At 65.0% G+C, this 107633-nt stretch carries 92 protein-coding genes and 2 pseudogenes; 57 read left to right on the top strand and 37 right to left on the bottom strand.

What is annotated here, in order from left to right; all coding sequences use genetic code 11:
* The 14 genes from ECTPHS_RS05935 to ECTPHS_RS06000 form a co-directional block, all read right to left on the bottom strand.
* Nucleotides 1-484: THxN family PEP-CTERM protein (locus ECTPHS_RS05935; RefSeq protein WP_008931791.1), on the bottom strand; the 484-nt coding region annotated here is incomplete at its 3' end.
* Between the two features lie 196 nt (nt 485-680).
* Nucleotides 681-932, bottom strand: coding sequence for a DNA-binding transcriptional regulator Fis (fis, locus tag ECTPHS_RS05940; RefSeq protein ID WP_008931792.1), 252 nt, complete (start codon nt 930-932; stop codon nt 681-683).
* Nucleotides 929-1915 carry a tRNA dihydrouridine synthase DusB gene (dusB, locus tag ECTPHS_RS05945; protein ID WP_040405288.1) on the bottom strand — a complete coding sequence of 329 codons (987 nt, stop codon included), beginning with the start codon at nt 1913-1915 and terminating at the stop codon, nt 929-931. The genes fis and dusB overlap by 4 nt, the downstream gene beginning before the upstream one ends.
* 92 nt (nt 1916-2007) lie before the next feature.
* The gene (locus ECTPHS_RS05950; RefSeq protein WP_008931794.1) at nt 2008-2712 is read right to left on the bottom strand and encodes a zinc-ribbon and DUF3426 domain-containing protein; all 705 of its coding nucleotides are present in this window, start codon (nt 2710-2712) and stop codon (nt 2008-2010) included.
* A gap of 4 nt (nt 2713-2716) precedes the next feature.
* Nucleotides 2717-3604 (bottom strand): 50S ribosomal protein L11 methyltransferase, encoded by an 888-nt coding sequence (prmA, locus tag ECTPHS_RS05955; RefSeq protein ID WP_008931795.1) that lies wholly within the window; start codon nt 3602-3604, stop codon nt 2717-2719.
* Nucleotides 3604-4950, bottom strand: coding sequence for an acetyl-CoA carboxylase biotin carboxylase subunit (accC, locus tag ECTPHS_RS05960; RefSeq protein ID WP_008931796.1), 1347 nt, complete (start codon nt 4948-4950; stop codon nt 3604-3606). The genes prmA and accC overlap by 1 nt, the downstream gene beginning before the upstream one ends.
* A 26-nt stretch (nt 4951-4976) precedes the next feature.
* On the bottom strand, nt 4977-5444 hold the full coding sequence (accB, locus tag ECTPHS_RS05965) for an acetyl-CoA carboxylase biotin carboxyl carrier protein (RefSeq protein ID WP_008931797.1): 468 nt from the start codon (nt 5442-5444) through the stop codon (nt 4977-4979).
* Nucleotides 5445-5450: 6 nt separating this feature from the next.
* Complete coding sequence (gene aroQ, locus ECTPHS_RS05970) at nt 5451-5894, bottom strand: type II 3-dehydroquinate dehydratase (protein WP_008931798.1); 444 nt, start codon at nt 5892-5894, stop codon at nt 5451-5453.
* 280 nt (nt 5895-6174) lie between these two features.
* Nucleotides 6175-6744, bottom strand: coding sequence for a TlpA disulfide reductase family protein (locus ECTPHS_RS05975; protein ID WP_008931799.1), 570 nt, complete (start codon nt 6742-6744; stop codon nt 6175-6177).
* A gap of 2 nt (nt 6745-6746) precedes the next feature.
* The gene (locus ECTPHS_RS05980) at nt 6747-8552 is read right to left on the bottom strand and encodes a protein-disulfide reductase DsbD (protein WP_008931800.1); all 1806 of its coding nucleotides are present in this window, start codon (nt 8550-8552) and stop codon (nt 6747-6749) included.
* Nucleotides 8549-8869, bottom strand: a complete 321-nt coding sequence (gene cutA, locus ECTPHS_RS05985) for a divalent-cation tolerance protein CutA (RefSeq protein WP_008931801.1) — start codon at nt 8867-8869, stop codon at nt 8549-8551. Before cutA ends, ECTPHS_RS05980 begins: the two co-directional genes overlap by 4 nt.
* A gap of 49 nt (nt 8870-8918) precedes the next feature.
* Nucleotides 8919-9704, bottom strand: a complete 786-nt coding sequence (locus ECTPHS_RS05990; protein WP_008931802.1) for an efflux RND transporter periplasmic adaptor subunit — start codon at nt 9702-9704, stop codon at nt 8919-8921.
* The gene (locus ECTPHS_RS05995) at nt 9704-11029 is read right to left on the bottom strand and encodes a TolC family protein (RefSeq protein WP_008931803.1); all 1326 of its coding nucleotides are present in this window, start codon (nt 11027-11029) and stop codon (nt 9704-9706) included. Before ECTPHS_RS05995 ends, ECTPHS_RS05990 begins: the two co-directional genes overlap by 1 nt.
* Entirely contained in the window at nt 11026-11589 is a 564-nt protein-coding gene (locus ECTPHS_RS06000; RefSeq protein ID WP_008931804.1) for a thioredoxin family protein, read from the bottom strand. Before ECTPHS_RS06000 ends, ECTPHS_RS05995 begins: the two co-directional genes overlap by 4 nt.
* A 212-nt stretch (nt 11590-11801) precedes the next feature.
* On the opposite strand from ECTPHS_RS06000, the gene ECTPHS_RS06005 reads away from it, so the two are divergent.
* From ECTPHS_RS06005 to ECTPHS_RS06030, 6 genes are all read left to right on the top strand, one after another.
* Entirely contained in the window at nt 11802-12317 is a 516-nt protein-coding gene (locus ECTPHS_RS06005; RefSeq protein ID WP_040405303.1) for an FxsA family protein, read from the top strand.
* 125 nt (nt 12318-12442) lie between these two features.
* A complete protein-coding gene (gene groES / locus ECTPHS_RS06010) occupies nt 12443-12733 on the top strand; it encodes a co-chaperone GroES (RefSeq protein WP_008931806.1) in 291 nt (96 codons plus the stop codon).
* Nucleotides 12734-12781: 48 nt separating this feature from the next.
* On the top strand, nt 12782-14422 hold the full coding sequence (gene groL / locus ECTPHS_RS06015; protein ID WP_008931807.1) for a chaperonin GroEL: 1641 nt from the start codon (nt 12782-12784) through the stop codon (nt 14420-14422).
* 145 nt (nt 14423-14567) lie between these two features.
* A complete protein-coding gene (locus ECTPHS_RS06020; protein WP_008931808.1) occupies nt 14568-15206 on the top strand; it encodes an OmpA family protein in 639 nt (212 codons plus the stop codon).
* 133 nt (nt 15207-15339) lie between these two features.
* Nucleotides 15340-17814, top strand: coding sequence for a heavy metal translocating P-type ATPase (locus ECTPHS_RS06025; RefSeq protein WP_008931809.1), 2475 nt, complete (start codon nt 15340-15342; stop codon nt 17812-17814).
* 222 nt (nt 17815-18036) lie between these two features.
* On the top strand, nt 18037-19755 hold the full coding sequence (locus ECTPHS_RS06030) for a potassium/proton antiporter (protein WP_008931810.1): 1719 nt from the start codon (nt 18037-18039) through the stop codon (nt 19753-19755).
* A 15-nt stretch (nt 19756-19770) separates the two neighbouring features.
* On the opposite strand, the gene rep is transcribed toward ECTPHS_RS06030, so the two are convergent.
* Complete coding sequence (rep, locus tag ECTPHS_RS06035; RefSeq protein WP_008931811.1) at nt 19771-21771, bottom strand: DNA helicase Rep; 2001 nt, start codon at nt 21769-21771, stop codon at nt 19771-19773.
* 69 nt (nt 21772-21840) lie between these two features.
* Here rep and ampD point away from each other — a divergent pair, with 69 nt between their 5' ends.
* The 4 genes from ampD (at nt 21841) to ECTPHS_RS06055 (ending at nt 25058) form a co-directional block, all read left to right on the top strand.
* Nucleotides 21841-22389: a 1,6-anhydro-N-acetylmuramyl-L-alanine amidase AmpD gene (gene ampD, locus ECTPHS_RS06040; protein WP_008931812.1), complete on the top strand. Its 549-nt coding sequence runs from the start codon at nt 21841-21843 to the stop codon at nt 22387-22389.
* A gap of 292 nt (nt 22390-22681) precedes the next feature.
* A complete protein-coding gene (gene ampE / locus ECTPHS_RS06045) occupies nt 22682-23557 on the top strand; it encodes a regulatory signaling modulator protein AmpE (protein ID WP_008931813.1) in 876 nt (291 codons plus the stop codon).
* 65 nt (nt 23558-23622) lie between these two features.
* On the top strand, nt 23623-24234 hold the full coding sequence (locus tag ECTPHS_RS06050) for a histidine phosphatase family protein (protein WP_040405306.1): 612 nt from the start codon (nt 23623-23625) through the stop codon (nt 24232-24234).
* Nucleotides 24235-24293: 59 nt separating this feature from the next.
* Entirely contained in the window at nt 24294-25058 is a 765-nt protein-coding gene (locus tag ECTPHS_RS06055; RefSeq protein ID WP_008931815.1) for an inositol monophosphatase family protein, read from the top strand.
* A 52-nt stretch (nt 25059-25110) separates the two neighbouring features.
* Here the strand turns inward: ECTPHS_RS06055 and ECTPHS_RS06060 are convergent, their stop codons facing one another.
* Nucleotides 25111-25821: an arginyltransferase gene (locus ECTPHS_RS06060; protein WP_008931816.1), complete on the bottom strand. Its 711-nt coding sequence runs from the start codon at nt 25819-25821 to the stop codon at nt 25111-25113.
* A gap of 265 nt (nt 25822-26086) precedes the next feature.
* Here ECTPHS_RS06060 and metH point away from each other — a divergent pair, with 265 nt between their 5' ends.
* Nucleotides 26087-29848 (top strand): methionine synthase, encoded by a 3762-nt coding sequence (metH, locus tag ECTPHS_RS06065; protein WP_008931817.1) that lies wholly within the window; start codon nt 26087-26089, stop codon nt 29846-29848.
* A 35-nt stretch (nt 29849-29883) separates the two neighbouring features.
* The gene (locus ECTPHS_RS06070) at nt 29884-31425 is read left to right on the top strand and encodes a bifunctional GNAT family N-acetyltransferase/carbon-nitrogen hydrolase family protein (protein ID WP_040405289.1); all 1542 of its coding nucleotides are present in this window, start codon (nt 29884-29886) and stop codon (nt 31423-31425) included.
* Nucleotides 31426-31448: 23 nt separating this feature from the next.
* Here ECTPHS_RS06070 and ECTPHS_RS06075 read toward each other — a convergent pair whose 3' ends face one another.
* Nucleotides 31449-32033, bottom strand: coding sequence for an FKBP-type peptidyl-prolyl cis-trans isomerase (locus tag ECTPHS_RS06075; protein ID WP_008931819.1), 585 nt, complete (start codon nt 32031-32033; stop codon nt 31449-31451).
* A 4-nt stretch (nt 32034-32037) separates the two neighbouring features.
* Entirely contained in the window at nt 32038-32733 is a 696-nt protein-coding gene (locus ECTPHS_RS06080) for an SDR family oxidoreductase (protein ID WP_008931820.1), read from the bottom strand.
* 181 nt (nt 32734-32914) lie between these two features.
* Between ECTPHS_RS06080 and ECTPHS_RS06085 the strand changes: the two genes are divergently transcribed.
* Together ECTPHS_RS06085 and ECTPHS_RS06090 are read left to right on the top strand one after the other, a co-directional pair.
* A complete protein-coding gene (locus ECTPHS_RS06085) occupies nt 32915-34171 on the top strand; it encodes a response regulator (RefSeq protein WP_008931821.1) in 1257 nt (418 codons plus the stop codon).
* A 67-nt stretch (nt 34172-34238) separates the two neighbouring features.
* Complete coding sequence (locus ECTPHS_RS06090) at nt 34239-35096, top strand: HDOD domain-containing protein (RefSeq protein ID WP_008931822.1); 858 nt, start codon at nt 34239-34241, stop codon at nt 35094-35096.
* Nucleotides 35097-35104: 8 nt separating this feature from the next.
* On the opposite strand, the gene hrpB is transcribed toward ECTPHS_RS06090, so the two are convergent.
* Complete coding sequence (hrpB, locus tag ECTPHS_RS06095; protein ID WP_008931823.1) at nt 35105-37606, bottom strand: ATP-dependent helicase HrpB; 2502 nt, start codon at nt 37604-37606, stop codon at nt 35105-35107.
* Between the two features lie 116 nt (nt 37607-37722).
* On the opposite strand from hrpB, the gene ECTPHS_RS06100 reads away from it, so the two are divergent.
* The 4 genes from ECTPHS_RS06100 to ECTPHS_RS06115 all read left to right on the top strand — a co-directional run bounded on the left by ECTPHS_RS06100 (nt 37723) and on the right by ECTPHS_RS06115 (nt 41113).
* Complete coding sequence (locus ECTPHS_RS06100) at nt 37723-38277, top strand: Slp family lipoprotein (RefSeq protein ID WP_040405290.1); 555 nt, start codon at nt 37723-37725, stop codon at nt 38275-38277.
* A gap of 62 nt (nt 38278-38339) precedes the next feature.
* Nucleotides 38340-38816, top strand: coding sequence for a Slp family lipoprotein (locus tag ECTPHS_RS06105; protein WP_008931825.1), 477 nt, complete (start codon nt 38340-38342; stop codon nt 38814-38816).
* Between the two features lie 9 nt (nt 38817-38825).
* Nucleotides 38826-39806 (top strand): pentapeptide repeat-containing protein, encoded by a 981-nt coding sequence (locus ECTPHS_RS06110; RefSeq protein WP_008931826.1) that lies wholly within the window; start codon nt 38826-38828, stop codon nt 39804-39806.
* 92 nt (nt 39807-39898) lie between these two features.
* Entirely contained in the window at nt 39899-41113 is a 1215-nt protein-coding gene (locus ECTPHS_RS06115; RefSeq protein ID WP_008931827.1) for a TraB/GumN family protein, read from the top strand.
* Between the two features lie 5 nt (nt 41114-41118).
* Here ECTPHS_RS06115 and ECTPHS_RS06120 read toward each other — a convergent pair whose 3' ends face one another.
* Nucleotides 41119-42204, bottom strand: a complete 1086-nt coding sequence (locus ECTPHS_RS06120) for a hypothetical protein (protein WP_008931828.1) — start codon at nt 42202-42204, stop codon at nt 41119-41121.
* The gene (locus tag ECTPHS_RS06125; RefSeq protein WP_008931829.1) at nt 42201-43637 is read right to left on the bottom strand and encodes an adenylate/guanylate cyclase domain-containing protein; all 1437 of its coding nucleotides are present in this window, start codon (nt 43635-43637) and stop codon (nt 42201-42203) included. Before ECTPHS_RS06125 ends, ECTPHS_RS06120 begins: the two co-directional genes overlap by 4 nt.
* 146 nt (nt 43638-43783) lie before the next feature.
* On the opposite strand from ECTPHS_RS06125, the gene ECTPHS_RS06130 reads away from it, so the two are divergent.
* Complete coding sequence (locus ECTPHS_RS06130; protein WP_008931830.1) at nt 43784-44719, top strand: hydrogen peroxide-inducible genes activator; 936 nt, start codon at nt 43784-43786, stop codon at nt 44717-44719.
* Nucleotides 44720-44761: 42 nt separating this feature from the next.
* Here the strand turns inward: ECTPHS_RS06130 and ECTPHS_RS06135 are convergent, their stop codons facing one another.
* Nucleotides 44762-45700, bottom strand: coding sequence for a GGDEF domain-containing protein (locus ECTPHS_RS06135; protein WP_008931831.1), 939 nt, complete (start codon nt 45698-45700; stop codon nt 44762-44764).
* 200 nt (nt 45701-45900) lie between these two features.
* Here ECTPHS_RS06135 and abc-f point away from each other — a divergent pair, with 200 nt between their 5' ends.
* Nucleotides 45901-47847, top strand: coding sequence for a ribosomal protection-like ABC-F family protein (gene abc-f, locus ECTPHS_RS06140; protein WP_008931832.1), 1947 nt, complete (start codon nt 45901-45903; stop codon nt 47845-47847).
* Here abc-f and fliL read toward each other — a convergent pair.
* The 3 genes from fliL to ECTPHS_RS06155 form a co-directional block, all read right to left on the bottom strand.
* Nucleotides 47800-48228, bottom strand: coding sequence for a flagellar basal body-associated protein FliL (gene fliL / locus ECTPHS_RS06145; protein ID WP_008931833.1), 429 nt, complete (start codon nt 48226-48228; stop codon nt 47800-47802). The genes abc-f and fliL overlap by 48 nt on opposite strands.
* Nucleotides 48229-48293: 65 nt before the next feature.
* Entirely contained in the window at nt 48294-48854 is a 561-nt protein-coding gene (locus ECTPHS_RS06150) for a DUF2058 family protein (protein WP_008931834.1), read from the bottom strand.
* Nucleotides 48855-48857: 3 nt separating this feature from the next.
* A complete protein-coding gene (locus tag ECTPHS_RS06155; RefSeq protein ID WP_246828323.1) occupies nt 48858-49706 on the bottom strand; it encodes a zinc-dependent peptidase in 849 nt (282 codons plus the stop codon).
* A gap of 37 nt (nt 49707-49743) precedes the next feature.
* Here ECTPHS_RS06155 and gshA point away from each other — a divergent pair, with 37 nt between their 5' ends.
* Nucleotides 49744-51330, top strand: coding sequence for a glutamate--cysteine ligase (gene gshA, locus ECTPHS_RS06160; protein WP_050814226.1), 1587 nt, complete (start codon nt 49744-49746; stop codon nt 51328-51330).
* Between the two features lie 6 nt (nt 51331-51336).
* Here the strand turns inward: gshA and ECTPHS_RS06165 are convergent, their stop codons facing one another.
* Both ECTPHS_RS06165 and kaiC read right to left on the bottom strand, forming a co-directional pair.
* On the bottom strand, nt 51337-51624 hold the full coding sequence (locus ECTPHS_RS06165; protein ID WP_008931837.1) for a circadian clock KaiB family protein: 288 nt from the start codon (nt 51622-51624) through the stop codon (nt 51337-51339).
* Between the two features lie 158 nt (nt 51625-51782).
* Nucleotides 51783-53297, bottom strand: coding sequence for a circadian clock protein KaiC (gene kaiC / locus ECTPHS_RS06170; protein WP_008931838.1), 1515 nt, complete (start codon nt 53295-53297; stop codon nt 51783-51785).
* Nucleotides 53298-53498: 201 nt separating this feature from the next.
* On the opposite strand from kaiC, the gene ECTPHS_RS06175 reads away from it, so the two are divergent.
* The 4 genes from ECTPHS_RS06175 to ECTPHS_RS06190 all read left to right on the top strand — a co-directional run bounded on the left by ECTPHS_RS06175 (nt 53499) and on the right by ECTPHS_RS06190 (nt 59153).
* On the top strand, nt 53499-54215 hold the full coding sequence (locus tag ECTPHS_RS06175) for an ABC transporter ATP-binding protein (protein ID WP_008931839.1): 717 nt from the start codon (nt 53499-53501) through the stop codon (nt 54213-54215).
* Nucleotides 54215-56578 (top strand): ABC transporter permease, encoded by a 2364-nt coding sequence (locus ECTPHS_RS06180; RefSeq protein ID WP_008931840.1) that lies wholly within the window; start codon nt 54215-54217, stop codon nt 56576-56578. The genes ECTPHS_RS06175 and ECTPHS_RS06180 overlap by 1 nt, the downstream gene beginning before the upstream one ends.
* A 17-nt stretch (nt 56579-56595) precedes the next feature.
* Nucleotides 56596-57807 carry an efflux RND transporter periplasmic adaptor subunit gene (locus tag ECTPHS_RS06185; RefSeq protein WP_008931841.1) on the top strand — a complete coding sequence of 404 codons (1212 nt, stop codon included), beginning with the start codon at nt 56596-56598 and terminating at the stop codon, nt 57805-57807.
* A gap of 143 nt (nt 57808-57950) precedes the next feature.
* On the top strand, nt 57951-59153 hold the full coding sequence (locus ECTPHS_RS06190) for an HD-GYP domain-containing protein (protein WP_256364676.1): 1203 nt from the start codon (nt 57951-57953) through the stop codon (nt 59151-59153).
* On the opposite strand, the gene ECTPHS_RS06195 is transcribed toward ECTPHS_RS06190, so the two are convergent.
* Nucleotides 59138-61627, bottom strand: coding sequence for a protein kinase (locus ECTPHS_RS06195; protein WP_008931843.1), 2490 nt, complete (start codon nt 61625-61627; stop codon nt 59138-59140). The genes ECTPHS_RS06190 and ECTPHS_RS06195 overlap by 16 nt on opposite strands.
* Before the next feature lie 164 nt (nt 61628-61791).
* Here ECTPHS_RS06195 and ECTPHS_RS06200 point away from each other — a divergent pair, with 164 nt between their 5' ends.
* The 5 genes from ECTPHS_RS06200 to ECTPHS_RS14220 all read left to right on the top strand — a co-directional run bounded on the left by ECTPHS_RS06200 (nt 61792) and on the right by ECTPHS_RS14220 (nt 67663).
* Nucleotides 61792-62802, top strand: a complete 1011-nt coding sequence (locus ECTPHS_RS06200) for a glutathione S-transferase family protein (RefSeq protein ID WP_008931844.1) — start codon at nt 61792-61794, stop codon at nt 62800-62802.
* Nucleotides 62803-62897: 95 nt separating this feature from the next.
* Nucleotides 62898-63050 (top strand): hypothetical protein, encoded by a 153-nt coding sequence (locus ECTPHS_RS15130; RefSeq protein ID WP_246828324.1) that lies wholly within the window; start codon nt 62898-62900, stop codon nt 63048-63050.
* 18 nt (nt 63051-63068) lie between these two features.
* On the top strand, nt 63069-63980 hold the full coding sequence (locus ECTPHS_RS06205; protein WP_083838782.1) for an efflux RND transporter periplasmic adaptor subunit: 912 nt from the start codon (nt 63069-63071) through the stop codon (nt 63978-63980).
* Nucleotides 63977-67093, top strand: a complete 3117-nt coding sequence (locus ECTPHS_RS06210) for an efflux RND transporter permease subunit (protein ID WP_008931847.1) — start codon at nt 63977-63979, stop codon at nt 67091-67093. The genes ECTPHS_RS06205 and ECTPHS_RS06210 overlap by 4 nt, the downstream gene beginning before the upstream one ends.
* Nucleotides 67094-67180: 87 nt before the next feature.
* Nucleotides 67181-67663 carry an endonuclease domain-containing protein gene (locus tag ECTPHS_RS14220; protein ID WP_008931848.1) on the top strand — a complete coding sequence of 161 codons (483 nt, stop codon included), beginning with the start codon at nt 67181-67183 and terminating at the stop codon, nt 67661-67663.
* On the opposite strand, the gene msrB is transcribed toward ECTPHS_RS14220, so the two are convergent.
* Nucleotides 67614-68024 (bottom strand): peptide-methionine (R)-S-oxide reductase MsrB, encoded by a 411-nt coding sequence (msrB, locus tag ECTPHS_RS06215; protein ID WP_008931849.1) that lies wholly within the window; start codon nt 68022-68024, stop codon nt 67614-67616. The genes ECTPHS_RS14220 and msrB overlap by 50 nt on opposite strands.
* Before the next feature lie 167 nt (nt 68025-68191).
* On the opposite strand from msrB, the gene ECTPHS_RS06220 reads away from it, so the two are divergent.
* The 4 genes and pseudogenes from ECTPHS_RS06220 to ECTPHS_RS06235 all read left to right on the top strand — a co-directional run.
* Nucleotides 68192-69271: an EAL domain-containing protein gene (locus tag ECTPHS_RS06220; protein WP_008931850.1), complete on the top strand. Its 1080-nt coding sequence runs from the start codon at nt 68192-68194 to the stop codon at nt 69269-69271.
* Between the two features lie 19 nt (nt 69272-69290).
* Nucleotides 69291-70664: a glycoside hydrolase 100 family protein gene (locus ECTPHS_RS06225; RefSeq protein ID WP_008931851.1), complete on the top strand. Its 1374-nt coding sequence runs from the start codon at nt 69291-69293 to the stop codon at nt 70662-70664.
* Complete coding sequence (locus ECTPHS_RS06230; protein ID WP_008931852.1) at nt 70661-72841, top strand: HAD-IIB family hydrolase; 2181 nt, start codon at nt 70661-70663, stop codon at nt 72839-72841. Before ECTPHS_RS06225 ends, ECTPHS_RS06230 begins: the two co-directional genes overlap by 4 nt.
* A 9-nt stretch (nt 72842-72850) precedes the next feature.
* Nucleotides 72851-73789 (top strand): annotated as a pseudogene (locus ECTPHS_RS06235) (GTP-binding protein); the annotation flags it as partial.
* Between the two features lie 13 nt (nt 73790-73802).
* Here the strand turns inward: ECTPHS_RS06235 and ECTPHS_RS15135 are convergent.
* Nucleotides 73803-74120 (bottom strand): BolA family transcriptional regulator, encoded by a 318-nt coding sequence (locus tag ECTPHS_RS15135; RefSeq protein WP_008931854.1) that lies wholly within the window; start codon nt 74118-74120, stop codon nt 73803-73805.
* A 146-nt stretch (nt 74121-74266) separates the two neighbouring features.
* Here ECTPHS_RS15135 and pepN point away from each other — a divergent pair, with 146 nt between their 5' ends.
* The 3 genes from pepN to recQ all read left to right on the top strand — a co-directional run bounded on the left by pepN (nt 74267) and on the right by recQ (nt 79049).
* Nucleotides 74267-76897, top strand: coding sequence for an aminopeptidase N (pepN, locus tag ECTPHS_RS06240; protein WP_040405322.1), 2631 nt, complete (start codon nt 74267-74269; stop codon nt 76895-76897).
* Nucleotides 76898-77010: 113 nt separating this feature from the next.
* Complete coding sequence (locus ECTPHS_RS06245; RefSeq protein WP_008931856.1) at nt 77011-77229, top strand: DUF2061 domain-containing protein; 219 nt, start codon at nt 77011-77013, stop codon at nt 77227-77229.
* A gap of 8 nt (nt 77230-77237) precedes the next feature.
* Nucleotides 77238-79049, top strand: coding sequence for a DNA helicase RecQ (gene recQ, locus ECTPHS_RS06250; protein WP_008931857.1), 1812 nt, complete (start codon nt 77238-77240; stop codon nt 79047-79049).
* 21 nt (nt 79050-79070) lie between these two features.
* Here the strand turns inward: recQ and crp are convergent, their stop codons facing one another.
* Nucleotides 79071-79709, bottom strand: a complete 639-nt coding sequence (crp, locus tag ECTPHS_RS06255; RefSeq protein ID WP_040405292.1) for a cAMP-activated global transcriptional regulator CRP — start codon at nt 79707-79709, stop codon at nt 79071-79073.
* 161 nt (nt 79710-79870) lie between these two features.
* On the opposite strand from crp, the gene ECTPHS_RS06260 reads away from it, so the two are divergent.
* The 12 genes from ECTPHS_RS06260 to ECTPHS_RS06310 all read left to right on the top strand — a co-directional run bounded on the left by ECTPHS_RS06260 (nt 79871) and on the right by ECTPHS_RS06310 (nt 93006).
* Nucleotides 79871-80290 (top strand): OsmC family protein, encoded by a 420-nt coding sequence (locus ECTPHS_RS06260; RefSeq protein WP_008931859.1) that lies wholly within the window; start codon nt 79871-79873, stop codon nt 80288-80290.
* Nucleotides 80291-80509: 219 nt separating this feature from the next.
* Nucleotides 80510-81133 (top strand): XrtA/PEP-CTERM system exopolysaccharide export protein, encoded by a 624-nt coding sequence (locus tag ECTPHS_RS06265; protein WP_008931860.1) that lies wholly within the window; start codon nt 80510-80512, stop codon nt 81131-81133.
* Nucleotides 81134-81232: 99 nt separating this feature from the next.
* Entirely contained in the window at nt 81233-82771 is a 1539-nt protein-coding gene (locus tag ECTPHS_RS06270; protein ID WP_008931861.1) for an XrtA system polysaccharide chain length determinant, read from the top strand.
* Nucleotides 82768-83778 carry an XrtA-associated tyrosine autokinase gene (locus ECTPHS_RS06275; RefSeq protein WP_008931862.1) on the top strand — a complete coding sequence of 337 codons (1011 nt, stop codon included), beginning with the start codon at nt 82768-82770 and terminating at the stop codon, nt 83776-83778. The genes ECTPHS_RS06270 and ECTPHS_RS06275 overlap by 4 nt, the downstream gene beginning before the upstream one ends.
* Nucleotides 83775-85175, top strand: a complete 1401-nt coding sequence (locus ECTPHS_RS06280) for a TIGR03016 family PEP-CTERM system-associated outer membrane protein (protein WP_008931863.1) — start codon at nt 83775-83777, stop codon at nt 85173-85175. Before ECTPHS_RS06275 ends, ECTPHS_RS06280 begins: the two co-directional genes overlap by 4 nt.
* Nucleotides 85176-85183: 8 nt before the next feature.
* A complete protein-coding gene (locus tag ECTPHS_RS06285) occupies nt 85184-86206 on the top strand; it encodes an XrtA/PEP-CTERM system-associated ATPase (protein WP_008931864.1) in 1023 nt (340 codons plus the stop codon).
* Between the two features lie 34 nt (nt 86207-86240).
* Nucleotides 86241-87116 carry an XrtA system polysaccharide deacetylase gene (locus ECTPHS_RS06290; protein WP_008931865.1) on the top strand — a complete coding sequence of 292 codons (876 nt, stop codon included), beginning with the start codon at nt 86241-86243 and terminating at the stop codon, nt 87114-87116.
* On the top strand, nt 87113-88183 hold the full coding sequence (locus ECTPHS_RS06295) for a FemAB family XrtA/PEP-CTERM system-associated protein (RefSeq protein ID WP_040405293.1): 1071 nt from the start codon (nt 87113-87115) through the stop codon (nt 88181-88183). Before ECTPHS_RS06290 ends, ECTPHS_RS06295 begins: the two co-directional genes overlap by 4 nt.
* A complete protein-coding gene (locus ECTPHS_RS15410) occupies nt 88180-88515 on the top strand; it encodes a hypothetical protein (RefSeq protein ID WP_008931867.1) in 336 nt (111 codons plus the stop codon). Before ECTPHS_RS06295 ends, ECTPHS_RS15410 begins: the two co-directional genes overlap by 4 nt.
* Nucleotides 88476-89954, top strand: coding sequence for an exosortase A (gene xrtA, locus ECTPHS_RS06300; RefSeq protein ID WP_246828325.1), 1479 nt, complete (start codon nt 88476-88478; stop codon nt 89952-89954). Before ECTPHS_RS15410 ends, xrtA begins: the two co-directional genes overlap by 40 nt.
* Nucleotides 89951-91108 (top strand): TIGR03088 family PEP-CTERM/XrtA system glycosyltransferase, encoded by a 1158-nt coding sequence (locus tag ECTPHS_RS06305; RefSeq protein ID WP_008931869.1) that lies wholly within the window; start codon nt 89951-89953, stop codon nt 91106-91108. Before xrtA ends, ECTPHS_RS06305 begins: the two co-directional genes overlap by 4 nt.
* Nucleotides 91109-91113: 5 nt before the next feature.
* Nucleotides 91114-93006 (top strand): XrtA/PEP-CTERM system amidotransferase, encoded by a 1893-nt coding sequence (locus tag ECTPHS_RS06310; RefSeq protein WP_008931871.1) that lies wholly within the window; start codon nt 91114-91116, stop codon nt 93004-93006.
* A 104-nt stretch (nt 93007-93110) separates the two neighbouring features.
* On the opposite strand, the gene ECTPHS_RS06315 is transcribed toward ECTPHS_RS06310, so the two are convergent.
* From ECTPHS_RS06315 to ECTPHS_RS06325, 3 genes are all read right to left on the bottom strand, one after another.
* Nucleotides 93111-93635: a hypothetical protein gene (locus tag ECTPHS_RS06315; protein WP_008931872.1), complete on the bottom strand. Its 525-nt coding sequence runs from the start codon at nt 93633-93635 to the stop codon at nt 93111-93113.
* The gene (locus ECTPHS_RS06320; protein WP_008931873.1) at nt 93632-93931 is read right to left on the bottom strand and encodes a nucleotidyltransferase domain-containing protein; all 300 of its coding nucleotides are present in this window, start codon (nt 93929-93931) and stop codon (nt 93632-93634) included. The genes ECTPHS_RS06315 and ECTPHS_RS06320 overlap by 4 nt, the downstream gene beginning before the upstream one ends.
* 86 nt (nt 93932-94017) lie before the next feature.
* Entirely contained in the window at nt 94018-95094 is a 1077-nt protein-coding gene (locus ECTPHS_RS06325) for a 3-deoxy-7-phosphoheptulonate synthase (RefSeq protein WP_008931874.1), read from the bottom strand.
* 121 nt (nt 95095-95215) lie between these two features.
* Between ECTPHS_RS06325 and ECTPHS_RS06330 the strand changes: the two genes are divergently transcribed.
* Nucleotides 95216-95986, top strand: coding sequence for a class I SAM-dependent methyltransferase (locus ECTPHS_RS06330; RefSeq protein WP_141565279.1), 771 nt, complete (start codon nt 95216-95218; stop codon nt 95984-95986).
* Between the two features lie 235 nt (nt 95987-96221).
* Here ECTPHS_RS06330 and ECTPHS_RS06335 read toward each other — a convergent pair whose 3' ends face one another.
* Entirely contained in the window at nt 96222-97004 is a 783-nt protein-coding gene (locus tag ECTPHS_RS06335) for a PEP-CTERM sorting domain-containing protein (RefSeq protein WP_008931876.1), read from the bottom strand.
* A 308-nt stretch (nt 97005-97312) separates the two neighbouring features.
* The gene (locus ECTPHS_RS06340; RefSeq protein WP_008931877.1) at nt 97313-99154 is read right to left on the bottom strand and encodes an asparagine synthetase B; all 1842 of its coding nucleotides are present in this window, start codon (nt 99152-99154) and stop codon (nt 97313-97315) included.
* 39 nt (nt 99155-99193) lie between these two features.
* Here ECTPHS_RS06340 and ECTPHS_RS06345 point away from each other — a divergent pair.
* The 7 genes and pseudogenes from ECTPHS_RS06345 to ECTPHS_RS06370 form a co-directional block, all read left to right on the top strand.
* A pseudogene (locus tag ECTPHS_RS06345) lies at nt 99194-100057 on the top strand (nucleotide sugar dehydrogenase); the annotation flags it as partial.
* 310 nt (nt 100058-100367) lie between these two features.
* Nucleotides 100368-100508: a hypothetical protein gene (locus tag ECTPHS_RS14940; RefSeq protein ID WP_210386898.1), complete on the top strand. Its 141-nt coding sequence runs from the start codon at nt 100368-100370 to the stop codon at nt 100506-100508.
* On the top strand, nt 100505-101497 hold the full coding sequence (locus ECTPHS_RS06350) for a glycosyltransferase (protein WP_008931878.1): 993 nt from the start codon (nt 100505-100507) through the stop codon (nt 101495-101497). Before ECTPHS_RS14940 ends, ECTPHS_RS06350 begins: the two co-directional genes overlap by 4 nt.
* A gap of 11 nt (nt 101498-101508) precedes the next feature.
* Nucleotides 101509-102852, top strand: a complete 1344-nt coding sequence (locus ECTPHS_RS06355) for a phenylacetate--CoA ligase family protein (RefSeq protein ID WP_040405295.1) — start codon at nt 101509-101511, stop codon at nt 102850-102852.
* A complete protein-coding gene (locus ECTPHS_RS06360) occupies nt 102849-103955 on the top strand; it encodes a glycosyltransferase family 4 protein (RefSeq protein ID WP_008931880.1) in 1107 nt (368 codons plus the stop codon). Before ECTPHS_RS06355 ends, ECTPHS_RS06360 begins: the two co-directional genes overlap by 4 nt.
* 107 nt (nt 103956-104062) lie before the next feature.
* A complete protein-coding gene (locus ECTPHS_RS06365) occupies nt 104063-105010 on the top strand; it encodes a polysaccharide deacetylase family protein (RefSeq protein ID WP_040405333.1) in 948 nt (315 codons plus the stop codon).
* A gap of 293 nt (nt 105011-105303) precedes the next feature.
* Nucleotides 105304-106044, top strand: coding sequence for a PEP-CTERM sorting domain-containing protein (locus tag ECTPHS_RS06370; protein ID WP_008931882.1), 741 nt, complete (start codon nt 105304-105306; stop codon nt 106042-106044).
* A gap of 81 nt (nt 106045-106125) precedes the next feature.
* Here ECTPHS_RS06370 and ECTPHS_RS06375 read toward each other — a convergent pair whose 3' ends face one another.
* Nucleotides 106126-107592: a lipopolysaccharide biosynthesis protein gene (locus ECTPHS_RS06375; RefSeq protein ID WP_008931883.1), complete on the bottom strand. Its 1467-nt coding sequence runs from the start codon at nt 107590-107592 to the stop codon at nt 106126-106128.
* Nucleotides 107593-107633: the final 41 nt, after the last annotated feature.

Here is a 107633-nt window from a genome sequence, read left to right on the forward strand (position 1 = left end):
TGTTGAGCCCTGCATTATTTGGTGTGCCATCGGCGCAGATGCCTCCCGCGGGGCTGTTGGGTGTCTCGAAGAAGTTGACGCCGAATGTGATGGTTGCAGCGGGTAGGCCGATCCCGCTGGGATCAAAGGGTGTCAGCGTCAGCGTGGAAGCGATGTCCACTGAAAGCAGTGAGGCTGATCCTGCAAGAATAGGATTGTTGCGGTGGGTGATGGAGACGTTAGGGACCAGTGCGCCGTTGGTATCGACGAGGGTATTGGCCGGTGAGTCCGAGATGATCAGCCCGCTATTACCAGCCGTGGTGGCCGCAGTGCCCCAACTTAGTTCTGTGTCGCTGACAAAATTGACGCCGGCCGGGTTCACGCTGTCTTGGACAAAGACAGTATTGACATCCACCTGCCAGGTAGTGATGGGCGCGGCTTGGGCCGCTCCAGCAAGACCAAAAGCCAAGCCTGCGATGATGACTTTTTCTTTTGATAGTTTCATTGGGAGGGCCCTCGTGACTGTAGGTGTGCTCAACGTCGGGTTTTCCGTGAGCGTCATGGGGAGATATGCAGAAAGTGGGCCGCTTTTTGTTTTTTCTTTATTTTTTAATAAAAATCATTAACTTGTCTGTTTTTTTGGTGTGTTTTTTGAAGTGGGCCGTATTTTCGGGAATGATCTGTTAATTCTTCCGACATCATCACACCAACCCATACTGCCGCAACTTCTTCCTCAACGTCCCCCGGTTCAACCCCAGGTACTGCGCCGCCCGGCTCTGGTTGCCGTCACAGTGCCTGAGCACGGAGGCCAGCAGGGGGCGCTCCACCTCTTCCATCACCAGTCGATAGACGTTGTCCGGCTCGTGGCCGTCCAGGTGGGCGAAGTAGTCGTCCAGGGCCTGGTGCACGGCCTTGGCCAGGGTTTCACTCTCTCCCTTGATCTCGTGAGTCATGCGGCAATTTCCTCGCCTTGGGGGAGCGACTGGAAGTAGCGGGTGATCAGCTGTTGCTGGGTGGCGCGATCCGGGGCGCGCAGGATGCGGGGTCGCCAGTCGGCGACGCCGGGACGGCCGTCCAGGTACCAGCCGATGTGCTTGCGGGCGGTGCGTACTCCCAGGTTCTCTCCGTAGAAATCGTACATATGGCTCAGGTGGGCCTGCAGCAGGGCATGGACCTGGGCCGGGGTGGGATCGGGCAGGTGCTCGCCGTGGGTCAGGTAGTGCTGGATCTGCCGGAACAGCCAGGGACGGCCCTGGGCGCCGCGGCCGATCATGAGGGCGTCGGCGCCGGTGATCTCCAGTACCCGCCGGGCCTGCTCGGGGGTGCGGATGTCGCCGTTGGCGATGATGGGGATGTCCACCGCCTGCCTGACCCGGGCGATGGCCTGGTAGTCCACGGTCCCCTTGAAGCCGCAGGCGCGGGTGCGGCCGTGGACGGTGAGGGCCCGGATGCCGTGATCCCGGGCCAGGCGGGCGATGTCGGGGGCATTGATGTGATCCCGGTCGACGCCCAGGCGGATCTTGAGGGTGACGGGCACCGGCACGGCGGCGACAACGGCCGCCAGGATCCGGGCCACCCGGGGCGGGTCGGCCAGCAGGGCGGCGCCGGCACTGCGGTTGACCACCTTGCGGGCGGGGCAGCCCATGTTGATGTCGATGATCTGGGCACCCAGGTCGACGGCGGCCCGGGCGGCCTCGGCCATCATCTCCGGATCATAGCCGGCGATCTGGACGCTGCGGGGGCCGATCTCGCCGTCCTGGTCCAGGCGCAGGCGGGACTTGGTGGTCCCCCACAGGCTCATGTCCGAGTGGACCATTTCCGACACCGCCAGGCCGGCGCCTTGCTGTCGGCACAGTTGACGGAAGGGGCGGTCGGTGATGCCCGCCATGGGCGCGAGGATCAGTGGCGGGTCGACGGTGTGGGGTCCGATGTGCATGGGTCTTGAGGGGTGTGATGCGGGGCTTGCGCCGAATCGCCCATGATACCCAGTGGGGGGCGGGCTATAAACCCCTGCTCCCGGGCGGCGGGTCAGGGGGCAAGAAAACGGAACCGGTACGACACCGCCGCCGGACCCGGGTCCTCCACGTCCAGGCGGAGTTCCGCCGGCTGTGTCGGCGGCATGAGTCCCTCCGGGGGTTGGACCAGATAGGTCTCGGGAGCAAATCGCCGCGCGGCCACCGGGTTGCCCATGATGTCCATGAAGACCAGTTCCAGAATCGGCCAGGGTTGGGGAAAGTCGGCCCGGTTTTCCAGGCGACCGGTGATCATCAGGGCATCGGGGTGACCGGGGTGGCTGTGGACCTGTCGACCGACCAGATGCAGGGAGGCCGGGTCGGTGCGCGGCGACAGCGGACAGCCCAGCCGGTCGCAGGCCTGGCGTACCCAGGGCTCCAGTTCCGGGTGTGTCAGCAGCCATTCCCGCTGATGGTAGGCCAGTTGCGCCATCAGTCCGAGGATCAGGACCAGGCAGGCCAGGCTCCAGGCCAGGGTGCCGAACACGGATCGAGGGGGGGCATGGACCCTGGCCAGGTCGTCCTTGAGGACGGCCGGGATCATCAGGGGGGCTTCCGGTTCCGGGGCCGGCTCGGGAGGGGTTTCCGGCGGTCCGTCCCCGGTCGTCCGGATGTCGAATACCCGGCGGCAGCTGTCGCATCTCACCCGGCCGCCCCAGGCTTCCCGCTCCGCGTCGGTGACGGGGAATCGGTGCCGGCAATGGGGGCAGCAGGCGAGCATGAAATCAGCTCGTGTCGCTGTGCCGGACGCCTTGCAGCAGGGTCCAGCCGTCCTGCCGGTCGGCCACGCTCATCTCGAACCAGGGCGCATGGGCGGAGGCGACTTCCTCTGCCTGACGGTCCAGCAATCCGGCGAGGATGATGCGCCCCCCGGCCCGGGTGCGTCGGCCCAGGGCCGGGGCCAGGGCGATGAGGGGGCCGGCCAGGATATTGGCCATGGTCAGGTCGAAGCGGATCTCGTCCGGCAGGGCGTCGGGCAATACCGCGTGCAGTCGCTCCGGCGCGATGCCGTTGCGCTCGGCATTCTCCCGAGTGGCGGTCATGGCCTGGGGGTCGATGTCCACGCCCCAGGCATGGCGGGCGCCCAGGGCCAGGGCGCCGATGGCCAGGATGCCGGAGCCGCAGCCGTAATCCAGGACCTCCTGGTCCACGGGGGCGTGGCGGTCCAGCCAGCCCAGGCACATGGCGGTGGTGGGGTGCGTGCCGGTGCCGAAGGCCAGGCCGGGGTCCAGGCGGATGTTGACCGCCCGGGGGTCCGGTGCCTCGTGCCAGGTGGGCACGATCCACAGGCGCTCCCCGAAGCGGATGGGCTTGAAGTCATCCATGCAGGCCCGCACCCAGTCCTGGTCCGGCAGGATCTCGTGGTGGATGCGGGCCGGTTCCAGGCCCAGCGTCCGGGCCAGGGCGGCGGTGAGGCCGGGGATGTCGGCGTCGGCGGCAAACAGTCCGGTCACCAGGGTATCCGGCCACAGGGGGGTTTCCCCCGGCAGGGGTTCCAGCAGGGGGAAGTCCCCGGCATCCCGCAGCATGACCGAGATGGCCCCCAGATCCAGCAGGGCGTCTTCCACGGTGTCGGTCTGCTCGGCCGTGGCCGGAAGGGTGATCTGGATCATCAGCTCTGTGCCTTGAGTTTCTTTTCCAGGTAGTGGATGTCCGTGCCGCCGTTCTGGAAGGCCACGTCGTTGATCAGATCCCGGTGCAGGGGGATGTTGGTCTTGATGCCCTCGATCACGATCTCCGACAGTGCCCCGCGCATGCGGGCCAGGGCGATCTCCCGGGTGGCCCCGTAGCTGATGAGCTTGCCGATCATGGAGTCGTAGTAGGGCGGTACCTTGTAGCCATTATAGATGTGGGTATCCACGCGGATGCCCGGGCCGCCGGGGGCGTGGTACTGGCCGATGGTCCCCGGGGAGGGCATGAAGGTGGCCGGATCTTCCGCGTTGATGCGGCATTCGATGGCGTGGCCCTGTATCTTGACCTGCTCCTGGGTGAAGCTGAGCGGTTCGCCGGCGGCCACCCTGATCTGTTCCCGCACGATGTCGATGCCGGTCACCATCTCGGTCACCGGGTGCTCCACCTGCACGCGGGTGTTCATCTCGATGAAGTAGAACTCCCCGTCCTCGTAAAGGAACTCGAAGGTGCCCGCGCCCCGGTAACCGATCCGACGGCAAGCGTCGGCGCAGCGCTCGCCGATGGCGCGGCGCTGTTCTTCGGTGATGCCGGGGGCCGGGGCCTCCTCGATCACCTTCTGGTGACGGCGCTGCATGGAGCAGTCCCGCTCTCCCAGGCTGACCGCGTGGCCGTGCTCGTCGGCGATCACCTGGATCTCCACGTGCCGGGGGCGCTCCAGATATTTCTCCATGTAGACGGTCGGGTTGTTGAAGGCGGAGGCCGCCTCGTTGCGGGTCAGGGAGATGGCGTTGATGAGGGCGCCGTCGGAGTGCACCACCCGCATGCCGCGGCCGCCGCCGCCGCCGGAGGCCTTGATGATGACCGGGTAGCCGATCTTGCGCGCCAGGGCCAGGTTCTCTTCCGGATCATCCCCCAGGGCGCCGCCGGAACCGGGGACGCAGGGAACGCCGGCGGCGATCATGGCGTCTTTGGCGGAGACCTTGTCACCCATCAGGCGGATGGTGTCGGCCCGGGGGCCGATGAAGACGAAGCCGCTGGATTCCACCCGTTCGGCAAAATCGGCGTTCTCCGACAGAAAACCGTAGCCGGGGTGGATGGCCTCGGCGTCGGTGACCTCGGCGGCGCTGATGATGGCGGGGATGCTGAGATAGCTGTCGATGGAGCGGGCCGGGCCGATACACACCGACTCATCCGCCAGGCGCACGTGCTTGAGATCCCGGTCCGCGTCGGAATGCACCGCCACGGTCTTGATGCCCATCTCGCGACAGGCCCGCAGGATCCGCAGGGCAATCTCACCCCGGTTGGCAATCAGTATCTTGTTGAACATGTGCTTGTCTGGCCCCTGGTCGTCGTTCAGTCGATGATGAACATGGGCTGGCCGTATTCCACCGGCTGACCGTTTTCCACCAGGATGGCCTTGATCACGCCCGCCTTGTCGGCCTCGATCTGGTTGAGCATTTTCATGGCTTCGATGATGCACAGGGTATCACCGGCATTCACCGACTGGCCCACTTCCACGAAGGCGCGGGCGCCGGGGGTGGGGGCGCGATAGAAGGTGCCCACCATGGGAGCGGTGACCTGATGGCCGGAGGGCAGGGCGGGCTTGTCTTCCGCGGCGGGTGCCGGTGCCGGCGCGGCCGGTGCGGCGGCGGGCGCGGCACCGGGGACCATGTACTGCTGGGGCGGCATCATGAAGGCGGTGCCGCTGTTGGGGGCTGCCCGGGTGATGCGGACCGATTCTTCACCTTCCTGGATCTCGATCTCGTTGATGCCGGATTCTTCCAGCAGTTCGATCAGTTTCTTGATTTTTCTGATATCCATGGCGTCTCAGCTTCGGTTGGTCAGTTGCATGGCGGCCTGCAGCGCCAGCGCATACCCGTGGGGGCCCAGGCCGATGATCACACCGGCGGCCACGTCGGACAGGTAGGAGTGGTGGCGGAAGGACTCGCGGGCAAAGGTGTTGGAAAGATGCACTTCAATGAACGGTATGGCCACGCCCAGCAGGGCGTCGCGCAGGGCGATGCTGGTATGGGTGTAGGCGCCCGGATTGATCAGGATGCCGTCCACGCCTTCGTGACGGGCGGCGTGGATGCGGTCGATCAGGGCGTGTTCCGCGTTGGACTGGAAGGCGTCCAGGTCATGGCCGGCCTGTCGGGCCTGTTCGGTCAGGGCCTGGACGATGTCATCCAGGGTCCTGCTGCCGTACACGCCCGGCTCGCGGGTGCCGAGCAGGTTCAGGTTGGGACCGTTGAGCAGCAGGAACTTGGCCATGGGCTTCACAACATCGCGAGGACTGGAAAATGCCGGGCCTTGCGGGGTGAAAACCGCGGTCAGTCGCAGGAAAGATGAATACCCCCAAGGTGCAGGGGATTGTGCCTCATGGCTGGGGTGGTGTCCAGGGTCTGGGCCGGATTATGGGGTTTTTGCCGAAGTTTCCGGCATGTTCTAATAATTTTCCGAGAGGTTTCGTGGGCTCGTCCGGGTTGCGGTGGGTCTTCGTGTGTCGTGGGAGCCGGCTTGCCGGCGAATCGCCGCGCTCGGGATTGCGCCGTCACAGCAGGGGCCGCAGTTCCCGCTCCAGCGTCGCCCGCGTCAGCTCACCCGCATGGATATACCGGATTCGACCCTCCCGGTCCAGCAGCACGCTGTAGGGCAGGCTGCCGAAGCGGTTACCGTAGCGGCGCGCCACTTCCATGGCGGTGTCCTCGCCGATGAGCACCGGAAAATTCACCATGTAGGTGTCCATGAAATCCCGGACCGCCTGGTGCTCGTCAATGGCCACCGCCACGATGGTGAAACCGGCGGCCTCATGCTCTTCCTGCATCTCCACGAAGGTGGGCATCTCCTTGCGGCAGGGGGGGCACCAGGTGGCCCAGAAGTTGACCAGCACCACCTGATTGTCCCATTCGGCGATGGTGCGCTCCCGGCCCTGCATGTCGGGCAGGACAAAGTCGGGACGTTGCTGGCCCAGCATCCCGGACCCGGTGAGCGCGCTGTCGGCCTGCTTGCCGGAGGAGAACAGGCTGAAACCGAAACCGGCGGCGGTGCCGGAGATCAGGGCGAGCGCCAGCAGGACCGGCAGCAGATAACGGCGCGAAGGACCGGATTGCGGTGATGACATGCTCAGGATCTCCCCAGGGCGCGGAGCAGATGGTCGGTGAACTGACGGGCGTTCATGTAGCCTACCACCCGTTCATGGGCCAGTTCCTGTCCCTGTCCGTCATAGAAGACCAGGGCCGGTGGGCCGAACAGGTTGAAGGCCCGCATCAGTTCCCGGTGATCGCCGGTGTTGGCGGTGACGTCGGCCTTGAGCAGGCGGACCCCGGACAGGGCCCGGGCCACGTCGCCGTCCTGGAAGGTGGTGCGCTTCATGCGCACGCAGTCCACGCACCAGTCGGCATAGAAGTCCAGCATCACCGGCTGACCCAGCTCCCGGGCCTGGGCCAGCTCCCGTTCCAGGTCCGCCAGGCTGTCCACCGGGCGGAACGGCAGTTCGGCCTGGACCGCTGCCGAGGTGCCGGTGGTGATGCCGCTCAAGGGCCGCAGCACATCCCGGCCGCCGGAGGCGGCACCGATCATGACCAGAATCCCGTAGATCAGGATCACCAGACCCAGCCCCTTCCACAGCACCCGCCAGCCGCCGGCGTTCTCCGGCAGGGACTTCACCGCGCCCATGTAGACGGCGGAGACGATGAGCAGGGCGGCCCACAGGAACAGGGTGATCTGGGCGGGCACCACCCGCTCCAGCAGCCAGATGCCCATGGCCAGCAGCAGCACGCCGAACACGGCCTTGACGGCGTCCATCCAGGCCCCGGCCCGGGGCAGCAGCTTGCCGGCGGAGGTGCCGATGACGAGCAGGGGCAGGCCCATGCCCATGCTCAGGGAGAACAGGGCCAGGCCGCCGAGTATCGCATCGCCGGTCTGGCTGATGTAGAGCAGGGCGCCCACCAGGGGGGCGGTGACGCAGGGACCGACGATCAGGGCCGACAGAAAGCCCATCACCGCGGCGCCGATGAGGGTGCCGCCCTGCTGCTTGCCGGACAGGGCGGACAGCCGGGTCTGGATGCCGGAGGGCATCTGCAGGTCATAAAAGCCGAACATGGCCATGGCCAGGGCGATGAACACGGCCACGAAGCCGCCGATGATCCAGGGGTTCTGGAAGGCCGCCTGCAGGTTGGCCCCCGCCAGGCCGGCGAATATCCCGGCCACGGTATAGGTCAGCGCCATGGCCAGGACGAAGACCAGGGAGATGAAGAAGGCCTTGCGGGTGGTGAGATCCTTCTGTCCCACGATGATGTTGGACAGGATGGGGATCATGGGCAGCACGCAGGGGGTGAAGGTCAGCAGCAGCCCGAAACCGAAGAACACCAGGGCCACCAGCCAGATGCGTCCATCCGCCAGTTGGGCGGCGATGCGATCCTGTTCCGTCACGGGCGGGCCGCCGGCCGCGGGCCGGGGTTCCAGGGCCTGGGGGCCGCGGATATCGGTGAGATCCAGGCTGACGGTCTGGAAATGGGGGGGGTAGCACACCCCGATGTCGGCACAGCCCTGGGAGCGGGCCTTGAGGGTCAGGGTATCGGGGGCCTCCTCGCCGCGCAGGAGGGGAATGTGGATGCGGATGTCATATCGGTAGGTTTCCACCTGGCCGAAGAATTCGTCTTCCTTGATGACGCCGGCGGGCCGGCGGGGTTCGCCCAGTTCGATGCCCTCGGTCTGCGACTCGAACCGGAACTGGGCACCGTAAAGATAGTAGCCCTCGGCGATGCGCCAGCGGGCCACCACCGTGTCCTCATCCTCCAGGTAGGCATCGAAGGCGAAGGCCTTGTCCGGGGGCAGGAGTTCGTCTCCCATGCCGAACTGGGCCAGGGCGGGGAGGGCGGGCAGCAGTAGTGCCAGAAGCAGCAGGAATCGCAGTGAGCGTCGCATCATGAGTCGGTGTTGTCGTCTATCCAGCGCAGGTAGCCTTCCAGGCCATGGGTGATTGGAACCGCGATGATCTCCGGAAGTTCATAGGGATGCAGGGCCTGCAGGGTCCTCTGCAGGGTGTCGAGGCAATCAGCCCGGGACTTGATGAGCAGGACGTGTTCCGCGTCCTCCTGAACTTCGTCTTCCCAGACATAGACGGAGGTGGCCGCGGGCAGGATGCTGACACAGGCCGCCAGGCGGCGCTTGACCAGTTCACCGGCAATCTCGCGGGCGAGGACGGGGTCGTTGAGGGTGGTGAGGATCAGCAGCTTGTCGCTCATGGGTGGCCCCTTTCAGATCGGAAAAATGTTCGGATATCCCCGCACATCATCAGGGCAAGACCACCACCGCCGTCAACCCGGCCCGCAGCCCGAGCGCCTCCGGCGGTGAAAATACCACCTCCAGCCGGAAACGGGGCAGGGACTCGTCCACCGGTTCCAGCCCCAGCCCCCGCACCCGTCCGGCAAGGCGTCGGTCTCCCACACGCACCTCCACCTCGGTGCCGGGCGAAAGCCTGTCGAGCACGGCGGCCTCCACGTCCGCCACCGCCAGCATGGGCCCGTCCGCCGCCAGGGTCAGCAGCGGCTGTACCCGCAGGGCGTTGTGTACCAATTGGCCGGGAGCGACATGGCGGGCGATCACCCGGGCGTCCATGGGGGCGGTCACCCGGGCATGTTCCAGGTCCAGCCGCACCCGGGTCAGGGCCGCCTGCGCCGCCTGATGTTCCGCCTCGGCCATGCGTCGGGCGATCTCGGCCAGGGCCAGTTCCCGTTCGGCGATGAGGGTGCGGTCGTACATCTCACGGGTTCGATCATGCTCCCGGCGGGCCTCGTCCCGGGCCAGTCGCAGACGGTGTTCCTGGGCGCGGGCCTGTTGTTCCTCCGCCTGCAGGGCACGGGTGTCCATCTCTATCAGAGGCTGGCCCCGGCGCACCCGATCTCCCGGGTTCACCAGCACCCGGGTGATGGTGCCGGAGAGGGGGGTGCCCAGTTCCAGGCGGTCGGCCCAGGCCAGCCGGGCTGGGATCTCCTCGGCCTGGAGTGCCGGTGCCGGTGCCGTGGCCGTCAGCAGGAGCAGGAGCAGGACGACCAGGCCGGGGCGAGTCTTGGGGCGCATCACGAATCCTCCTCCCGCACGGCCGCGGGTGAAAACGGCCCCGGCGCCAGTGGGTCTGCCGTGGCCTGCCCGGTCAGGAGAGCCAGTCGAGCCCAGGCCAGGGCAAGCTGGAACTCCGTGCCGGCGGTGAACAGCATGGCCTCCGATTGCCAGGTCATGGCATCGCCCAGGTCCGTGGCCACTTCCATTTCGTAGAGACTGCGGCTGCGATCCAGATACAGGTCGCGGTAATCCGCCTGCACTCGGGCCTGTTCCCGCTGGATCCCGAGGCGCTGGATCTCCAGCCAGGTCTCCAGCACCGCCTGGCGCAGGGACAGGTCGAAATCCCGCAGGCGGGCGCGGGCCTCGTGCAGGCCGGCCTGTTCCCGGGCTGTGCGGGCGTCCACCCGGCCCCCGTCGTAGAGGGGGATGTCCAGTACCAGCCCCATGGCGAGGGGATTGCGGTCGCCGCCGAACTCCCGCTGCCACCAGGCGGCCTGGGCCTCGGCGCTCAGAGTGGGCCTGCGCTCCGCCCGCTGTGCGCCCACCCGGGCCGTGGCCGACTCCACGGCCAACTGCAGGGACCGGCGCCGGGGGTTGTGTTCCCGGGCCAATGTCCAGAGGGTGTCCACATCGGGCAATTCCTGGTCATTGCCTGCCAGGGCCGGGGTGCGCAGACGTCCGGGCACCTGGTCCGGCCGTCCCAGCAGGGCCGCCAGGCGCTGGCGGGTGATGCGCGTCCGTTGCTGGCTGGCCAGCCGCTGCAGGCGTGCCGTCTGGTAATGGCTTTCCTGGGCCATCAGGGTGATGTCGGAGACCTGTCCCAGCCCGTGGCGCTCCCGCAGGCGGTTGAGTTCGACAAAGGCCACCGCCATGGCCTCGTTGTCCCGGGTGTAGGTCAGGTCCGCCAGCAGCACCTCGAAGAAGCCCTGCATGATCCGCAGGCGGTGATCGGCCAGAACATGATCCTGTTCCCACGTCACGGATTGCACGGCGGATTCCGCGGCGGCCAGGTGATGTCGGGTGCGGCCGAAGTCATGGAGGGTCTTGCGGGCGTGCAGGATGGCCCGGGAGTCGTCATGGTCCTGCATCGGCGCCAGGTCATTGGGCTCCACCCAGCGGGGGTTGAGTTGCAGGCCCAGTTCCAGATCGGTGCGGCTGTTTGCCAGCCGCTGTTCGGCCAGGGCGGTGTCCAGCCCGGCGCGGGCCAGGGCCAGGCGGGGGTGTGCCGGATCGGCCAGGGCCAGTGCAGCCTCCAGGGTCAGGGGTGAGGGCAGGGGGGCGTCGGCCCCGGCCGGGCCGGAGAGACACAGGGCGATCAGCAGGGGCAGGATGCGTCGGCTCATGACCCCCGCGCCTGCTCCTGACGTTCACGCCGGTAACGGCTGAAGGGCTGCTCCCGATAATGGCCCTCGACCACATATTCGCCGAACCAGATGAACTCTTCGGTCCCCGAGGTGGGGCCGGTCAGGCGGGCGATGGGCCGACCGTCGAGGTCGAAGAACTGGAAGACCGGCGTGGCCCGGACCCGGTTCTCCTGAAACGCCCATTCGCTCTGGGTGGTGGGATTGCCCTGGAAGTCCGTGATCTCGATGGCGCCTTCCACGTCCACGGCAAAGGCGACGAAGTGCTTGCGGTAGAAATCCTGGACCTCGGGCTGGTTAAGGACGGTGTCCTTCATGCGGTGGCAGAAGGGGCACTCGTCCATCTCGAAGAAGATCAGTACCGCCTTCTTGCCTGCCTCCCGGGCGGTGTCCAGCTCTTCCTGGAAATCACCGAAGGTGGACTGGAAGAAGTGGTCGTAAGGGTCCCGTTCCATGCCGTGGACGGACAGGCTCCACAGCAGGATCAGCAGGCACAGGCCCGTGCCGAGCCAACGCCCAGGCAGTGATCCGTTAACGCGCATGACTGGCCTCCAGGCTCCATATTTCCAATTGAAATAAGTCAATAACCGTGTTTTACCCAATCCCGGGGGTGGCTGGCAAGTGGATGTTTTCGGATTGAGATCCCGAAAAACGGGAACGGTATGCCTTGAATTCATGGGGATGGGCCGCCAAAGTGGCCCTTCTACCTGTCGGTGTATCCGACGCTTATCCACCACTCATGGATATCGCCATCATGCCCGTCTTTCCCATCCTGTTGTTGCTGTTCTTCACCATCCCCCTGATCGAGATCTTCGTGCTCATCAAGGTGGGGGGGATCATCGGTGTCTGGCCCACCGTCGGCCTGGTCATTCTCACCGCCGTGATCGGTGCCTACCTGCTCAAGCAGCAGGGGATCGCCACCCTGACCCGGGTCCAGCGCAGCATGGATCAGGGGCAGTTGCCGGCCCGGGAACTGGTGGAGGGCTTCTTCCTGGTCATCGGCGGTGCCCTGTTGCTGACGCCCGGCTTCTTCACCGATGCCATCGGCTTTGCCTGCCTGCTCCCGTTCACCCGCCGATTGCTGGCGGCATGGATGATCCGGCGCGGGGTCTTCGCCGCCCATGCCCATGTCCATGCCCAGTATCAGGCCCAGGGCCGGCAGCCGCCGGGGCAGGGTGGCCGTGGACGCACCATCGAAGGGGAATGGGAGCGGGAAGAGCCGGTTCGCCCGGAGGTGGAGTCTCCGGAGCGCAACCGGGACCGGGAGTAGTCAGCCTCTCCCCCTTGACATCCGGAAGTCCGCCCCTATTATTAGCACTCACCAAGGGGGAGTGCTAACAGCCCCTGGGATCAGACACAGTCAATCCAAAACCTGCTTCTAAGGAGTCAAGGCCCATGAATATCCGTCCGTTGCATGATCGGGTGATCATCAAGCGCATGGAAGAAGAGCGCACCAGCCCCGGCGGGATCGTGATCCCCGACAGCGCCACCGAGAAGCCGATCCGCGGCGAAGTGGTTGCCGTGGGCAAGGGCAAGAGCCTGGACAATGGTGATGTGCGCCCGCTGGACCTGAAGGTGGGTGACAAGGTGCTGTTCGGCAAGTACTCCGGCACCGAGGTCAAGGTGGACGGTCAGGAACTCCTCGTGATGCGCGAGGAAGACGTGATGGCCGTCATCGAAGGCTGATCCAGCCCTGCTCCCCACACAGAATACATTTTAGAGGATGAGACAAGTATGAGCGCGAAAGAAGTCCGCTTCGGTGATGACGCCCGTGCCCGCATGGTCAAGGGCGTGAACGTCCTGGCCAATGCCGTGAAGGTCACCCTGGGTCCCAAGGGCCGCAACGTGGTGCTGGAAAAGTCCTTCGGTGCCCCCACCGTGACCAAGGACGGCGTGTCCGTGGCCAAGGAAATCGAACTGGAAGACAAGTTCGAGAACATGGGCGCCCAGATGGTGAAGGAAGTTTCCTCCCAGACTTCCGACGTGGCCGGTGACGGCACCACCACCGCCACTGTGCTGGCCCAGGCCATCGTTCGCGAAGGCATGAAGGCCGTCACCGCCGGCATGAACCCGATGGACCTCAAGCGCGGTGTGGACAAGGCCGTGATCGCCGCTGTGGCTGAACTGGCCAACCTGTCCAAGCCCTGCACCGACAGCAAGGCCATTGCCCAGGTGGGCACCATCTCCGCCAACTCCGACGAGTCCGTGGGCGAGATCATCGCCAGCGCCATGGAGAAGGTGGGTAAGGAAGGCGTGATCACCGTGGAAGAAGGCTCCTCCCTGGAAAACGCCCTGGAAGTGGTGGAAGGCATGCAGTTCGACCGTGGCTACCTGTCTCCCTACTTCGTCAACAACCAGCAGAACATGAGCGCCGAGCTGGATGACTGCTTCGTGCTGCTGTACGACAAGAAGATCTCCAACATCCGCGATCTGCTGCCGGTGCTGGAAGGCGTGGCCAAGTCCGGCAAGCCCCTGCTGATCATCGCCGAAGACGTCGAAGGCGAGGCCCTGGCCACCCTGGTGGTCAACTCCATCCGCGGCATCGTCAAGGTGGCCGCCGTCAAGGCCCCGGGCTTTGGCGACCGTCGCAAGGCCATGCTGCAGGATATCGCCATCCTCACCGGCGGCCAGGTCATCTCCGAAGAAGTGGGCCTGTCCCTGGAGAAGGCCAGCATCGATGACCTGGGCATGGCCAAGCGCATCGTGGTCACCAAGGAAAACACCACCATCATTGATGGCGCCGGCAAGCACGACGAGATCAAGGCCCGCGTGGAGCAGATCCGTGCCCAGATCGAAGACGCCACCTCCGACTACGACAAGGAAAAGCTGCAGGAGCGTGTGGCCAAGCTGGCCGGCGGCGTGGCCGTGATCAAGGTGGGAGCCGCCACCGAAGTGGAAATGAAAGAGAAGAAGGCCCGCGTGGAAGACGCCCTGCACGCCACCCGTGCCGCGGTGGAAGAAGGCGTGGTTCCCGGCGGTGGCGTGGCCCTGATCCGTGCTCTGGAAGCCATGGGCGAGGTCAAGGGTGCCAACCACGATCAGGACATGGGTATCGCCATTGCCAGACGCGCCATGGAAGAGCCCCTGCGCCAGATCGTGGCCAACTGCGGCGAAGAGCCGGCGGTGGTCATGAACCGGGTGCGTGAGCTCAAGGGTAGCCAGGGCTACAACGCCGCCACCGGCGAGTTCGGCGACATGATCGAGATGGGCATCCTGGACCCCACCAAGGTGACCCGTACCGCGCTGCAGAACGCCGCTTCCGTGGCTGGTCTGATCATCACCACCGAAGCCATGGTGGCCGAGCTGCCCAAGAAGAACGAGCCCGCCATGCCGGGCGGCGACATGGGCGGCATGGGCGGCATGGGCATGATGTAAGCCCTGCGGCCTGATTCACCGCAATGACGTGCCGTTTTAGCAACGGCAGCAAAGCCCCGCCTCGTGCGGGGCTTTGTGTTTGGGGTTAGTATTGCGCGTGTGGCGCTGCCACATTTTTCAGCCCTATTTCAGGAGAACATACGACATGCGTAAGACAACTTTTGCCGGCACCCTGGTACTGGCCTCGTCCGTGCTGATGGCCGGGACGCCGGTGGCCCTTGCGGACGTCGGTTATGCCGCGGATCCTCGTGGTAGTGTGGTGCGGGATGGTTCCGGTGAGTGTGTCCGTACGCCCCGCTGGAGCCTGGATCGCGCCATCGAAGGCTGTGCCGGTTACGTGGCTCCCGCGCCGGAGCCTCGCGTCGAGCGTGCTCCGCCCCCCGCCCCGGCGGCACCGGCCCCTGCGCCGGAGCCCGTCTATGAAACCATTACCCTGGGTTCCGAGGTGCTGTTTGCCGTCGGCAGCCACCAGCTCAACCCGGCTGCCGCCACCGAACTGAACCGGGTGGCCGACCGGATCCGTCAGGCCGGTTCCCGCCTGGAGCGGGTGGTGATCAGTGGTCACACCGACAACACCGGTTCCCGGGCACTGAATGATCGTCTTTCCAAGGATCGTGCCGAGTCCGTGAAGCGTTTCATGGTCGAGCGCGGCATCCCGGCCCGTCTGATGGAAACCGCCGGTTATGCCTATGATCGTCCGGTGGCCTACAACACCACCCCGGAAGGCCGCGCCGCCAACCGGCGCGTGGAGATCCGCATCGAGATGACCGAGCGGGTCAACTAAGTCAGAGCGCCTGCAAAAGCCCCTCTCCCCTTGTGGGAGAGGGTTGGGGTGAGGGGAGAACGACCGCCGCGGGAGTTTCCATGTATCCCACTCAGGCATTAATCTGGACGCCGGCCCTTTTCCGGCAAGCCCCATGTCCCGTTCCAGTCATGACCCTTCCCGCACACTGACCCTGCCCATTACCGGCATGGGCTGTGCCGCCTGCGTCACGCGGGTGGAAGATGCCCTGAAACCCCTTCCGGGTGTCGATACCGTCAGCGTCAACCTGGCCACTGAAAAGGCCGCCGTCACCACCTCGACCACGCCCGATGTCGTCGCCCTGGTCCACGCCGTCCGCGAGGCCGGTTATGACGTGGCCGAAGATACCCTGATCCTGGATGTCTCCGGGATGAGCTGCGCCGCCTGCAGCAGCCGGGTGCAGACCCTGCTGGAGCGGACCCCGGGCGTACTGGAGGCCAGGGTCAACCTGGCCACCGGCCAGGCACGGGTGCGAATCCCCGCCGGTGCCCTCTCCGCCGCGGAACTGGCCCGGCGCATCACCCAGGCCGGCTACGAGAGCCGGGTCCACGAGGCCGGGCCGGACCGGGAAGACCGGGAACGGACCGAGCGCAAGCAGACGCTGTCCCGGTTGCGCCGCGCCCTGATCCTGGCGGTCGCCCTGACCCTGCCGATTCTGGTGCTGGACATGGGGGGGCATGTCTTCCCCGCCTTTCATCACATGGTGCATGGGGCGGTGGGTACCCAGACCGTGTATCTGCTGTTCTTCCTGCTGGCCACCGGGGTGCAGTTCGGCCCGGGGCTGCGGTTCTATCGCAAGGGTGGCCCGGCCCTGATCCGGGGGGCGCCGGACATGAACTCCCTGGTCATGCTGGGAACCTCCGCCGCCTATGGCTACTCCGTGGTGGCCACTTTCCTGCCCGGGATCCTGCCGGCGGAGTCGGTGCACGTCTACTACGAGGCCTCCGCGGTGATCATCACTTTAGTGCTGTTGGGGCGGTATCTGGAAGCCCGCGCCAAGGGCGCCACGTCCGAGGCCATCCGCACGCTCATGGGCCTGCGTCCCCGCACCGCCCGGGTGTGGCGCGACGGCGACTGGACCGAGGTGGACGTGGATCAGGTCCTGCCCGGTGACCGGGTTCAGGTGCGGCCGGGGGAGCGCATCCCGGTGGACGGGGTGGTGGAGGAAGGCCGGTCCTGGGTGGATGAGTCCATGATCACCGGCGAACCGGTACCGGTGGACAAGCCGGTCGGTGCCGCCCTGGTGGGCGGCACCATCAACGGCCAGGGCGCCATGACCCTGAAGGCGCAGCGGGTGGGTTCGGACACCGTGCTGGCCCAGATCATCCGCATGGTGGAGTCCGCCCAGGCCGCCCGGCTCCCGATCCAGAATCTGGTGGACCAGGTGACCCGGTATTTCGTCCCGGCGGTGATGGGGATCGCCCTGGTCACGTTCCTGGTCTGGTTCTTCTTCGGTCCCGCGCCGGCACTCACCCTGGCCCTGGTGAATGCGGTGGCGGTGCTTATCATCGCCTGCCCCTGCGCCATGGGGCTGGCCACCCCCACCTCGATCATGGTGGGTACCGGAAAGGGGGCGGAGATGGGGGTGCTGTTCCGGGGCGGTGATGCCCTGCAGTCCCTGCGGGATGTGCAGGTGGTGGCCCTGGACAAGACCGGCACCCTGACCCGGGGGCGCCCCGAGCTGACCGGGGTCTCGGTGCTGGGGGAGCGGGATGAGAGCGAGGTCCTGACCCTGGCGGCGGCCCTGGAGGCCCGCTCGGAGCATCCCCTGGCCCAGGCTGTGGTGCGTGGTGCCCGGGAGCGGGGGTTGACCCTGCCTGAGGTGGAGCGATTCGAGTCCCTGACCGGACGCGGACTCCAGGGCCGGGTGGAAGGGCATGAACTGATCATCGGTTCGCCCCGTTTCCTGGCCGAAGCGGGCGTTGACCTGGGAGACGCCCAGGAAGCCGTGGCAAGGCTGGCGGGGCAGGGGAGTACCCCCGTGCTGGTGGCGGTTGACCACCGACCGGCGGCCCTGCTGGGGATCTCCGACCCGCCCAAGCCGTCGTCGGCCGCGGCCGTGTCCCGTCTCAAGTCCCTGGGACTCAAGGTGGTGATGATCACCGGCGACGATGAGCGCACGGCCCGGGCGGTGGCCCGGCAGCTGGGCATTGACGAGGTGGTGGCCCAGGTGCTGCCGGAGGGCAAGGTGGACGCGGTCCAGCGTCTGCGGGCCTCCGGGGACAAGGTGGCCTTCGTCGGCGACGGCATCAATGATGCGCCGGCCCTGGCGGCGGCGGACGTGGGTCTGGCCATCGGTTCCGGTACGGACGTGGCCATGGAATCGGCCGGGGTGGTGCTGATGTCCGACGATCTGCGCCAGGTGGCCCATGCCATCGCCCTGTCCCGGGCCACCATCCGCAATATCAAGCAGAACCTGTTCTGGGCCTTTGCCTACAACGCCACCCTGTTGCCGGTGGCGGCCGGCGTGCTCTACCCGTTCTTCGGGCTGTTGCTGTCGCCGGTCTTTGCGGCGGCGGCCATGTCCCTGTCGTCGGTCTCGGTGCTGACCAATGCGCTGCGACTCAAGCGCTTTGCCCCGGCGGAATAAATTTTCAAAAATCGGTTGACATGATAATGAGAAAGATTATTATTTAAGGCGTGTGTCGCATTTCTCCTCTTCTCGCACGCTTGGGGCCGGATATCCGGCCCTTTTTTTGTGCGGTGCATTGCCTTCTCCATGCTGTCATCCCCCCTGTTCCTCTCATCAATGGCCCATGCAACAGATTATTAAGCTCATGCCTTTTTTTAATAAGGCTGATAAAGTTTATGCATGGACCTCACTAACCAAATCATCTTCTTCGGCAGCCTCATCCTGTTGGGCAGCGTCCTCTCCAGCGTCATCACGCGACGCCTGGGAGTCCCCCTGCTGCTGGTGTTCCTATTCATCGGGATGCTCCTGGGGGAGCAGGGTCCGGGCGGGATCGAGTTCGAAGATATCCAGATGGCCCACCTGTTCGGCAGCCTGGCCCTGGCCATCATTCTCTTCGACGGCGGCATGCGCACGCCCATCGACAGCTTCCGGGTGGGGCTGCGCCCGGCCCTGGGATTGGCCACCATCGGCGTGATCATCACCGCCGGCATCACCGGCGCCTTCGCCGCCTGGTGGCTGGAGATCAACTGGATGCTGGGCTTCCTGCTGGGGGCCATCGTCGGTTCCACCGATGCCGCCGCCGTCTTTTCCCTGCTCCATTCCCGGGGGCTTGAGCTGAAGCAGCGCGTGGGCTCCACCCTGGAGATCGAGTCCGGCTCCAACGACCCCATGGCCATCTTTCTCACCATCGTGCTCATCGAACTGCTGGTGGGCGGCCACGGCAACATGGGGCTCACCGTGTTGTGGGAATTCATTCGCCAGATGGGGCTGGGCGCCCTGGTGGGCATCCTCGGCGGCCTGGGACTGGTCTGGCTCATCAACCGGCTGGAGATCTCCCAGGGTTTCTATCCCCTGGTGGCCCTGGCCGGAGGACTGTCCATCTTCGGTCTGGCCTCGGTGCTGCAGGGCAGCGGATTCCTGGCCATCTATCTGGCAGGCCTGGTGGTGGGCAACCGACCCATGCAGGCCGCCCAGTACGTGAACCGTTTCCACGATGGGATCGCCAGCCTGGCCCAGATCGGCATGTTCCTGATGCTGGGGCTATTGGTGACACCCTCGGAGCTGATGCCCGTGGCTGTGGATGCCCTGCTGATCGCCGCCGTGCTGATCCTGGTGGCCCGGCCCCTGGCGGTGTGGCTGTGTCTTTTGCCCTTCAACTTTCCCTGGCGGGAGCAGGTCTTCGTCGGCTGGGTGGGTCTGCGGGGGGCCGTGCCCATCATCCTGGCCCTGTTCCCCCTGCTGGCGGGCATCGAGGCGGCGGGGATGCTGTTCAACATCGTCTTCTTCGTGGTCATCATTTCGTTGATGGTCCAGGGCTGGACCATCACGCCGGTGGCCCGCTGGCTGCGGCTGGAAGTGCCGCCCACCACCCATATGGTGCAGCGGGTGGAGTTGGATATCCCCGGTCAACAGGAGCTGGAACTGGTGGCTTACCGGCTGGCGGAGAATACCCCGGTGGTCCGGGAAAAATGGACCAGCTTCACCCTGCCGCGCAGCGTGCGGGTGGTGGCCCATGTCCGCGACAAGGTCATCCTGGAAACCCTGGACATGCTGGACCTGCGGGCGGGGGATTACCTCTACCTGCTGGCCTCCCCCGATGACCTGAAGGTGCTGGATCGCCTGTTCGTGGCCAGTTCGGCGCCGGAACGCCTGTCCGAACGCAAGTTCTTCGGTGAGTTCGTGCTCAACGGCTACGCCAAGGTGGAGGATCTGTCCCTGATCTACGGTCTCAAGCTGCCTGAATCCGCCAAGGGCATGACCCTGGAGGAATTCATCCTGGATCGCCTGAACACCCAGCCGGTGGTGGGGGACCGGCTGCAGTGCGGCGAGGTGGAACTGGTGGTGCGGGAGATGGCGGCGGACAGGATCGCCCGGGTGGGTCTCAAACTCAGCCGTTGAACACTTCGGATACCTTTACCCCAGCAGGGACTTGAGGTTGTTCAGGTGGGCCTTCCCCGTCAACCGGACTTCTTCCGGATCCGGGGGGCGGGCGTCGGGCCATTCCAGGTGTTCCTCGGGCAGTTCCCCCAGGAAGCGGCTGGGTTCGCACTCCACCGTCTCGCCGAAACGGGTGCGTCGGCAGGCATAGGTCAGGGTCAGGGCCTTCCTGGCCCGGGTGATGCCCACGTAGGCCAGGCGACGTTCCTCCTCCAGGGTGTCTTCCTCCAGGCTGACCCGATGGGGCAGCAGTTCCTCCTCCATGCCCACCAGAAAGACGCAGGGAAACTCCAGCCCCTTGGCGGCATGCAGGGTCATCAGATGCACCCCGTCGGCCTCGGTCTCGCCGCCGGCCCGGTCCAGGATGTCCATCAGGGTCATGTGAGCGACGATTTCCCCGATGTTCTTGCCGTCGCCGGTCCCTTCCTTGGCCAGGCGTCCCATCCAGTCCAGCACTTCCTGCACGTTTTCCATGCGTTTCGAGGCCGCCTTGGGGGTGGCGCTCTGGTCCAGCAGCCAGGTTTCGTAGTTCATCTCCTCCACCAGGCTTTTGGCGACGGCGGCGGGGTCGCCGGTGGTCGCGGCCCGGGACTTGTCCTGCAGCCACTGGGCAAAGGCCTGCAGCCGCTCCGCCGCCCGGGCGGACAGGGTCTCCGTCAGGCCGAACTCGAAACAGGCGGTGAACAGGCTGACATGGCGGCGACCGGCATACTCTCCCAGTTTTTCCAGCGTGGCGGCACCGATCTCCCGTCGCGGCACATTGACGATGCGCAGAAAGGCGCTGTCGTCGTCGGGGTTGGCCAGCAGACGCAGGTAGGCCAGGATGTCCTTGACTTCCGCCTTCTCGAAGAAGGACTGGCCGCCGCTGACCTTGTAGGGAATGTTGTTTTCCCGCAGCAGTTTTTCAAATACCCGGGCCTGGTGGTTGCCCCGATAGAGGATGGCGTAGTCCTTGAATTCCAGGCGGTGCTTGAATCGATGCTTCATGATCTCGGACACCACCCGGGTTGCCTCGTGGTCCGCGTCCTTGCAGGGCAGCACCCGGATGGGATCGCCCTGGCCCAGGCCGCTCCACAGGCGCTTTTCAAACACATGGGGATTATTGGCGATCAGGTGGTTGGCGGTCTGCAGGATGCGGTTGGTGGAGCGGTAGTTTTGCTCCAGCTTGATGATCTTCAGGTGAGGGTAGTCCTGTTGCAGGGCCACCAGATTCTCGGGCCGGGCACCGCGCCAGGAGTAGATGGACTGGTCGTCGTCCCCTACCGCGGTGAGTCCCGCGTCCACGTCCACCAGCAGGCGGACCAGACGGTACTGGCAGGTATTGGTATCCTGATACTCGTCCACCAGCAGGTGGCGCAGGCGATGACGCCACCGCTCGCGCACTTCCGGATTCTCTTCCAGCAGGCGCACGGGCAGCACGATCAGATCATCGAAGTCCACGGCGTTGTAGGCCTTGAGCGCCCGCTGGTAGGCGGCATACAGGCGGGCCTGAGCGGCCTCCAGGTCATCCTCGGCGTGGGACAGGGCCTGTTCCGGGGTGAGCAGGTCGTTCTTCCAGCGGCTGATGCGATGGCGGGCGGATTCGGCCTCCACGGCATCGTCGTCCCGGTGGGTGAGTTGCTTGAGCAGGGACAGGGCGTCGGCGGCGTCGAAGATGGAAAATCCCGCCTTGTAGCCCAGGGTCTTGATCTCCTTGCGAATGAAGTCCAGGCCCAGGGTATGGAAGGTGGAGACCGTCAGGCCCTGGCTTTCCTCCCGGGACAGCAGCTTGCCGGCCCGGGCCTTCATCTCCCGGGCGGCCTTGTTGGTGAAGGTGATGGCGGCGATCCGCTTGGGGGAAAGCCCCTGATGACGGATCAGGTGGGCGATCTTTTCCGTGATCACCCGGGTCTTGCCGCTGCCGGCACCGGCCAGCACCAGCAAGGGGCCATCCACGTACTCGATGGCGGCGCGTTGTTGCGGGTTGAGGGTGTCCATGGCGACGGGGGTGTGGGGCGGGGCGGCATTTTATCAAATTATCAGGACTTCAAGGCTTTCAGGGCTTTTATGGACATCGACACCACCGGCTGGCTGGACATCGCAACACGGGTGCCTTCCCCCAATCAGGATGCGCGTCCGCCGGGGATGACGCCGGAACTCATCGTCATCCACGCCATCAGCCTGCCGCCGGGGGAGTTCGGAGGACCCTGGATCGACCGGCTGTTCACCAATGCCCTGCCGCCGGAGGGGCATCCCTTCTTCGCCCGGATCCAGGGGCTCAGGGTCTCCGCCCATGTCCTGATCCGGCGCGATGGTGAAATGGTGCAGTATGTCCCTTTTCTCCAGCGGGCCTGGCATGCGGGGGTGTCCTGCTTTCAGGGGCGGGAACGCTGCAATGACTTTTCCATCGGCATCGAACTGGAAGGCAGTGATGTTCATCCCTTTACCGGTGCCCAGTATGAGCGGCTGGCCCGACTCATCACCGTCCTGAAAAAGACCTATACCGGCCTGGCCGATGCCCCGGTGGTGGGTCATTCCGATATCGCTCCGGGCCGAAAGACTGATCCAGGACCTTGTTTTGAATGGTCCAGGTTGCAAGTATTGTCGGATGCCTGACCTCCGGACATGGGAAGTTCTGAATGCGTCATTCCCGCGCAAGCGGGAATCCATCGCGGACTGGATGTTCTGGACTCCCGCTATCGCGGAAGTGACGGCAAATGTCGGGAGTGAGGGCATTTGCCGGGTGCGACAACAGATGGGCGCATTCAGAACTTTTTAAAAGTAAATCCAAGTTTTTTGCTTGGACAAAATCATGTGATTTCGTACTGAATCCGGTAGCGCCGAAACTTGCAAGCAGGATTTTGAGCAACGAAACTTTAGTCACCTTTTCAAACCCGGGAAGCCCGCCATGTCACTGTTCATCATACTTGTCACACTATTTGTGGAACGCTTCACGAATGCCGTCGAAAACCTGAGGCACTTCTCCTGGCTGGATCGATATACCAGCCTGGTACGAGGACGTTGCGAAGGGTTCGGTCTTGGCGGCACACCGACACTGGTCATCACCGTGGCCATCCCGCTGGTGGTGCTGGTCATTCTCATGCAGCTTGTCGGCGGGATCCTGGGTGGCCTGGTGGGCGTGCTCATCGCCCTGGCCGTGCTGCTGCTGAGCATCGGGCCCCGCAACCTGGGCAAGGAAGTGGACGCCTTCCTGGAGGCCGGTGCCATGAAGGACGAGGAGCGGGAGATGAAGCATGCCCGCAACCTGCTGGGAGATCAGGTCCCGGATGATGCCGCCGAGCGCGCCCGGGCCGTCCTGCAGACAATGCTCACCGGCAGCAACGGCAGTCTCTTTGCCGTGCTGTTCTGGTTTGTGGTGCTGGGGCCCGTGGGTGCCCTGCTGTATCGTCTGGCCAACCTGATGCGCGCACCCCAGGGGGCGGAGCCGGACGGCTTCCAGCAGACCGCCACCCAGTTGCAGGGATTGCTGGACTGGATTCCCGCCCGTCTGGTGGCCCTGTTCTACGCCCTGACCGGCAGCTTCGACCGGGCCTTCCCCGTGCTGCGTGCCGGCATTCTGGGCAGCTGGGGCAACATGGCGGCCGAGAACGAGGCCCTGTTGCGGGATGCCGGTTGCGAGGCCATCCAGCTCACCGAGGAAGAACTCAAGGCGCCCCTGGAGGCCCGTTCCGCGGTGGAGCGTGCTTCCAGTCTGGTATTTCGCAGCGTGATCGCCTTCGTGGCCATTCTGGCGCTGCTCACCATCGTCGGGGTGAGCGGCTAGCGCCTCGTCGTTTCGATGGCCCTGCCGGTGCCCCATGGCCCGGCAGGGCAGGATTTTCCCCCATGATCTGTATCGACCTTTTGCGCCATGGTGAACCGGCCGGCGGCGAACGCTACCGGGGCAGCGGCGTGGATGACCCCCTGAGCGAGCAGGGCCTGGAGCAGATGTGGCGGGCCGTGGGCGGCTGCGCCCCGGCCTCGGGTCCCTGGAGCCGGATCATCAGTTCCCCCATGCGTCGCTGCCTGGATTTCGCGGTGCCGCTGTCCCATGCCCTGAATCTGCCGCTCACCCAGGTGCCGGATCTGCGGGAAGTGGGGTTCGGCAGCTGGGAGGGGCGTACCCCGACGGAGCTTCGGCAAAACAGCCCGGAGGCGTTCCTCGCCTTCTTCCGTGATCCCATGCGGGCCCGCCCCCGGGGCGCCGAGCCACTGAAAGACTTTCGCCGACGGGTCGATGGGGCGCTGGATGACCTGATCCGCCGGCATGAGGATGAACATCTGCTGGTGGTGACCCACGCGGGGGTGATCCGGGCGGCGGTCTGTGGCGCGCTGGAGGTGCCCACCGAGGCCATGTACCGCATCAAGATTGCCTATGCGGGCGTGACCCGTCTGCGGCGGGATGACCGGGGCATGATGCTGGAATTCGTCAATCGCCGGCATCTGGCCGACTCCGCTTGATCGCAGCCCCCGCGGCTCATGCTAACCTTGCGCCCTTTCCATCACTGCCGGGAGCTGCCATGACCCCATTCCTGAAGACCGCCATCGACGCCGCCCTGAGTGCCCAGGACGTGATCCAGCGCTACTATCGTCAGGATGTGGCGGTGGAGATCAAGCCGGACCAGACGCCGGTGACGGTGGCCGATCTGGAATCGGAAAAGGCCATCAAGTCCATCATCGCCGCCGCCTTTCCCGACCATGGCATCTATGGCGAGGAAACCGGGCAGGAGCGCATGGATTCGGACTGCCTGTGGCTCATCGACCCCATCGACGGCACCAAGAGCTTCGTGCGTCGCTATCCCTTCTTCTCCACCCAGATCGCCCTGCGCCGTGACGGCGAACTGGTGGCCGGTGTCTCCAATGCCCCCGAGTTCGAGGAGATGGCCTATGCGGAAACGGGCGGCGGTGCCTTCCTGGCCGGGGAGGCCATCCGGGTGAGCGATATTCGCACCCTGGAGGCGGCCACCCTGTCCATCGGCAACGTCAAGACCCTGGCCGGTGGTCCCGGCTGGCAGGGTCTGGCCCAGATCGTCCAGCGGGTGAACCGGACCCGGGGTTATGGGGATTTCTACCACTACCATCTGCTGGCCTCCGGGCGTATCGATCTGGTGGTGGAATCGGACGTCAATATCCTGGATATTGCGGCATTGGCGGTGATTGTGCGTGAAGCGGGTGGAATCTTCACCGATCTTCAGGGCGGCCCCCTGACCCTGGAAACCACCAGCGTGCTGGCGGCGGCCACCCCGGAGCTGCATGCCGAGGCCCTGACGCTGCTCAACCCGTAAGAAAGCCGGGCCTGCGACCCAATGTCTGCCGGGGTGCGCGGCTCAGGCGCCTTCAGGGGGTGACGGGTGTCCAGATGCCGTTGATCAGTCTTTCCCCCGGCTGGAAGCGGTTCTTGTAGGCCATCTTGGGGCTTTGGGCATTCCAGTAGCCCAGATAGACATGGGTCAGGCCTTCCTCCCGCGCCTGCCGGATCTGCCACAGGATCGCCAGGGTACCCAGGCTGCGTGCCTGGGCCGCCGGGTCAAAGAAGGTGTATACCGCCGACAGGGCATCCGGCAGCCGGTCGACCACCGCAACACCCAGCAGGGAATCCTCTTCCCTGAACTCCACCAGCCAGGTGCGGCACCAGCGACTGGTCACGAATCCCAGGTAGCTTTCCGGCGTGGGGTCGTCCATGCCGCCGCCCCGGTGGCGGTGGTTCACGTAGGCCGTGTACAGGCGGTAATGGGCCGGATCAAACCTCGCTTCCCGGATCGTGACCGACAGCCCGGCGTTACGCTTGAGCACCCGGCGCTGACTACGATCCGGCGTGAATGTCGCCACCGGTATCCGATAGGGCACACAGGCTCGACACTGTGGGCATTGATGCCGGTACACATGACTGCCGCTGCGACGAAATCCGTGCTGAAGCAGTTCCCCGTAGACGGCCACGCTCATCGGTCCGCCCGGATCGGCAAACAGGCTCACCATCTTCCTGTTTTCCAGATAAGGACAGGTATCCGGCGCCGTGGCGTAGAAGATCAGGGATTCATGTCGGGACACGGTGTGAGTCCGGATCCTTTGGCCAGTGAGAAGGTAAAAAAAGGGCCGCCAGGGGCGGCCCGAAACCGTGTGAGGATGGAAACCCGCCAATCAAACGGGCGGATGGTCAAGGACCAGGAGACCCGGTAAACATCCTTCAACCATGCTTCGAGGTTAGTTCAGAGTCAGCCGTAAATCTCTGACCTGGATCAGTTGCATGGTGCCTACGAATGGGGCCGGCAGGCATGTTATCCTCGAAAACTTTAACGCCGATGGATAGATGTCCATGAATTCCGACAGACTCACTCAGCTGCACCAGGAGATCCAGCGCCGCATCATGATTCTGGATGGTGGCATGGGCACCATGATCCAGGGTTATGGATTGCAGGAAGCCGATTACCGGGGAGCGCGTTTCGCTGACTGGCCGTCGGACATCAAGGGCAACAACGACCTGCTGGTGCTGACCCAGCCGGGCATCATCCGCGAGGTCCACGCCGCCTACCTGGAGGCCGGCGCCGACATTCTCGAAACCAACACCTTCAACGCCACCCGCATCGCCATGGCCGACTACGGCATGGAAGACCTGGTGCCGGAGATCAACCGGGAGGCCGCCCGCCTGGCCCGGGAAGTGGCCGACGAATACACCCGCAAGACCCCGGACCGTCCCCGCTATGTGGCCGGCATCCTCGGTCCCACCAACCGCACCGCCAGCATTTCTCCGGACGTCAACGACCCGGGCTTTCGCAACGTCTGGTTCGATGAACTGGTGGCCGCCTACCGGGAGGCCGCCGAGGCCCTGCTGGACGGCGGGGTGGACATCCTGATGATCGAAACCGTCTTCGACACCCTCAACGCCAAGGCCGCCGTGTTTGCCGTGGAAGGCCTGTTCGAGGATCGGGGCGAACGCTGGCCGGTAATGATCTCCGGCACCATCACCGATGCCTCCGGCCGCACCCTCACCGGTCAGACCACCGAGGCCTTCTGGAACAGCCTGCGCCACGCAAGACCCTTCTCCATCGGCCTCAACTGCGCCCTGGGACCGAAGGAACTGCGGCCCTATGTGGAAGAACTCTCCCGCATTGCCGACACCCATGTCTCCGCCCACCCCAATGCGGGTCTGCCCAACGAGTTCGGCGGCTATGACGAGACCCCGGCGCAGATGGCTGAGGAGATCAGTGAGTGGGCCGGCAGCGGCCTGCTGAACATCGTCGGCGGCTGTTGCGGCACCACCCCGGACCACATCCGGGCCATTCGCGAGGCGGTGGAGAAACATCCCCCCCGTCCGGTGCCGGAGATCGCCCCCGCCTGTCGCCTGTCGGGTCTGGAGCCCTTCAACATCACCGCCGACACCCTGTTCGTGAACGTGGGGGAGCGCACCAACGTCACCGGCAGTGCCCGCTTCAAGCGCCTGATCAAGGACGGCGACTACGAAACCGCCCTGGAAGTGGCCGCCGAGCAGGTGGAAAGCGGTGCCCAGGTCATCGACGTGAACATGGACGAGGGCATGCTGGATGCACTGGAGGCCATGAAGCGTTTCCTTTGCCTGGCCGCTGCCGAACCGGACATCTCCCGGGTGCCGGTGATGATCGATTCCTCCAAGTGGGAGGTGATCGAGACCGGACTCAAGTGCATCCAGGGCAAGGGCATCGTCAACTCCATCTCCCTCAAGGAAGGGGAGGATATCTTCATTCGCCAGGCCCGCCTGCTGCGGCGTTACGGCGCGGCGGTGGTGGTCATGGCCTTCGACGAGACCGGCCAGGCGGATACCGAGGACCGCAAGGTGGAGATCTGCCGGCGGGCTTACCAAATCCTCACCGAGGTGGTGGGTTTCCCGGCCGAGGACATCATTTTCGACCCCAACATCTTTGCCGTTGCCACCGGCATCGAGGAGCACAACAACTACGGCGTAGACTTCATCGAGGCCACCCGCCGCATCAAGCAGACCTTGCCCCATGCCCTGGTGTCCGGGGGGGTCTCCAACGTCTCCTTCTCCTTCCGTGGCAACAACCCGGTGCGGGAGGCGATTCACGCCGTATTCCTCTACCACGCCATCCGTGCGGGCATGGATATGGGCATCGTCAATGCCGGCCAGTTGGTGGTCTATGACGAGATCGAGCCGGATCTGCGGGAGCGGGTGGAGGACGTGGTGCTCAACCGCCGTCCCGATGGCACCGAGCGCCTGCTGGAGATCGCCGACCGGTTCCGCGACACCGGCGGCGAGACCCGCAAGGAAGACCTGGCCTGGCGGTCGTTGCCCGTGGCCAAGCGTCTGGAGCATGCCCTGGTGAAGGGCATCGACGCCTATGTGGTGGAAGACACGGAAGAGGCTCGCCTGACCTTCGACCGACCCATTCATGTGATCGAAGGCCCCCTCATGGATGGCATGAACGTGGTGGGGGACCTGTTCGGCGCCGGCAAGATGTTCCTGCCCCAGGTGGTCAAGTCCGCCCGGGTGATGAAGAAGGCCGTGGCCCACCTGATCCCCTACATCGAGGCGGAAAAGAGCGACGACTCGAAGAACAACGGTCGCATCCTCATGGCCACGGTGAAGGGGGATGTCCACGACATCGGCAAGAACATCGTCGGCGTGGTGCTCCAGTGCAACAATTTCGAGGTCATCGACCTGGGGGTCATGGTGCCCGCGCAAAAGATCCTGGAGGCGGCACGGGAACATAAAGTGGACGTGATCGGCCTGTCCGGCCTGATCACCCCGTCCCTGGAGGAGATGACCCATCTGGCGGCGGAGTTGCAGCGGGAAGGCTTCGGCACGCCGCTGATGATCGGTGGTGCCACCACGTCCCGTGCCCATACCGCGGTGAAGATCGCCCCTGCCTATGAAGGGGTCACCGTCTGGGTGAAGGATGCCTCCCGGGCGGTGGGCGTGGCCCAGAGTCTGGTCAGCCCGGAGCTGCGCGGCCCCTATGGGGAGAAGATCCGCGCTGAATACGCGGACGTGCGCCAGCAGCATGCCGCCCGCCGCAAGACCCAGGACTGGCTCACCCTGGCGGAGGCCAGGGCCAACCGGACGCCGGTGGACTGGTCCGGTTACACCCCGCCGCGCCCCGCTGTCCTGGACGCGGACCAAGCCCCGTCCGTGGGCGGGCCGGCCCCGGAGATCCTGCGTCTTCATGGTCCCGACAGCATCCTGCTGCGATTTGACGACTATCCCCTGGACCGGCTGGTGGACTACATCGACTGGACCCCGTTCTTCCGTGCCTGGGATCTGCATGCCGCCTATCCCCGCATCCTGGAAGACGAGATCGTGGGCGAGGAGGCCACCCGGCTGTTTGCCGATGCCCGGCCCATGCTGCGCCGAATCATCGACGAGGGCTGGCTCCGGGCCCGGGCGGTGGTGGGCTTCTTCCCGGCCGCCAGGGTGGATGCCGACGACATCCAGCTCTACCGGGATGCCGCGGGCCATGAGCCGCTGATGCGTCTGCACCATGTGCGCCAGCAGACCCGCAAGCCCCGTCAGGCCCCGAACATGTGCCTGAGCGATTTCATCGCCCCCCAGGGGAGCGGTCCGCGGGACTATCTGGGGGCCTTTGCGGTCACCGCCGGCGGCGGCATCGACGAACACGTCGCCCGCTTCGAGGCCGCCCATGACGATTACTCCGCCATCATGATCAAGGCCCTGGCGGACCGTCTGGCGGAGGCCTTTGCCGAACACCTGCACGAACGGGTGCGGCGTGAGTTCTGGGGCTATGCCGCCGGCGAGGCCCTGTCCAACGAGGACCTGATCAAGGAAAAATATCAGGGCATCCGACCGGCCCCCGGCTATCCCGCCTGCCCGGAGCACACGGAGAAGGGCCTGTTGTGGGAACTCATCGACCCGGTGACCCACGCCGGCATGACCCTCACCGACAGCTATGCCATGTCACCCGCCTCGTCCGTGTCCGGATTCTATTTTTCCCACCCGGAGTCCCGCTATTTTGCCGTGGGCAAGCTCAACCGGGATCAGGTGGAGGATTACGCCCGGCGCAAGGGCATGCCCCTGGAGACCGCCGAGCGCTGGTTGGCCCCCAACCTGGGCTATGATCCGGACTGACCCCCATCCACACCACCACATCCATCGGAGTCCCCATGCCTGAGTCCCGCGACACGGAATACGACTCGCATCGCTTGCTTTTGCGCAACACCTGTCTGGCCGATTACGACGACATCCATCACATCATGGAGGCCGTCTATCCCAATCTGGACGGCGCCTGGAGTCGGGAGCAGTTCGAATCCCAGATCCAGCGCTTTCCCGAAGGCCAGATCTGCATCGAGGACAACGGCCGGGTGGTGGCGGCGGCCATCAGCCTGATCGTGGACTACCGGCGCTGGGGCGACCGTCACAAATACTGGGAGATCACCGGCAAGGGTTTTCTCACCACCCATGACCCGGACGGCGACACCCTCTACGGCGTGGACGTGTTCGTGGACCCGGAATACCGGGGCATGCGCCTGGGGCGCCGTCTCTACGACGCCCGCAAGGAACTGTGCGAAAAGCTCAACCTGCGGGCCATCGTCGCCGGCGGCCGCATCCCCGGCTATGCCCGTTACCGGGAGGAGATGAGCCCCCAGCAGTATGTGGAGTTGGTGAAGTCCCATGAGGTCACCGACCCGGTGCTTACCTTCCAGTTGTCCAACGACTTCCATGTGCGCAGGATCATCAACGACTACCTGCCCGACGACAAGGAATCCCACGCCTACGCCACCCTGCTGGAGTGGATCAATATCTACTACGAGGAGAAGGAAACCCTGATCGGCGCCACCAAGCAGGTGGTGCGGGTGGGGGCGGTGCAGTGGCAGATGCGGCCGCTGAAATCCCTCGACGAACTGCTGCAGCAGGTGGAATATTTCGTCGACGCGGTGTCCGGCTATCAGGCCGACGTGGTGCTGTTTCCGGAATTCTTCAATGGTCCGCTGATGGGCCAGTTCAACCAGGACAACACCGCCGAGGCGGTGCGTCATCTGGCCGACTACACCGACACCCTGCGCCAGGAGATGGTCAACCTGGCCCTGGCCTACAACATCAACATCATCGCCGGCAGCATGCCCGAGTACGATGGTCGGGAACTGCGCAACGTCTCCTACCTGTGCCGCCGGGACGGTAGCTGGGACAAGCAGTACAAGCTGCACATCACCCCGGACGAGCGATCCTACTGGGGCCTGAAGGGGGGGGACGAGGTTCGCATCTTCGAGACCGACTTCGGCAAGATCGGCATCCTGATCTGCTACGACGTGGAGTTCCCCGAGTTGCCCCGCCTGCTGGCGGACCAGGGTCTGCAGATCCTGTTCGTGCCGTTCTGGACCGACACCAAGAACGCCTACCTGCGGGTGCGTCGCTGTGCCCAGGCCCGGGCCATCGAGAACGAGTGCTATGTGGTCATCTCCGGCAGCGTGGGTAACCTACCGAAGGTGGAGAACATGGACATGCAGTATTCCCAGGCGGCGGTGTTCACGCCCTCGGACTTCGCCTTCCCCCATGACGCGGTGGCCGCCGAGGCCACCCCCAACACCGAGATGACCCTGATCGCCGACCTGGATCTGGACAATCTCAAGGAACTGCGCACCCACGGCGCCGTGCGCAACCTGGTGGATCGGCGGCTGGATCTGTATGAGGTGCGCTGGAAGCGTTGAGGACAAGGGCCGGGGGCCGGCTTTCAGCCGATCCCCGGTACCGTCTGCTGCATGGGGTCCGCCGGCGGTGGCGCCTCCGGCTCGGCGGGGGGTAGCACCTCCAGCAGTTCCAGTTCGAAGATCAGGGTTTCCCCCGGCCCGATGACGGCGCCGGCCCGGCCCTCGCCGTAGGCCAGCCAGTGGGGCACCACCAGCCGCGCCTGGCTGCCCGCGGGCATGTTCACCAGGGCCTCCCGCCAGCCGGGGATGGTGTCCTTCACCGCCACCACCGACGGCACCGCCCGGCGCCAGGAACTGTCGAACACCCGTCCGTCAAGATGCAGGCCCTGATAATGCACCACCACCCGGTCTTCCAGGGTCGGCACGGGTCCGTCACCTTGGGCCAGCATCTCCACCTGCAGGCCGCTGGACAGGGTCACCACGCCGTCCCGCCGGCCGTTGCGGCTGCGATAGGCCTCGCCGTCCTCGATGTTCATCTCCACCAGCAGACGGGCTTCTTCCACCTGTTCCGGTGTCACCCCACAACTGCGGGCGCCCAGGAACAGGGCCACCAGCAGCACCAGGCTCAGGGCCGCCAGGAACAGCACATTGCGCAGCAGACTCAGCACCGGGTCACCAGGGGATGTCGCTGCCGTCGGTGTCGATGAACCGGCCGCTGTCCGCCAGGGTGAGATGGCTGATGGTCTGACGCATGGCGGTCACGCTCTGCTCCGTGGTGATCTCTGCATTGGGGCCGCCCATGTCCGTCTGCACCCAGCCGGGGTGCAGGGCCACCACCGTGACGCCCCGTGCCTTGAGGTCGCGCGCCGCACTGACGGTGATCGCGTTCAGGGCCGCCTTGGTGGAACGGTAGATGTAGGAACCGCCGGAACCATTGTCCGCCATGCTGCCCATCTTGCTGGAGATGTTCACCATCAGGCGCCGCCGACCAGAGGCCACCGGTTCCACCAGGGCCTCCATGATCTTCAGCGGTGCCACGGTATTGATCTGGAAGGTCTCCAGCCACCCTTCCACGTCCGTGTCGCCGAAGGCACTCGCGGGACCATAGCTGCCGGCATTGTTGATCAGGATGTCCACCGGCGTATCCGTCAGGATGCCCGCCAGCGCCTGGATCTGCGCCGGATTGGTGACATCCAGGGGGTGTACGCTGACCCGGCCCCGGGTCTTGGCGGCCAGTCGGCTCAGCTCCCGGGCCTGCTCCGGGTGGCGACAGGCGGCCAGCACCCGGGCGCCCGCCTCGGCGTACTGCTGTGCAAACATCAGTCCGATGCCCCGATTGGCACCTGTGATGACGACGGTTTCCGTCATGCTGGTTTCTCCTTCAGCACGAAAATGACCTGACCGATAATGGCTTGAGTGCCGCAAGGGATCAAGCGACCGACGGAAGGAGGCCGTGCACTGACCAGTCGAAGGGCAACCCGGGGTGTCAGGCGCTACACTCAACCGTTAAAACAACAGCAATGCTCATGTCGGGCAGGAGAAAGGATCGATGGGTTCATCAGCGCATGCAGTCACGATTCTGGTCGTGGATGATTCCAGGGTCATGCGAAAGGCATTGAACAAGATTCTCAGTCCCCGTTATCAGGTGCTCGAGGCCGAGGACGGGGAAGCGGCCTGGCGCCTGCTGCGGAGCGAGTCCGCCATTGCCGGTATCTTCACCGATCTGTCCATGCCCGAACTGGACGGTTACGGCCTGCTCAAGCGGGTGCGTGACTGCGAGGATGCGCGCATCCGGAAGCTGCCGGTGGTGGTGGTGACCGGCAACGAGGATGACGTGGGCACCGCGCAACGGGTCCGCGAGCATGGCGCCGACGAGATGCTGAAAAAGCCGTTTCGTGGCGAGGCGGTGCTCAAGCTCACGGAGCGACTATTGGGGGCTCCGTCCCCGGCGGTCGCGCCGGCTCCGGCGGGGGAACTACAGTCCCTGCGTGATCAGCTGTCTCAGGCCCTGAGCCAGGCCGCGGCGGCGCTCAAGGCGCGGGACCAGATGGAGAAGGAACTCAAGCAGGTGCGCACCGAACTGATGCTGCGCCAGCAGACCTCGGATGAACGGGAAATGCAGGTGCGTCTGAAACAGCAGGAACAGGCCCTGGCCACGGCCCGTGCCGGTGAGCAGCGATTGACGGCGGCGCTGGAACAGCATCAGGCCCGCAACAACGAATTGGAGGCGCGTATCCAGGGTTTGAATCGGGACCTGGAGCAGGCGGCCACGGAACTGGCCCAAGCCCGCGGGCGAGGGGATGGCCCCGATCGTCAGGCACGCAATCAGGAAGCCCGGATCAAGGCGGAGGAACTGGCCCGTCTGCAGGCGGAGGATGAGCTACTGAGTGTCAGCCGCCGTCTGGAAGAGCTGGAACAGGCGCTGGCCGCTGCCCATCAGGAAGTGCACGAGGCCCGGGCGGATGCGGGGCGGTTGCGCGGCGCCCACCGGGAGCGGGAGCAGCAGCTGGAGGAACGTTGTCGGCAACTGGAGACGCGGCTGGCTCAGGTCATGGCCCAGGTCGCCGAAGCAGCCCCCCGGGCGCCGGCGGAGGCTTCGCCGTCGGCGGGCGCAGAACAACCGGCCCCCGCGCCCTTCGCCGGCATGGGGGAGACCTCCAGAAGCGATCGCAAGGGTGCGGAATCGGTGGCGCGGTGGGAAGAGGAGCGCAGCCGTGCCCGGCGCCGCCGGCTTTGGTTGATCGTTTCGGCGGGGGGGCTTGCGGCGCTGGGTCTGGCATTCTGGCTGGGAACCCTGCTGGGATGAGCGATGCCGACATGGCGGCCCGGGTTCCCGGGTGTATGATAGGTGGGCAACCACGACGGGGGTGAGCATGTCACTGAGCATCGAACAACTGGTGGAAGAAGCCACGGGACTGGTCTCGTTGCCGGCGGTGGCGGTGCGCCTGAATGCCATGGTCAATGACCCGGACAGCACGGCGGCGGATATCGGCCGCCTGATCAGCCAGGACCCGGCCCTGACCATTCGTCTGCTGCAACTGGCCAACAGTCCCTTCTACGGTCTGTCCCATCGGGTGGAGACCATCACCCGCGCCGTGGCGGTGATCGGGACCTCCCAGATCCGGGATCTGGTGCTGGCCACCAGCGTGGGCCGGGCCTTTGACCGCATCCCCAACGAACTCATGTCCATGGAGGCCTTCTGGCGGCACAGTGTCTATTGCGGCCTCATTGCCCGGATCCTGGCCGAAGACCTGACCCTGCGTCACGGCGAGACCATGTTCATCGCCGGCCTGCTCCATGACATCGGCCGGTTGCTGATCTTCAATCGGGAGCCGGACGAGGCCCATGAGGCCTTCCTGCTGGGCCTGCAGCATTTGACTACCCTGCCGCCCCACGAAGCCGAGCGCAAGATCCTCGGTCATGATCACGCCCAGGTGGGTGGGGCGCTGGCGGCCCGCCTCAATCTGCCGCAAAAGCTTCAGGACTGCATCCGCTATCACCACGAACCCATGAATGCCACGGATCATCCCGTGGAGGTGGCCCTGGTCCACATTGCCAACAGCGTGGCCCACATGGCCGAACTGGATACCCAGGACCCCGGCGATGCCCCGCCGATCGATCCCCGGGTCTGGGAGCGGGTCGGTCTGGAACCCGGCGTGGTGCGCTCCCTCATCGAACGGGCCCAGCAGCAGGTGGTGGAGGTGGAGGCCCTGGTCCTGCACCCGTCCTGACCCGTTGCTCAGCGCCGGCCCGGGGTCTCTGCCAGGGGATCGTCCGGCCAGGCGTGTTTGGGATAGCGTCCCTTCAGATCCTTCTTCACGTCCGGATAGGTCCGTGTCCAGAAACCGGCCAGGTCGCGGGTGATCTGGACCGGTCGCTGGGCCGGTGACAGCACATGCACCAGCAGCGGGACCCGGCCGCCGGCGATGCAGGGGGTTTCCCTCATGCCGAACAGCCATTGCAGGCGGGCCGCCAGCACCGGCACCTCCCCCTGGCCGTAATCCAGCCTGACCCGCTGTCCCCCCGGCAGGGACAGGTGGGTGGGGGCCAGCCGGTCCAACTCCTGGGGCAGCGGCCAGTCCAGGCAGCCGCGCAGGATGGCCGTCAGGTCCAGGCGGTCCAGGTGGGTCAGCCGGCTCATGCCCTCCAGCCAGGGCCCCAGCCAATCTTCCAGGCCTTGCAGCAGGACCGCGTCCGACAGATCCGGCCAGGGGGGTCCCAAGGTTCGGTGCAGAAAGTTCACCCGTTCCCGCAGCCCTTGCGTGTCCCGGCTCCAGGGCAGACAGGCCAGTCCCGTGTCCCGGATGCCCTCCAGCAGGGCGGCGCGGATCCGCTCCGGGTCCGGTGATGACAGCGGTCGGGTCTCCAGGGTCAGTGCCCCCAGGCGGATGTCCTGCCGCGCAGTGACGGCCCCGGCCCGGCCGTCCCAGACCACCTGTTGCCGTCGCTCCATGAGCCGGACCAGATGGACCTCCAGGTCCTGCCGGTCCAGCGTCGCGGCCAGAAAGATCCGTGCCTCCCGTCCGGCACCGTCCAGGTTGGGGACCACGATCCATTCCTGGCCGGAGAGGGATTCATGGCGACTGAAGGCGGCCCCGCGCCCTCCCGAGAGCCGGTAACGGGCCTCGCCGCCGGGACGACGTTGTCCGATCCGGTCCGGATAGGCCAGCGCCAGCAGCAGTCCGGCGGGTTCCCGGGGCGGGGCCGGCCCCTCGGACGGGGGAGGGGGGCGGCGCGCCAGGGCGGCGGCAAAGCGCCGTGCCTGTTGCAGCACCCGTTCCCGACCGCCGCGGTGGACCCGGTGACCAGGTACGCCGCGACCCTCCAGGGCTTCCAGCCGCAGATGCACGTCCGCCTCGGCGGGGCCGTCCAGGCCGCCGAGGATGTCCCGTTCCTCTAGCAGGGCCGCCAACCGGCAGGCCAGGGTGTCCAGTCCCAGGCGGCGACCACTGAGCATCAGATGAGCGAGCCTGGGATGGGTCCCCAGGGCGGCGATGGCCTCGCCATGGGCGGTCAGGCGTCCGTCATCGTCCAGCGCCCCCAGTCTCTGCAGCAGATCACGGCCCTGGGCCATTGCCGCCGTCGGCGGCGGGTCCAGCCAGGCCAGCTCCCCGGCATCGGCGCCCCAGCGGGCCAGTTCCAGGGCCAGGGGGGCCAGATCCGCTTCCAGGATCTCCGCCGGACTGTGTTCCGGCATGGCGGCTTCGTCACCGGTGGTCCACAGGCGCAGGCACACGCCGGGTTCCAGGCGGCCCGCCCGCCCGCTGCGCTGGATGGCCGAGGCGCGACTGATGCGAACCGTCTCCAGTCGGGTCAGACCGGAAGCGGGGTCGAACCGGGGCCGCCGGGCCAGGCCACTGTCCACCACCACCCGCACGCCATCAATGGTCAGGCTGGTTTCGGCGATGTCGGTGGTGAGCACCACCTTGCGGCGTCCGGCGGGGCAGGGGGCGATGGCCGCCTGCTGGGCTTCCGGGGGCAGGTTGCCGTAGAGGGGGTGAATGTTCACGTCCGTGGGCAGGTCGGTGCCGCCCAGGGCCTGGGCCACCCGCTCGATCTCTCGCTGTCCGGGCAGGAAGGCCAGCACGCTGCCGGCTTCCTCCGTCAGCACCTGCCGCAGGGTCGCGGTCATCCGTGTTTCCAGATCGGCATGACCCCGTCGCGACGGTTCCAGGTGCCGGATGTCCACCGGGAATCGGCGTCCCTCACTATGGATCACCGGTACGTCGCCCATGAGCCGGGCCACCGGGGCCACGTCCAGGGTGGCGGACATCACCAGTATCCGCAGATCCTCCCGCAGCAGGCCCCGGGACTGCAGGCACAGGGCCAGTCCCAGATCCGAAGCCAGGTTGCGTTCATGGAATTCATCGAAGATCACCAGGCTCACCCCCTCCAGGGCGGGGTCCTGCTGCAGGCGGCGGGTGAGAATGCCTTCGGTGATCACCTGCACCCGGGTGCGGGGACCGATGTGGCGCTCCAGCCGGGTCTGATAGCCGATGGCTTCGCCCACCGCCTCCCCGCGCAATTCGGCCATGAACCGGGCCGCGCCCCGGGTGGCCAGCCGTCGTGGCTGCAGCATCAGGATGGTGCCGGTGCACCAGGGGGCATTCAGGGCCGCCAGGGGCACCCGGGTGGTCTTGCCGGCCCCCGGCGGGGCCTGCAGCACGGCGGCACCCTGCTCGGCAAGGGCCTGCATGACCTGGGGCAGGACGGTATCAATGGGCTGGGGAGGGTGGGGCATGACGGGGAATGTTTCTGCCGCTGGGCTGTCGAAGGAAACACGGATTCTAACGCCATGTCGGCCTGTACCGGGTATGCCGGCCGTGGCGGGGATTGCCCGTGCGTGAGGTGAGGTCCATGAGATACGGCATCTGGATGTTTGTCCTGCTGCTTTGCGGTGTCCTGCTGAGCGGCTGCGCGTCCCGGCCTCCCGCGGCCATTGCCGATGTCCCCGAGGAGATCCCGGTGCTTTCGGTGGTGCGGGCCGACCCCGAGGGCTGGCAGGGACGGGAGGTGCGCTGGGGCGGCGTGATCGCCGCGGTGGAGAACCGTCCGGAGCACACCCTGGTGGAAGTGGTGGCCAGACCCCTGGACGGGCGGGGGCGCCCCCGGGAAGTGGATGCGAGCGAGGGGCGTTTTCTGGCCCATGTCCAGGGTTTTCTGGACCCGGTGGTCCATGCCGAGGGCAGGGAGTTCACCGTCACCGGTCGACTGGACGGGGTGGTGCATCGACCCATCGGTGAGTACCGGTATGCCTTCCCCCTGGTCCGGACCATCGGCACCCACCTGTGGGCCCCGCGGCCGGTGCCGGTTCGCGATCCCTATTACCATTATCCGCCACCCTTCCATTCTCCGTTGTATGATCCCTGGTATCCCTTCCATCACCCCTACTACCGGCCATGGCGGTACTGATGATGCATGATGCCCTTGCCAGGAAAACGTCGCCCCGGGGAGTGCTCCCGTGGTGGCTGCCGATGTCGTTCCTGCTGTTCCTTGCCGGTTGCGCCACCGGCCCCCGCTTCGATGCCGGTGGGGTGGATGCCGACCTGACACCGGTGGCGGCGGTCCGGGATGCCGGGGTGCCGGCCGGTACCCGGGTGCTATGGGGTGGAGTCATCGTCCATGCCCGCAACCTGGCGGACGTCACCGAGTTCGAGGTGCTGGGCTATCCCCTCGACCGTGGCCAGGGCCCCGCGACCACCCGCATGCCTCAGGGCCGGTTCCTGGCCCATGTTCCCGGCTATCTGGAGACCGTGGACTTCGAGCCCGGCCGGCGCCTGACCGTGACCGGCCGGATCGAGGGCACGATATCGGGCAAGGTCGGGGAATCGCCCTACCTCTATCCCCTTGTGGCGGTGGAGGAATTTCACCTCTGGCCCCGGGAGCAGGTGACGCCGGCCCCGGCCGGTCCCCGCTTCAACATCGGCATCGGTGTCATCTTCAGGAACTGACCCGGCCCCATGGGCTGCCCTGCGGCTTGCGTTGCCGGTGCCAACGGCGTCAATATCTCCCCCATGGACGCCTCCAAGGACAGTGGTCACCAGTTGTGGTTCACGCGCCGCGACGGCCGGGTCAGCGGTCCCCATCCCGGTCGCCTGGTATCCTGTTACCTGCTGTTGGGTCGCCTGGATATCGAGGATCAGATCAGCACCGACGGCGAGCACTGGAAGTGCATCGCCGAGCACCCCCATCTGGTGCCCGAGGAATTGCTGGATACCCACTCTCCGGAGGGCCGATTGCGGCTCCTGCAGGCCCGTCTGCGGGAGGATGAACGCCTGCGGGAGCGGCGCACGCAGACGCCGGAAGGGGAGGACGAGGTGCCCCTGCAAGCCCGCGCAAGTCAGGATCGACGTCGGCCCGAACCGGCTGAGATCCTGAATTTCCGTCAGCAAAGGGCGGAGCTTCTGGAACGACCTGCCCGTGACCGTCCTCCCAGGCCCTGGGTGGTCTGGGGCGTGGGCGGGGTGCTGGGAGTGCTCCTGCTGGCCGGGCTGTGGGTGGCTTCGTCGGGACGCATGCCGCCGCCGCCACCACCGGATTGTCTGGCCCCCGCCGCGCCCGGGGTGAACTGGAGCTACTGCCGCATGGTGGGGATCGACCTGCGCGGGGCCGATCTGAGCGGGGCCGTGCTCAGCAATGCGGATCTACTCGCCGGGCGTCTGGAGCAAGCCCGCCTGGTCGGTGCGGACCTGAGCTATGCCGACCTGCGTCAGTCCCGTCTCACGGACGCCGACCTGAGCGAGGCCCGGCTCACCGGGGCGATCCTGGTGGAGGCCCGCCTGGTCCGGGCACGACTGACAGGGGCGGACCTGAGCCATGCCGACCTGCGGGGCGCCGACCCGAGCGGGGCGGACCTCTCCGGCGCCAACCTCGGACGGGCGGTCTGGGTGGATGGCAGGATCTGTGCCGCCGGTTCCGTGGGGACGTGTCTGGAGCCCTGACTGCCGAGGATGGTCTAACCCCGGTCACCCTGCTATGGTGACGACCCCGGCCCATCGGGGCCGTCTTCCGTTTCACGTCCTGGACACCCTGCATGGATCTTCAAGTCGCTTCTTCCGCGGATGAACCCCGGTTCACCCTGACCCTTGACGGTACCCGGATCACGGTACTGGGTACCGCCCATGTCTCCCGGGTGTCCGCCGATACCGTGAGCTGGTTGCTGCGGAGCGGGGATTTCGATGCGGTGGCGGTGGAGCTATGCCCCAGCCGCCATCATGCCATTCTGGATCCGGACGCCCTGTCACGGATGAATCTGTTCCAGGTGCTGCGCCAGGGCAAGGTCCCCATGGTGACCGCCAGCCTGGCCCTGGGGGCCTATCAGCAGCGCCTGGCGGAGCAGTTCGACATCGAGCCCGGTGCCGAGATGCGGGCGGCCATTGACGAGGCCCGTGCCGCTCACCTGCCCGTACTGCTCATCGACCGGGAAGTGGGCACCACCCTCAAGCGCTGCTACCGCAACGTCCCCTGGTGGCGGCGCATGAACCTGTTCACGGGCCTGATGGCCAGTGTGGTGAGCAAGGAAAAGATCTCGGAGGAGGAAATCGAGCGCCTCAAGCAGGGTGACGTGCTGGAATCCACCTTCACCCAGTTCGCCGAGGAATCCCGGGCCCTCTACACGCCCCTGATCCAGGAACGGGATGAGTACATGGCCGCCCGTCTCCGACAGGAGGCCCGGGAAGGGCAATACCGGCACATCCTGGCCGTGGTGGGGGCGGGTCATCTGCAGGGTATCCGCCAGGCCCTGGTCGGCACCGTCACCGAATCTCCGGCGACGCTGATCCAGCGGCTGGATCAGGAGCCCCCCCCCGCCCTGTGGCCCAAGGTTCTGCCTTGGCTGATCGTGGCCCTGGTGATATCGGGCTTCATCCTGGGTTTCAGCCGTAATCCGGATCTGGGCTGGCAGCTGGTGAGGGACTGGGTGCTCATCAACGGCACCCTGGCCGGCATCGGCGGCCTGATTGCCGGCGGGCATCCGATCACCGTGATCACCGCCGCCCTGGCCGCGCCGCTCACCTCCCTCAATCCCACCATCGGGGTCGGTTTCGTGGCCGCGGCGGTGGAAACCTTCCTGCGCAAGCCCACGGTGGGGGATTTCTCCCGACTGCGACAGGACACCGCCCACTTGCGGGGCTGGTGGAGGAACCGGGTTTCGCGGGTGCTGCTGGTATTCCTGTTCACCACCCTGGGTTCGGCCATCGGCACCTACGCGGCGGGCTTTCGCATCGCCGAGCGCTTGCTGGGGAGCTGACCCGTCTATGGCGTGCCGGTGGCCCCGGGGCCGCCGGGTTCCAGGCGGCGCAGGGACTCCAGGGCCCGCTCCGCGCGGTTGATGTGCGCCTGCAGGTCCGGATGGTCGGGGCGCAGCTCCAGCAGGTTGCGCCAGGTTTCCAGGGCTTCCGGGATCTTGCCGTCCAGATACAGGCGCCGTCCCGTCTCCAGTCCCAGGGTCACCTCCGCATCCACCGCCTTGGCCAGTTCCCGACGCAGGCGTCGCACCGTGGCATCCCGGGGCTGGGCCTGTTCCAGTGCCAGCAGGTGACGCCGGGCCGCGGGCAGGTCGCCGGCTTCCATTGCACCCTCGAAATTGCTGAACAGCACTTGGGTGCGTTGTGCCCATTGGGCCTGCAACTGGGCCTGGTGGGCCCGCCGCTCAAGGGCCTGTTGCCGAGTCTGTGCGGCCTGGGCCGACTGCAGCGCCGCTTCCGCCGCCGGGTCGGGAACCAGGGCCTGGGACAGGCTCAGGGCTTCCACCGCAAGGGCAAGGTCGGCTTCGTCCATGGCGGACAGGCCCAGTTGCAGCAGGCCCTCGGCCACCTGCCCGGCATCCTGTTGCGCCTGGGCCGATGCCTGTTGTACCGACGGGTCGTCGGGATCGGCCCGCAGGATCTGGGCATAGAGGGGCTTGAGACTGGCCAGGGCACGCCCCTGGGACAGCAGCAGTCTGACCCGCAGGTGCTGGAGATGCTCCTGCTGTTCCTTGAGGGCACGGGCCCGGGCCGCCCTCAGGATCTCGCTGTCGGGGCGCACCGCCAGCCCATGGTCGTAACTTGCCTGGGCCTGGGTCCACTGTTCCCGCCGCAGATGTCCGGCCGCCTGCATCAGCATGGCCTGCTCCATGTGTCGTTCGGCCCGCTCCAGCCAGGCCCGCAGGGCGGCCCGGTCGGGATCATCCTCGTTCGCCGGCAGGGTGGTCATGATTTCCCGCACCAGGACGATGTCACCTCGCTGCAGGGCCAGTTGCAGGCGCTGTTCGGGGCTGTAGGGCTGGATCAGCACAATGGCGCAACCCGTCAGCCCCAGGGCGAGCAGCAACGGCACGAGGGTCCGTAGCAGGGTCATGAGAGGGATTCCCCGGTGATCAGCCCATGGATATGCCGTTCCATCAGCGGGCGATGGGGCTCGCCCACGTCCTCGACCACGCAGGTATGGACCGGCGCCTCCTTGCCGCGCAGGGACAGATAGCCATGGGGTCGGGTGTGGAGGGCCCTTGCCAGCGCGGTGTCCTCCATCAGGGCCGCCGGGATGATGACCTGGCCCGGGTCTCCCGAACCCATCAGGCGAGCCGCCAGATTGACCGTGTCCCCCACCACCGTGTACTGCATGCGATCGTCCGCCCCCATGTTGCCCGCCAGCATGAGACCACTGTTCACGCCCACCCGGAAGCGCACCGGCAACTGACCGGCGGCGACCCGTATCCGGTTCAGCCGGGATACCAGTCGCTGCAGCATCACCCCGCAGGCGATGGCATGGAAACGGTGGTCCGGGTCTTCCTCGGTGACACCGAACACCACCATCACCCCATCACCCAGGAATTTGTCGATGGTACCTCGGTAGCAATGGGCGATGCGACTCACGTAGCTGAAATACTCGTTCAGCAGTCGTGCCACCTGATCGGGCGGCAACTGCTCCGACAGGGAGGTGAAGCCGGCAATGTCGGCAAACAGTACGGAAGCCTCCACCTGATGGCCGCCCAACTCCAGTTGATCCAGATTGCTCATGATCTTGCGTGCTACGCCGACCGAGACATAGCGGCTCAGCGCCCCCTCCACCTGGGACTTTTCCTCCAGTCCCCGGGCCATCCGGTTGAAGGCTGTCATCAGTTGTCCGATCTCGTCCCGGCGTCGGGTTTCCAGCCGGTAGTGGTAATCTCCGGCGCCGATGGCCCGGGTGGCGAGCATCAGCTGATCAATGGGACGGGACATGTGCTTGCCCATGAGAAAGGCAGCAATTCCTGCCAGCAGGCTGATGATGAGGGTGGAAAGTGCGATGGCGGTGACGGCATGACGCACGGCCGTATGCTGCTCCGCCTGACTGAGGGTCACCACCGCGCTGCCCAACTGGACATCCTGAAACAGGATGTCGCCCGCATAACCGGCGACCTGGGGATGATGGGGGGCCGTCACCGACTGATCCGGATGTTCCGGTACCAGTCCCGCACGGGCCAGGGGTTGCCCGTCCCGATGGTAGACGGCAGCCCCCATGACCCTGGGGCTGCCGGCCAGATTGATGATCAGAGCATTCAGGGCCAGGCTGTCGTCGGCCAGCACCAGTTCCCTGGAGGTGGCCGCCAGCTGTTCCACCATGGCCTGGCCGAAGCCATCCATCTGTTCATGGAGGAGCCGGCTCTGCTGGTTGATGATCACCAGGCCGAGCAGGGCCACGCAACCGATGATCAGCAGCGAAATGCTCAGGCCAAGCTTGTGGGCAACCGGGAGTGGGGCCGGCCGATATGCGTTGAGATGGCGCCTCAGCCTGAGGAAGGGAGATGCCATGGCGGTCTCGGAGACATGGGGGTGGCGATATGGATGGCGTGATGATATCACGGGTTCTGGATCGGACAGGATGACTTGCCGATGCGCTGGGTTACACTCGGAGGGCAGCAGCGACGCCTCTGGTTGATCAATGACGGGATGATCTCATGACCCTGACAGAATTGCGTTATATCGTGGCGGTGGCGCGGGAGCGGCACTTTGGCCGGGCCGCCGAGGCCTGTCATGTGAGCCAGCCCACCCTGAGCGTGGCGGTGAAGAAACTGGAGGAGGAACTGGGGGTGATGCTGTTCGAACGCAGCAAGACCGAGGTCTCCATCACCCCGGTGGGCGAGGAAGTGGCACAGCAGGCCCAGCGCATCCTGGAAGAAGTGGATACTCTGGTAGACCTGGCGCGCCAGGGCAGGGACCAGCTGGCCGGCCCCCTGCGCCTGGGCGCCATCCACACCGTCGGCCCCTATCTGCTCCCCCACCTGGTGCCGGAGGTGCACCGTCGGGCACCGCAACTACCCCTGATCATCGAGGAAAACTACACGGCTCGGCTGGCCGAGGGACTCCGGCAGGGGGATCTGGACGCCATCATTGTGGCGTTGCCCTTCGAGCAGCCGGGGGTGGTGACCCTGCCCCTGTATGCCGAACCCTTCGTCGCCGTACTGCCGGCGGATCATCCGCTGGCCCGCCGGCAGAAACTGGACATCGATGAACTGGCCGAGGAAAACCTGTTGCTGCTGGGGGCGGGACACTGTTTCCGGGAGCAGGTGCTGCGGGTCTGTCCCGCTTGTCACTCCGTGGTGTCCTCGGGCAACCGCATCCAGCATTCGGTGGAAGGCAGCTCCCTGGAAACCATTCGTCACATGGTGGTGACCGGCATGGGGGTCACCATCCTGCCCTGTTCAGCGGCAGGGGCCGATCGCTATGCCCAGCACCTGCTGGCCATCCGGCGTTTCAATGACCCCGTCCCCGAGCGCCAGGTGGCCCTGGCCTGGCGCAGCAGTTTCCCGCGCCCGCGTGCCATCGAGGTGATCCGGCAGGCCATCCTGGAGACCCATGTGCCCTGCCTGGAGCGTATCAGGGGCGTCGCCTGAGTCGGCTCAGTCCGCTCAGTCCGCTCAGTCCGCTCAGTCCGCTCAGTCCGCCCATTCGATCCGGTCGCGGCCGGTCTGCTTGGCCCGGTACATGGCCTGGTCTGCCCGCTGGAACAGGCTGTGGGGGGTATCTTCCTCCCGGTAGGCGGTCAAGCCGATGCTGGCGGTGACCTCCACGTGGCCCCCGTCCCCCAGGGGCAGGGGGTGGTTGCGGATGGCCTCATGGACGCGGGCGGCACCCTGGGCCGCGGCCTGGGTGTCGGTGCCGGCCATCAGGATGACGAACTCCTCGCCCCCGAAGCGGAACACCATGTCGCTCTTGCGGGTCACCTCTTGTAGACGCCGCGCCACCGCCATCAGCACTTGATCGCCGGAATGATGGCCATGATGGTCATTGATGCGCTTGAAATGGTCCACGTCCAGCACCAGCATGGCCAGGGGCTGCGCAGTGCGGCGGCACACGGCCAGTTCACGCTCCACGGCCCGGTTCATGGCGGCCCGGTTCTGCAGACCGGTGAGCGGGTCCGTCTGGGCGGCCTGCAGGGCTTCGTGATAGAGCAGGGCATTACGCAGCGGATAGATCAGCGCGGTCAGGGCCTCCTCAAGGGCGGCCAGCTCCGATTCCCGGAACTTGCGTCCCCGCAGCAGCCTGAGTTCTCCCAGTTCATGCTGATCCACCATCAGGTGGTAGCGGCAGCTGTGCCGGGACAGGCGCCCACGGCTCAGATGGATGCCCCGGTCTTCGCGGTCGAAGGTCAGGCCGTCATGGGGAATACGCCAGGCGATGGAGTTGGAAAAGATATCCATCAGTTCGTCCAGGTCCAGGGTGGTCTGCAGCCGGTGCAGCAGCCTGGGGGTGTCGATCAGCTCGGCCGGGCCGGGGGGGGTGACGGGGCCACCCAGGAAACGCGGGGTCTTGACCACGGCATTGCCTGCCTGGTATCGGGATTCAATCGGGGCCTGGATGATGTGACGGATCATGGGTCCTGTCTCGGCGCTGTTCCTCTGTGCAAACAGTTAAGCGAATTCCATGCCACTAATTTTTTTAATTAAAAACATATATTTGAGTTTTTAAGGTGGATGTGTGGCGGAAAAATGACGCCGCCGTGGGCCGGATTTTCCCATCGGTGCCGGAAAGTCGTGCTGCGGTCCGCCCGGGCGGACTGATACACTCCGACGCCATGCTCAGACTCGAACATCTCTCTCTCCGGCGCGGCACCCGTGTCCTGATCCAGGACGCGGATCTCACCATTCACCCGGGCTGGCGGGTGGGCGTGACCGGCGCCAACGGCACCGGCAAGTCCAGCCTGTTTGCCCTGCTACGGGGGGAACTGGCCCCCGACCAGGGGGAATGCAGTCTGCCCTCGGACTGGGTCATCGCCCATGTGGCCCAGGAGGTGGAAGGCAGCGAGCGCAGCGCCCTGGATTATGTGATGGACGGTGACGAGGAACTACGTCGACTACAGGAGGAACTGGCTCGGGCGCAGGCCGCCGGGGAGGGCACCCGAATGGGGGAATTGCATGCCCGCCTGGACGCCATCGACGCCTGGACCGCGGAAAGTCGGGCCGGCCGGCTACTCCATGGCCTGGGTTTCCAGCCGGGGGACGAACGGCGTCCCATGGCTTCCTTTTCCGGCGGCTGGCGCATGCGCCTGAACCTGGGCCGCGCCCTCATGTGCCGGTCGGACCTGCTGCTGCTGGACGAACCCACCAACCACCTGGATCTGGAAGCGGTGCTGTGGCTGGAACAGTGGCTGGCCGCCTATCCGGGCACGTTGCTGCTGATCTCCCATGACCGTGACTTCCTGGACCGGGTGGTGACCCATGTGGCCCATATCGAACAGGGCGGCATCCGGCTCTACACCGGCGACTACTCCGCCTTCGAGCTGGCCCGCGCGGAGGCCCTTGCCCGTCAGCAGGCGCTGCACGAGCGCCAGCAGCGGGAAATCGAGCACATGGAGAAGTTCGTGGCCCGATTCCGGGCCAAGGCCAGCAAGGCGCGCCAGGCCCAGAGCCGTCTCAAGGCTCTGGAACGCATGACCCGGGTGGCCTCGGTCCACGCGGACTCGCCGTTTCGCTTTGCCTTTCGTGAACCGGCGCGGTTACCCGATCCCCTGCTGAAGCTGGATCGGGTGGCCGGCGGATACGGCGGCACGGCGGTGATCCAGGCAGTGAAATTTTCCCTGCACCCGGGGGCTCGCCTGGGATTGCTCGGCCCCAACGGGGCCGGCAAGTCCACCCTGATCCGGATCATGGCCGGCGACCTGGCACCCCTGACCGGCACCCGGGAGCCGTCGCCCGATCTGGCGGTGGGATATTTCGCCCAGCACCAGCTGGAGCAGTTGGACCCCCAGGCCAGCCCCCTGCTGCATCTGCAGCGACTGGACAGCCGGATACGGGAACAGGAACTGCGCAATTTTCTGGGTGGTTTCGGTTTCGTGGGGGATCAGGCCCTGGCCCCGGTGGCGCCTTTCTCCGGCGGGGAAAAGGCCCGGCTGGTGCTGGCCCTGCTGGTCTGGCAGCGACCCAACCTGCTGCTGCTGGACGAACCCACCAACCACCTGGACATGGACATGCGTCATGCCCTGGAGCAGGCCCTGCAGGATTTCGAGGGGGCGGTGGTGCTGGTGTCCCATGACCGGCACATGCTGCGCAGTGTCTGTGATGAATTCCTGCTGGTGGCCGATGGCGGCGCGCAGACCTTTGCGGGCGACCTGGACGATTACCGGGACTGGCTGGCGGCCCGGGAGCGGACCCAGGGGGGCGGTGATGCCCGGGAGCCCGGTGGGGAACAGGGCGCGGCGGCGCGCAAGGCGCGCAAGCGGGACGAGGCGGCGCTCCGGCAGCGGCTCAAGCCCCTGAGGGACCAGGTGAAGCGCCTGGAGCGGGAACACGAAACCCTGGAGCGGGAAAAGCAGACCCTGGATCAGGCCCTGGCGGACCCGGCGATCTATGAGGCATCTGCCAGGGAGCGCCTGCAGTCATTGCTGGGGCGTCAGGCGGAAACCGCCCGGCGGCTGGCCGAGGTGGAATCCGCCTGGCTGGAGGCCTGCGAGGCCCTGGAGTCGGCGATGCCGGACTCACTGCACGATGAAGCCGGTGAAATAAAGTCCACTGACGGCCGGTGAGCCGGTGTGCTCGGTCATGACCTGGCGCAGGGTCTCCAGGGCCTCGGTGCGCAGTTGCTCCCTGACCGCGGCGGCCTGTACCTGCTCCGGATCACGGCCGCCGAAGAACAGGATCAGGTGATGACGGATCACCGGCATGTGATGTTCCACCAGCTGGGCCTCCTGTGCCGTCTCCACATAGAACTGGGCATTGAGCTGTAGATACTGGGCCCGCCGGGGGTTGTCCAGGTTCACCACCAGGGCCGGCTGTAAGGGGATATAGCCCGGCCAGGTGGCGCCCCCGCCGGAGGGGGCGGCCCAGGCCGCCGCGTGCCATCCCGTCAGGGCGATCAGCAGCAGGGCCGTGAGAAAAGCGGTCGGCTTGGTTCTTTGGCGTCGCATGTCTTGAGCCTGTCTTAATGGCCGTGAGGGTCCCGGCCCCGGTCGATTCCGATGCAGCGGCCGGGTCATGGGTTGGCGTCGTCATCGCCGGGAAAGATCACCGTGCGGCTTGGGTCGATGCGCAGGATCTCGCGACCCTGCTCCACGGGCAGCAGGTTGCGGCGGCCATCCAGAAAGGCAATGCACAGTCGCCCTTCCGCCAGGGCCGCCTGCTGTTCGGCCGTCACGTAGAGGTGCTTGATGGTGGTGCCCACCTGGAAATGGTAGGCCACGTCGGCGTCTTCCTTGTTCACCCGATGGGCGGCCACCAGTGCCCTGAGCTGCTGCTTGAGAGCACGGGCATCGGGAGCGGCTGCGGCCCGAGGTGCCGCCGCCGCAGCCTGTTGTCTTCGGGGGGTGCCGCGAGGTGTCTGCTCCTGAGGCTTGCCGGGCCTGCGGTTCCGGGTCCGCGGGTCCCGGCGTCCGGGCTCGGCCCCGTGGCCGCCACCCTTGCCCGGCTTGCCGTTGCGCGGTCCCCCTCGTTCGCCCTGACGGGGTTTGGGGGCCTTGGCCTGCTCGACCTGCTTGACCTGTTCTTCGGTGACCAGTCCGGCCTGGAGCAACTGCTCGCGGAGGCTCTGGGTCATGTCTTACTCCTTAACGTCCAAGATGTCGGGACCCCGCGGCAGCCTGGCCAACGGGTCCTGACGGTAGAATTGGCGGAATTGCCCGTAGACATCCGGACAGGATTGCGCCAGGGTCCAGGGTTCGGCAAAGAAATACTCGCTCATCACGGCAAAGAATTCACCCGGATCACTGGCCGCGTAGGGGTCCAGTTCCACCGGCTCGTCCCGGTCCAGCCGGGCATGGAGTTCATCGTAGGCCCTGCTCATGGCCCGGGTCCAGTCCTGGATGGACATTTCCGGGTGCAGGGGGGGCATGCCGTTGGCCACGCCGTTGCGCAGGTCCAGGGTATGGACGAATTCATGGATGGCCAGCGGCTCCCCCGCGGCCATCGCCGCCCAGGACAGCAGCACCGGTCCCCGTTCCCAGGCCTCGCCGCTGTAGGGACTCTCGTCCAGGTGCAGGATGCCGTCATCGTCCATGATCTCCCGTCGGGGCAGGAAGTCGTCCGGATAGACGATGATGGTGGACCACTGGTCGTACCAGTCGATACCCAGCCGGAGGATGGGCAGGCATGCCTGCAGGGCGATATGCAGGGCCATGGCGGGCGTGATCTCCAGGCCATGGGTGCCGTGGAGGTGCTTTTCGTCCAGGAACAGGGTGGCCAGGCGGCGCAGTTCCGCCCGCTCGGCACCATTGAAGCCGATGAGCATGGGCTGGGCCGCCAGTCCGGCATGCCAGAGACTGTCCGGGATGGGCGCCCGGGCCAGGGTGCGGTGTCTGCGCCAGGATTTGAACAGGGGGATCATGCGGGGCTGCGCCAGGTCGGGGCGAATCGGGGCATTATGGCGCGTGACACTGAAGTTTTCAGCCATGACCATAGTATGATGATGGGGTATTCAGGAAGGCCCCATGGAGACGTCGACGTTGTACACCCACTGTGAAACACGCCTGCAGCAGATCCTGAACCTGGGCGGTGCCCGATGCCTGCGGGGTACCCGCATCGGTCTGGAAAAGGAGAGCCTGCGGGTGGACGCGGACGGCAGCATCGCCCGCACCCCCCACCCCAGGGCATTGGGGGCGGCGCTGACCCACCCCTGGATCACCACCGACTATTCCGAAGCCCTGCTGGAGTTCATCACTCCGCCCTGTGACACTCCGGGCGAGGCGCTGGCCTTCCTGAGGGATCTGCACGCCTTCACCTATCCCCGCATTGGCACTGAATACCTCTGGGCCACCAGCATGCCCTGCGTGCTGGCGGGGGAGCAGGGGATTCCGGTGGCCCGCTACGGCGATTCCAACGCCGGGCGCATGAAGACCGTCTATCGTCTGGGCCTGGGGCACCGTTACGGCCGCCTGATGCAGGTGATCGCCGGGGTGCATTTCAATTTTTCCATGGGGGACTGTTTCTGGCCCATCTATCAGCAGGTACTCGGGGTGCCGGGCGAAGATGCCCGCCGGTTCCGCGACCGCGGTTATTTCGGCATGATCCGCAACCTGCAGCGCCTGGGTTGGTTGATCCCATATCTTTTCGGTGCCTCTCCGGCGGTGTGCCGATCCTTCCTCGCCGGCAAGCCCACCACCCTGGCGGAGTTCGACGAGAGCACCTGCTATGAACCCTGGGCCACCAGCCTGCGCATGGGAGACATCGGGTATCAGAACCGCAAGGAAGAAGAAAGCGGCATCAAGGCCAACTACGATAGCCTGGAGGGCTATGTCCGTGGCCTGTCCCACGCCATCAATACCCCATCGCCGGAGTATGCCCGCATCGGTGTGGAGGTGGACGGCGAATACCGCCAGCTCAATGCCAACATCCTGCAGATCGAGAACGAATATTACAGTACCGTGCGTCCCAAACCCCTGACGGAAGGGGATGAACGGCCCACGGTGGCCTTGGAGCGGCGCGGTGTGGCCTATGTGGAACTGCGTTCGGTGGACGTGAACGCCTTTGATCCCCTGGGTGTCAATGAGTCCCAGCTTCGTTTCCTGGAGGCTTTCATGATCCATGCCCTGCTGCTGGACAGCCCGCCCATCGGCGAGCTGGAGCGTTTTGCCATTGATCACAACCAGAGTGCCACCGCCCACCGGGGCAGGGACCCGTCGCTGCAGCTCATGCGCAATGATGAGCGGGTACCGCTGCGTGTCTGGGCCGCCGAGGTACTGGAGCAGATGGTGCCCTTGTGCCGGGTGCTGGATGACGGCCATGCGGAACAGCCCTATTCCCGATCCCTGGCGGAGCAACAGGCCAAGGTGGCCGATGCGGCGCTGACGCCTTCCGCACGCATGCTGGCCCTGATGTGCGAGCACGAGCAGGGCTTCCACGAGTTTGCCCGGCAGATGTCCCTGGCCCATGCGGCCCGGCTGCGGGACGCGGGGCTTGATCCGGCGAGGGAGGCAATGCTGGAGGCCGAGGCCCGGGAGTCCCTGGCGCGGCAGCGGCGCATGGAGGCCGAGGATGACGTGTCCTTCCCCGAGTATCTGCGGCGTTATTTTCGATAGGCCCTTTCAGAGTGGGCGAATGTCCAGGCCCACCAGCACCCGTTCCTGCTCCGACAGGTCCCCCACCACCCGGCGGATGGGGGGCGGCAGCTTGCGGATCACCACCGGGGTGGCCAGGATGCGCTCGTCTTCCGCCAGTTGCGGACGCTCAATGATGTCCACCACCTGAATCTCCACCTGTTCCCCCTGCCGTCCCAGTTCCCTGGCCAGGGTTTCCAGGTTCTCGATGGCCCGCCTTGCCGCCGGGGTCATGCCGGCAATATAGAGCCTGAGCTGGTAGTGGCCGGTGGTCATTGACGGCTCCTGGAGATGGCGGAGCGTGCCCGCTGGATATTGGCCAGACGGTGTTCGATCCCGGCGATCTCCCGCTTGATGTCCAGCGCCCGGCTATCCCTTTCCGCCCGTGCCAGCCGTTCCGCCGCGGCGTTGATCTCATCCAGTTCATGGCGTCGCTACATGGCCCGGGACAGCTCGGTGTGCAGCTGTTCGATCACCTGTTCGTCCTCGGACTGGCGTGCCTCGCGGACCGTACCATAGGCAATGCCGCTTTCACCGATGTACGGGTCCTCGATCACCAGCCCCTGGTCGGTGAAACGGAACTCCTTCACCTGACTGGAGATGGGCAGACCCCGTGCCTTGACCACGGTGATCAGGCGATTCATCTCGCCGTTGTTCTCATGGCGCCGCAACTTGATCCAGACGTCGATCATGGAGGAGACATCCAGGTGACTCACACCCTGGCTGTCATCGGCGAGCAGTTCCGTCGCCACGGCGGTGATGCCCGCCTCCTTGATGAGGTGGATCAGGCGCAGCAGCATGTCCTTGGCACTGTCGCCGGTGCGACGGGTGGCCAGGCTGCTGATGGGGTCCAGCACCACCAGATCGGGCTGATGGCGGCGAATGGAACGCATGATGCGCATCAGGTGTTCCTCCAGCCCCAGCTCCACGGCACGCACCGGTTGCAGGATCAGGCGGCGGTCGGCCTCGCTCCCCTCGGTGTGTCGGCGCAGGTCGGCGCCGATGCTCAACTGGTTGCGGACCAGTTCGTCCACGCTCTCCTCAAAGCTGATGTAGAGCACCTTTCTGCCTTGCTCGCAGGCGTTGACCGTCATGGCGGTGGCCATGCTGGTCTTGCCGGTGCCGGCCTGGCCCGAGAACAGCAGGGTGGAGCCCCGATAAGGTCCCTGGCCGCCCAGCATGGCGTCCAGGCCCGGAATGCCGGTGGAAAAATGTTCATCGGACACCCGGGCGCGGAGTACCGATCCGGTCACCGGGATCATGAAAATCCCATCGCCATCCAGCAGGAAGGGTGCCTCGCTGGTGCCGTGGCCACCGCCGCGGCGCTTGACGACCCGCAGCAGTCGGGTCATGACCCGGTGGTCCAGGTCCTGCTTGAGGGCGATCACGCAGTCTGCCACGTAATCTTCCAGGCCGTAGCGCGTGGTGAACGCTTCCTGTTCACCAATGGTGATAAGGGATGAGGCCCGGCATTCCCGCAGCCAGTCGAACACCCGGGCCAGCTCGCCGCGCAGGGAGATCTCGGCGGAAAAGGCCCCCTCCAGCACGTCCATGGCATCCACCACCAGGCGCTGGGCGCCGGTCTTTTGCAGGGCGTGATCGATACGCGCCATGACGGTGGTGAGTTCCACGTAGTCGCCGACCACTTCGTTGCGATCGGGGCGCATGTCCAGAATCCGCAGGCGTCCTTCTTCGATGAAGCGGTCGGCGGCGAAGCCGAATCCGGCGGCATGCCGGATCAGGGCCTCGGGGGATTCGTCAAAGGTGACCAGCACCCCGTTCTCCCCCTGCCGGATACCGTGGCAAAGAAAGGTGAGGGAGATGACGGTCTTGCCCGTCCCCGGTCCTCCGCGCAGGAGTGTGGGGCGGCCGCGCGGCAGGCCGCCTTGCAGCAGGAAGTCCAGTCCCTGAATGCCGGTGGCGGCGGTTTCAGGATTTGCCGTGGTCACGGATGGAGATCTCCGGTGTTTGAGTTTCAAGAAAGTGTCGCGCCGTTGCTTGACTGGATTCCCGCCTGCGTGGGAAGGATCCGTTGGGTGCCGTCACTATGACTGGATCATGCAGAAGCATCCCTTGAGTGGGGTCTTTATGGTCAGGGATACTGCCTCCACGGGCTGTGTGATTCAAGAGCCGCTATCTTCAGACTATCTATGGACGAAAAGCGCGAAGTGGTCTTCCTGGCCCGAGGGGTCACCAAGACCTACCTGATGGGCGAGGTCCGTATCCACGCCCTGCGGGGGGTGGACCTGACACTCCATGCCGGTGAACTGGTGGTGATGCTGGGGGCATCGGGTTCCGGCAAGTCCACCCTGCTCAACATCCTGGGTGGCCTGGATCATGCCGACGGCGGCGAGGTGCGCTACCGGGACCAGGATCTGGTCCGGGCCGACGACCGGGCACTGACCCGGTACCGGCGACACCATGTGGGGTTCGTGTTCCAGTTCTACAATCTCATCTCCAGCCTCACCGCCCGGGAAAACGTGGCCATCGTCACCGAGATCGCCCGCGACCCCATGTCGCCCGAAGAAGCCCTGGCCCTGGTGGGGCTGGAGGACCGCATGGATCACTTTCCCGCCCAACTCTCCGGCGGGGAACAGCAGCGGGTGGCGATTGCCCGTGCCGTGGCCAAGCGGCCTGACGTGCTGCTGTGCGATGAGCCCACCGGTGCCCTGGATTCCCGTACCGGGATTCGGGTTCTGCGGGTGATCCAGGATGTCAACCGGGAACTGGGAACGACCACGGCGGTGATCACCCATAACGCGGTGATCGGCGAGATGGCGGATCGGGTGATCCGGCTGGCGGATGGCCGGGTGCAGTCGGTGGAGGATAACCCGATCCGCAAGTCTCCCGATCAACTGGTGTGGTGATGCGGGCCATCCACCGCAAGCTGTTGCGTGATCTGGCCCGGCTCAAGGGGCAGGTGGCCGCCATTGCCGTGGTGATCGCCGCCGGCATCATGGTACTGATCCTCTCCGTCACCACCCTGGATGCCCTCACCCTGTCCAAGGATCGCTTTTACGACAGTCATCAGTTTGCCGATGTCTTGGCCGATCTCAGGCGGGCGCCGGAAGGGCTGGCCCCGCGCCTGGAGGCGATCCCCGGCGTCAACCGGGTGCAGACCCGGATCAAGGCGCCGGTGCGGCTGGAAGTGCCGGGATTCCAGGAACCGGTGCGGGGCATGATCCTGTCGTTGCCCGACGGCCGCCAGCCCGATCTCAACCGGCTGTATCTGCGCCGGGGTGGGTTGCCCGAGTCCGGTCGGGCAGACCAGGTGGTCATCAGCGAGCCCTTTGCCCAGGCCCATGACCTGCACCCCGGCGACCGGCTCACCGCCATTATCAACGGCCGCCTGGAACGGCTCATCATCAGCGGGGTGGCCCTGTCGCCGGAGTTCATCTACCAGGTGGGGCCGGCGGATCTGCTGCCCGACTACCAGCGCTACGGGGTCTTGTGGATGAACCGCAGGGGCCTGGCCCAGGCCATGGACCTGGAGGGTGCCTTCAACAGCGTGCTGGTGTCCCTGCAAGTCGGTGCAATCGAGGCCGCGGTGATCGAGGCCCTGGACCTGCGGCTGGCCCCCTACGGCGGCATCGGCGCCGTGGGACGGGAGGATCAGGTCTCCCATCGCTTCCTGTCCGAGGAACTGGATCAGCTGCGGGTGATGGCGGTGGTCCTGCCCGCCATTTTTCTGGGGGTGGCCGCCTTCCTGCTCAACGTGCTCATGGGGCGCGTCATCCGCACCCAGCGCCAGCAGGTGGCCATCCTCAAGGCCTTCGGCTACCACGACCGGGACATTGCCCTGCATTTCGGTCTGCTCACCGGCCTGATCGTGGTGACGGGCACCCTGCTGGGCATCCTGCTGGGGTCCTGGTCGGCGGAGGCGCTGGCCGGGGTTTACGCGGAATATTACCGATTCCCCGAGATGCGTTTCCGGCTTCGACCCCAGGTGATCCTGATGGCCCTGGCGGTGGCCGCCGGGGCGGCCCTGCTGGGTACCTGGCGGGCAGTGAGACAGGCGGTCAGCCTGCCGCCGGCCCAGGCCATGCGCCCACCGGCACCGGAACGGTTCCGGCACTCCCTCCTGGAGCGGTCGGCCCTGGGGCGCTTGTTGTCCCAGCCCAGCCGCATCATCGTGCGCAACCTCTCCCGACACCGTTTCAAGGCCTTCATGTCCATGTTGGGCATCGCCCTCTCCGGCGGATTGCTGCTGCTGGGGAGTTACCAGTTCAATGCGGTGGACCATCTGCTGGACATCCAGTACCGGCTGGTGATGAAGATGGACCTGCACCTGAGCTTCACCGATCCCACCCCGGAGCGGGTTCTGGCCGAGTTGCGGACCCTGCCGGGCGTGCAGTACGCGGAGGGCTATCGCTCGGTTCCGGTGCGCCTGATCCACGAACGCCGGGACTATCGCACCGTGATCCAGGGCATGGAGGCCCGGCCCCGGCTGCGGGGCCTGCTGGACGCGGATTACCGGCCTGTCCACCTGCCGCCGGAGGGGCTGCTGCTCACCGGCTATCTGGCGGAATATCTGGGAGTGCGACCCGGCGACAGGATCACCGTGGAGGTGCTGGAGGGGCACCGCCGTACCCTGCAGGTGCCCCTGGCGGGCACGGTGGATGAACCCATCGGGGTCAGTGCCTACATGGAGCGGCGGGCATTGAACGGCCTGATGCGGGAAGGGCCGGCCCTCTCCGGGGCCTGGCTCATGGTGGCCGAGCACGAGCAGGACCGGCTGTTCGAACGGTTGTGGGAGATGCCCCGGGTGGCGGGGATCGGCATGATCGATGATGCGGAGCGTCAGTTCCGGGACTATATCCAGGACACGGTGCTGGTCATGATGGGTATCCTGTTGCTGATGGCCGGTTCCATCACCTTCGCCGTGGTCTACAACAACGCCCGCATCGCCTTTGCCGAACGGGAGCGGGAACTGGCCACCCTGCGGGTGCTGGGGCTCAGCCGGAGTGAGGTCAATTGGGTCCTGATCGGCGAGATGGCCCTGCTGACCCTGCTGGCCATCCCCCTGGGGTGGGCCGTGGGGACGGTGTTTGCCTGGCTGCTGAACCAGGCCCTGAGCATGGACCTGTTCCGGATACCGTTCGTCATCACCCCGGCCACCTATGCCTTCTCCGCCGCCGGGGTCTTGCTGGCGGCGGTATTGTCGGTGCTCCTGATCGGTCGCCGGTTGGCGCGGCTGGACATGGTGAGCGCACTCAAGAGCAACGAATAACCGACAGACCTTACATCATGCCCTTGCTCAAGAAGATCCTGATCGCCCTCGTCGCCCTGACCATCCTGGTGCTGCTGGGGCTGGCCCTGCGGCCCGCGCCCGTCCCGGTCAGTGCCGCCGAGGTGATCCGTGGCCCCTTCGCCGAGTTTGTGGAGGAGGAGGGTCGGACCCGCCTGCGTCATGCCTATACCGTCACCGCCCCCATCCATGGCTACCTGCGGCGGGTGACCCTGGAGCCGGGTGACCCGGTGGACATCGACGATGTCCTGTTCCTGCTGGAGCCGGCCCCGGCCCCGGGACTGGACCTGCGCAGCTGGGAACAGGCTCGGGAGGCCGTCCGGGCCGCCGCGGCCCGGCTGGAGGCCGCCCGGGCCGAGTTGGAGGTCCGTCAGGCCGAGAGCCGTCTGGCGCGACAGGAACATGAACGCAGTGAGCGTCTGTTCCGGCAGTCCCAGATCGCCGCCGAGGAAAGGGACCGCCGCCTGGCCATGCGGGATGCGGCCCGGGCGGCGGAGCGGGCGGCCCGGTACGGGGTGGAGGTGGCGGGCTTCGATCTGGCCTCTGCCCGCCTGGTACTGGAGGTGGCCGATGGTCGTCGCGCCGGTGAGGAGAGCCCGGCCGTGGCCGTCCGCGCCCCGGTCTCGGGGCTGGTGACCCAGCGGCACCGGCACAACGAAGGCCCCATTCAGGCCGGGGAGGCGGTACTGGAACTGGGTAATCTGGAGGATCTGGAGGTCAGGGTGGATCTGCTGTCCATGGAGGCTGTGCGCCTGCGTCCCGGGATGCGGGTGATCCTGGAACGCTGGGGCGGCGGCGAGGCGCTGGAAGGCCGGGTGCGGCGGGTGGAACCGGCGGGGTTTGAAAAGGTGTCCGCCCTGGGGGTGGAGGAGCAGCGGGTGCATGTCTGGTCCAGGCTATCATCCCCTCGCGAGCAGTGGCGCCATCTGGGAGATGGTTACCGGGTGGAGGCCCGCTTCATGCTCTGGGAAGGGGATGATGTACTCCAGATCCCCACCAGTGCACTGTTCCGGCACGAAGATGCCTGGGCCGTGTTCCGGATCGAGAACGGGCGTGCCCGCCTGCAACGGGTGGAGATCGGTCGTCGCAGCGGACTGTGGACCCAGGTCCTGGACGGCCTGCATCCGGGGGAGCCCATCATCATCCATCCGGGAGACCGGGTCCGGGAAAACGGTCGGGTCCGGGCCGAGTTCGGGGCGTCGCGTCGGTAGTGCCCGGGTTCTCCCTTTGTTAGAATCATTCCGACTGCGGAGTCGGTTGCCGACGGGAAGGTTTCATGGCGCTTGAGAAGTATCTGGTTCCAGTCTCGGAACTGAAGATCGGGATGTATGTGTGTGAACTCGATCGCCCCTGACTGGAGACGCCCTTTCCGTTGCAGGGCCTGCTGATCCGCTCTCCCGCCCAGATCCGGGAACTGGCCGGATACTGCGCTCATGTCTACATCGATTTCGAGAAAAGCGCCGGCCATCGTCCACAGGCATTGTCGCAACCGCAGGGGGCCGACCACGCCCGGCGGCTCGCCCAGGGTATCGATCATCGCAATCCCAGGGATGTCCCGCTCCCCCATACCCTGCAGGAAGTACGGGAACTGGTGCAAAAGGCCAAATCGCTCCGCGACGAAGCCCACCGCTATATCCTGGATACCATTGAGGACATCCGCCTCGGCAGTGCCGTCGATACCGAGGATGCCCGCCAACTCGTGGGCGCCATGGTGGAGCAGGTAATCGAATCCCCCAATGCCCTGGTCTGGCTCACCCAACTGCGTGACCGGGATGAATATACCTCCCAGCACAGTATCAATGTCTGCATCCTGGCCCTGACCTTCGGCCGTTTTCTGGGTATGCGGGAACGGCACCTGCAGACCCTGGGGTTGGGCGCCCTGCTGCATGACATCGGCAAGATGAAGGTCCCTCTGGAGATCCTGAATGCGCCCCGACGTCTGAGCGAGGCCGAGTTCCAGGTGATGAAGGCCCATCCGGAGTTGGGCCACCTCCTGCTCCGACGCGACCGGAGTCTGCCCCGGGAGGCCTTGAACGTGGTGATCGGCCATCATGAGCGCATGGATGGCGGGGGGTATCCCCATGGTCTGCAGGGAGAGGCCATCCCCCTGTACGCCCGTCTGGTGGCTGTGGTGGACGTCTACGATGCGGTCAGCAGCAATCGGGTCTACCACGCGCGCAGGTTGCCCCAGGAGGCCCTCGCCATCCTGTTCAAGATGCGCGGCAAGGAACTGGATACGGCCCTGGTGGAATCCTTCATCCGCTGCATCGGCGTTTATCCCGTGGGGTCCCTGGTGGAACTGAAATCGGGCGAGGTCGGTGTGGTGGTGGGCTTCAACAATGAACATCGCCTCAAACCCACTCTGATGCTGTTGCTGGATGCCGGCGGAGCACCCCTGGATCAGCCCGTCATGATGAATCTGGCCAGCCCGGCATGGGCGGACGGTGGGAATTCCCCCGCCATCGGCCGGATCCGCACCCCGGATGAGGTGGGTCTGGACCCCGAGAAGGTCATCCATGCGTTACAGGCGCAACAGGGAAGTCAGCCGTCCGGATAGTCGTCCCCGCGCCCGTGCAGGCTGTACTGCCCCTGTCGGGGCATTCTCCTGAGGCTGTCACCACAGTCCCGCAGGGCCTTGGCCATCTGGGTGCCGTTCTGGTAGCGCAGGTCGGGGTTTTTCTGCAGGGCCTTTTTCACCATCACCTGGATCACCGGACCCAGTTCGGGGCGTAGCGACAGAATGTCCTCGGGCGGCGACTGGGCGATCTGCGAGATCAGCCCGGTCAGGGTGTCGGCCTTGAACGGTAGTTGGCCCGTGAGCAGCTGGTACAGGCACACCCCGAGGGCAAACAGGTCGGAGCGGGCGTCCACCACCTGGCCCGTGACCAGTTCCGGCGACATGAAGGCGGGAGTGCCCTGATGCGGGCCACTGCCGCTACGGTCGTGCCCGATGATGCTGGCGATGCCGAAGTCGGTGATCTTCACCGTCCGCCGCTCCCGGTCGTAGATGATGTTGGCCGGCTTGACATCCCGATGCAGGACGCCCTGTTCATGGGCATAGGCCAGTCCCTCGGCCACCTGGGCACAGGCCTCCAGTACCTCGGGGATGGGCAGCAGGGTGTCCGGGCGGGTAAAGGCCTCCAGCGGCTCGCCTTCCAGATAATCCATGGCGATGAAGGCCAGGTCGTGCTCCTCGCCCACATCGTAGACCGTCACGATATGGCGGTGATCCAGACGTCCGGAAGCCTCCGCCTCGCGAAAGAATCGCTGCTTTGCCTCCTCCCGGACCTCCGGCTCGAAGGCCCGGTCCAGGGCCAGGGTCTTGATCGCGACCCGGCGATTGATATGGGGGTCCACTCCCAGGTAGACGATGCCCATGGCGCCCTTGCCCAGTTGTCTTTCCACCCGGTAACGGCCGATCATGGGCTGGTCGGTGCCGTCATCGGACAGCAGCAACGCCTTGCCGCCCCGGATGTGCTTCATGTCACCGAGACGGGGCTGTCTGGAGCCGGCGAAGGGCTTGAGGCGGGCCAGTCGTTGCTCGGTATCCTGGAATGCGGGATTCCGGTCCCGCAGATACTGAAAGACCTCCACCGCGCGGCCGTACTGACGTCTGCGCTCAAAGTCGCGGCCCAGTCGGTACAACTCGCCGAACAGCGGCTCCAGGGGGACATGACAGCGTTGCAGGGCCGCGAATGACGGCTCTAGGTGCCCTTGCTCCCGTAACTGCGCCCCCAACTGCAATCGAGCCTCGGCGGCATCCAGCCGATCCCGCGCCAGGCGTCGCGTGAGCCGGGCCTGGACCACCAGCAGCCCGTGCCCCAGGCCGATGAGCAGGGCAGGGAGGATGAGCGGCAGCCACCAGCCCGTTGCCGTCAGGGTGGTCAGCGTCAACAGCAGCAGGCCGAGAACCAGGGCGCCGCTGCCGAGGACGGCGCGACGGGAGTCCGGCCCGCGGCTTGCCGGCCAGAGCAGGTAGAGGGCCGCCGCCGCCAGCAGCCATCGCTCCAGGGCGTGGAATCCGCCGCCGACACGGACACGGTGACCTTCATGGACGGCCCCGGCGGCCCAGGCGGTCCAGGCGGCGGGAGGCAGGCTCAGGCCCCCGTGGGTGATGAAGGGGGTCTGATGCGGCTGATTGAGGCCGATGACCACGGCCCGGCCCTCAATCGCGCTCGCCGGCACCCGTTCCATCAGCAGGTCGTCCAGTGTCCAGGTATCCAGCGCCTGTCCCCGGGGATCCCGCCGTGGCGGCACGGCAAGGAGCGACAGGTCAGGGCCAAGGCTCAGGACATCATCACCCATCCGCACACCCCGGCCGGGCGTCACCACCAGATCACCGGGCGCATGTCCCGCCAGGATGGCCGCCAGCCCCAGGGCCATGCCCGGCGCATGGCCGCCACGCACCGGCAGCAGGGTCGGGTCCGGGGGGTGCGGACGATCCGCGGAGGGTGTCACGGCCACGGTGGCGGCCCCGGACAGGGGCGGGATCGGCACCCGCAGGTGACTGTCCGTCCCAGGCAGGACGGCCGGGCGTGCCAGCAGGCGCAGGACCGGCCATTGCGGCCAGGCCGGAGTGGTACCGTCCAGCCGTCCTTCCGGCAGGGAGGCCGGCCCGCTGCCCCGATGCAGGGAGGCGGCCACAAGGGCCCTGCCGTGACCTGCCAGCGCCTGGGCCAGACGGGCATCGGTATCCTGGTCGGGGCGGGGTGTCAGGGGCGGGGTTTCCGGGTGATCCAGGTCCAGATGCAGGCCGATGCCCGCGGCCCCCATGATCTGCAGCCGATCCACCGCCCGGGCCAGGGTGGCCCGGGAGTAGGGGGTGTGACGGCGGATGTCCTCGTCGCGGATCTCGATCAGGACCACCCCCGGTAGCCGGTCCAGCTGGGGCAACAACCGGGTGGCCGCCTGGCGGACATCCTGTTCCAGGGCACGCAGCGGCACGGTATAACTGCCCGCCAGCCAGGTCAGCAGCAGGACGATGATCAGGATCAGTGCCCCTGTGCCGGGACGGTTCGGTGAGCGGGACAAGGGGCCGAAAACTCCGCGCGTGGATTCCCCGTCAGTTATAGACTGCCGTGACCGGCAAGTCATCCGCCGGCGGCCCCGGCGGTGCCTGAACGAACCCGGTCGGCCCGGGTCAGACCTGAGAGCACTGGATGCTCGATTCCCATTCCCCATTTTCAGGAGACGTCATGAGCCTGCTCATCAAGGGCCAGCTGCGCAGCGACTGGCTGGCCGAGGAAACCGAGGACGGTGAATTCATTCGCAAGGACTCGCTGTTCCGGCACTGGATCACCCCCGACGGTGCGCCCGGGCCGACCGGCGAGGGCGGCTTTCCCGCGGAACCCGGCCGTTATCATCTCTACGTGTCCCTGGCCTGCCCCTGGGCGCACCGCACCCTGATCTTCCGTGCCCTCAAGGGGCTGGAAGATGTCATCGGCGTCTCGGTGGTGAACCCGTTCATGCTGGAGCAGGGCTGGCACTTTCAGCCCTGGCCGGGGGCCACGGAAGATCACGTCAACGGCTTTGAATACCTGCATCAGGCCTATACCCTGGCGGATCCGGAGTACACCGGCATCGTCACCGTGCCCACCCTCTGGGACCGGCATCGCCGGACCATCGTCAACAACGAGTCTTCCGAGATCATCCGCATGTTCAACAGCGCCTTCGAAGCGCATACGGATCAGCACGTGGACTTCTATCCCGAGGCCCTGCGGGGACAGATCGATGCTGTCAACCAAAGGGTCTATGACACGTTGAACAATGGTGTGTACCGGGCCGGGTTCGCCACCGAGCAGGCCGCCTATGAGCGGGCCTTCGACCGCCTGTTCGAGACCCTCGACTGGCTGGAGGCGCGGCTGTCCCGGCAGCGGTATCTGGTGGGTGACCGGATCACCGAGGCGGACTGGCGCCTGTTCACCACCCTGGTGCGCTTTGACGCGGTGTATTACAGCCATTTCAAGTGCAACCGGCAGCGACTGATGGACTATCCGAATCTGTGGGCGTACACCCGGGAGCTGTATCAGGTGCAGGGGGTGGCGGAAACCGTGAACATGGATCACATCAAGACCCATTACTACGGCAGTCATGAGCATCTGAATCCCGGTGGTATCATTCCCCGCGGCCCGGCGCTGGATTTCATGGCACCCCATGGCCGTGATCGCATTGACCCCCTCTCCCCGGGGGCGGGGGGTATTTCCTGACTTCCCCTCACCCCAACCCTCTCCCTTGGGGAGAGGGGGATTGATTGCTCCCTTCCGTCCCTGGCGGAAGGATTCGATTTTGCCGAGGACTGAACGTGACTGGAAAGACATTGATCGCCCCGGGCATCCTGACCCTGGCCATCCTGGCGGGGGTTGCCTACGTGATCCTGGCGGACCACGCGGCCCCGCCGCCGGCGGCCCGCGGTGCCCAGGGACCGGTGCCGGTGGTGGTGGCCCCCGTGGCCTAGCGCTACTTTGAAACCAGTCTGGAATCCCTCGGCACCGCCCGCGCCAATGAGTCGGTGGAGATCACCGCCCGCATCACCTCGCCGGTGGAGAGCATCGAATTCAGCGACGGTCAGCGGGTGAGCCGCGGCCAGGTACTGGTGCGTCTGGCGGCCGCCGAGGAGATGGCCGAGGCCCGCGAGCGGCAGGTCAGCGTGGAGGAACAGCGTCGGGAGCTGGAGCGCATCCGCGGCCTGGTGGCCGACCGCAACCTGCCCCGGCAGCGCCTGGACGAGCAGCAGTCCCGCCTGAGCGAGGCCCAGGCCCGGCTGGAGGCGGCCCAGGTCCGGGTGGCCGACCGGGTGATCCGTGCCCCCTTTGATGGCGTGGTGGGTTTTCGTCGCGTCAGCCTCGGTGCCCTGGTCACGCCGGGTACCGTCATCACCACCCTGGATGACATCAGCGTCATCAAGCTGGACTTCAGTGTGCCGGAAACCTTCCTCCCCGGTATCGCCGCCGGTCAGCGCATCGAGGCCCGCAGCGCCGCCTACCGGGATCATGCCTTCCAGGGCGAGGTCACCAGCGTGGACACCCGGATCGACCCCGGCACGCGCGCCGCCATGGTGCGCGCCGCCATCCCCAACCCCGACGGCGCCCTGCGCCCCGGCATGTTGCTGACGCTCACCCTGGTCAAGGATGAGACGGAATCTTTGTCCATTCCCGAATCGGCCCTCATGCAGGTGCGGGATCAGCACTACGTCTTCGTGGTCACCGACGAAGGCCGGGTGCGTCGACAGGACGTGCGCGCGGGCCGCCGGGTCCCCGGCTACGTGGAAATCCTGGACGGCCTGGAAGCCGGAACCCGGGTGGTCCAGGAAGGCACGGTCCGCATCCGCCCCGGCAGCGCCGTGGAGGTGGTGCGTGAATATCAGCCCATGGGTGGCCGCTCATGATCCTTTCCGATGTTGCCAACCGCCGGCCGGTCCTGGCCGTGGTGATCAGCCTGTTGCTGGTCACCTTCGGGGTGTTGTCCTTTGATCGTCTGCCCCTGCGGGAATATCCGGATATCAATCCGCCGGTGGTGACGGTGCAGACCGATTATCGGGGCGCCAACGCCGCCATCGTCGAGACCAAGATCACCCAGCTCATCGAGGACCGGGTCAGCGGCATCGAGGGGATCAAGTGGATCTCCTCGGAGAGCATCGACGGCCAGTCCCGCCTCACCATCGAATTCCAGATCAACCGGGACATCGATGCCGCCGCCAACGATGTGCGCGAGGCGGTGGCCCGGGTGCTGCGACAGCTGCCGGACGAGGCGGACCCGCCCCAGGTGTTCAAGGCGGATACCAACGCCGATCCCATCATGTGGCTCAATCTGGCCAGCGAACACATGGACGGCCTGCAACTCACCGATTATGCCGAGCGCTACCTGGTGGACCGCCTGTCCACCGTGGATGGAGTGGCCCTGATCCGGATCGGCGGCGCCAAGCGGTATGCCATGCGCATCTGGCTGGACCGGGAGGCCCTGGCCGCCCGGGGCCTGACGGTGGAGGACGTGGAGTCCGCCCTGCGGCGGGAAAACGTGGAACTCCCCGCCGGACGGGTGGACTCCCTGCAGCGGGAGTTCAACGTGCGCCTGGCCCGCGGCTATCAGAGCGCCGACGATTTTGCCCGCCTGGTGATCCGGCGCGGGGATGACGGCCACCTGGTCCGCCTGGGGGAGGTGGCCCGGGTGGCGGTAGGGCCGGAGAACGATCGTACCGAACTGCGCGGCAATGGCGAGGACATGGTGGGCCTGGGCATCATCCAGCAGTCCACCGCCAACACCCTGGCCGTGTCCCGGGCGGTGCGGGCGGAAGTGGACCTGATCAACCCCACCCTGCCCGAAGGCACCCGCATCGCCATGAGCTATGACACCTCGGTGTTCATCGACGGTGCCATCAAGGAGGTGTTCACCACCCTGTTCATTGCCATGCTGGTGGTGATCCTGGTGATCTACCTGTTCCTGGGCAGCGTGCGGGCCATGCTGGTGCCGGCGGTGACCGTGCCGGTCTCCCTCACGGCGGCCTTCATCGCCCTCTATGCCCTGGGTTTTTCCGTCAACCTGCTCACCCTGCTGGCGCTGGTGCTGGCCATCGGCCTGGTGGTGGACGATGCTATCGTGGTGCTGGAGAACATCCATCGGCGCATCGAGGCCGGCGAGCCGCCCCTGCTGGCGGCCTACCGGGGGGCACGGCAGGTGGGCTTTGCGGTGGTGGCCACCACCCTGGTGCTCATCTCCGTGTTCGTGCCCCTGGCCTTCCTGGAGGGCAATATCGGGCGTCTGTTCACCGAGTTCGCTCTGGCCATGGCGGCGGCGGTGGCCTTTTCCAGCATCGTGGCCCTGACCCTGTCGCCGGTGATGTGTGCCCGTCTGATCCGCAAGGATACCGGCAAGACCGGGCTGAACCATGTCATGGCGGTGACCTTTGATCGTCTGTCGGCCCTCTACGGCAAGGCGCTGCGGGGTTCCCTCAAGGTGCCGGTGGTGACCGGGGTGGTCATGGTGGCCATGCTGGTGGCCATCATCAGTCTGGTGGAGCGCATTCCCAACGAATACGCTCCGCCGGAAGACCGGGGGGCCTTCTTCGTCCTGGTGGACGGCCCGGAAGGGGCGGGCTACGAGCACATGCAGTCCCAGATGCGCCAGGTGGAGGAACGGCTCATGCCCTTGATCGAATCCGGCGAGGCCATCCGGGTGCTGGCCCGCACCCCGCGGGGCTTCGGCGGCGCGGAGGCGGTGAACAACGGTTTCGGCATCGTGGTGCTGGCCCACTGGAATGATCGTGAGCGCTCCGCCTGGGAGATCATGAGCGCCCTGTCCGCCGAACTGGCCCAGATCCCGGACGTGCGCGCCATCACCGTCATGCGTCAGGGGCTGGGCGGGCGCCGGGTGGGCCAGCCGGTCCAGTTTGTCATCGGTGGTCCCAGCTATGATGAACTGGTGGAATGGCGGGATCTGATCATCGAACGGGCTTCGGAAAACCCCAACCTGAGAAACCTGGATTCCGATTTCAAGGAAACCCGGCCCCAGCTGATGGTGACCATCGACAAGGACCGGACGGCGGATCTGGGGGTGTCCTTCGAGAGCATCGGCCGGACCCTGGAAACGGTGCTGGGCTCGCGGCGGGTGACCACCTACATCGACCGGGGCGAGGAGTATGACGTGATCCTGGAGGGGATACCGGATCAGCGCCGGACCCCCGACGACATCCGCAACATCTACGTGCGCTCCACCACCACGGGGGCGCTGATCCCCCTGTCCAACGTGGTGAGTTTCGTGGAGCAGGCGGACGCGGCCACCTTGAGCCGCTACAACCGCATGCGCGCCATCACCATCACCGCGGGTCTGGCCACGGGCTACACCCTGGGGGAGGCCCTGGAGTACCTGGAGCGTATCGCCGCGGAGGAACTGCCGGCGGAGGCACGCATCGACTACAAGGAGGAATCCCTGGAGTTCAAGGAGGCGGGTGGTGCCATCCTGTTCATCTTCGTGCTGGCCCTGGTGGTGGTGTTTTTGGTGCTGGCGGCCCAGTTCGAGAGCTTCGTCCAGCCGGCGGTGATCCTCACCACCGTGCCGCTGGCGGTGGTGGGGGCGCTGGTGGGACTGCTGCTGACCGGCCAGACCCTCAACATCTACAGCCAGATCGGGATCGTCATGCTCATCGGTCTGGCGGCCAAGAACGGCATTCTGATCGTGGAGTTCACCAATCAGTTGCGGGACACCGGACGTGAGTTCCGGGAGGCCCTGGTGGAGGCGGCGCAGATCCGGCTACGGCCGGTGCTGATGACGGCCTTCACCACGGTGATGGGCACCCTGCCGCTGATCCTGGCCAGCGGTCCGGGTGCGGAGAGCCGGTTCGTGATCGGCACCGTGGTGTTTGCCGGCGTGCTGTTCGCCACCCTGTTCACCCTGTTCGTGGTGCCGGTGGCCTATCAGACCCTGGCCCGCAATACCACCTCGCCGGGCGAGACCGGGCGGCGTATCGACGAACTGGACCGGCAACATGGGGAAGCCGGGGTGTAGTTGAGTAGCGGCTTCCAGCCCCTTCTCCCCACCGTGGGAGAAGGGCTGGTTTATGATGGATTTCGCACAAGGAAAGAGGCGGTCGGGATGGCCTTGAAAGTGCTCGCAAGACAACTTCGCAAGAAACCTACACATGCCGAGTGGACTCTCTGGCGCCACCTGCGGCGCCGACGCACGGCAGGCGCAAAATTCCGTCGCCAGCAAGTGGTTGGTCCTTACATCGTGGACTTCATCTGTTTTGAAGCGCGTCTGATTGTGGAAGCAGATGGTGGACAGCACATGGAACAAGCGGCGGAAGACCAGATAAGGACACATTATCTGAATCGGCAGGGCTACCATGTACTTCGTTTCTGGAATCACGAAGTGCTAAATGAAACCGAAACAGTGCTGGGGTGCATATGGAATGCGGTCAACAGCAGACTCCCTTCTCCTCCGGGGCAGGGCCTTGTTTTTACCCCCTTCTCCCCTCGTGGGAGAAGGGCTGGGGATGAGGGGGAGGGCAGCAGGGACGAGATGGGCATTACTCGCCTTGCTTGCTGCTCCCCTGAAACCGCAATGCCGCCGAGTTGATGCAGTAGCGCAGCCCGGTCGGCGGTGGGCCGTCTTCGAATACATGCCCCAGGTGGGCATCACAACCGGCGCAGCGCACCTCCACCCGGGTCATGAACAGGCTGCGATCCACATGCCGTTCCAGGGCCGACTCACTCACCGGCTGCCAGTAGCTGGGCCAGCCGCTACCCGAGTCGTACTTGTGATCACTGTTGAACAGCGGGGCATCACAGCAGATGCAGTGATATACCCCCGCGGCCTTGTGATCATGGAAACAGCCGGTGAAGGCCCGTTCCGTGCCCGCCTCCCGGGTGACGCGATACTGCTCCGGCGTCAGTTCGGCACGCCACCGGGCCTCGGACTTGCTCACCTTTTCGTTCATACTGAAGGAACCTCGTTGTTTTTGCCCCCGCCAGGGATCGGTTATGATCCTATCGCCACGCTTCCCTTCCCCCGTAACCAGACCGGAAGGGAAGGCGCGGTGAGTGTTAATCACATTACATTGAGACAATGCCGGATGGGAAACGACTCCCTGCAGAGGTGTCTGCCATGACATGCCAAGACTGCCAGGTCATTGAGCGCCGCACCCCGGGACCGGGGCGGCTTTATCTGGCGCCGTTCCTGTCTCATACCCTCAAGGCACTCCACAAGCACCTGCAGGTCCGGGGCTATCCGGTTCACAACGGCATCGAAGGGGTGCTGGAGATCCGGCTGGACGAGGGGGATCTGCTGCCCCTTTCCCACGTGCTGCGGGATCACTTGAGCGAGGCGGAGATGGTGGACTGTCAGGCTGTGCTGCTGCCCGATGATCAATCCTTCAGTATTGCCCACCTGCCCCGTACAAAGAGCCTGCACGCCCTGCTGGCACGGGCCGGCAGCGACTGGTTGATGGATATCATCGAGACGGAAAGCCTGATATTCCATTTTCAGCCCATCGTCCATACCCAGCGCCCGGATCAGGTTTTTGCCTACGAATCCCTCATGCGGGGCCAGAGCCCCGGCGAAAGCGCGCTGATCTACCCAGACCGGTTACTGGAGCAGGCCCGTGCCGCCCACCTGCTGTTCCAACTTGACCGGGTAGCCCGCATCAATGCCATCCGCCAGGCGACGGAGCACGACATCCGTTGCAATATCTTCATCAACTTCAATCCCACCACCATTTACGATCCGGCCTACTGCCTTCGCACCACGCTGGCCGAGGCCCAACGGCTGGGTGCCGATCCGGGGCGTTTTGTGTTTGAGGTGGTGGAAACCGAGGCCGTGTCCGATACCGCCAACTTGCGACGCATTGTGGACTTCTATCGTGAGGCCGGCTTTCGGGTGGCGCTGGATGATCTGGGCGCCGGTTACTCCTCCCTTAACCTGTTGACGGAACTGCGGCCGGATTTCGTCAAGTTCGATCGTGCTATGGTGAACGGGGTTGATCAGGACCCCTTCCGCCAGAAAGTGCTGACCAAGCTGATCGAAATGGCCGGCGAACTGGACATCGCCACCATCGCCGAGGGCGTGGAAACCCGTGCCGAATGGGACTGGCTGCGTGGCCGGCGGGTGGACTATGTACAGGGCTATCTGTTTGCCCGTCCGGCGACACCGCCGCCGGCCCCCGAGGTGCCCGAAGACCCGAGATGACGACGAGGGAGACCCCCGCTTGACCGACCCCATCAGCTCCGCCTACCGCCTCCTGGAGGCCTCCCAGGTACATTATCAGGGCCGGGTGGTCGGGACCATCGCCAGCCTCGATGCCCATGCCCCCGCCGAGAATTACGCCGACTGTTTCGTCCGCGACTTCGTGCCCTCCGGCCTGGTGTTCCTGCTGGACGGTCGCCACGACATTGTCCGCGACTTTCTGGCCCTGGTGCTCAAGCTGCGGGATCAGCAGGAAGAGGTGGAGGGTCACCGGGCGGTGGCCAAGGTGATGCCCGCCAGTTTCCGGGTGCTGTGCAACGAGGTCGGGGAGGAGGAGATCCACACCGATTTCGGTGACCGGGCCATCGGCCGGGTGGCGCCGGTGGATTCCATGATGTGGTGGCTGATCCTGCTGGTGGCCTATGAGCGGGTCAGCGGAGATACCGCCTTCACCCGTTCCCCGGAGTGCCGCCGGGGCGTGCGCATGATCCTCAACATCTGCCTGCAGGATCGCTTCGAGATCTTCCCGACCCTGCTGGTGCCCGACGGCTCGTTCATGATCGACCGGCGCATGGGGGTCTACGGCCACCCCCTGGAAATCCAGTCCCTGTTCTTCGGCGCCCTGCGGGCGGCCCTGGAGCTGCTGGACCCGGAAGACGCGGAAAGCCAGGCCATCCATCAGCAGTCGTGCAAGCGTCTGGACCAGCTCACCGAGTACGTGCGCCACTATTACTGGCTGGACGAGGATCGACTCAACCGGATCCATCGCTACCGGACCGAGATCTTCGGCCATGATTCGGAAAATGCCCTGAACATCCATCCGGAGAGCATCCCCGACTGGGTCAGCGACTGGCTGCCCCCGCAGACCGGCTATCTGGTGGGCAACCTGGGACCGGGACGGATGGATTTTCGCTTCTTCTCCCTGGGCAACCTGCTGGCGGTGCTGTTCGGTCTGGCGGACCCGGAGCAGGGGCGGCGCATCATGGCCCTGTTCGACCAGCGCTGGAGCGATCTGGCGGGGATGATGCCGGTGAAGATCTGTTTCCCCGCCATGGAAGGGGATGAATGGCGGCTGATGACCGGTTCCGATCCCAAGAACATCCCCTGGTCCTATCACAACGGCGGCAACTGGCCGGCCCTGCTGTGGGCCTTCGTCGCCGCCGCTCTCCACGCCGGGCGGGAAGACCTGGCCCGCCGTGCCCATGACACCGCCGCCCCCCGTCTCTACGCCAACGGCTGGCCCGAATACTACGACGGGCGCAACGGCCGTCTCATCGGCCGCCGCTCCAACTTCAATCAGACCTGGTCGGCCACCGCGCTGATCCTGTCACACAAGTTCATCGAGGACCCGTCCACCCTGGACGTCTTGAGCCTCAAGGGATACGAGAAACGATGAAGAAAACCCAGAGTAAGGCCCGTCAGGGCGAGGGCCTGTATATCGTCCTGATCAGCATCCACGGCCTGGTCCGTGGGGATGACCTGGAACTGGGGCGCGATGCCGACACCGGCGGACAGATCAAGTACGTGGTGGAACTGGCCCGTGCCCTGGGCGCCCACCCCGAAGTGGGGCGCGTCGACCTGCTCACCCGCCGGGTGGTGGACAACCGGGTGTCCGACGACTATGCCCAGCCGGAAGAAGACCTGGGCAACGGGGTGCGGATCATCCGCCTGGACTGCGGCCCACGCCGTTATTTGCGCAAGGAAAAGCTCTGGCCCTATCTGGACTGCTTTGCCGACAACGCCATCAAGCACATCCGTCAGGTGGGCCTGATGCCGGACGTGGTGCACGGCCACTATGCCGATGCCGGGCACGTGGCGGTGCGGGTGGCCAACCTGATGGGCGTACCGCTGGTGCAGACCGGTCATTCCCTGGGTCGGGTCAAGCGGGAACGCCTGCTGGAGAAGGGCGCCACGGCGGACGAGATCGAGCGCCGCTACCATATCGGTCGCCGCATCGAGGCCGAGGAGGAGGTTCTGGGCAACGCCTACATGGTCATTGCCAGCACCCGGCAGGAGGTGGAGGAACAATATGCCCTCTACGACCATTACCGCCCGGAACGGATGGTGGTGATCCCGCCGGGCACGGACCTGAGCCGATTCTATCCTCCCAAGGCCCGCGCCCCCCGTCCGCCCATCTACCAGACCCTCAAGCGCTTTCTCAAGGACCCGGACAAGCCCATGGTCATGGCCCTGTCCCGCCCCGATGAGCGCAAGAACATTCCCACCCTGGTCAAGGCCTATGCCGAGCACCCGGAACTGCGCAAGTCTGCCAATCTGATCATCATCGCCGGCAACCGGGACAGCATCCGCGAGATGGACAAGGGGGCAAGAGACGTCCTCACCGACGTGATGATGCTCATTGATGACCATGACCTCTACGGTTCCGTGGCTTTCCCCAAACATCACAGTGCCGACGATGTACCCGATCTCTACCGTCTGGTGACCTGCACCCGTGGCGTCTTTGTCAATCCGGCCCTGACCGAGCCCTTTGGCCTGACCCTGATCGAGGCTTGCGCCAGCGGCGCTCCCATCGTGGCCACGGAAGACGGCGGTCCCCGGGACATCCTGGCCCATTGCAACAGCGGCGAGCTGGTACACCCCCTTGACAGCAGGGCCATGGCGGATGCCATCCACGGCATCATCAGTGACCCGGCGCGTTGGAAGCGTCTCTCCGACAGCGGCCTCAAGGGAGTTCGCAAGCACTACGCCTGGGAAGGCCATGCGGACAACTACGTCAAGCGACTCAAGGGGCTGCGGCGGGAGGCCAGTCGTCATCGTCGCGGGCAGCAGCGTCTTTCCGGCAAACTGTCCCAGGCGGATCGGGCACTGATTTCCGACATCGACAACACCCTGCTGGGCGACCGGGCTGCACTGCGGGTCATGCTGCAGCGACTCAAGGAGCAGGGCAGGGGGGTGGCCTTCGGCATTGCCACCGGTCGTCGCCTGGACTCGGCCATCCAGATCCTCAAAGAATGGGGTATCCCCACGCCGGATGTGATGATCACCTCCGTGGGTGCCGAGATCCATTACGGCCCGGAAATGACCGAGGATCAGGGTTGGTCCCGGCATATCGACCATCGCTGGAATCCGGAGGCCCTGCGCCGTCTGTTGCTGGACCTGCCGGGCATCACCCCGCAGCCGGCGGAGGATCAACGTCGTCACAAGCTCAGTTTCTTCGTTGATCCGGCCAAGGCCCCCGGCATGAAGGACATCGAGCGGCTACTGCATCAGGAAGATCTGCACGCCAACATCATCTATTCCCATGACCGTTTCCTGGACCTTTTGCCGGTACGGGCCTCCAAGGGCTTTGCGGTGCGCTACTTCGCCGACAAATGGGGCATCCCCCTGGACCACACCCTGGTGGCGGGGGATTCGGGCAATGACGAGGACATGCTGCGGGGCAGTACCCTGGGCGTGGTGGTCGGCAATCACCAGCCCGAACTGGAACATCTCTACGGCTTCAAGCGGGTGTTCTTCGCCGATGCCACCCATGCGGGCGGCATCGCGGAGGCCTTCGATCACTACGACTTCTTCGGCCGCTGCGGGGTGCCCGGGGATGACGATGAGGAGTGACCGGCTGCCATGACCCCACCGGATGCCCCGACACCCTCCGTCACCACCCTGAACCTGATCACCGGCTTTCTGGGTGCCGGCAAGACCACCACGGTGCTGCACCTGCTGGGCCGGCGTCCTGCCCACGAGCGCTGGGCGGTGCTGGTGAACGAGTTCGGGGAAGTGGGCATCGATGGCGCGCTGGTCTCGTCGGCGGGTGGCGACAGCGTGGCGGTACGGGAGGTATCCGGTGGCTGCGTCTGCTGTACCGGCGCCATGAGCCTGCGGGTGGCCCTCACCCGTCTGCTGCGGCAGATCCGGCCTGACCGGCTGTTGCTGGAACCCACGGGCCTTGGGCATCCCGCCGGCATCATCGACACCCTGCGGGACCCCTGGCTGGCCCGGGCGGTCACCCTGGGCAACAGCCTCTGCGTGGTCGATCCCGGCGGTTTTTCCGCGGATCGTCTGTCCCGTTCAGCCATCTACCGGGACCAGATCAGCCTGGCGGACGTGGTGATCATCAACAAGACGGACGTCGCCACCCCGCAACAGATCCAGGCCGTGGAGGATTACCTCAAGGGCCTGTACCCACCCAAGCGGGCCATCATTCATGCCCGGCGGGGCGAGGTGGACGCGGCAGTGCTGGATTTGCCGGTTGTGGGGGTGTCCGGGCCGGTCCTGCGTCTGCTGGGCCGTGCCGTCCAGGCCCCGCAAGCAGACACCGCCCGGGGCTGGCACTTCGACCACGCACAGCGCTTCGACCTGTCGCGGGTGCAGGCACTGTTCGCGGCCCCGCCCTGGCGGGATCTGATCCGGGCCAAGGGGGTATTGCGCACCGGCCGGGAATGGCAGCGTTTCGACTGGGCGGAAGGACGTTTCAGCGCCGAGCCGGTGACCTGGCGCCGTGACAGTCGGGTGGAGTGCATCGCGCCGACAGCCGCCATGGACTGGGCTGCCATCGAGGCCGGATTCCGGGGGGCGATCAGCGCCGCTTCCCCCCACCCCGGCACGGGGGAGACTCGGCCACCCGACCTTCCCGGGCCGTCCACTCCTCCGGCGTCAGGGTATGCAGCGCCAGGGCGTGGATGCCCCCGGACAACTCCCGCGCCAGCAGACCATGGACCTGACGATGCCTTGCCAGCAGGCGCAGGCCCTCGAACCGGGGTGAGGCGACGATGATCCTGAAATGGGATTCGGAACCCGGCGGCACGTTGTGCTTGTCGCTCTCGTTCACCACTTCCAGATGAACCGGGTCCAGCCCCTCGAGCAATGTCTGCTCGATGCTTGCCTGCATGCTCATGGTCATATCCTGGTGCAATGGTCGGGTATGGGGCTATGATCATCAAGGGGCGTCCGTTTGGCAAGCTTGGACGCTCCCCATCTCAAAACGCTATAGTGCACCATGGAAGTCAGGCACACGCCCAACCCGGTTGTTCGCGCAAAATGATGAAAGAAACCGCCCCCGCCGCCATTCATCTCAAGGACTACGCCCCCCCCCGGTGGCGCATCCTTTCGGTGGACCTGTGCTTCGTGCTGGATCCGGAGGATACCCGGGTCAGATCCCGCCTGACCCTGGCGCGCAACGGCCACGGGGAGGCTCCCCTGTCACTCAACGGCCAGGATCTGGTGCTCCACCACATCCGCCTGGATGACCGTCCCCTGCAGCCGGGTGACTATCACCTGGAGGGCGAGACCCTGACCCTGCACGATCTGCCCGAGCGCTGTGAACTCAGCCTGGAGACGGGCATTGCCCCGGCGGCCAACACGGCGCTGGAGGGGCTGTATGTCTCCGGCGGCAACTTCTGCACCCAGTGCGAGGCGGAAGGGTTCCGTCGCATCACCTGGTTCCTGGACCGGCCCGACGTGATGGCCGTCTACACGGTGCGCATCGAGGCCGACAAGGCCCGCTATCCCGTGTTGCTCTCCAACGGCAATCTCACCGACAGCGGCGACCTGCCCGAGGGGCGTCATTTCGCCGTCTGGCACGATCCCTTCCCCAAGCCCAGCTATCTGTTTGCCCTGGTGGCGGGGGACCTGGTCTGCCGGCGGGACGGCTTCACCACCCGAACCGGACGGGAGGTGGACCTGCGCATCTACGTGCAGCGTCACAACCTGGACAAATGCGATCACGCCATGCGCTCCCTGCAGGCATCCATGCGCTGGGACGAGGACACCTTCGGCCGGGAATACGATCTGGACATCTACATGATCGTGGCGGTGGACGACTTCAACATGGGGGCCATGGAGAACAAGGGGCTCAACGTCTTCAATTCCAAGTACGTGCTGGCCCGTCCGGATACCGCCACCGACGACGACTTCGTGGCCATCGAGAGCGTCATCGCCCACGAATATTTCCACAACTGGTCCGGCAACCGGGTCACCTGCCGCGACTGGTTCCAGCTCTCCCTCAAGGAAGGCCTCACCGTCTTTCGCGACCAGGAATTCACCGCTGACCAAAGCCTGCGGGCGGTCAAGCGGATCCAGGATGTCCAGCGCCTGCGCACCCTGCAGTTCCCCGAGGACGCCGGTCCCATGGCCCACCCGGTGCGGCCCCAGTCCTACATCGAGATCAACAACTTCTACACCATGACCGTGTATGAAAAGGGCGCCGAGGTGGTGCGCATGATCCAGACCCTGCTGGGTCGTGAAGGATTCCGCCGCGGGCTGGACCTCTATTTCGACCGTCACGATGGTCAGGCGGTGACCACAGACGATTTCGTCAAGGCCATGGAGGATGCCAATGCCCGGGATCTTTCCCGGTTCCGCCGCTGGTATGACCAGGCCGGAACGCCGTTGCTGGAGGCGACCGGGGAGCATGACCCGCGGACCGCCACCTACCGACTCACGGTGCGCCAGTCCTGCCTTCCCACCAAGGGCCAGCCGGAGAAGCTGCCCCTGCACATTCCCCTGGTCATGGCCCTGCTGGATGCCCGGGGGCAGGAGATCCCCCTGCGCCTGGAGGGGGAGGACAGTGCCGTTGCCGGTGAGCGCACCCTGGAGTTGACCGCGCCCACCCATGTCTTCGTGTTCCAGGACGTGCCGGAGTTGCCGGTCCCCTCGCTGTTGCGGGGATTCTCGGCGCCGGTGAATCTGCGCTTCCCCTACACCGATGCGCAGCTGGCCTTCCTCATGGCCCATGACACGGACGACTTCAACCGTTGGGAGGCGGGCCAGCAGTTTGCCCTGAAGGTACTGCAGGGACTGATCGAGGCCGTCCAGGCGGGGCAACCCCTGACGCTGGATGCCCGTTTTGAGCAGGCTTTCGGACAGGTGTTGGCCAACGGGGCGCTGGACGCCGCCCTGGTGGCCGAGGCCCTGACCCTGCCGGGAGAAGGCTATCTGGCGGAGCAGATGGCGGTGGTGGACGTGGATGCGATCCATCAGGCCCGACAGTTCCTGCGCCAGGCCCTGGGCGCCGCCCTGGGGGATCGGTTCCGTGCCGTCTACGAGGCCACGGCGGGGGCGCAAGGCATGGACGCGACGGCCATGGGACGCCGTCGCCTGCGCAACCTGTGCCTAGCCTATCTGTGTGCCTCCGGCGAGGCCGATGCGGTGGCCCTGGCCCGGACCCATTATGAATCCGCCGACAACATGACCGATGCCATGGGCGCCCTGCGGGCGTTGCTGGACTGCCCCGGGGAGGCCCGTGACCAGGCCCTGGCCCATTTCGAGGCCCGCTGGCGCGACGATCCCCTGGTGTTGGACAAGTGGTTCGGCCTGCAGGCGATGGACGCGGCCCCGGGCGCGCTGGATCGGGTGCGGGGACTGATGTCCCACCCCGGTTTCAGCATCCGCAATCCCAACCGGGTGAGGGCGGTGCTGGGTACCTTTGCCATGGCCAACCCGGTGCATTTCCACGCCCTGGATGGCTCCGGTCACGGGCTGATCACCGACAGCGTCCTGGAACTGGACGCCCTCAACCCGCAGATCGCGGCCCGATTGGTGAGCAGTCTGAGTCGCTGGCGGCGTTTTGACGAGGTGCGTCAAGGCTCGATGCGGTGCTGTCTGGAGCGGATCGTGGCCCATCCCGGACTGTCCCGGGACGTGTACGAGGTGGCCTCGCGGAGTCTGGATTGAACATGCCGTTATTCGGTACTTCTATCGGGGATATTGCGAGAATCAATTTCAATAATCATTCTCATTTGTCTATTCTCTCAATCAAGGACACATCAGATTCGGGAGACGCCGCCATGATCAAGACCGCCAGCTTCGCCGTTGTACACTTCACCGTCGCTTTTGCCGTGGTCTACGCCCTGACCGGCAGTCTCGTCATCGGTGGACTCGTCGCCTTGATCGAGCCCATGATCAACACCGTGGCCTACCACTTCCATGAAAAGGTCTGGGATCGTATCCGTGCCCGTCGCGCCGCCCGTGACCAGGCTGCTGGTGTCGCCCGGGTGCCTGTCTGAGGCGTCGGATGGACAAAAACCCCCTGGAGATTCTTCGCAACACCTTCGGCTACGACCGCTTTCGTTCCCCCCAGGACGAGGTCATCCGGACCCTGTTGCAGGGCATGGACGCCCTGGTGCTGATGCCCACCGGCGGCGGCAAGTCCCTCTGCTACCAGATCCCGGCCATGGCACTGCCCGGCACCGGCGTCGTGGTCTCCCCCCTCATCGCCCTCATGCAGGACCAGGTGGCTGCCCTGCGGCAGGCCGGGGTGCGCGCCGCCTATCTCAATTCCACTCTCACATCGGATGAAACGAGGGCAGTGGAAACCCAGTTGCTGGATGGGCGGCTGGATCTGCTGTACGTTGCTCCTGAGCGTCTTCTGACCGAACGTACCCTGAACCTTCTTGACCGGGTCTGCGTCAATCTCTTTGCCATCGACGAGGCCCATTGCGTCTCCCAGTGGGGCCATGACTTTCGCCCCGAATACATCAAGCTTTCCCTGCTGGCCGAGCGCTGGCCCCGGGTGCCTCGCATCGCCCTCACCGCCACCGCCGATGCCCGTACCCGCGAGGAGATCCGTGGCCGCCTGTGTCTGGATCAGGCACGAGTGTTCATCAGTGGCTTCGATCGCCCCAACATTCGCTATCGCATCAACCAGTCCGCCGGCAATGCCCGGCGGGAGTTGCTGCGCTTCATCCGCGACACCCATCCGGACGAGGCGGGCATTGTCTATTGCCTGTCCCGTAAACGGGTGGAGGAGGTGGCCGAGTGGCTCACCGGACAGGGACTCACCGCCTTGCCCTACCATGCCGGTCTGCCCGCGGAGATGCGTGAAGCCCATCAGCGGCGCTTTCTCAACGAGGAAGGCATCATCATCGTCGCCACCATCGCCTTCGGCATGGGCATCGATAAGCCCAATGTCCGTTTCGTGGCCCACCTGAACCTGCCCAAAAGCATCGAGGCCTACTATCAGGAGACCGGCCGTGCCGGGCGAGACGGGCTGGCGGCGGATGCCTGGATGAGCTACGGCCTGCAGGACGTGATCACCCTGCGGCAGATGGTGGACGCCTCCGACGCTGATGAGTCCCACAAGCGTGTCGAGCGTCACAAGCTGGACGCCATGCTCGGGCTGTGCGAGACCGTCACCTGTCGTCGCCAGACCCTGTTGCCTTATTTCGGGGAACCACTCACCGAACCCTGCGGCAACTGCGATAACTGCCTTGAGCCGCCGCAAACCTGGGACGCGACGGTGCCGGCCCAGATGGCCCTGTCCTGCGTTCATCGCACCGGGCAGCGTTTCGGCGTGAATTATCTGGTGGACGTGCTCAGGGGCAAGGAGGACGAGCGCATCCGGGGGTTCGGCCATGACCGGCTCAGTGTTTTCGGCATCGGTCGTGATCTGACCGTGAACGAGTGGCGGGGGATTTTTCGCCAGCTCATTGCCCGCGGCCTGCTCACGGTGGATCTGGAAGGGCACGGAGGACTGCACCTGAATCCGTCCTGCCGCCCCGTGCTGCGGGGGGAGGTTCCCCTGATGCTGCGCAAGGAGACCGTCCCCGCCCGGATCAACCGGGAGCCACGCCGCTCAAGGGCGCTGCAACTGGACAGCCCCGAGGATCAGCGCCTGTTCGAGGCATTGCGCGGTTGTCGTCGCCGGCTGGCGGATGAGCAGGGCGTGCCACCCTACATGGTATTCAATGACGCCACCCTGCAGGAAATGGCCCAGGTGCGCCCCCACAGCCTGGCGGCCATGGCGGGCATCTCCGGGGTGGGAGAGAAAAAGCTGGAGTCCTACGGGCTGGAGTTCCTGGAAGTGATCCGGGAAGCGGAAGCGTAGCGGGCCGGTCTCGGGGCGGCCTCAGCGGGCGTTGAATACCACGATGGTCTTGCCGTGGGCCGTGATCAGGCCCTTCTCCTCCAGTTCCTTGAGTACCCGGCCGGCCATTTCCCGGGAGCAGCCCACGATCTTGGCCAGTTCCTGCCGGGTGATGCGGATCTGCATCCCTTCGGGGTGGGTCATGGCATCGGGCTGCTGGGCCAGTTCCATTAGGGTGCGGGCGATGCGTCCGGTGACATCCAGAAAGGCCAGATCGATCACCTTGCGGCTGGTTTCCCGCAACCGGGCCGCCAACTGGGTGGCCAGCAGAAACATGATCTGCGGGTCCTGCATGGCTAGGTCAAGGAATTTGGGGTAGTGGATCTCGGCGGTTTCGGTGGGGGCGCGGGTCACCACGCCGGCACTGCGGGCCTGGGAGGCAAAGATGCCCATTTCACCGAAAAACTGACCGGGATTGAGATAGGCCAGCACGATTTCATGGCCGTGCTCATCCTCTATGGTCACGCTGACCGAACCCTGGATGATATAGTACAGCGTCTCCGGTCGATCCCCGGCGTGAATGACGGTGGAGCGTGCGGGGTATTGCCGCCGATGGCAATGAGACAGCAGTTTTTCCAGCGCCGGGTCAGGCATCTGCTTTTGCCTTGGCAACATGCTCATTGTCCACCTCGTAGAGAAGGACCGGTGGGGTGCCGTCGTGGGGTGACGGATTGTAGTGTCGGGGATCATGATTATTGTTTTTACCCCGCCACAGTTTATGGTAAAGCCCCCACCTTGTCGAATCAGGGGGCGTCAGCCTTGTGCCAAGGGAAATCATGCAGATGAAATCAAGAGTGAAATGGGTGGATCACATGACCTTCGTGGCCGAATCCGGCAGTGGTCATGCCGTGGTCATGGACGGACCGCCGGAATTCGGTGGACGGGATCTGGGGCCGCGTCCCATGGAAATGCTGCTGATGGGCATGGGCGGGTGTTCCGCCTTCGATGTGGTGCAGATCCTGCAGAAGTCCCGCCAGGCCATCACGGACTGCGAAGTGATGCTGGAGGCCGAGCGGGCCGAGGAACACCCCAAGGTGTTCACCCGCATCCATGCCCATTACATCGTCACCGGTCGCAATCTCGCCGAAAAGCAGGTGGCCCGTGCGGTTGAATTGTCCGCGGAAAAGTACTGCTCCGCCTCGATCATGCTGGGCAGGACCGCCGAGATCACCCATGATTTCGAGATTCGGGAGCCGGAGTGATCCGTCTACCGGGCGGGAAGGGCGCGGTGATAAACTGATTCCGAGCCGCCGATGCGGCGGCCCGTGATGTTTTCTTGAATTGTGACGCAGTTCTCATTTATGCTCCTTCACCAAGGGGCATTCATTGACTGAATCGGTTGTACCCCAGTCTGATTCAGAGCCAGTCCCCGCGACTGCCGGATTGCCCAGCGGACCTGGGTCCGTGAAAAGGAGGAGCACGTGAACGAGCATCGCCTGTCAGGCTGTATCGGTCTTCTCGTCGTTTCGTTGCTGATCCTGGTGCTTAGCGGTTGCGCCACCAGGCATCCCCCTCTGGAAGCCGTGGAGTTCAGCGGCAGTCCCGACTACATCATCGGACCGGGCGACAACGTCAACATCTTCGTCTGGCGCCAGCCCGAGTTGTCCATGTCGGTGCCGGTCCGCCCCGACGGCAAGATCACCACCCCCCTCATCGAAGATGTCCCCGCCGCCAACAAGACCCCGACCCAGCTGGCCCGGGACATGGAAGATGTGCTCTCCGTCTATGTGCGCGACCCGGTGGTCACCGTGATCGTCACCGGTTTCCGCGGTCCCTTTGACCAGCAGATCCGGGTGGTGGGGCAGGCGGCCAACCCCCAGGCCATTCCCTATAACGAAAACATGACCCTGCTGGATGTCATGATCGCCGTGGGCGGCGTGACGGAGTTTGCCGCCGGCAACCGGGCCTCCATCGTGCGCAACATCAACGGCGAGGCACGGCAGTTCGGGGTTCGCATTAATGATCTGATCAACAGGGGGGACATCGGAGCCAACGTGGCCGTACTGCCCGGCGACATCCTCATCATTCCCGAGTCCTGGTTCTAAGCGGATTCCCCCCGCACGTCGGTAATATGGACGCCGGTTCGGCGTCCTGCGGTATTCGAAGGCGAGGAGACCGCCATGTAGGAAATCATCTCTCAGATATTGGGCTACTTGCGCGACATCTGGCGCTATCGCTGGGTGGTCCTGGTGGTCGCCTGGGCGGTGAGCATGGCCGGCTGGCTCTATGTCTCCCAGCTGCCGGACCAGTACCGCGCTTCCGCTCAGGTACACGTGGACACGGAATCCATGCTCCGTCCCCTGCTCCGGGGCCTGGCGGTGGACACCAACGTCTCCCAGCGGGTGGCCTTCATGACCCGCACCATGCTCACCGGCCCCAACCTGGAAGAGGTGGCCCGGGCCACGGATCTGCACCTTCAGGCCCACACCGATGCGGACATGCAGCGGATCGTCGGTCAGTTGCGCAGTGGCATCAGCATCTCCGCCGGGCGTCAGGATAACGTCTACACCATCGCCTACACCCACGGCAATCCACGCCATGCCTATGACGTGGTCCAGGCCCTGCTGAACCGTTTCGTGGAAGGTGCGCTGGGGGATACCCGGACGGATACCGACGTGGCACGGCGCTTCCTGGATCAGCAGATCCGTGAGCTTGAGCAGCGCCTGGTTTCCGCGGAACGGCGTCTGGCGGACTTTCGTCGTGACAACGTCGGCCTGCTGCCAGGGGACCGGGGAAACTACTACTCCCGCCTCCAGCAGGCCCAAAGCCTGCTTGAAGAAACCCAGCTGCGGTTGAGAGAGGCGGAAAATCGCCGCGAGGAAATCCGGCGACAATTGATCGGTGAAGAACCCACGTTCGGCATCATGGGTGGTACCCGGACCACCCAGGCGACGGCGGCCATCGATGCCCGTATTCAGAACCTTCAGGCCCGCCTGGACGAACTGTTGCTGACCTTCACGGAACGGCATCCGGACATCCAGAGCATCCGCCGCACCATAGAAGATCTGCAGGTTCAGAGGGAGGAAGAGGTCCGTCTGGCCCGCCAGAGCGGTCCCAGCATGGAGCAGCTGGATACCAACCCGGTGTATCAGCAGATGCGCATGACCCTGTCCAACGCGGACGTGGAAATCGCCAGCCTGCGGGTCCGCTTGCAGCAGCACCAGAGTCAGGTGGCGGAACTGCAGCGTCTGGTGGACATCATCCCCGACATTGAGGCGGAGATGTCGCGCCTGGACCGGGACTACAACGTCAACCGTGAACAGTATGAACAGCTCCTGCGTCGCCGGGAGTCGGCCGCCCTGAGCCGTAGCGTCGAGGAGCGTGGCGAGCAGGTCCAGTTCCGGGTCATCGAGCCGGCTCGGGTCCCCTCGTCCCCATCCGCCCCCAATCGCCCCGCCATGTTCTCCATGGCCCTGCTGGCGGGCCTGGGCATCGGCGGCGGACTGGCCTTCCTGATCGGTCAGCTGCGGCCGGTCTTCGACAATCGTCGGTCCCTCAATAAGGTCACCGGCTTCCCGGTGCTGGGCACGGTGAGCCTGCTCACCAGTTCGAAGCGACGCCTGCGGGAACGGATCGAACTGATATCCTTCGCCGGCGTGGGAGGGCTGTTGCTGGTGGCGTACTTTGCCGTGGTGGCTGCCGGCGGCATTCACCTGTCCATCGTTGAGAGGCTGCTGGGATGAGCGACAAACAGACCGATCTGAGCCTCATCGAGAAGGCGGTGCGCCGGCTGGAAGCCGGACCTGAGACCCGTGACCCGCCTCGCGCCGAACCCGAAGCGAGGACACCAGCCGTAACCAGCGCGGCCAGCCGCAAGACGACGGATGATCAACGGGAAGCCCTGCCTGTTTCGGCCCCCATGCCGCCCTTCGACACCCTGCCCGATATTCCGCCGCCACCGCCGGACGTGGACCCGGCCTCGGATCGGTACGTGGAACTGAATCTGGGCCATCTGCGGGAACAGGGTTTCATCACCGCCAATTCCGAGCGCAACCAGGTGTCGGAAGAATTTCGCATGATCAAGCGCCCGTTGCTGGCCAATGCCTTCGGCCGCGGCGCCGAACTGGTGGAGCAGGGCAACCTCATTATGGTAACCAGCGCCAAATCGGGGGAAGGCAAGACCTTCACCGCCATCAACCTGGCCATGAGCATCGCCATGGAAATGGACAAGACGGTGCTGCTGGTGGATGCCGATGTCGGTCGTGCCCGCGTCCATCAGGTCCTCGGCACGCCCCAGGGGCCCGGGTTGATCGACCTGCTGCTGGACAAGGATCTGGACGTGGGGGATGTGATCATCAAGACCAATGTCCCCAAGCTGCGGGTCATCCCCATGGGGCGCTACCACCCCCATTCCAACGAACTGCTGGCCAGTGAAGACATGCTTCGGCTCACCCGGGAACTGGCGGAGCGCTACCCGGATCGGGTGGTGATCTTCGATTCCCCGCCCTTGCTGCTGACCAGCGAGTCGGTGGTGGTGGCCGGTCTGGTGGGGCAGATCGTGTTCGTGGTCGAGTCCAGCCGCACCCTGCAAGGTACGGTGAAGGATGCCCTCGCCATGCTGGATACCTCCAAGCCCATCGGGCTGGTCCTGAACAAGGTCCGCCGCAGTCTGGGCAACTACGGGTACGGCTATGGGTATGGCTACGGCTACCACGGCAAGGCCGGCACCGCCAAGGAAACCCCGGCATGAGAATCCAGCCTCTCGGCACCCTGTTAGGCTCCCTGGTGCTGGTGCATGTCGGCGCCGCTGCCCAGGCCGGTAGCTGGGACTTCACGCCCCGTGTCTCTGTGTCCCAGACCTATACGGACAACGTGAACCTGGCCCCCCGGAGCGAGGACAAGGAAAGTGATTCGGTCTCCCAGCTCAATACCGGCTTTTCACTACAACGATCCGGTGGGCGCACCGATCTTTCCCTGGGCTACAACCTGCAGAGTCTGGCCTATTGGGAGGACGACGGTCGCAACACCGTTTACCACCAGTTTTCGGGTAACAGCACCACCACTTTGATTCGTGAAACCCTTTTCCTTGATGCATCGGCCAGTTACGGACAGCAGTTGAGGGATGCAAGGGACGGTTTTGCCGGTGACAACATCTCCACCACTGATCGTTCCGATGTGGCCCGCTATTCCGTGTCCCCCTACTGGCGTCAGGGCTTCGGCAGTTTTGCCACGGGGGAACTGCGTTACGCCTGGGACAAGGTGGACTACCAGTCCGGCGGCATCACCAGCAACAACAGCGAGAACCAGCGGATTCAGGCCACCCTGGACAGCGGTCCCCGTTTCACCACGGTGGGCTGGGCGCTGTCCTATTCCTGGGATAAGTCCGCCTACGACGACGGCACCGATGTGACCCTGGAATCCCTGGAGGCCCTGGTTCGTCTGAACATCAGCCCCCAGTTCAGCGTCTATGCGGCGGGTGGGGATGAGCGCAACCGGTACAATCGGGCCGCCGAAGCGGCGGACCCGGACGACACCTTCTGGCGCGCCGGATTTACCTGGTTGCCCGGCCCTCGCACCAGCCTGGATGCCTTCTACGGCGAACGCTTCTTCGATGATACCTACGGCCTGACCTTCAGCCATCGTTTCCGGCACGCGACTTGGAGAGTAGGATATTCCGAGTCCGTCACTTCTCTGAGCCGTGTCGAATCCGTGCCTATCGAGTTCGGCGGTGAACCTCCGCTGGGGTTCGTTCCCGAATTGGTGCCCGATGCCTACATCTCCAAGCGCCTCAACATCTCGGCGTCGGGGCAACGTTCCAAGCTTTCCTGGGGGCTTGCAGCCGCCCGTGAAGAACGCTTCTACCAGAACGATCGGGGCGATCAGGAAATACACAGCGTCAGCGCCAACCTGGGCTGGCGGGTCGCCCCACGTACTCAGGCCACCCTGTCATCCCAGTGGCAGCGCTCCGATTATGACCGGGACAGCCGCAAGGACGATCTGTGGAACGTGGGTCTCGGCCTGAGCCGGACCCTGGGTGCCAACACCTCCGCCGCCATTGAATACCGCTACCAGGAGCGTGACTCCAATCAGGACGATTTCGATTACCAGGAGAACCGCGTCACCGCCACCCTGAGCAGGACCTTCTAGGGCCGCCCATGTACGAAGCCTATTTCAAACTGGATCGCAAGCCCTTCCAGCTCAGCCCCGACCCCCGGTGCTTTTTCGGTAGCCGCATCCACAAGCGGGCCCTGGCCTATCTGCAGTACGGCCTGAGTCAGGGAGAGGGTTTCATCGCCATCACCGGCGATGTGGGGACGGGCAAGACCACCCTGGTGCGCATGCTGTTCAACGACATCTCCGAGCGGGACTATTTTGCCGCCCAGATCGTCACCACCCAACTCCACGCCGACGACCTGCTGCGCATGGTGGCGATGGCCTTCGGCATGCAGGTGGGCAGCGACAGCAAGGCCAACCTGCTCACCCGCATCGAGCGTTTTCTGGTGGACAAGTCCCGGGAAGGCAAGCGGGTTCTGCTGGTGATCGACGAGGCCCAGAACCTGCCGCCCCATGCCCTGGAGGAGTTGCGCATGCTGTCCAACTTCCAGCTTGCCGGTCGGCCGCTGTTGCAGAGCTTCCTGTTGGGACAGAATCAGTTCCGGCGCACCCTGCAGATGGCGGAGCTGGAACAGTTTCGCCAGCGTTTCATCGCCGCCTGCCACCTCACGCCGCTGTCCCTGGAAGAGACCGAGGAATACATCCGTTACCGGCTGGAACTCGCCGGGTGGAAGAACGACCCGGCTTTCGAGACCGAGGCCTTTGCCGAGATCTACCGCCAGACCCAGGGCATCCCCCGTCGCATCAACAGCCTGGCGGATCGGCTGCTGCTGTACGCCTTTCTGGAGGAGCGTCACGGGATCGATGCCGAAGTGGTCCAGGCCGTGGCCCGGGAGCTGGGCGAAGAGATCAGCGCCATCCCGGAGGAGGTGGGTGTCGGTCCGGTGGAGGACGGCCTGAACCGGGGCATCTATGACGGTCAAGGCCTGCCCGCCCATTACTCCTGGGGCAACATTGAGTTACGGGTGTCCGCCCTGGAGAGCCGGATTCAGTCCCTGGAGAAGTCCTTTTACCGGGAGGTTTCCCTGCTGCGGCGGGCGGTGAAACATTTGATGAAGGAGTGATCTTCTTGCAGACAATCAGGGGAGGCAGTACCGCATGAACACAGCCAGACCCACCCCCGTCCAAGGCATCCGCAACGCGATGACCGTGGACGTGGAGGACTATTTCCACGTCTCCGCCTTTGAAAACCACATCTGTCGCGGCACCTGGGACGAACTCCCCTGCCGGGTGGAACGCAACGTGGACCGTATCCTCCAACTCTTTGCGGACCACGGCACCAAGGCCACCTTCTTCTACCTGGGCTGGGTGGCAAAACGCTATCCCGAACTGGTCCGGCGCACCCAGGCCGAAGGCCACGAGATTGCCAGCCACGGCTGGTCCCACATCCGGGCCACGGAACAGACCCCCGAGGCCTTCCGCCAGGACGTGACCCGAACCCGGGCCTTGCTGGAAGACACCGTGGGTGCCCCGGTACTGGGCTACCGGGCCGCCAGCTACTCCATCGGCCGCGACAATCTCTGGGCCCTGGATACCCTGCGGGAAACCGGCCACCGCTACAGTTCCAGCATCTATCCGGTCCACCACGATCTCTACGGCATGCCCGAGGCACCCCGCTTCTCCTTCCGGCCGGGGCAGGGCGATCTGGTGGAAATCCCCGTCACCACCGTGGAAGTGCTGGGCAAAAAGCTTCCCTGCGGCGGCGGCGGTTATTTCCGCCTGCTGCCCTATGAAGTCTCCCGCTGGGCCATTCGTCAGGTCAACCAGCGGGACCGGCAGGCCGCCGTGTTCTATTTCCACCCCTGGGAGATCGACCCCGATCAGCCCCGTCAGACCGGGCTCGGGCTCAAGACCCGGGTGCGTCATTACCTGAATCTGTCCCGCACCGAAGGCCGGCTCAAACGGCTGTTGTCGGATTTTCAATGGGGACGCATGGATAGGATCTTTCTTGAACAGGCAGTGAATCCCGCATGAATGCAGTCATGGATACCAAGGGCAGTGACGCCCGCACAGCACCGACCATCCGTCATCTTGAGGATGGCGACGAGGCCCGCTGGGATGCCTATGTCATGGCATGTCCGGAAGCCACCTTCTTTCACCGCAGCGGCTGGCGCCGGGTACTGCGGGAGGCCTTCGGACATCCCGCGCACTTTTTGTACGCGGAACAGGACGGCCGGATACGGGGTATCCTGCCCCTGGGCCATGTGAAGACCCTGCTGTTCGGCAATGCCCTCATCTCCATGCCCTTTTGTGTCTACGGCGGCGTGGCCGCCGACGACGAAGCCACGGCCCAGGCCCTGATCGACGCGGCCCGGGATCTGGCGGAGGCGCTTCGGGTGGATTATCTGGAACTGCGTCACCTGCGTCGTCATTGCCCCCAGTGGCCCTGCAAGGACGATCTCTACGTCACCTTCCGCAAGCCCATCGAGCCGGAGGAAGAAGCCAACCTGCTGGCGATCCCGCGCAAGCAGCGGGCCATGGTGCGCAAGGGCATCAAGCACGGGCTTGCATCCCGGTTCGAGGATGAGGTCGCCACCTTCTTCGGCATCTATGCCGACAGCGTGCGTCGCCTGGGCACCCCCGTGTTCTCCCGCCGCTATTTCCAGTGCCTGCTGGACACCTTCGGCCAGGATGCCCGGATCCTCACCGTCACCCACCGGGACCAGCCGGTGAGCAGCGTGCTCAGCTTCTGCTTCCGCGACGAGGTGCTGCCCTATTACGGCGGTGGCATGCCCACGGCCCGGGAACTGGCCGGATTCGATTTCCTCTACTGGGAGGTCATGCGCCACGCCTGCGCCGCCGGCTACCGATGCTTCGACTACGGTCGCAGCAAGCGGGGCACCGGCTCCTTCAGCTTCAAGAAGAACTGGGGCTTCCAGCCCCAGCCGCTCTACTACGAGTACCATCTGGTGAAGGCGGATGCCATCCCCGAGATCAATCCCCTGAACCCCAAGTACCGTCTCTTCATCGAGGCCTGGAAGCGTCTGCCCACCCCGGTGGCCAACCTGATCGGTCCCCGTCTCTCCCGAGGTCTGGGATGAACGACACCACACGCCCGGCGCTGCTCTACCTGGTCCACCGGATCCCGTACCCACCCAATAAGGGGGACAAGATCCGGTCATTCAACCTGCTCAAGCACCTGGCGGGCCGCTACCGCATTCACCTGGGGGCGTTCGTGGACGACCCCCACGACTGGCGTTACCGGGAAGACGTGGCTCGCCTGTGCGAGAGCACCTGCCTGTTGCCGTTGCGACCGCCGCTGGCCAAGCTGGCGAGTCTGCGGGTCTGTCATGGCCCCTGGCCCTGGGACTCCTGGCCGCGGGCATGGGCGCCATGGTGCTCCTCTACTGGCCCAGTGTGCAGAAGCTGGTAAATATCTGGCTCAACTCGGATACCTACGCCCACGGCATGGTCATCCTGCCCATCAGCCTGTTTCTGGCCTGGCGCATGCGCCGCCGACTGGCCGAACTCACCCCCCAGCCCAGTTACCTGGGCATCCTGCTGATCGCCGCTCTCGGTTTCGGCTGGATTCTGGCCCGGGCCGCCGATGTCACCGTAGTCCAGACTTTCGTGGTGGTGGCCATGGTGCCCGCCCTGGTCATCACGATTCTGGGGCTTGGCATCTCCAGGGCGCTGACTTTCCCCCTGGCTTATATCTTTTTCGCCTGGCCGGTGGGGAGCTTCCTGGTCCCCATCCTGCAGGACTATACCGCCTGGTTCACCGTGCTCATGCTGCGTCTGACGGGGCTGCCGGTATTTGCCGAGGGCTACTACATCAGCATTCCCGCCGGAGATTTCGTGGTGGCCGAGGTCTGCAGCGGCATCCGCTATCTGATCGCCTCGGTGGCCCTGGGGCTGGTGTACGCCTATCTGGTTTACCGCAGCCTCTGGCGGCGACTGGTGTTCACGGCCTTCGCCATCATCGTGCCCATCGTGGCCAACGGCCTGCGGGCCTACGGCATCATCATGATCGCCCACTGGACCGACATGGAACACGCCGTCGGGGTGGACCATCTGATCTACGGCTGGTTGTTCTTCGGCGTGGTGATGTTCCTGCTGTTCTGGGTGGGCAGCCTGTTCCGGGAAGATGATCATCCGGAAGAGGAGAGCCGGCAACCGCTGACCACACAGGCCGGGAACCCGTCCCCCATGGCGGTCTCCCCGGTGGTCATGCCCCTCGTCCTGGCCGCCGTGGTTCTGTCCATGGCCCCCCTGACCGAGATGGGCCTCAATCAGCGCATGGCCGCCCTGGCCGGTGACCGTTATCCGGTTGCCCCCCAGGTCACGGGCTGGACCTTGCCCCAGCGGGACGAATCACCGGCCTGGCAGCCCCGGTTTGCCGAGCCGGATTACCAGTCCCAGCATGCCTACCGGTCTGAAAACGGACGTGAGCTGGCGTTGCACCTGTCTCATTACCGTCATGACCAGGCCGGTACGGATCTCATCACCTACGGTAACCTGATCTACGATGAAGTCCGTTGGCGCCGGATTTCCGAGTCCGGGCGCGGCGTGACCCTTGCCGGCGGCGAGTCCCACATGGTCCGTGAAACGGTCATGCGCGGTCCCGGAGATCGCGGCCGCATCGTCTGGCACTGGTACCAGGTGGCGGATCGTGCCACCGCCCGACCCATCGAGGTCAAGCTCCTGGAGGCCTGGGCCCGGCTCAGTGGCCATCGGGACGGCTCGCTGCTGGTGGCCGTGACCACGGAGTTCCCGATCACCGCCGATGAGGGGCGGGCCGTCCTGCAGGACTTCCTGACCCGCATGCCCGGGCTGATCCAGGTGGAATACCGGTCGGAGCCGGGCTCATGACCGACGGCCCGCGGGGTACACCACCGCTGGTGGCCCACATCATTCATCGTCTGGACGTGGGCGGCATGGAGAACGGTCTGGTCAACCTGATCAACCACATGCCGGCGGACCGCTACCGCCATGCCATCGTGTGCATGACGGACTACACCGATTTCAGTCGCCGCATTCGCCGCGACGACGTGACGCTGCATGCCCTGCACAAGCAGGAGGGCAAGGACCTCAAGGTCCACGGCCGGCTCTGGCGGCTGCTGCGCCGACTGCGGCCGGACATTGTCCATACCCGCAACATGGCCACCCTGGAGACCCAGGCCATTGCCGCCCTGGCGGGGGTGAGGCGGCGTGTCCATGGCGAGCATGGCTGGGACATCGGTGATCTGGACGGCTCCCGGGCCAAAACCCGGCACCTGCGCCGTGTGTTCCGGCCCCTGGTGGGCCAGTACATTGCCCTGTCCCGGCACCAGCTGGATTACCTGTCACGGCAGATCAGCGTGGCCCCGGCCCGCCTGAACCATATCTGCAACGGGGTGGATGTTGTCCGTTTTTCACCCCGGGACAAGGCCCAGGCCCGCTCCATCCTGCCGGAGGGATTCGCGCCCCCGGAGGCTGTTGTCATCGGCGCTGTCATGCGGATGCAGGCGGTCAAGGCCCCGGATATCCTGGTGGAGGCCGTGCTTGCCCTGCTGAGGCGGGATGAAGGGCTGAAGCGCAGGCTGCGTCTGGTGATGATCGGAGACGGCCCCCTGCGGGAGGGGTTGCAGGCCCGTCTGCGGGAAGCCGGTGTCGCCGACCTGGCCTGGCTGCCCGGCAACCGTGACGACATTCCCGACCTGATGGCGGCGATGGACCTGTGCGTGGTGCCTTCCCTGGCGGAAGGCATTTGCAACACCGTATTGGAGGCCATGGCCACCGGTCTGCCGGTGATCGGCACCGAGGTGGGGGGCAATCCCGACCTGATCGAGCCGGGCCGGACCGGCACCCTGATCCCCGCCGGTGATCCCGAGGCCCTGGCCGACGCCCTGGGTGGCTATCTGGACGACATGGCCCTGGCCCGGACCCACGGCGGCACTGCCCGGGAGCGGGCGCGGCAGTGCTACAGCCTGGAAGCCATGGTGCAGGGCTACCTGAACGTCTATGACCGACTCTCCAAGAGATAAAAAACATGTGCGGCATCACAGGGATCTTCGACATCCAGGGCCAGGCCCCTATCGACCGGGGCCTGCTGGAACGCATGAACCAGACCCAGTTCCACCGTGGCCCCGATGAAGGCGGCGTCCACCTGGAACCCGGGGTCGGGCTGGCCCACCGCCGCCTGTCCATCATCGACCTCTCCAGCGGCCAGCAGCCCCTTTTCAATGAAGACCACACCGTGGCCGTCACCTACAACGGCGAGATCTACAACTTCCCGGCACTGACCGACACCCTCAAGGCCGCCGGACACACCTTCCGCACCCATTGCGACACCGAAGTCATCGTCCATGCCTGGGAAGAATGGGGCGAGGACTGCGTGCGTCACTTTCGCGGCATGTTCGCCTTCGCCGTCTGGGACCGCAACCGCCAAAGCCTGTTCCTGGCCCGGGACCGACTGGGCATCAAGCCCGTCTACTATGCCCATCTGCCCAATGGCCAGTGCATCTTCGCCTCCGAACTCAAGGCCCTGATGGCCCACCCGGACCTGCCCCGGTCGCTGGACCCCCGGGCGGTGGACGAATATTTCGCCTACGGCTATGTGCCCGAGCCGCGCACCATCTACCAGGGCGTACACAAGTTGCCCCCCGGCCACACCCTGCTGTTGCAGCGGGGCCGTGCACCGGGGGAGCCACGGGAATACTGGGACGTACCCTTCCAGCCCCATGCCCCCATGGACGAGGCCCAGGCCATGGAGGCACTGGTGGAGCGCCTGCGCGAAGCGGTACGCATCCGTCTGGTGGCCGAGGTGCCCCTGGGGGCCTTCCTGTCCGGCGGCGTGGACTCCAGCGCCGTGGTGGCCATGATGGCGGGCCTGATGGACGACCCGGTCAAGACCTGCTCCATCGGCTTCAGCGACCCCCGCTACGACGAGTCCGCCCATGCCGCCCAGGTGGCCGAGCGCTACCACACCAGCCACCGGCAGCGGCAGGTGGACCCGGATGACTTCAGCCTGCTGGATCGGTTGGCGGATCTCTACGACGAACCCTTTGCCGACAGCTCGGCCCTGCCCACCTACCGGGTCTGCGAGCTGGCCCGGCAGGACGTCACCGTGGCCCTGTCGGGGGACGGCGGGGATGAAACCCTGGCCGGATACCGGCGTTACCGGTTCCATCTGCAGGAGGAGCGGGTGCGCAATCATCTGCCCCTGGGGCTGCGGCGTCCCCTGTTCGGCGCCCTGGGCCGGATATATCCCAAGCTGGACCGGGCTCCCCGGATGTTCCGTGCCCGCGCCACCTTCCAGGCTCTGGCCAGGGATGCGGTGGAAGGGTATTTCAACAATATCGCGGTCATCCGCGACGAGCAGCGCCTGAACCTCTACAGCCCCGCTTTCCGCCGTCAGCTGGAGGGGCACACGGCGGTGGACGTGCTGCGCCGCCACGCCGCCCGCGCCCCGGTGGAAGACCCCCTGTCTCTGGTTCAGTACCTGGACATGAAGACCTATCTGCCCGGCGACATCCTCACCAAGGTGGACCGCGCCAGCATGGCCCATGCCCTGGAGGTGCGGGTGCCCATCCTGGATCATCCCCTGGTGGAATGGATCTCGGGTCTGCCGCCGTCGCTCAAGCTCCGGGGTGGGGAAGGGAAGTACCTGCTGAAGAAGGCCATGGAGCCGCACCTGCCCAAGGACATCCTGTACCGGCGCAAGCAGGGCTTTGCCGTGCCCCTGGACCAGTGGTTCCGCGGCCCCCTGAAACAGCGCCTGCAGGACACCATCCTCGGCGACCGGCTACAGGATGCCGGTCTTTTCGAGATGAGTACCCTCCGGCATCTGGTGGATGCCCATGTGAGCGGACGCCGGGATTACAGCGCCCCCCTGTGGTCCCTGTTCATGTTCGAGGCGTTTTTGCGGCGCAACGAAGGGTGAGCGGTCACTCCCGCGAAAGCGGGAGTCCATGTTCCCCGTCCTCGACTGGATTCCCGCGTTCGCGGGAATGACGTGTTGTAACTTTAAAGTGGGCAGGGCGGTGATCAAGAATCCGGTCGCAGGATCATCTCCGGCAACCGGCTCTCCGGCAGATTCAGGCGGGACCGGGCGTCACGACGAAGATTCTCGTGGGTGTCCATCAGCATCAGGGCATAATCCTTCGCCAGGAGAAGGCCATCGGCAAATTCCGCCGGGCTGGTCATGTACTCATGAATCAGCCTGTTGCGCAGCTTGCGGGCTTCCAGCCAGACTTCCGTGCTGTCCAGGACACCCAGTCGCTCGGCACGATTGAGGACCTCGATCTGGCTACCGGGGGTTTCCGCCAGAGCCATCAGCCAGCGTGGCAGGAGTTTGTCGGCAATGGTGTCCTGCATTCGTGCAAACCGGGAAACGAAGGCCTCCAGTCTCTCGGCGATATCGGGCCTTGCTTCCAATTCGCGAACCCATGTCTCGGAAATGTCTTCCTGGTAAAGGCGTCGCCAGCTGTAGGCCAAGTGGCGTCCTTCCCGCGACACGATATCCAGAGTGTCCAGGAAACGATCAACCGGTAATAGATCCTCCCGATTCACAAGATGACTCCGGTTTTCAAGGCATTTTCATGGATGGGTCTAGGCGGTATGTCCGGGTCAAGCACCAGCACATCGATGGGTTGGTCACCCATGGCCATCTGCAGTCGGGCGACCAGGCGTAGAGACTTGCGTTCCCGATCTTCCTGGGGGCTTGGGCACTGGATCAGCAGATCGATATCCCCGCCACGCCGCGCATCGTCCACCCGTGAGCCGAACAGCCACACCCGGGCATCGGAACCGAAGATGTCCCGTGCCGTCTGCGTGATGATATCGACCTGCTCGCTGCTGAGTCGCATGGCGCCGTTTCTTGCGTCTTTACCGTCACTCCCGCCCTTTCCTTCCGTCACTCCTTGTCACTCCCGCGAACGCGGGAGTTCGGGCTTTAGGCCGAGATACGATCGTCGATCAGTTCCCGCAGCATCTGCGCACCGTTGCGGATCATCGCCTCCGTGGTCGCCCAGTCCACGCAGGCATCGGTGATGGAACAGCCGTAGCGCAGCTTGGAACGATCCGCCGTCAGCGGCTGATTGCCCGCCTCCAGGAAACTCTCGACCATCAGCCCCACGATAGAACGGTTCCCCTCCCGGATCTGGTGCATCACGTCCTTCATTACCAGGGGCTGCAACTCCGGGTTCTTGGAGGAATTGGCGTGGGAGCAGTCCACCACGATGTTGCGGGGGATGCCGGCCTTGTCCAGGGCCTGCTCCGCCAGGGCCACGGAAACGGTGTCATAGTTGGGCTGCCCGTTACCGCCGCGCAGCACCAGATGGCCGTAACGGTTGCCCCGGGTGCGCAGGATCACCGACTGCCCGTCATTGCCGATGCCGAGGAAACTGTGGGGACTGCCGGCGGAGAGGATGGCGTTGATCGCCACGCTCAGGTCGCCGTCGGTGCCGTTCTTGAAGCCCACGGGAGTGGACAGGCCCGAGGACATCTCCCGATGGGTCTGGGATTCCGCCGTGCGGGCGCCGATGGCCGTCCAGGCGATCAGATCGCCGTAGTACTGGGGCGCGATGGGGTCCAGGGCCTCGGTGGCCGCCGGCAGCCCCAGCTCATTGATGTCCATCAGAAATCGCCGGGCCTTGGCCATGCCCTCGTCGATGCGGAAAGTATCGTCCAGATGGGGGTCGTTGATGAACCCCTTCCAGCCCACCGAGGTGCGGGGCTTTTCGAAATAGACCCGCATCACCAGCAGCATGACATCCGATACCTCGTCCGCCAGCATCTTCAGGCGTCGGGCATAGTCCATGCCGGCCTCGGGGTCGTGGATGGAGCAGGGACCCACCACCACGAACAGGCGCGGATCCCGATGATCCAGGATGTCGCACAGGGCCTTGCGCCCGGCGAGGACACTGCGGGCCGCGGCATCGGACAGGGGGAACTGTGCCTTGATCTCCCGGGGGGAGGGCATGTAGTCCATGGCGGCGATGTTGAGGTTTTCGGTCTGAGCTGTGGTCATGCGGGTGATCCGGCGTAAAAGGGTGACAATCTTGACAGTCTAACGCGAAAATGCATTGCATTGTGCAATGCGGTTCCAAGCCTCAAACTATCAGCCCGCCCGGAATTTTTCCCAAGACTTCATGCCCCGCCCAAAATTCGAAGAACAATGGCGTCAACGCTTCATTCAGCGCGGTACGGTCTGTCAGGATGACGCCGACATCGCCGGCTGGACACGGTCCGGCCTGGAGGCCCGGTTGAGAAACTTTCAGCGCCTCTGGCCGGGGGATGCGCCGGGTGCCCTGTGGCTGGACGTGGGTTGCGGGGCCGGCAGTTATACCCGTTATCTGGCCGGGCAGGGCGTCAGTCCCATCGGCATGGACTATTCCCTGCCCTCGGTACAAAAGGCCCGGGAACGCAGTCCGGCGGCGATGACCTGGGCTGTGGGGGATGTGACGCAGCTGGCGATCCGTCCCGCTTCCCTGGACGGTGTCCTGTGCTTTGGTGTGATGCAGGCCCTGTCACGGCCGGAGCAGGCGGTGCGGGAGCTGGTGCATGCCACCCGACCGGGCGGACAGGTCTGGATCGACGCTCTGAACCGTGACTGCCTGACCACCCGGGTCCGGTGTCTGGTGGCCCGATTGACGGGGCGTGCGCCGGGTCTTCGGTACGACCGGGTCGGTGATCTTGCCGTCTGGCTGGAACGGGAAGGGGCCACGGAGGTGCAGGTGCACTGGATCCCCATCCTGCCGGGGCGTCTGCAGCGGTATCAGTCATTGCTGGAAAGGCCCTGGATGCGGCGGCTGATCCGGGCCGTTCCGGGGTTGGGCAGCCTGCTCAGCCACGCCATTCTGGTGTCCGCCAAACGTTCCCCTCATCCCCGGCCCTTCTCCCCCGAGGGGAGAAGGGGGTAAGGCCAGTTCCCAATCCATGGAGGAAAGTAGCCCCTCTCCCCTTGCGGGATAGGGGTTGGGACCCGTTCCCAATCCGCGGGGGAAAGCAGCCCCTCTCCCCTTGCGGGAGAGGGGTTGGGACCCGTTCCCGAATCCGCGGGGGAAAGCAGCCCCTCTCCCCTTGCGGGAGAGGGGTTGGGGTGAGGGGGAGTGCCTTGTTGGGGTGAGGGGAGTGCCTTGCTACGACGGGCAAGGATCAGATGGCGCGTCTGCGCCGCAGGAAGCCCATTGCGCCAAGCAGGCCGGCACCGAACAGGGCCAGCATGCCGGGCTCGGGGACGGCGGTGACGGGGGTGCCGTTATCCGCCGGTTCGTTGGACGGGTCAGAGGCAGTGCCGGTGGACGGTGGGTTGGCAAAAGCGCTTGTCACCGTCGGGGTCACGGACTGCCAGCCCTGACCGTGGAAATTCGTCAGGTTGTCGAAACCGAGCTGGACATGGTTGCCATTCAGGTCCCCGATGAGCATCTCGCTGTGCCAGACGAGGTCTGATTGCTTGGTGTCGTAGCCTGCACTTCCCCAAAGCCCTATCCGCTCATTGTCATGCCTAGCGTAAGAGAGCACCCCGGTCATGCTGTATGTTGCTCCGATCCACGCCTCATAGGGGGCTTCATCAAGCACCAGATTGATCGTGATGTCGGTGGCAAAGTTCGTAGGGCCATAATTCCTGGTCAAGCATAATCCAAAAAAAGAAGCAGAACATGTAGATCCACTATTTGCCGCGCTGACCTTGAAAAGGCTCTCCAGACCACTGATCTCTTTGGTTTCCGTGTTCACGGTGAATGTATTCCACCCCAGATCCGAGAAACTGAGGCGATTCGGTGCTGCGAGATTGGAGTTGGACAGCGTCACCCCGGAGCCTTCCCCCGGCGTCAAGGTAATGACCGCAGCCTGAGCCGTGCCCGCCAAGGCGCCGGCGCCGACCAACAGTGCCATGACCAGATGCTTCAGTGTGTTGTTCTTCTTGTGGGATGTGTTCATCGAAATCGTATCCTTCACGAAAAAACGCGGCGAAAACTGCATGCCAATTAATAAAGCACTAATCGTGCCATGATCGATGAAACGGCTTCCGGATGCGATTTTATGCGGAATGCCTCAAGCTTTTAGTCTTGAGATTGTAAAGAAATCCGACGTTTTTGCGTGTCAAGATAGAGCGTGCCCATCATGCGGCTTTTCAAGGCAGAAAATGGCTAATAAACCACGCCCCAGCCCCGAGGCCTGCCCTCGTTTTGGGGCGCCATGCGGAGGCCGGACGATGAAGGTGGGGGTGGTGTCGGAATTTTTTACGCTCAAAGCCGGCGTCCGGCCAGCCACAACTCCAGCACCATCAGCACCCACACCAGCTCTCCGTAATAGGCGGCGTGCTTGTCCCGGTGCAGGCGGATCAGCGCGTCGATGAACTCGGGCCGGATGATGTCCCGCCCCTTGAGGCGGGTCAGTGCATCCAGGGCAAGATCCCGCAGGGGCGGATGATCCCGCAGCCAGATGCCGAAAGGCAGGCCGAACCCATGCTTTTTCTTCTGAATGATGGCCTCCGGCAGAAAATCCCGGCAGGCCTGTTTGTAGAACCACCGCAACTGGTTGCCCCTGAGCTTCCGCGCCGACGGAATCCGGTTGGAGAGCATCATCAGGTCTTCGGCCAGCATCGGATAGGCCACCTCCACCCCGGCCAGCCGGCAGGCCGTGTTCACCTTCACCAGATCATTGTCGTGCAGGGTGAAATGCCAGTCCAGATACAGCATGCGGTTGAGCAGGGAAGCCCCTTCCGGTGCCGCGAACAGGCCTCGCTTCAGATCCCTGGGGGCGTGCAGGTCCACCGTGCCGACGAACCCCGCCGTGAAGACCTCCCGGGGATCATGGCGCTCCAGGAAGGCATAGGTATCCATCCGATCCGGCAGCGGAATCCGCGCCTGAGTGACATAACTGTGGGCCTTGCGCAGCAGCGGCAGATTCGCCAGCGGGGCCGTGCCCGCGATCAGCCCCTGTCTGGCCCAGGCGGGCAGGCGGTTGAAATGCTCGAATACACCCTGCTTGGCATAGCGTTCGTTGCCGGCAAACAGCTCATCCCCGCCATCCCCGGCCAGCATCAGTTCCACCCCTTCCTCGCGGGCCTTGCGGGCACACAGAAACGCCGGCAGCACGGAGGAATTACCGAACGGCTCATCGCAAGCGGCCGCCACATGCGGCAGCCAGGTGGTGATGTCGTCCGGCGTGACGTAATACTCATGGCCGACGGCCCCGAAATGGCCGCGGGCAAGCCGGGCATATTCCATCTCGTCGTAACCGGGCACATCAAAACCGATGGAATAGGCATGGGCCTCGTCGCTCACCCTGGCCAGCATCCCGGTGACGGTGGAGCTGTCCAGGCCGCCGCTCAAAAATGCGGCGGTCCGCGGCGCTTCCGGCGCTGCGACGGCATCACGCACCGCCTGCTCGATGATCGCCAGCATCTCCTTGCCCGCCCCGGCCACATCCACGGGAGTTTCCTCAAAGCGGGGCAGCCAGTAGGGGCGTACCCGATGCGTCCCGCGCTCCCACTCCAGCACGTGTCCGCCGGGCAGCTTGCGGATACCCTGGTAGATGCTGCGGGGGCTGGGGATGAAATGACAGTACACATAATCATGGATCGCCTGGGCATCCAGATCACCGCCCAGCCCCGCCTCCACCAGTGGGGCCAGGGCACTGCAGAAGCTCAGCCGGGTGCCGTCCTGGGCATAATAGAGCTGCCGGATGCCGATCTTGTCCACCGCCAGCAGGCCGCGCCCGCGTTCCGGTTCCAGGATCGCCAGCGCAAAAGGCCCCTTGAGGGCGGTCAGTGCCGCCGTGCCCTGACGGCGGTAATCCCGGGCCAGTGCTTGCAGGACGGCATCCACGCTGGTAGCGTCGCCATGATGCGCCCGGCCTGTCAGAGCCAGGATCAGCCCATCGGTTTGCAGCACTCCCCCTCCGGTACCGGCACAAAAGGCCGGACCCTGGCTGGCAAGGGCACCGCCCTCCAGTCCCTGGGCCAGTGTGGAACGGATCACGGCGTCGATGTCGGCAGTCGTGGTCAGCGCCCCTGCAATGCCCTGGGCTGGATGCACGTCGTGCAGGTTGGGGGAGTCGGTCATGGCGGGTGCATAATGGGGCATGAGCAATCATGGTAATCCGAACCACCGGGATGGACCAGCATGAGAATCGCGATCTTTGGGATGGGGTACGTGGGGGCGGTCTCGGCCGCGTGTCTGGCAAGGGATGGCCATGAGGTCGTCGGGGTCGACATCGACTCGCACAAGCTGGATCTGTTGCGCCGTGGGCATTCTCCCATCGTGGAGGAAGGCATCCAGGAACTCACTGCCCAGGTGGTACAGGCGGGACGCTTGACGGTCACCGACGACGTGAGCGAAGCCATCCGCCGCTCCGAGGTGTCCTTCATCTGTGTCGGCACCCCCTCCAGCCGCAACGGCAGCCAGGATCTTGCCGCCGTGCGCAACGTGGCCCGACAGATCGGCGAGGCCCTGGCCTTGACGGACCACTATCACACCGTGGTGCTACGCTCCACCGTCAAGCCCGGCACCACCCTGGAACTGGTGGGGCCGACGCTGGAATCCGCATCCGGCAAGCGGGTGGGGGAGGGCTTCGGCCTGGCCTTCCAGCCGGAGTTTCTGCGGGAAGGCTCGTCCATCAAGGACTATGATCATCCCCCCTTCACCGTGGTGGGTGCCGATTCCGAACGCACCCTGGACCAGGTGAAGCCCATCTTCGAACATCTGCCCTGCGAGTTCGTGGGTACCGGGATCGGCACGGCGGAAATGGTCAAGTACGCCTGCAATGCCTTCCACGCCCTCAAGATCGTCTTTGCCAACGAGGTGGGACGCCTGTCCCAGTCCCTGGGCCTGGACTCCCGCGAGGTGATGGAACTGGTCACCCGGGATCGTCAGCTCAACATTTCCCCGGCCTACCTGCGTCCCGGTTTTGCCTTCGGCGGCTCCTGCCTGCCCAAGGATTTGCGGGCGGTCCTCTACATGGCCAAGGAGCAGGACACCGAGCTACCCATGCTCGGCAGCCTCATTCCCAGCACAGCAGCAGATCGACCATGCGGTGGATTTTGTCCTGGACAGCGGCAAGCGGCGTGTGGGCCTGATCGGCCTGAGTTTCAAGAGCGGCACCGACGACATGCGCGAAAGCCCCCTGGTGGAACTGGCGGAGCGTCTGATCGGCAAGGGCATGGACCTGAAGATCCACGACCCCAACGTGCAGCTGTCCCGGGTCATCGGCGCCAACCGGCGCTACATCGAGGAGACACTGCCCCATATCGCCTCCCTGCTGATGGAAGATTGCCGTGCCCTCATCGAACACTCGGAAGTGATCGTCCTGGGGCTGAGTGATGCCCCGCTGGTGGCACAGTTGCTGGCCCATGCCGGTCCGGAACAGCAGGTGCTGGACCTGGTGGGACTCAAGGACCGCGGCGCCCTCAAGGCCGCCTATCAGGGGATCTGCTGGTGAGCGAACGTCCGTCCCTGGTCTTTGTGTCACCCCGGTTTCTGTTTCCCACCGACGAAGGCGGCAAGATCCGCACCACCCAGATCCTGCGGGGCATGAAGGGCGGGCGGTTTCACATCACCCTCATGTCGCCGGCCACGCCCGAGCAGACGGCCCGACATCGGGAAGAGATCGAAGCGGTCTGCGACCGCTTCATCGCCTGGCCGGCCCGTAGTGTCGGGCCGTTGCACAGGATCACCCGGCTGCGCCATTTACTGTCCCTCAAGCCCGTCTCCGTGGCCGCCGGCGTGGACCCCGTTGCCCGCCGACGGGTGCGTGAACAACTTCAGCAGGGTGCCCAGGTGGCGGTGTTCGATTTCATCCACGCCGCCACCCTGGCCCCCCTCCACAGCCTGTGCCCCACCGTGATGTTCACCCACAACGTGGAGGCGGAGATTTTTCGCCGTCATGCCGAGGTGGCCGGTCATCCCTTGAAACGCTACGTCTGGCGGGGCCAGCATCGCAAGATGGCTCGTTTCGAAGCCCGGGAACTGCCCCGCTTCGATACCGTGGTGGCAGTCTCGGAACGGGATGCCGAGGCATTCCGGGCCATGCCCCGGAACCATCGGGTGGAGGCCATCCCCACCGGCGTGGATCTGGACTTCTTTGCCTACCAACCGCCCGGCGAGGGGGACCACCTGATTTTCACCGGTGCCATGGACTGGCAGGCCAACATCGACGGCATCGCCTACGAGGCCATGGCCATGGGCCTGCCGGTGGTTTCCACCGGGCTGGGGGTGGAAGGCCTGCCGCTCACCGATGGCGAGCAGTTTTTGCAGGCGGATACCCCTGAGGCCATGGCCCAGGCTCTGGATCGGCTCCTGTCGGATTCGGCCCTGCGGTTACGGCTGTCACAGGCCGCCCGCCGCCACGTGGAAGATCACTGCTCCTCCCTGGCGGTGGCCAGGTGTTTTGAGGATATCTGCCAAAGGACCATGAACGGGCAAGGGTAGGGGGTTGTTCCATGCATGAAGGGTTCGTTCGCTCGGTAGTGTTCCCCCTCCATGAACGCCTTCGGGGACGCAGCACTGCCGCCTGTTATGCCTCCCTGAGGGGCAGCGAACGCCTGTCTCCGGATGCCCTCAAGGCCCTGCAGGACCGCAAGCTGCAAAGGCTCATGACCCATTGCTGGCACCATGTGCCCTTCTACCGCCGGCGCTTCGAGGCGCTGGGGGTGTCCCATCCGGAAGAACTGGGCCGGGAGGTCCTGACCCGGCTACCCCTGCTGGAGAGGGCCGATGTGCGCGAATACCTGGACGATCTGACGGCCGATGACCACCGGGATCGGCTGATTCGCCATACCACCGGCGGCTCCACCGGCCAGCCCCTGGTGTTCTACACCGATCCCCTCAAGGAATCCTGGCACAATGCCGCCAAGTTGCGGGGCCGGGCCTGGTTCGGCATCGAGCCCGGGAGTCGTCAGGTGGATTACTGGGGGTCCCCGGTGGAGTTGAGCAAGCAGGACGCCTTGCGCCGCTTCAAGGACCGCCGGTTTCTCAATCAGGTGGTGATCTCCGGGCTGGACCTGCGTGACGAGGCCCTGGCCCGGGGCGCGGAGCAACTGCGTCGTTTTCGCCCCCGACTGGTCTACGGCTACCCCACCGTGCTCTACCATGTGGCCCTTTACATGGAACGCTACCCACAAGCCTTCGGCGGCTGGCGCCCCGAACTGGTGACCTGCACCTCCGAAGTCCTCTATCCCAACCAGCGGGACAAGATGCTGGAGGTCTTCCAGTGTCCGGTGGGCAACGAATACGGTTCCCGTGACGGCGGACATCTGGCCCACGAATGCCCTGCCGGGCGCCTGCATATCGCCGCCGAGCATGTACTGCTGGAGGTGGATGAGCCCGATGCACAGGGCGTGGGCGACCTGGTGGTGACCAATCTCGACGGCCACGGCATGCCCCTGCTGCGCTACCGCCTCGGTGATCGAGTGGCGTTGGAGGCGGAGCCCTGTCCCTGCGGACTCACCCTGCCCACCCTGGGGCAGGTCATGGGGCGCATGACGGATTTCATCGTGGCTCGGGACGGCAGTCTGATCCACAGTGCCGCCCTGGTGGGCATCCTGCGGGAACTGCCGGATCTCAAGCAGTTCCGCATCATCCAGCGTCGAGACCTGTCCATCGAGATCCTGCTGGTGCGCGATGCCCCGTTCCCCCAGGCCCTGTTGGATGAGGTGTGTCGCAGGATGCAGGGCATGATGGGCACGGATCTTCCCGTCACCTTCTCGTTTCCCGACCACATCCCGCCGGGGAAGTCCGGTAAATATGCCACTCTCATTTCCGAAGCCTACGCAGCCCGCCCATGAACACGCCTGATCCGACCTGGCGCATCGGTCTGGTGGGACCGTTGCCACCCCCCCCCGGCGGCATTGCCAACCAGACCCGGCAACTGGCCCGTCTACTGCAGGAGGATCATCTGGTGGTGAAACTGGTGCAGATGAACGCGCCCTATCACCCCGACTGGATTGAGCGCATCCGCGGCGTGCGCGCCGTGTTTCGTCTTGTCCCCTATGTGGTATCCCTGTGGCGGCTGTGCGACCGAATCAGCGTCATGCACGTCATGGCCAACTCCGGTTGGTCCTGGCATCTGTTCGCGGCCCCCGCCATCTGGATCGGGCGTATCCGGGGGGTGCCGGTGGTCGTCAATTACCGGGGCGGTGGGGCGGAAGCCTTCTTCGAGCAGTCCTGGCGCTGGATACGCCCCACCATGTCGCGGGCGTCGCGCATCATCGTTCCCTCCGGCTTTCTGCGGGATGTCTTTGGGCGTTTCCATGCCGAGGCGGTGGTGGTCCCCAATGTGATCGACCTTTCAAAATTTGCCCCGCATCGATCCTATGTCCCCTGTACCCCTGGAGTGGGGGGAGGGGGGCCGCACCTCATCGTGACCCGTAACCTGGAAGACATCTACGACAACGCCACGGCCATCCGTGCCCTGGCTCTGATCCGGGAACATCACCCCGAGGCGCGAATGACCATCGCCGGTGACGGACCGGAGCGCCCCGCCCTGGAGGCCCTGGTGCAATCACTGCAACTGACGCCGTGGGTCACGTTTGCCGGCCGTCTGGAAGTTGGCCTGCTGCCGGACCTGTATCGCAGCGCCGACATCATGCTCAATCCCAGTCTGATCGATAACACCCCCAACTCCATTCTGGAGGCCTTGGCCAGTGGGGTTCCCGTCGTCAGTACCCATGTGGGGGGCGTACCCTATCTGGTGGAGGATGGCAGCACCGCCCTGCTGGTGCCTCCGGGTGAACCCCGGGCCATGGCCGAGGCCGTATGCCGACTCATGGATTCCCCTGGCCTGGTGTCACAGCTGCGCAGCAATGGTCTGGAGGCGGTGGGTGGCTTTCAATGGGAGCAGGTACGCCAGGTGTTATATGGCGTCTATCGGGAGGCGATGGAACCATGACACATTACACTGCAACCATTTCCGGTATGTCCCGCAACCTGCTGACCCCGAAGCCCAGTAGTCGACTGGATCGCGGCTTGGTGGATCTGACCGGAAGGCTGTTGCCCATGATCTGCAAGGGTGGCGCAAAGGGGCGACTGTCCATTCTCATCTTCCACCAGGTCCTTCCCGAGCCGGACCCCTTCAGGCCGGAAGCACTGGATGCCGAAACCTTTCACTGGCAGATTGCCTTGCTGGCGGAACACTTCAACTTGCTGAGCCTGCCGGAGGCCATGGAGAGACTGAGCCAGGGCACCTTGCCTCCCAAGGCGGTCTGCGTGACCTTTGACGACGGTTACGCGGACAATGCTAACGTGGCTTTGCCCATTCTGCTGAAGCATCGCGTTCCCGCCACGTTTTTCATCTCCACCGGCTATCTGGATGGTGGGCGGATGTGGCATGACACGGTGATCGAGGCCATGCGCCTGATGGAAACCGACCTGCTGGATCTGAGCGACAGTCTGGGCCAGCGTTTCCTGACCGGCTCGATTCATGAAAAACGCCGTTCCACCCGCCGACTCATTGCCCTGTTGAAAAACCTGGACCCTTCCGACCGTGATGCACTGATACAGCGCATCATCGAGCCCGTATCGAGCGGTTTGCCCACGGACCTGATGATGACCTCGAACCAGGTTCGACGGTTGCAGAAATCCGGCATGGTCTTGGGCTGTCATACGGTCAGCCATCCCATTTTCACGACCGTGGGCATCGAGACGGTGCGGCAGGAAATCCAGCAGGGACGAGCCGAGCTGCAGTCCCTGCTGGATGAGTCGGTGACTCTGTTCGCCTATCCCAACGGCCGTCCGTTTGATGACTATCAGGCCGAACATGTCAGGCTGGTGCGCGATCTGGGTTTCGAAGCCGCCTTCAGCACCGCCGGCGGCGTGGCTACCCGGAATGCCGACCGCTGGCAACTGCCTCGCTTTTCACCTTGGGATCGCATTCCATCCCGCTTCATGGCGCGCCTATTGCTCAATGCGGTCAATGCGGCTTCAACGCGGGTCCCTTTGTCCTGATAACCTCACTGTCGGGATGGTTGACATCCTCATCTTAAAATACCTCTCTGGCCTTTTTAAGGCTTTGATTATCAATGAATTAAAAAACTGGTGTCTTTTTTGCTTGTTTCAGGCGGAGAAATCAAGCGACGTCGGAGACATCAATGAAAACGCTAAAATCGGCATGTATTGCCGGCGGTATGGTTGGGCTGCTGGCGATGGGGATGAGCGGTGTTGCTTCGGCGGCGCTGGTTGTTGATCGCGGACTCCCCAATACAAACCTCAATAACGTTGCCGGTCCGGATCGAAGCAACGTGGCTTGGGATTTCGGCAGTGAAGCCGATGGAACCGGCGATGCATGGATTGCTGGTGATGATTTCACCCTGCCTTGCCTGTCCTGTCAGCCCAAGCACACCGACTACTGGAATATTTACTGGATCAGCGTCTGGGCCATTGCAGGGGGGTATGAGTCCGATTTCCAACTGGGGGATCGTTACCAGACCATTTCCCTGTTCCTGGGGCAGGATCAGGGAGAAGACACCGTGGTGCCGCGCGTGGCAACGGCCAACGTGACCGGTAATGAGACGGACAATGCCAACGTCACCATCACCCCGGTGGATTATCCGGATAACCCCGGTGTGGCCTACCAGGGGTCCGGTGGCAGTTTCATTCAGATCTGGCAGATTGACTTCTTTGATCTGGGGATCTTCTCCGAAGGCCAATATCTCTTTGCGGCGGATGGCATCAGTACCACGGGCGATCTCCAGCCCCTGTGGTTCAACCATGCTTCCAACGCCGATCTGAGCGGCACCCCTCAGGATCAGTCGGATGATCTGTACCGCTGGTTCTCCGGTAATGCCGGCCTGGATGAAATCGTCTTCGGTGGCATGGTGGATTCCAATGGCTTCGGTTGGAACAAGTCCAGTGATATCAATATCCGGGTCTATGCCGAGCATGTCCGGACGGATATCCCCGAACCCGGTAGCCTGCTGCTGATGGGCATGGGTATTCTGGGCCTGTTCTCCGCCATGCGTCGCCGCCGGATGTTTTCTTGATGGAATGAGCCCCGTCCGTCTTCACTCATAGGGCGTATCGGCAAAGGCCCCCTGCGTTACATGACGATGCAGGGGGCCTTTTCAGTCATGTCGCCGCCGCAGCCTGAGTACCTGCCTCAGCACATAGGCTTCCGCCCCGGCGGGGCGGCCAGCCAGCCACCACAGCAGGATGATGGCCAGCGTGTAGCTGACCATGCCCAGGCCGATGCGGGCCATCAGGATTAGCCATTCCGGTCCCGGGATCAACTCGCCAAGCTGCATCACGCACAGTGCCATGAAAAGGGCCGCCAGCAGGGGCCGATAGACCACACCCACCAACTCGCCCACTTTCAGACCCGACAATGTCCGGGTCAGCAACCCGGCAAACAGGGCCACCCCCAGTGCCGCCACGAACAGTCTCAACCAAGCGATTTCCAAGGCACCCGCCTGGGGCAAGAGCATCACCGCGAGCACGGCAAAAACACCCACTTGCCACCAGGTATAGGCAGCCACCAGCTTCACACGCCCCAGGGTCAGGCAGACATAGATGCCGCTGGAGAGCAGGGCGGTGACCACCGTGACCAGCGCGATGATCTCCACGAACGGCACGATGAATCCCCATTGCTCACCCAGCAGGATGGCCACCGCCTCATGGGCCACCAGGGCCAGCCCCGTGCCGGCGGGAATCACGATCAGGGCCTGCACCCCCTGCGCCAGCAGGAACAGGCGCTTGAGTTCAGTCAGATCCTGTTTCACTCGCACAAAGGCCGGGAACAGCACCCGATTGATGGGCGCCAGCAGTTCCGTGGTGGGCATGCTGGAAATCTCATTGGCCAGGGAATACCCCCCCGTCACTGTGGTGTTGTCCCGCCGCCCCACCAACATCATGTGCAACGACTGATCCAGATAGACGCCGACATTGCGTACCAGTACCCACTGGGAAATACCAAAGATTTCATGGAATCGGGCCAGACTCGGTTGGGGCCGCATGGGATGCATCACATAGCTCAGTACCAGGCCGAAGGCACGCCCCACCAAAGTCCCGATCACCAGTGCCCAGAACGACTGCAGCACAAAGGCGGCCCCGATGGTGGTCACAAAGCCGACTATTCGTCGGGCAAACAGAAACTGGAAATCCTCGACAAAGCGCATCTCCTTCTGAAAATTCACGATGCCGATATTCTCCAGCCCGCTCAATAAAAAGGAGAGGGCCAGTACCTGGATGACCAGGGTGATGCGGGGTTCGTCAAAAAAGACCGCCGCCCACGGCGCCGCTACCCACACCAGCGCGGCGGCCGCCGCACATTGCAGCAGACGCAGGGTCCAGGCCGTGTTGTAATGGTCCCGAGATGGAGAGGGGTTCTGAATCAGGGCCACATGCACGCCCAGATCCAGCAGAACATCCGCCAGGCCAATGACCAGGGAGGCCATGACAATGATGCCGAAATCCTCGGGCGCCAACAGGCGCGCAAGGATGATGACGCTGACAAGACCGATCAGGCGGTCGGTCCAGCGCATGGTGATGGTCAGCGCGGCCCCCTTGGCGACGCTGGTGGGGGAATGGGCCAAGAAGGAAGGCTCTGATTCTGGAGTATCCCCACGTTTTCGCA

This window comes from Ectothiorhodospira sp. PHS-1, from assembly GCF_000225005.1.
Lineage (GTDB): Bacteria > Pseudomonadota > Gammaproteobacteria > Ectothiorhodospirales > Ectothiorhodospiraceae > Ectothiorhodospira.

Excerpts from the sequence above, each read along its gene's own strand:
- ampE (WP_008931813.1), top strand. The coding sequence starts at position 22,682 with ATGTCACTGTTCATCATACTTGTCACACTATTTGTGGAACGCTTCACG.
- ECTPHS_RS06260 (WP_008931859.1), top strand. The coding sequence starts at position 79,871 with ATGAAATCAAGAGTGAAATGGGTGGATCACATGACCTTCGTGGCCGAA.
- crp (WP_040405292.1), bottom strand. The coding sequence starts at position 79,709 with ATGAGCATGTTGCCAAGGCAAAAGCAGATGCCTGACCCGGCGCTGGAA.
- ECTPHS_RS06220 (WP_008931850.1), top strand. The coding sequence starts at position 68,192 with ATGACATGCCAAGACTGCCAGGTCATTGAGCGCCGCACCCCGGGACCG.
- fliL (WP_008931833.1), bottom strand. The coding sequence starts at position 48,228 with ATGCGACGCCAAAGAACCAAGCCGACCGCTTTTCTCACGGCCCTGCTG.
- ECTPHS_RS06120 (WP_008931828.1), bottom strand. The coding sequence starts at position 42,204 with ATGACCCTGCTACGGACCCTCGTGCCGTTGCTGCTCGCCCTGGGGCTG.
- fis (WP_008931792.1), bottom strand. The coding sequence starts at position 932 with ATGACTCACGAGATCAAGGGAGAGAGTGAAACCCTGGCCAAGGCCGTG.
- ECTPHS_RS06150 (WP_008931834.1), bottom strand. The coding sequence starts at position 48,854 with ATGACCCAGAGCCTCCGCGAGCAGTTGCTCCAGGCCGGACTGGTCACC.
- ECTPHS_RS06080 (WP_008931820.1), bottom strand. The coding sequence starts at position 32,733 with ATGACGGAAACCGTCGTCATCACAGGTGCCAATCGGGGCATCGGACTG.
- msrB (WP_008931849.1), bottom strand. The coding sequence starts at position 68,024 with ATGAACGAAAAGGTGAGCAAGTCCGAGGCCCGGTGGCGTGCCGAACTG.
- dusB (WP_040405288.1), bottom strand. The coding sequence starts at position 1,915 with ATGCACATCGGACCCCACACCGTCGACCCGCCACTGATCCTCGCGCCC.
- ECTPHS_RS06355 (WP_040405295.1), top strand. The coding sequence starts at position 101,509 with ATGCATGAAGGGTTCGTTCGCTCGGTAGTGTTCCCCCTCCATGAACGC.
- ECTPHS_RS06110 (WP_008931826.1), top strand. The coding sequence starts at position 38,826 with ATGGGCTGCCCTGCGGCTTGCGTTGCCGGTGCCAACGGCGTCAATATC.
- groL (WP_008931807.1), top strand. The coding sequence starts at position 12,782 with ATGAGCGCGAAAGAAGTCCGCTTCGGTGATGACGCCCGTGCCCGCATG.
- ECTPHS_RS05990 (WP_008931802.1), bottom strand. The coding sequence starts at position 9,704 with ATGCGCCCCAAGACTCGCCCCGGCCTGGTCGTCCTGCTCCTGCTCCTG.
- ECTPHS_RS06230 (WP_008931852.1), top strand. The coding sequence starts at position 70,661 with ATGAAGAAAACCCAGAGTAAGGCCCGTCAGGGCGAGGGCCTGTATATC.
- rep (WP_008931811.1), bottom strand. The coding sequence starts at position 21,771 with ATGGACACCCTCAACCCGCAACAACGCGCCGCCATCGAGTACGTGGAT.
- ECTPHS_RS06030 (WP_008931810.1), top strand. The coding sequence starts at position 18,037 with ATGGACCTCACTAACCAAATCATCTTCTTCGGCAGCCTCATCCTGTTG.
- accB (WP_008931797.1), bottom strand. The coding sequence starts at position 5,444 with ATGGATATCAGAAAAATCAAGAAACTGATCGAACTGCTGGAAGAATCC.
- abc-f (WP_008931832.1), top strand. The coding sequence starts at position 45,901 with ATGCTCAGACTCGAACATCTCTCTCTCCGGCGCGGCACCCGTGTCCTG.
- ECTPHS_RS06115 (WP_008931827.1), top strand. The coding sequence starts at position 39,899 with ATGGATCTTCAAGTCGCTTCTTCCGCGGATGAACCCCGGTTCACCCTG.
- ECTPHS_RS06200 (WP_008931844.1), top strand. The coding sequence starts at position 61,792 with ATGAGCCTGCTCATCAAGGGCCAGCTGCGCAGCGACTGGCTGGCCGAG.
- ECTPHS_RS06130 (WP_008931830.1), top strand. The coding sequence starts at position 43,784 with ATGACCCTGACAGAATTGCGTTATATCGTGGCGGTGGCGCGGGAGCGG.
- ECTPHS_RS06000 (WP_008931804.1), bottom strand. The coding sequence starts at position 11,589 with ATGCGCGTTAACGGATCACTGCCTGGGCGTTGGCTCGGCACGGGCCTG.
- ECTPHS_RS06155 (WP_246828323.1), bottom strand. The coding sequence starts at position 49,706 with ATGGCTGAAAACTTCAGTGTCACGCGCCATAATGCCCCGATTCGCCCC.
- ECTPHS_RS05975 (WP_008931799.1), bottom strand. The coding sequence starts at position 6,744 with ATGTCATCACCGCAATCCGGTCCTTCGCGCCGTTATCTGCTGCCGGTC.
- ECTPHS_RS06330 (WP_141565279.1), top strand. The coding sequence starts at position 95,216 with ATGCCCCGCCCAAAATTCGAAGAACAATGGCGTCAACGCTTCATTCAG.
- ECTPHS_RS15135 (WP_008931854.1), bottom strand. The coding sequence starts at position 74,120 with ATGAGCATGCAGGCAAGCATCGAGCAGACATTGCTCGAGGGGCTGGAC.
- gshA (WP_050814226.1), top strand. The coding sequence starts at position 49,744 with ATGGAGACGTCGACGTTGTACACCCACTGTGAAACACGCCTGCAGCAG.
- ECTPHS_RS06185 (WP_008931841.1), top strand. The coding sequence starts at position 56,596 with ATGCCCTTGCTCAAGAAGATCCTGATCGCCCTCGTCGCCCTGACCATC.
- xrtA (WP_246828325.1), top strand. The coding sequence starts at position 88,476 with ATGGTGCTCCTCTACTGGCCCAGTGTGCAGAAGCTGGTAAATATCTGG.
- pepN (WP_040405322.1), top strand. The coding sequence starts at position 74,267 with ATGAAAGAAACCGCCCCCGCCGCCATTCATCTCAAGGACTACGCCCCC.
- ECTPHS_RS05995 (WP_008931803.1), bottom strand. The coding sequence starts at position 11,029 with ATGAGCCGACGCATCCTGCCCCTGCTGATCGCCCTGTGTCTCTCCGGC.
- ECTPHS_RS14220 (WP_008931848.1), top strand. The coding sequence starts at position 67,181 with ATGGCCTTGAAAGTGCTCGCAAGACAACTTCGCAAGAAACCTACACAT.
- ECTPHS_RS06135 (WP_008931831.1), bottom strand. The coding sequence starts at position 45,700 with ATGATCCGTCACATCATCCAGGCCCCGATTGAATCCCGATACCAGGCA.
- ECTPHS_RS05980 (WP_008931800.1), bottom strand. The coding sequence starts at position 8,552 with ATGATGCGACGCTCACTGCGATTCCTGCTGCTTCTGGCACTACTGCTG.
- ECTPHS_RS06360 (WP_008931880.1), top strand. The coding sequence starts at position 102,849 with ATGAACACGCCTGATCCGACCTGGCGCATCGGTCTGGTGGGACCGTTG.
- ECTPHS_RS06025 (WP_008931809.1), top strand. The coding sequence starts at position 15,340 with ATGTCCCGTTCCAGTCATGACCCTTCCCGCACACTGACCCTGCCCATT.
- ECTPHS_RS06245 (WP_008931856.1), top strand. The coding sequence starts at position 77,011 with ATGATCAAGACCGCCAGCTTCGCCGTTGTACACTTCACCGTCGCTTTT.
- ECTPHS_RS06280 (WP_008931863.1), top strand. The coding sequence starts at position 83,775 with ATGAGAATCCAGCCTCTCGGCACCCTGTTAGGCTCCCTGGTGCTGGTG.
- ECTPHS_RS06085 (WP_008931821.1), top strand. The coding sequence starts at position 32,915 with ATGGGTTCATCAGCGCATGCAGTCACGATTCTGGTCGTGGATGATTCC.
- ECTPHS_RS06295 (WP_040405293.1), top strand. The coding sequence starts at position 87,113 with ATGAATGCAGTCATGGATACCAAGGGCAGTGACGCCCGCACAGCACCG.
- ECTPHS_RS05950 (WP_008931794.1), bottom strand. The coding sequence starts at position 2,712 with ATGCTCGCCTGCTGCCCCCATTGCCGGCACCGATTCCCCGTCACCGAC.
- ECTPHS_RS06005 (WP_040405303.1), top strand. The coding sequence starts at position 11,802 with ATGCCCGTCTTTCCCATCCTGTTGTTGCTGTTCTTCACCATCCCCCTG.
- ECTPHS_RS06020 (WP_008931808.1), top strand. The coding sequence starts at position 14,568 with ATGCGTAAGACAACTTTTGCCGGCACCCTGGTACTGGCCTCGTCCGTG.
- ECTPHS_RS06105 (WP_008931825.1), top strand. The coding sequence starts at position 38,340 with ATGTCGTTCCTGCTGTTCCTTGCCGGTTGCGCCACCGGCCCCCGCTTC.
- recQ (WP_008931857.1), top strand. The coding sequence starts at position 77,238 with ATGGACAAAAACCCCCTGGAGATTCTTCGCAACACCTTCGGCTACGAC.
- ECTPHS_RS06275 (WP_008931862.1), top strand. The coding sequence starts at position 82,768 with ATGAGCGACAAACAGACCGATCTGAGCCTCATCGAGAAGGCGGTGCGC.
- ECTPHS_RS06125 (WP_008931829.1), bottom strand. The coding sequence starts at position 43,637 with ATGGCATCTCCCTTCCTCAGGCTGAGGCGCCATCTCAACGCATATCGG.
- ECTPHS_RS06290 (WP_008931865.1), top strand. The coding sequence starts at position 86,241 with ATGAACACAGCCAGACCCACCCCCGTCCAAGGCATCCGCAACGCGATG.
- ECTPHS_RS06325 (WP_008931874.1), bottom strand. The coding sequence starts at position 95,094 with ATGACCACAGCTCAGACCGAAAACCTCAACATCGCCGCCATGGACTAC.
- ECTPHS_RS06305 (WP_008931869.1), top strand. The coding sequence starts at position 89,951 with ATGACCGACGGCCCGCGGGGTACACCACCGCTGGTGGCCCACATCATT.
- prmA (WP_008931795.1), bottom strand. The coding sequence starts at position 3,604 with ATGATCCAGATCACCCTTCCGGCCACGGCCGAGCAGACCGACACCGTG.
- groES (WP_008931806.1), top strand. The coding sequence starts at position 12,443 with ATGAATATCCGTCCGTTGCATGATCGGGTGATCATCAAGCGCATGGAA.
- ECTPHS_RS06335 (WP_008931876.1), bottom strand. The coding sequence starts at position 97,004 with ATGAACACATCCCACAAGAAGAACAACACACTGAAGCATCTGGTCATG.
- ECTPHS_RS06320 (WP_008931873.1), bottom strand. The coding sequence starts at position 93,931 with ATGCGACTCAGCAGCGAGCAGGTCGATATCATCACGCAGACGGCACGG.
- metH (WP_008931817.1), top strand. The coding sequence starts at position 26,087 with ATGAATTCCGACAGACTCACTCAGCTGCACCAGGAGATCCAGCGCCGC.
- ampD (WP_008931812.1), top strand. The coding sequence starts at position 21,841 with ATGGACATCGACACCACCGGCTGGCTGGACATCGCAACACGGGTGCCT.
- ECTPHS_RS06100 (WP_040405290.1), top strand. The coding sequence starts at position 37,723 with ATGAGATACGGCATCTGGATGTTTGTCCTGCTGCTTTGCGGTGTCCTG.
- ECTPHS_RS06340 (WP_008931877.1), bottom strand. The coding sequence starts at position 99,154 with ATGCCCCATTATGCACCCGCCATGACCGACTCCCCCAACCTGCACGAC.
- ECTPHS_RS06210 (WP_008931847.1), top strand. The coding sequence starts at position 63,977 with ATGATCCTTTCCGATGTTGCCAACCGCCGGCCGGTCCTGGCCGTGGTG.
- ECTPHS_RS06175 (WP_008931839.1), top strand. The coding sequence starts at position 53,499 with ATGGACGAAAAGCGCGAAGTGGTCTTCCTGGCCCGAGGGGTCACCAAG.
- ECTPHS_RS15410 (WP_008931867.1), top strand. The coding sequence starts at position 88,180 with ATGAACGACACCACACGCCCGGCGCTGCTCTACCTGGTCCACCGGATC.
- ECTPHS_RS06090 (WP_008931822.1), top strand. The coding sequence starts at position 34,239 with ATGTCACTGAGCATCGAACAACTGGTGGAAGAAGCCACGGGACTGGTC.
- ECTPHS_RS06365 (WP_040405333.1), top strand. The coding sequence starts at position 104,063 with ATGATCTGCAAGGGTGGCGCAAAGGGGCGACTGTCCATTCTCATCTTC.
- ECTPHS_RS06070 (WP_040405289.1), top strand. The coding sequence starts at position 29,884 with ATGCCTGAGTCCCGCGACACGGAATACGACTCGCATCGCTTGCTTTTG.
- ECTPHS_RS06165 (WP_008931837.1), bottom strand. The coding sequence starts at position 51,624 with ATGACCACCGGCCACTACCAGCTCAGGCTCTATATTGCCGGCATGACC.
- accC (WP_008931796.1), bottom strand. The coding sequence starts at position 4,950 with ATGTTCAACAAGATACTGATTGCCAACCGGGGTGAGATTGCCCTGCGG.
- cutA (WP_008931801.1), bottom strand. The coding sequence starts at position 8,869 with ATGAGCGACAAGCTGCTGATCCTCACCACCCTCAACGACCCCGTCCTC.
- hrpB (WP_008931823.1), bottom strand. The coding sequence starts at position 37,606 with ATGCCCCACCCTCCCCAGCCCATTGATACCGTCCTGCCCCAGGTCATG.
- ECTPHS_RS06310 (WP_008931871.1), top strand. The coding sequence starts at position 91,114 with ATGTGCGGCATCACAGGGATCTTCGACATCCAGGGCCAGGCCCCTATC.
- ECTPHS_RS06055 (WP_008931815.1), top strand. The coding sequence starts at position 24,294 with ATGACCCCATTCCTGAAGACCGCCATCGACGCCGCCCTGAGTGCCCAG.
- ECTPHS_RS06285 (WP_008931864.1), top strand. The coding sequence starts at position 85,184 with ATGTACGAAGCCTATTTCAAACTGGATCGCAAGCCCTTCCAGCTCAGC.
- ECTPHS_RS06180 (WP_008931840.1), top strand. The coding sequence starts at position 54,215 with ATGCGGGCCATCCACCGCAAGCTGTTGCGTGATCTGGCCCGGCTCAAG.
- aroQ (WP_008931798.1), bottom strand. The coding sequence starts at position 5,894 with ATGGCCAAGTTCCTGCTGCTCAACGGTCCCAACCTGAACCTGCTCGGC.